The sequence below is a fragment of the Methylomonas albis genome (assembly GCF_014850955.1).
In the GTDB taxonomy this organism is placed as follows: Bacteria; Pseudomonadota; Gammaproteobacteria; order Methylococcales; family Methylomonadaceae; genus Methylomonas; species Methylomonas albis.
In genome coordinates this window covers 4,605,726-4,719,513 of record NZ_JACXSS010000001.1, presented here as the reverse complement: position 1 = coordinate 4,719,513, position 113,788 = coordinate 4,605,726, and the positions used below count along the sequence as shown (strand labels likewise).

The 113,788-nt window shown below is 51.1% G+C and carries 118 protein-coding genes, 2 tRNA genes and 1 riboswitch; of the genes, 78 read left to right on the top strand and 42 right to left on the bottom strand.

Translation table 11 applies throughout. The annotated features are described in order from the left end of the window. Positions 1–411: 411 nt before the first annotated feature. The 4 genes from tadA to EBA_RS21260 form a co-directional block, all read right to left on the bottom strand. Positions 412–876: a tRNA adenosine(34) deaminase TadA gene (tadA, locus tag EBA_RS21275; protein ID WP_192376578.1), complete on the bottom strand. Its 465-nt coding sequence runs from the start codon at positions 874–876 to the stop codon at positions 412–414. A gap of 1 nt (position 877) precedes the next feature. After that, positions 878–1,846, bottom strand: a complete 969-nt coding sequence (locus EBA_RS21270; protein WP_192376577.1) for an L-threonylcarbamoyladenylate synthase — start codon at positions 1,844–1,846, stop codon at positions 878–880. 151 nt (positions 1,847–1,997) lie between these two features. Beyond that, positions 1,998–3,821 carry a sodium-extruding oxaloacetate decarboxylase subunit alpha gene (gene oadA / locus EBA_RS21265; protein WP_192376576.1) on the bottom strand — a complete coding sequence of 608 codons (1,824 nt, stop codon included), beginning with the start codon at positions 3,819–3,821 and terminating at the stop codon, positions 1,998–2,000. A gap of 16 nt (positions 3,822–3,837) precedes the next feature. Continuing rightward, positions 3,838–5,256 carry an acetyl-CoA carboxylase biotin carboxylase subunit gene (locus tag EBA_RS21260; protein ID WP_192376575.1) on the bottom strand — a complete coding sequence of 473 codons (1,419 nt, stop codon included), beginning with the start codon at positions 5,254–5,256 and terminating at the stop codon, positions 3,838–3,840. A 408-nt stretch (positions 5,257–5,664) separates the two neighbouring features. Between EBA_RS21260 and EBA_RS21255 the strand changes: the two genes are divergently transcribed. The 3 genes from EBA_RS21255 (at position 5,665) to EBA_RS21245 (ending at position 8,610) form a co-directional block, all read left to right on the top strand. Beyond that, positions 5,665–6,135: a hypothetical protein gene (locus tag EBA_RS21255; protein ID WP_192376574.1), complete on the top strand. Its 471-nt coding sequence runs from the start codon at positions 5,665–5,667 to the stop codon at positions 6,133–6,135. 244 nt (positions 6,136–6,379) lie between these two features. Further along, entirely contained in the window at positions 6,380–7,462 is a 1,083-nt protein-coding gene (locus EBA_RS21250; protein WP_192376573.1) for a GNAT family N-acetyltransferase, read from the top strand. Between the two features lie 197 nt (positions 7,463–7,659). Further along, the gene (locus EBA_RS21245; protein WP_192376572.1) at positions 7,660–8,610 is read left to right on the top strand and encodes a glycosyltransferase family 2 protein; all 951 of its coding nucleotides are present in this window, start codon (positions 7,660–7,662) and stop codon (positions 8,608–8,610) included. A 7-nt stretch (positions 8,611–8,617) separates the two neighbouring features. Here EBA_RS21245 and EBA_RS21240 read toward each other — a convergent pair whose 3' ends face one another. After that, positions 8,618–9,217 carry an arylesterase gene (locus tag EBA_RS21240; protein ID WP_192376571.1) on the bottom strand — a complete coding sequence of 200 codons (600 nt, stop codon included), beginning with the start codon at positions 9,215–9,217 and terminating at the stop codon, positions 8,618–8,620. Between EBA_RS21240 and EBA_RS21235 the strand changes: the two genes are divergently transcribed. From EBA_RS21235 to EBA_RS21215, 5 genes are all read left to right on the top strand, one after another. Then, positions 9,216–9,908, top strand: coding sequence for an ABC transporter ATP-binding protein (locus EBA_RS21235; RefSeq protein WP_192376570.1), 693 nt, complete (start codon positions 9,216–9,218; stop codon positions 9,906–9,908). The genes EBA_RS21240 and EBA_RS21235 overlap by 2 nt on opposite strands. Then, positions 9,905–12,385 carry an ABC transporter permease gene (locus EBA_RS21230; RefSeq protein ID WP_192376569.1) on the top strand — a complete coding sequence of 827 codons (2,481 nt, stop codon included), beginning with the start codon at positions 9,905–9,907 and terminating at the stop codon, positions 12,383–12,385. The genes EBA_RS21235 and EBA_RS21230 overlap by 4 nt, the downstream gene beginning before the upstream one ends. Before the next feature lie 120 nt (positions 12,386–12,505). Beyond that, complete coding sequence (gene ubiD / locus EBA_RS21225) at positions 12,506–13,969, top strand: 4-hydroxy-3-polyprenylbenzoate decarboxylase (RefSeq protein WP_192376568.1); 1,464 nt, start codon at positions 12,506–12,508, stop codon at positions 13,967–13,969. A 40-nt stretch (positions 13,970–14,009) separates the two neighbouring features. Further along, positions 14,010–15,146, top strand: coding sequence for a PP2C family protein-serine/threonine phosphatase (locus EBA_RS21220; RefSeq protein ID WP_192376567.1), 1,137 nt, complete (start codon positions 14,010–14,012; stop codon positions 15,144–15,146). Positions 15,147–15,352: 206 nt separating this feature from the next. Beyond that, positions 15,353–16,438: an HD domain-containing phosphohydrolase gene (locus EBA_RS21215; protein ID WP_192376566.1), complete on the top strand. Its 1,086-nt coding sequence runs from the start codon at positions 15,353–15,355 to the stop codon at positions 16,436–16,438. Positions 16,439–16,446: 8 nt separating this feature from the next. Here the strand turns inward: EBA_RS21215 and EBA_RS21210 are convergent, their stop codons facing one another. From EBA_RS21210 to hemC, 4 genes are read right to left on the bottom strand one after another with little or no spacing between them, the layout of a single operon-like run. Then, on the bottom strand, positions 16,447–17,682 hold the full coding sequence (locus EBA_RS21210; protein WP_192376565.1) for a heme biosynthesis HemY N-terminal domain-containing protein: 1,236 nt from the start codon (positions 17,680–17,682) through the stop codon (positions 16,447–16,449). 12 nt (positions 17,683–17,694) lie between these two features. Next, complete coding sequence (locus EBA_RS21205) at positions 17,695–18,861, bottom strand: uroporphyrinogen-III C-methyltransferase (protein WP_192376564.1); 1,167 nt, start codon at positions 18,859–18,861, stop codon at positions 17,695–17,697. After that, positions 18,845–19,627, bottom strand: coding sequence for a uroporphyrinogen-III synthase (locus EBA_RS21200; protein WP_192376563.1), 783 nt, complete (start codon positions 19,625–19,627; stop codon positions 18,845–18,847). The genes EBA_RS21205 and EBA_RS21200 overlap by 17 nt, the downstream gene beginning before the upstream one ends. Continuing rightward, positions 19,624–20,550, bottom strand: a complete 927-nt coding sequence (gene hemC / locus EBA_RS21195) for a hydroxymethylbilane synthase (protein WP_192376562.1) — start codon at positions 20,548–20,550, stop codon at positions 19,624–19,626. The genes EBA_RS21200 and hemC overlap by 4 nt, the downstream gene beginning before the upstream one ends. 280 nt (positions 20,551–20,830) lie before the next feature. Between hemC and EBA_RS21190 the strand changes: the two genes are divergently transcribed. Continuing rightward, a complete protein-coding gene (locus EBA_RS21190; protein WP_192376561.1) occupies positions 20,831–21,076 on the top strand; it encodes a hypothetical protein in 246 nt (81 codons plus the stop codon). A 29-nt stretch (positions 21,077–21,105) separates the two neighbouring features. On the opposite strand, the gene yccX is transcribed toward EBA_RS21190, so the two are convergent. Both yccX and rlmKL read right to left on the bottom strand, forming a co-directional pair. Continuing rightward, positions 21,106–21,378 (bottom strand): acylphosphatase, encoded by a 273-nt coding sequence (gene yccX, locus EBA_RS21185; protein ID WP_192376560.1) that lies wholly within the window; start codon positions 21,376–21,378, stop codon positions 21,106–21,108. Then, entirely contained in the window at positions 21,375–23,570 is a 2,196-nt protein-coding gene (gene rlmKL, locus EBA_RS21180; protein ID WP_192376559.1) for a bifunctional 23S rRNA (guanine(2069)-N(7))-methyltransferase RlmK/23S rRNA (guanine(2445)-N(2))-methyltransferase RlmL, read from the bottom strand. The genes yccX and rlmKL overlap by 4 nt, the downstream gene beginning before the upstream one ends. 460 nt (positions 23,571–24,030) lie before the next feature. Here rlmKL and EBA_RS21175 point away from each other — a divergent pair, with 460 nt between their 5' ends. Then, positions 24,031–24,606 carry a chemoreceptor glutamine deamidase CheD gene (locus EBA_RS21175; protein WP_192376558.1) on the top strand — a complete coding sequence of 192 codons (576 nt, stop codon included), beginning with the start codon at positions 24,031–24,033 and terminating at the stop codon, positions 24,604–24,606. Positions 24,607–25,052: 446 nt separating this feature from the next. On the opposite strand, the gene EBA_RS21170 is transcribed toward EBA_RS21175, so the two are convergent. From EBA_RS21170 to EBA_RS21160, 3 genes are all read right to left on the bottom strand, one after another. Then, entirely contained in the window at positions 25,053–25,307 is a 255-nt protein-coding gene (locus tag EBA_RS21170; protein ID WP_192376557.1) for a hypothetical protein, read from the bottom strand. Between the two features lie 694 nt (positions 25,308–26,001). Beyond that, entirely contained in the window at positions 26,002–26,427 is a 426-nt protein-coding gene (locus EBA_RS21165; protein ID WP_407663590.1) for an FKBP-type peptidyl-prolyl cis-trans isomerase, read from the bottom strand. Between the two features lie 96 nt (positions 26,428–26,523). Further along, a complete protein-coding gene (locus EBA_RS21160) occupies positions 26,524–27,114 on the bottom strand; it encodes a transglycosylase SLT domain-containing protein (RefSeq protein WP_192376555.1) in 591 nt (196 codons plus the stop codon). Between the two features lie 66 nt (positions 27,115–27,180). Between EBA_RS21160 and EBA_RS21155 the strand changes: the two genes are divergently transcribed. Further along, the gene (locus EBA_RS21155; protein ID WP_192376554.1) at positions 27,181–27,813 is read left to right on the top strand and encodes a PilZ domain-containing protein; all 633 of its coding nucleotides are present in this window, start codon (positions 27,181–27,183) and stop codon (positions 27,811–27,813) included. Between the two features lie 21 nt (positions 27,814–27,834). Here the strand turns inward: EBA_RS21155 and EBA_RS21150 are convergent, their stop codons facing one another. Together EBA_RS21150 and cyoE are read right to left on the bottom strand one after the other, a co-directional pair. Beyond that, positions 27,835–28,833 (bottom strand): glycosyl transferase family protein, encoded by a 999-nt coding sequence (locus tag EBA_RS21150; protein WP_192376553.1) that lies wholly within the window; start codon positions 28,831–28,833, stop codon positions 27,835–27,837. Continuing rightward, complete coding sequence (cyoE, locus tag EBA_RS21145; protein ID WP_192376552.1) at positions 28,830–29,720, bottom strand: heme o synthase; 891 nt, start codon at positions 29,718–29,720, stop codon at positions 28,830–28,832. Before cyoE ends, EBA_RS21150 begins: the two co-directional genes overlap by 4 nt. A 107-nt stretch (positions 29,721–29,827) precedes the next feature. Here cyoE and EBA_RS21140 point away from each other — a divergent pair, with 107 nt between their 5' ends. The 32 genes from EBA_RS21140 (at position 29,828) to EBA_RS20985 (ending at position 60,426) form a co-directional block, all read left to right on the top strand. Further along, positions 29,828–31,198 carry a M16 family metallopeptidase gene (locus EBA_RS21140; RefSeq protein ID WP_192376551.1) on the top strand — a complete coding sequence of 457 codons (1,371 nt, stop codon included), beginning with the start codon at positions 29,828–29,830 and terminating at the stop codon, positions 31,196–31,198. Beyond that, the gene (locus tag EBA_RS21135; RefSeq protein ID WP_192376550.1) at positions 31,188–32,486 is read left to right on the top strand and encodes a M16 family metallopeptidase; all 1,299 of its coding nucleotides are present in this window, start codon (positions 31,188–31,190) and stop codon (positions 32,484–32,486) included. The genes EBA_RS21140 and EBA_RS21135 overlap by 11 nt, the downstream gene beginning before the upstream one ends. 3 nt (positions 32,487–32,489) lie before the next feature. Further along, entirely contained in the window at positions 32,490–33,074 is a 585-nt protein-coding gene (rsmD, locus tag EBA_RS21130; RefSeq protein ID WP_192376549.1) for a 16S rRNA (guanine(966)-N(2))-methyltransferase RsmD, read from the top strand. A gap of 26 nt (positions 33,075–33,100) precedes the next feature. Beyond that, a complete protein-coding gene (gene coaD, locus EBA_RS21125) occupies positions 33,101–33,586 on the top strand; it encodes a pantetheine-phosphate adenylyltransferase (protein WP_192376548.1) in 486 nt (161 codons plus the stop codon). Between the two features lie 2 nt (positions 33,587–33,588). After that, positions 33,589–33,834, top strand: coding sequence for a YfhL family 4Fe-4S dicluster ferredoxin (locus tag EBA_RS21120; RefSeq protein ID WP_192376547.1), 246 nt, complete (start codon positions 33,589–33,591; stop codon positions 33,832–33,834). A 97-nt stretch (positions 33,835–33,931) separates the two neighbouring features. After that, positions 33,932–34,981, top strand: a complete 1,050-nt coding sequence (locus tag EBA_RS21115) for an NAD(P)-dependent alcohol dehydrogenase (RefSeq protein ID WP_192376546.1) — start codon at positions 33,932–33,934, stop codon at positions 34,979–34,981. Between the two features lie 185 nt (positions 34,982–35,166). Further along, positions 35,167–39,129: a CHASE domain-containing protein gene (locus EBA_RS21110; RefSeq protein WP_192376545.1), complete on the top strand. Its 3,963-nt coding sequence runs from the start codon at positions 35,167–35,169 to the stop codon at positions 39,127–39,129. Between the two features lie 91 nt (positions 39,130–39,220). Further along, positions 39,221–40,264 carry a methyltransferase domain-containing protein gene (locus EBA_RS21105; protein WP_192376544.1) on the top strand — a complete coding sequence of 348 codons (1,044 nt, stop codon included), beginning with the start codon at positions 39,221–39,223 and terminating at the stop codon, positions 40,262–40,264. 102 nt (positions 40,265–40,366) lie between these two features. Further along, complete coding sequence (locus EBA_RS21100; protein ID WP_192376543.1) at positions 40,367–40,993, top strand: glutathione S-transferase family protein; 627 nt, start codon at positions 40,367–40,369, stop codon at positions 40,991–40,993. A 28-nt stretch (positions 40,994–41,021) separates the two neighbouring features. Next, positions 41,022–41,864, top strand: coding sequence for a glutamate racemase (murI, locus tag EBA_RS21095; protein WP_192376542.1), 843 nt, complete (start codon positions 41,022–41,024; stop codon positions 41,862–41,864). A gap of 58 nt (positions 41,865–41,922) precedes the next feature. Beyond that, positions 41,923–42,399 (top strand): cupin domain-containing protein, encoded by a 477-nt coding sequence (locus tag EBA_RS21090; protein WP_192376541.1) that lies wholly within the window; start codon positions 41,923–41,925, stop codon positions 42,397–42,399. A gap of 13 nt (positions 42,400–42,412) precedes the next feature. Continuing rightward, entirely contained in the window at positions 42,413–42,694 is a 282-nt protein-coding gene (locus tag EBA_RS21085) for an antibiotic biosynthesis monooxygenase (protein WP_192376540.1), read from the top strand. Between the two features lie 110 nt (positions 42,695–42,804). Next, positions 42,805–44,235, top strand: coding sequence for a dihydrolipoyl dehydrogenase family protein (locus tag EBA_RS21080; protein WP_192376539.1), 1,431 nt, complete (start codon positions 42,805–42,807; stop codon positions 44,233–44,235). Positions 44,236–44,285: 50 nt separating this feature from the next. Next, the gene (locus EBA_RS21075) at positions 44,286–44,969 is read left to right on the top strand and encodes a TVP38/TMEM64 family protein (protein ID WP_192376538.1); all 684 of its coding nucleotides are present in this window, start codon (positions 44,286–44,288) and stop codon (positions 44,967–44,969) included. Positions 44,970–44,990: 21 nt separating this feature from the next. Beyond that, positions 44,991–45,641 (top strand): DUF3047 domain-containing protein, encoded by a 651-nt coding sequence (locus EBA_RS21070; RefSeq protein ID WP_192376537.1) that lies wholly within the window; start codon positions 44,991–44,993, stop codon positions 45,639–45,641. A 194-nt stretch (positions 45,642–45,835) separates the two neighbouring features. Beyond that, a complete protein-coding gene (locus tag EBA_RS21065; RefSeq protein WP_192376536.1) occupies positions 45,836–46,906 on the top strand; it encodes a DNA cytosine methyltransferase in 1,071 nt (356 codons plus the stop codon). Next, positions 46,899–49,853: an ATP-binding protein gene (locus EBA_RS21060; protein WP_192376535.1), complete on the top strand. Its 2,955-nt coding sequence runs from the start codon at positions 46,899–46,901 to the stop codon at positions 49,851–49,853. The genes EBA_RS21065 and EBA_RS21060 overlap by 8 nt, the downstream gene beginning before the upstream one ends. A gap of 3 nt (positions 49,854–49,856) precedes the next feature. Further along, the gene (locus tag EBA_RS21055) at positions 49,857–51,527 is read left to right on the top strand and encodes a response regulator receiver domain (RefSeq protein WP_192376534.1); all 1,671 of its coding nucleotides are present in this window, start codon (positions 49,857–49,859) and stop codon (positions 51,525–51,527) included. A gap of 6 nt (positions 51,528–51,533) precedes the next feature. Continuing rightward, complete coding sequence (locus EBA_RS21050) at positions 51,534–51,941, top strand: very short patch repair endonuclease (protein ID WP_192376533.1); 408 nt, start codon at positions 51,534–51,536, stop codon at positions 51,939–51,941. A gap of 141 nt (positions 51,942–52,082) precedes the next feature. Continuing rightward, the gene (locus EBA_RS21045) at positions 52,083–52,313 is read left to right on the top strand and encodes a DUF2281 domain-containing protein (RefSeq protein ID WP_192376532.1); all 231 of its coding nucleotides are present in this window, start codon (positions 52,083–52,085) and stop codon (positions 52,311–52,313) included. After that, on the top strand, positions 52,310–52,714 hold the full coding sequence (locus EBA_RS21040) for a type II toxin-antitoxin system VapC family toxin (protein WP_223146721.1): 405 nt from the start codon (positions 52,310–52,312) through the stop codon (positions 52,712–52,714). The genes EBA_RS21045 and EBA_RS21040 overlap by 4 nt, the downstream gene beginning before the upstream one ends. 629 nt (positions 52,715–53,343) lie before the next feature. Continuing rightward, positions 53,344–54,318, top strand: coding sequence for an arsenosugar biosynthesis radical SAM (seleno)protein ArsS (gene arsS / locus EBA_RS21035; RefSeq protein WP_192376530.1), 975 nt, complete (start codon positions 53,344–53,346; stop codon positions 54,316–54,318). After that, complete coding sequence (locus EBA_RS21030; RefSeq protein ID WP_192376529.1) at positions 54,315–54,998, top strand: TIGR04283 family arsenosugar biosynthesis glycosyltransferase; 684 nt, start codon at positions 54,315–54,317, stop codon at positions 54,996–54,998. Before arsS ends, EBA_RS21030 begins: the two co-directional genes overlap by 4 nt. Beyond that, positions 54,998–55,789: a sterol desaturase family protein gene (locus tag EBA_RS21025; RefSeq protein ID WP_192376528.1), complete on the top strand. Its 792-nt coding sequence runs from the start codon at positions 54,998–55,000 to the stop codon at positions 55,787–55,789. Before EBA_RS21030 ends, EBA_RS21025 begins: the two co-directional genes overlap by 1 nt. Then, a complete protein-coding gene (locus tag EBA_RS21020; RefSeq protein ID WP_192376527.1) occupies positions 55,786–56,403 on the top strand; it encodes a TIGR04282 family arsenosugar biosynthesis glycosyltransferase in 618 nt (205 codons plus the stop codon). The genes EBA_RS21025 and EBA_RS21020 overlap by 4 nt, the downstream gene beginning before the upstream one ends. A gap of 201 nt (positions 56,404–56,604) precedes the next feature. Next, on the top strand, positions 56,605–57,147 hold the full coding sequence (locus tag EBA_RS21015) for a cytochrome b (protein ID WP_192376526.1): 543 nt from the start codon (positions 56,605–56,607) through the stop codon (positions 57,145–57,147). Between the two features lie 36 nt (positions 57,148–57,183). Then, entirely contained in the window at positions 57,184–57,732 is a 549-nt protein-coding gene (locus EBA_RS21010) for a YceI family protein (RefSeq protein ID WP_223146720.1), read from the top strand. A 38-nt stretch (positions 57,733–57,770) separates the two neighbouring features. Then, the gene (locus tag EBA_RS21005) at positions 57,771–58,337 is read left to right on the top strand and encodes a YceI family protein (protein WP_192376524.1); all 567 of its coding nucleotides are present in this window, start codon (positions 57,771–57,773) and stop codon (positions 58,335–58,337) included. A 358-nt stretch (positions 58,338–58,695) separates the two neighbouring features. Continuing rightward, positions 58,696–58,845 carry a hypothetical protein gene (locus EBA_RS21000; protein WP_192376523.1) on the top strand — a complete coding sequence of 50 codons (150 nt, stop codon included), beginning with the start codon at positions 58,696–58,698 and terminating at the stop codon, positions 58,843–58,845. 161 nt (positions 58,846–59,006) lie between these two features. After that, positions 59,007–59,282, top strand: a complete 276-nt coding sequence (locus EBA_RS20995; RefSeq protein ID WP_192376522.1) for a DUF5710 domain-containing protein — start codon at positions 59,007–59,009, stop codon at positions 59,280–59,282. Between the two features lie 40 nt (positions 59,283–59,322). Further along, a complete protein-coding gene (locus EBA_RS20990; RefSeq protein WP_192376521.1) occupies positions 59,323–59,826 on the top strand; it encodes a M48 metallopeptidase family protein in 504 nt (167 codons plus the stop codon). Between the two features lie 132 nt (positions 59,827–59,958). After that, complete coding sequence (locus EBA_RS20985) at positions 59,959–60,426, top strand: CBS domain-containing protein (RefSeq protein ID WP_192376520.1); 468 nt, start codon at positions 59,959–59,961, stop codon at positions 60,424–60,426. Positions 60,427–60,618: 192 nt separating this feature from the next. Here EBA_RS20985 and EBA_RS20980 read toward each other — a convergent pair whose 3' ends face one another. Both EBA_RS20980 and EBA_RS20975 read right to left on the bottom strand, forming a co-directional pair. After that, positions 60,619–60,984 carry a Rieske (2Fe-2S) protein gene (locus tag EBA_RS20980; protein WP_192376519.1) on the bottom strand — a complete coding sequence of 122 codons (366 nt, stop codon included), beginning with the start codon at positions 60,982–60,984 and terminating at the stop codon, positions 60,619–60,621. 134 nt (positions 60,985–61,118) lie between these two features. Beyond that, positions 61,119–62,204: an AI-2E family transporter gene (locus EBA_RS20975; RefSeq protein ID WP_192376518.1), complete on the bottom strand. Its 1,086-nt coding sequence runs from the start codon at positions 62,202–62,204 to the stop codon at positions 61,119–61,121. Positions 62,205–62,359: 155 nt separating this feature from the next. Between EBA_RS20975 and moaB the strand changes: the two genes are divergently transcribed. The 12 genes from moaB (at position 62,360) to EBA_RS20915 (ending at position 71,624) form a co-directional block, all read left to right on the top strand. Further along, positions 62,360–62,881, top strand: coding sequence for a molybdenum cofactor biosynthesis protein B (gene moaB / locus EBA_RS20970; RefSeq protein ID WP_192376517.1), 522 nt, complete (start codon positions 62,360–62,362; stop codon positions 62,879–62,881). Continuing rightward, positions 62,881–63,252: a DUF423 domain-containing protein gene (locus EBA_RS20965; RefSeq protein WP_192376516.1), complete on the top strand. Its 372-nt coding sequence runs from the start codon at positions 62,881–62,883 to the stop codon at positions 63,250–63,252. Before moaB ends, EBA_RS20965 begins: the two co-directional genes overlap by 1 nt. Beyond that, positions 63,253–63,801: a phosphate-starvation-inducible PsiE family protein gene (locus tag EBA_RS20960; protein ID WP_192376515.1), complete on the top strand. Its 549-nt coding sequence runs from the start codon at positions 63,253–63,255 to the stop codon at positions 63,799–63,801. It begins immediately after the preceding gene. A gap of 3 nt (positions 63,802–63,804) precedes the next feature. After that, the gene (gene pepN / locus EBA_RS20955) at positions 63,805–66,447 is read left to right on the top strand and encodes an aminopeptidase N (protein WP_192376514.1); all 2,643 of its coding nucleotides are present in this window, start codon (positions 63,805–63,807) and stop codon (positions 66,445–66,447) included. Between the two features lie 49 nt (positions 66,448–66,496). Continuing rightward, complete coding sequence (gene hisB / locus EBA_RS20950; RefSeq protein ID WP_192376513.1) at positions 66,497–67,090, top strand: imidazoleglycerol-phosphate dehydratase HisB; 594 nt, start codon at positions 66,497–66,499, stop codon at positions 67,088–67,090. A 46-nt stretch (positions 67,091–67,136) separates the two neighbouring features. Next, positions 67,137–67,778, top strand: a complete 642-nt coding sequence (gene hisH, locus EBA_RS20945) for an imidazole glycerol phosphate synthase subunit HisH (RefSeq protein ID WP_192376512.1) — start codon at positions 67,137–67,139, stop codon at positions 67,776–67,778. Positions 67,779–67,847: 69 nt separating this feature from the next. Continuing rightward, positions 67,848–68,594, top strand: a complete 747-nt coding sequence (gene hisA / locus EBA_RS20940) for a 1-(5-phosphoribosyl)-5-[(5-phosphoribosylamino)methylideneamino]imidazole-4-carboxamide isomerase (RefSeq protein ID WP_192376511.1) — start codon at positions 67,848–67,850, stop codon at positions 68,592–68,594. A gap of 26 nt (positions 68,595–68,620) precedes the next feature. Beyond that, positions 68,621–69,394 (top strand): imidazole glycerol phosphate synthase subunit HisF, encoded by a 774-nt coding sequence (gene hisF / locus EBA_RS20935; protein ID WP_192376510.1) that lies wholly within the window; start codon positions 68,621–68,623, stop codon positions 69,392–69,394. Next, complete coding sequence (gene hisI, locus EBA_RS20930; protein WP_192376509.1) at positions 69,391–69,777, top strand: phosphoribosyl-AMP cyclohydrolase; 387 nt, start codon at positions 69,391–69,393, stop codon at positions 69,775–69,777. Before hisF ends, hisI begins: the two co-directional genes overlap by 4 nt. A gap of 9 nt (positions 69,778–69,786) precedes the next feature. Beyond that, a tRNA-Thr gene (locus EBA_RS20925) sits at positions 69,787–69,862 on the top strand. Between the two features lie 266 nt (positions 69,863–70,128). After that, positions 70,129–71,253: a fatty acid desaturase family protein gene (locus EBA_RS20920; protein WP_192376508.1), complete on the top strand. Its 1,125-nt coding sequence runs from the start codon at positions 70,129–70,131 to the stop codon at positions 71,251–71,253. 185 nt (positions 71,254–71,438) lie between these two features. Next, a complete protein-coding gene (locus EBA_RS20915; RefSeq protein WP_192376507.1) occupies positions 71,439–71,624 on the top strand; it encodes a hypothetical protein in 186 nt (61 codons plus the stop codon). Positions 71,625–71,748: 124 nt separating this feature from the next. On the opposite strand, the gene EBA_RS20910 is transcribed toward EBA_RS20915, so the two are convergent. Continuing rightward, the gene (locus tag EBA_RS20910; RefSeq protein WP_192376506.1) at positions 71,749–71,922 is read right to left on the bottom strand and encodes a hypothetical protein; all 174 of its coding nucleotides are present in this window, start codon (positions 71,920–71,922) and stop codon (positions 71,749–71,751) included. Between the two features lie 453 nt (positions 71,923–72,375). Here EBA_RS20910 and EBA_RS20905 point away from each other — a divergent pair, with 453 nt between their 5' ends. The 9 genes from EBA_RS20905 to EBA_RS20865 all read left to right on the top strand — a co-directional run bounded on the left by EBA_RS20905 (position 72,376) and on the right by EBA_RS20865 (position 77,096). After that, complete coding sequence (locus EBA_RS20905; protein WP_192376505.1) at positions 72,376–72,840, top strand: DUF805 domain-containing protein; 465 nt, start codon at positions 72,376–72,378, stop codon at positions 72,838–72,840. Between the two features lie 79 nt (positions 72,841–72,919). Further along, entirely contained in the window at positions 72,920–73,396 is a 477-nt protein-coding gene (locus tag EBA_RS20900) for a DnaJ domain-containing protein (protein ID WP_225616387.1), read from the top strand. A 236-nt stretch (positions 73,397–73,632) separates the two neighbouring features. Beyond that, entirely contained in the window at positions 73,633–73,788 is a 156-nt protein-coding gene (gene cas6e / locus EBA_RS20895; protein WP_225616386.1) for a type I-E CRISPR-associated protein Cas6/Cse3/CasE, read from the top strand. Between the two features lie 59 nt (positions 73,789–73,847). Then, positions 73,848–74,117 carry a type II toxin-antitoxin system Phd/YefM family antitoxin gene (locus tag EBA_RS20890; RefSeq protein WP_192376503.1) on the top strand — a complete coding sequence of 90 codons (270 nt, stop codon included), beginning with the start codon at positions 73,848–73,850 and terminating at the stop codon, positions 74,115–74,117. Next, positions 74,118–74,414, top strand: coding sequence for a type II toxin-antitoxin system RelE/ParE family toxin (locus tag EBA_RS20885; RefSeq protein ID WP_192376502.1), 297 nt, complete (start codon positions 74,118–74,120; stop codon positions 74,412–74,414). It begins immediately after the preceding gene. 37 nt (positions 74,415–74,451) lie between these two features. Then, positions 74,452–75,033, top strand: coding sequence for a type I-E CRISPR-associated endonuclease Cas1e (cas1e, locus tag EBA_RS20880; protein WP_229427411.1), 582 nt, complete (start codon positions 74,452–74,454; stop codon positions 75,031–75,033). Then, positions 75,003–75,335 carry a CRISPR-associated endonuclease Cas1 gene (locus EBA_RS20875; RefSeq protein ID WP_225616384.1) on the top strand — a complete coding sequence of 111 codons (333 nt, stop codon included), beginning with the start codon at positions 75,003–75,005 and terminating at the stop codon, positions 75,333–75,335. The genes cas1e and EBA_RS20875 overlap by 31 nt, the downstream gene beginning before the upstream one ends. Continuing rightward, a complete protein-coding gene (gene cas2e, locus EBA_RS20870) occupies positions 75,316–75,609 on the top strand; it encodes a type I-E CRISPR-associated endoribonuclease Cas2e (RefSeq protein WP_192376501.1) in 294 nt (97 codons plus the stop codon). Before EBA_RS20875 ends, cas2e begins: the two co-directional genes overlap by 20 nt. Before the next feature lie 1,193 nt (positions 75,610–76,802). Next, positions 76,803–77,096: a hypothetical protein gene (locus EBA_RS20865; RefSeq protein WP_192376500.1), complete on the top strand. Its 294-nt coding sequence runs from the start codon at positions 76,803–76,805 to the stop codon at positions 77,094–77,096. Positions 77,097–77,227: 131 nt separating this feature from the next. Here the strand turns inward: EBA_RS20865 and EBA_RS20860 are convergent. The 3 genes from EBA_RS20860 to metG all read right to left on the bottom strand — a co-directional run bounded on the left by EBA_RS20860 (position 77,228) and on the right by metG (position 80,149). Then, positions 77,228–77,304, bottom strand: a tRNA-Arg gene (locus EBA_RS20860). A 172-nt stretch (positions 77,305–77,476) separates the two neighbouring features. After that, complete coding sequence (locus tag EBA_RS20855) at positions 77,477–78,049, bottom strand: RnfABCDGE type electron transport complex subunit B (protein ID WP_192376499.1); 573 nt, start codon at positions 78,047–78,049, stop codon at positions 77,477–77,479. 30 nt (positions 78,050–78,079) lie between these two features. After that, complete coding sequence (metG, locus tag EBA_RS20850; RefSeq protein ID WP_192376498.1) at positions 78,080–80,149, bottom strand: methionine--tRNA ligase; 2,070 nt, start codon at positions 80,147–80,149, stop codon at positions 78,080–78,082. Between the two features lie 266 nt (positions 80,150–80,415). On the opposite strand from metG, the gene EBA_RS20845 reads away from it, so the two are divergent. The 4 genes from EBA_RS20845 to EBA_RS20830 all read left to right on the top strand — a co-directional run bounded on the left by EBA_RS20845 (position 80,416) and on the right by EBA_RS20830 (position 84,424). Next, positions 80,416–80,817 carry a hypothetical protein gene (locus tag EBA_RS20845; protein WP_192376497.1) on the top strand — a complete coding sequence of 134 codons (402 nt, stop codon included), beginning with the start codon at positions 80,416–80,418 and terminating at the stop codon, positions 80,815–80,817. Positions 80,818–81,098: 281 nt separating this feature from the next. Then, entirely contained in the window at positions 81,099–81,347 is a 249-nt protein-coding gene (locus EBA_RS20840) for a hypothetical protein (protein WP_192376496.1), read from the top strand. Between the two features lie 471 nt (positions 81,348–81,818). Continuing rightward, entirely contained in the window at positions 81,819–82,157 is a 339-nt protein-coding gene (locus EBA_RS20835) for a hypothetical protein (RefSeq protein WP_192376495.1), read from the top strand. Next, a complete protein-coding gene (locus tag EBA_RS20830) occupies positions 82,154–84,424 on the top strand; it encodes an EAL domain-containing protein (RefSeq protein ID WP_192376494.1) in 2,271 nt (756 codons plus the stop codon). The genes EBA_RS20835 and EBA_RS20830 overlap by 4 nt, the downstream gene beginning before the upstream one ends. Before the next feature lie 24 nt (positions 84,425–84,448). Here EBA_RS20830 and EBA_RS20825 read toward each other — a convergent pair whose 3' ends face one another. Next, positions 84,449–85,786, bottom strand: a complete 1,338-nt coding sequence (locus EBA_RS20825) for a L,D-transpeptidase family protein (protein ID WP_192376493.1) — start codon at positions 85,784–85,786, stop codon at positions 84,449–84,451. Between the two features lie 259 nt (positions 85,787–86,045). On the opposite strand from EBA_RS20825, the gene apbC reads away from it, so the two are divergent. After that, on the top strand, positions 86,046–87,137 hold the full coding sequence (gene apbC / locus EBA_RS20820) for an iron-sulfur cluster carrier protein ApbC (RefSeq protein ID WP_192376492.1): 1,092 nt from the start codon (positions 86,046–86,048) through the stop codon (positions 87,135–87,137). A 43-nt stretch (positions 87,138–87,180) separates the two neighbouring features. On the opposite strand, the gene proB is transcribed toward apbC, so the two are convergent. The 4 genes from proB to rplU form a co-directional block, all read right to left on the bottom strand. Then, entirely contained in the window at positions 87,181–88,302 is a 1,122-nt protein-coding gene (proB, locus tag EBA_RS20815; RefSeq protein WP_192376491.1) for a glutamate 5-kinase, read from the bottom strand. Next, positions 88,289–89,347, bottom strand: coding sequence for an Obg family GTPase CgtA (cgtA, locus tag EBA_RS20810; protein ID WP_192376490.1), 1,059 nt, complete (start codon positions 89,345–89,347; stop codon positions 88,289–88,291). The genes proB and cgtA overlap by 14 nt, the downstream gene beginning before the upstream one ends. Before the next feature lie 81 nt (positions 89,348–89,428). After that, a complete protein-coding gene (gene rpmA / locus EBA_RS20805) occupies positions 89,429–89,686 on the bottom strand; it encodes a 50S ribosomal protein L27 (protein WP_064037148.1) in 258 nt (85 codons plus the stop codon). A gap of 17 nt (positions 89,687–89,703) precedes the next feature. Continuing rightward, a complete protein-coding gene (gene rplU, locus EBA_RS20800) occupies positions 89,704–90,015 on the bottom strand; it encodes a 50S ribosomal protein L21 (protein ID WP_036272927.1) in 312 nt (103 codons plus the stop codon). 206 nt (positions 90,016–90,221) lie between these two features. Here rplU and ispB point away from each other — a divergent pair, with 206 nt between their 5' ends. Then, positions 90,222–91,226 (top strand): octaprenyl diphosphate synthase, encoded by a 1,005-nt coding sequence (gene ispB, locus EBA_RS20795; protein ID WP_192376489.1) that lies wholly within the window; start codon positions 90,222–90,224, stop codon positions 91,224–91,226. Positions 91,227–91,230: 4 nt separating this feature from the next. On the opposite strand, the gene EBA_RS20790 is transcribed toward ispB, so the two are convergent. Further along, complete coding sequence (locus tag EBA_RS20790; protein ID WP_192376488.1) at positions 91,231–91,824, bottom strand: hypothetical protein; 594 nt, start codon at positions 91,822–91,824, stop codon at positions 91,231–91,233. Between the two features lie 33 nt (positions 91,825–91,857). Continuing rightward, positions 91,858–91,965, top strand: a riboswitch (TPP riboswitch). A gap of 32 nt (positions 91,966–91,997) precedes the next feature. Here EBA_RS20790 and thiC point away from each other — a divergent pair. From thiC to yacG, 7 genes are all read left to right on the top strand, one after another. Further along, positions 91,998–93,866, top strand: a complete 1,869-nt coding sequence (gene thiC, locus EBA_RS20785; protein WP_192376487.1) for a phosphomethylpyrimidine synthase ThiC — start codon at positions 91,998–92,000, stop codon at positions 93,864–93,866. Between the two features lie 202 nt (positions 93,867–94,068). Then, complete coding sequence (gene pilB / locus EBA_RS20780; RefSeq protein WP_225616383.1) at positions 94,069–95,784, top strand: type IV-A pilus assembly ATPase PilB; 1,716 nt, start codon at positions 94,069–94,071, stop codon at positions 95,782–95,784. Positions 95,785–95,786: 2 nt separating this feature from the next. After that, complete coding sequence (locus tag EBA_RS20775; RefSeq protein WP_192376486.1) at positions 95,787–97,004, top strand: type II secretion system F family protein; 1,218 nt, start codon at positions 95,787–95,789, stop codon at positions 97,002–97,004. A gap of 76 nt (positions 97,005–97,080) precedes the next feature. Beyond that, positions 97,081–97,947, top strand: coding sequence for a prepilin peptidase (locus EBA_RS20770; RefSeq protein ID WP_192376485.1), 867 nt, complete (start codon positions 97,081–97,083; stop codon positions 97,945–97,947). 3 nt (positions 97,948–97,950) lie between these two features. Next, positions 97,951–98,562 (top strand): dephospho-CoA kinase, encoded by a 612-nt coding sequence (coaE, locus tag EBA_RS20765; protein WP_192376484.1) that lies wholly within the window; start codon positions 97,951–97,953, stop codon positions 98,560–98,562. After that, positions 98,559–99,332: a cell division protein ZapD gene (zapD, locus tag EBA_RS20760; RefSeq protein ID WP_192376483.1), complete on the top strand. Its 774-nt coding sequence runs from the start codon at positions 98,559–98,561 to the stop codon at positions 99,330–99,332. Before coaE ends, zapD begins: the two co-directional genes overlap by 4 nt. Positions 99,333–99,352: 20 nt before the next feature. Continuing rightward, positions 99,353–99,535 carry a DNA gyrase inhibitor YacG gene (gene yacG / locus EBA_RS20755; protein ID WP_229427410.1) on the top strand — a complete coding sequence of 61 codons (183 nt, stop codon included), beginning with the start codon at positions 99,353–99,355 and terminating at the stop codon, positions 99,533–99,535. A 134-nt stretch (positions 99,536–99,669) separates the two neighbouring features. Here yacG and EBA_RS20750 read toward each other — a convergent pair whose 3' ends face one another. From EBA_RS20750 to EBA_RS20715, 8 genes are all read right to left on the bottom strand, one after another. Beyond that, positions 99,670–100,614, bottom strand: a complete 945-nt coding sequence (locus EBA_RS20750; protein ID WP_192376481.1) for a Nudix family hydrolase — start codon at positions 100,612–100,614, stop codon at positions 99,670–99,672. 13 nt (positions 100,615–100,627) lie between these two features. Next, on the bottom strand, positions 100,628–101,842 hold the full coding sequence (gene argJ / locus EBA_RS20745; protein WP_192376480.1) for a bifunctional glutamate N-acetyltransferase/amino-acid acetyltransferase ArgJ: 1,215 nt from the start codon (positions 101,840–101,842) through the stop codon (positions 100,628–100,630). Between the two features lie 435 nt (positions 101,843–102,277). Beyond that, a complete protein-coding gene (locus EBA_RS20740) occupies positions 102,278–102,736 on the bottom strand; it encodes a hypothetical protein (RefSeq protein ID WP_192376479.1) in 459 nt (152 codons plus the stop codon). 267 nt (positions 102,737–103,003) lie between these two features. Beyond that, the gene (locus EBA_RS20735; RefSeq protein ID WP_192376478.1) at positions 103,004–103,405 is read right to left on the bottom strand and encodes a hypothetical protein; all 402 of its coding nucleotides are present in this window, start codon (positions 103,403–103,405) and stop codon (positions 103,004–103,006) included. Between the two features lie 431 nt (positions 103,406–103,836). Beyond that, entirely contained in the window at positions 103,837–104,061 is a 225-nt protein-coding gene (locus EBA_RS20730; RefSeq protein WP_192376477.1) for a sulfurtransferase TusA family protein, read from the bottom strand. Next, positions 104,058–105,101: a tRNA (5-methylaminomethyl-2-thiouridylate)-methyltransferase gene (locus EBA_RS20725; protein WP_192376476.1), complete on the bottom strand. Its 1,044-nt coding sequence runs from the start codon at positions 105,099–105,101 to the stop codon at positions 104,058–104,060. The genes EBA_RS20730 and EBA_RS20725 overlap by 4 nt, the downstream gene beginning before the upstream one ends. Positions 105,102–105,351: 250 nt before the next feature. Next, the gene (locus EBA_RS20720; RefSeq protein WP_192376475.1) at positions 105,352–105,984 is read right to left on the bottom strand and encodes a response regulator; all 633 of its coding nucleotides are present in this window, start codon (positions 105,982–105,984) and stop codon (positions 105,352–105,354) included. Beyond that, positions 105,981–108,716: a sensor histidine kinase gene (locus tag EBA_RS20715; RefSeq protein WP_192376474.1), complete on the bottom strand. Its 2,736-nt coding sequence runs from the start codon at positions 108,714–108,716 to the stop codon at positions 105,981–105,983. Before EBA_RS20715 ends, EBA_RS20720 begins: the two co-directional genes overlap by 4 nt. Positions 108,717–108,845: 129 nt before the next feature. On the opposite strand from EBA_RS20715, the gene EBA_RS20710 reads away from it, so the two are divergent. Next, positions 108,846–110,003 (top strand): PilT/PilU family type 4a pilus ATPase, encoded by a 1,158-nt coding sequence (locus tag EBA_RS20710; RefSeq protein ID WP_192376473.1) that lies wholly within the window; start codon positions 108,846–108,848, stop codon positions 110,001–110,003. 335 nt (positions 110,004–110,338) lie between these two features. Here the strand turns inward: EBA_RS20710 and EBA_RS20705 are convergent, their stop codons facing one another. The 6 genes from EBA_RS20705 to EBA_RS20680 form a co-directional block, all read right to left on the bottom strand. Beyond that, positions 110,339–110,662: an NGG1p interacting factor NIF3 gene (locus EBA_RS20705; RefSeq protein WP_192376472.1), complete on the bottom strand. Its 324-nt coding sequence runs from the start codon at positions 110,660–110,662 to the stop codon at positions 110,339–110,341. Positions 110,663–110,710: 48 nt separating this feature from the next. After that, a complete protein-coding gene (locus tag EBA_RS20700; RefSeq protein ID WP_157200643.1) occupies positions 110,711–110,860 on the bottom strand; it encodes a hypothetical protein in 150 nt (49 codons plus the stop codon). 9 nt (positions 110,861–110,869) lie between these two features. After that, a complete protein-coding gene (lexA, locus tag EBA_RS20695; RefSeq protein ID WP_192376471.1) occupies positions 110,870–111,499 on the bottom strand; it encodes a transcriptional repressor LexA in 630 nt (209 codons plus the stop codon). A gap of 240 nt (positions 111,500–111,739) precedes the next feature. Further along, positions 111,740–112,402: a class I SAM-dependent methyltransferase gene (locus EBA_RS20690; RefSeq protein WP_192376470.1), complete on the bottom strand. Its 663-nt coding sequence runs from the start codon at positions 112,400–112,402 to the stop codon at positions 111,740–111,742. 140 nt (positions 112,403–112,542) lie between these two features. Then, positions 112,543–112,896, bottom strand: coding sequence for a hypothetical protein (locus EBA_RS20685; RefSeq protein WP_192376469.1), 354 nt, complete (start codon positions 112,894–112,896; stop codon positions 112,543–112,545). A 195-nt stretch (positions 112,897–113,091) separates the two neighbouring features. Beyond that, the gene (locus EBA_RS20680) at positions 113,092–113,646 is read right to left on the bottom strand and encodes a winged helix-turn-helix domain-containing protein (protein ID WP_192376468.1); all 555 of its coding nucleotides are present in this window, start codon (positions 113,644–113,646) and stop codon (positions 113,092–113,094) included. Positions 113,647–113,788 lie beyond the last annotated feature (142 nt).

Sequence of the window (113,788 nt, the reverse complement as noted above, 5' to 3'; positions counted from 1 at the left end):
TTTAAATAGTCGGTGTTTAATATTTTACATTAGTTTTGAAGTGACTCCGGAACAAACAATAACTTGTCCGCTATTTATCAATATTAAATAAATTAACTATAATGATATTTCGCTCAAAATAATACTTGTGCCGAGACAAGCCTATGTTGAAGTAATGTCTTTAATTATTGGATTTGATGGTTTTATGCAACACATTTACTCACTGCTCCAATGGAGTAAACTGTAACTAAATGGCTTGTGAGAGGCTATGCATGAATACCCGATTAGACGTTAATTAATACCCATCTCGACTGCATTCCTGAGTCCGCATCTCGATTCTACCGGTTTTGCTTTTCATTTTCGCCGGAGCAAGTCGGCTATTCAGGGGTTGAAACAATATGAGATAAACGGACTGCAAGTGTCGCGTAGTGGTTATTGACTTTTTGACTGATGCCGTCTGGCTTTGAAAAAATCGCTGAGTAACTCCGCGCAATCCGTTTCCAGAATTCCCCCCGTCCATTCCACAGAATGATTTAAAAACGCTGCGTCGCTGAGTTGCAATGCATGGCAAACCGCGCCGCGTTTGGCATCGTAGGCGCCGAATACCAGACGTTTGACGCGGGCGTGAGCGATGGCGCCCATGCACATTACGCAGGGCTCCAGGGTCACGTAGAGGGTGGTATCGATCAGTCTGTAGTTGTGTAAAACCTGGCCGGCTTTGCGTAGCGCAACGATTTCGGCGTGCGCGGTGGGGTCGTTATTTTGGATGGGTTGATTCCAGCCTTCGGCGATGCAGCGCTCGTTATGCACCAGCAGCGCGCCGACCGGCACTTCGCCTTGGCTTTCGGCGCGTTGCGCCAGACGGATGGCATGGCGCAGCCATTCCTCGTCGGTCATATCAAACCGTGGCTTTATCCAGGCGGTCGTTGACGGCTGCCCAGGCTTCGCTATCAGGCGGCTGTTCGATCAGGATGGTATCGAGTTGCAGGTTGTCCAATGCGCGTAGCGAGCTGTATAAAGCCGGTTCGTAAAGCTCGGCATCGGCCGGCAATCTAAGTAGATGCAGGCAGGGGATTTCGGCGATTTCGGCGCTAAATGCCAGGATGCCAATGTGTTTACCTTTTGCGCACAAATCGTCGGTCATCGCGATTAAGGTATCGGCCGGGCACAGCAAGGCCATGGTGTTGGGCGCGTAATGCACTGCCATCATGCCCGGCGCACGGATTTTGCTTTGCGCGGAAAGACGGACTTCAGTTTGTAGTACGGCTTTCAGTTGGCTGCGGGTAATACGACCCGGTCTGAGGATGGCGGGGATGCCGTCGCTGAGATCGATGATGGTGGATTCCACACCCACCGAGGAGGGGCCGCCGTCCAGGATGCAGGCCACGCTATCGCCCAGTTCTTCCGCAACATGCTCGGCTTGCGTCGGGCTAATGTGGCCGAAGCGATTTGCCGACGGTGCGGCGATGCCGCCACCGAAGGCTTGTAATAATTGCAGGGCTACCGGATTGGCCGGCACCCGCAAGCCCACGGTATCCTGGCCGCCGGTGACGGCGGACGGCACTGTCGATTTTTTGTTCAGTATCATCGTCAACGGGCCGGGCCAGAAGTGTTCGGCCAGCCGTAACGCCGCTTCCGGCACGGCTTCCGCCCAGTCGTTGATTTGCGCGGCGCTGGCGATATGCACGATCAAAGGATGGTCGGCCGGCCGGCCTTTCGCGGCAAAGATTTTGGCAACCGCATCGGGGTTGGCGGCATCCGCGCCCAAGCCGTAAACGGTCTCGGTTGGAAAGGCCACCAATTGGCCTTGCCGTAACAATTCGACGGCGTGGCGGATGGATTCTTCGGTTACGGATTTAGGAGTCAAAGTAATCAGGCGAAAGATTAAAGGCTAAAAAGATGATCAGCGAACATAATTGTAGCGGTGAAATCATTTACCAAAGTAAACAGCTACAAATTTGTAAAAGCCACCCTTATGGCAGACGCGCCATTTTACCTTTCATCTTGGCTCTTTTCTTCTAATTAATTTCGACCAACACCTCATTTGGATTAACGGCATCACCTTTTGCGACATAGATTGCCTTGACGATACCGGCTATCGGCGCCGTGATCTCGGTTTCCATTTTCATGGCTTCTGTTACCAGCAAGGATTGGCCGGCGTTGACTTTTTGGCCTTCCTTGACCAGCACGTCGATGATGTTGCAAGGCATGCTGGTCACCACATCGCCGGGCTGGTTGGGACGGCGACGTTTGCTGGCGATAGCACTTTGCACCGCGCCTTGCGCACCGCCGTCCAGCACGATTTCATCCAGGGTTTCGATCACAATTTCTTCCGGCATGCCGTCCACGGTAAAGTAAAAATGCCGCAAGCTTTGGTTTTTCGGCCCGGCGCCGGTGACTTTGACGTGATAGGACTCGCCGTGCAGGGCCACGTTGAATTCGGTCGGGGCTTTTTTGACTTCGCCGGGCGTCGGTACGTCTGCCAATTCCAAAGGTTCGGCGACCAGGTTGTCGGTGGAACGCAGTTCCAGAAATTGTTTGCCGATCTCGGGGAACATGGCAAAGCTCAACACGTCTTCGTCGTTCACGGCCAGATGGGCGATTTCGTTACGCAGATGTTCAAACTCGGGTTTGAGTAAATCGGCCGGCCGGCATTCGATGACTTCTTCCGTGCCGACTGCCTTGGCTTGCAGTTGCGGATTAACCGTGGCCGGGGCCTTGCCGTAACCGCCGTGCAGGTAGCGTTTCACCTCATTGCTGATGGTTTCGTAGCGTTTGCCGGTCAACACGTTCAAAACCGCCTGGGTGCCGACGATTTGCGAAGTCGGTGTGACCAACGGCGGGTAGCCCAAATCCCTGCGTACTTCCGGGATTTCCCGGTAAACCTCGGTCATCCGGTCCAGCGCGTCACGCTCTTTTAACTGGTTGGCCAGATTCGAGATCATGCCGCCCGGCACCTGAAAGATATGCACGCGGGTGTCGATACCGGTAAATTCGCTTTCGAAGCGGCGGTATTTTTTCCGCACCTCAACAAAATACTGATTCACCTCTTGCAGCTTGTCCAAATCCAGGCCGGTGTCGTAAGCTGTGCCACGCAACGCCGTGACCAGCGATTCAGTAGGCGGATGGCTGGTGCCGCCGGCCCAGGAAGATAGGGCTGTGTCGACATGTTCGCAGCCGGCCTCGATGGCTTTGAGCTGACACATTTCCGCCAAGCCGGCGGTTGCATGGCAGTGGAGGTGCAATGGCAGGTCGACGGCGTCTTTCAGGGCCTTGACCAGTTCTCCGGCGATATAGGGTGTCAATAGGCCGGCCATGTCCTTGATGGCAATCGAATCACAGCCCAAGTCGGCTAGGCCTCTTCCCAATTTGATGAAACTGGCGATGTCGTGCACCGGGCTGGTGGTGTAACAGATGGTGCCTTGGGCGTGTTTTCCGGCTGCTTTGGTGGCTTCGATGGCGGTTTCCAGATTGCGGATGTCGTTCAGCGCGTCGAAAATCCGAAACACGTCCATGCCGTTACCGGCGGCAGTCTCGACGAATTTGCGCACCACGTCGTCGGAATAATGCCGGTAGCCGAGCAGGTTTTGGCCGCGCAACAGCATTTGCAGACGGGTATTGGGCAGCGCGGCTTTTAGTTTGCTCAAGCGTTCCCAGGGGTCTTCCTTTAAAAAGCGCAAACAGGCGTCGAAGGTGGCGCCGCCCCAGCATTCCAGTGACCAATAGCCGATGTCGTCCAGCATGGCGCAGGCCGGTAGCATGTCTTCAGTGCGCATGCGGGTGGCGATGAGTGATTGGTGGGCGTCGCGCAGGATAACGTCGGTTACGTAAACTTTACTCATTGCAATGTCCTTTGGCTTACAGGCCGGTATGAGAGGCCACAACGGCCGCCAGCACGCTGGCCAGAATTTCCGGTCGCGGCTTGTTGGAATAATTGATTAGATCGGGGTTAGCTTCGACAAAACCGGTATTGAAGCGACCGCGACGAAAATCCGGATGGCCGAGAATTTTTAAGTAATAGGGGATCGTAGTTTTGATGCCGAACAAGCCCATGTCCTTCAAGGCGCGCTCGCCGCGGTTGATGGCATCTTCCCAAGTCATCGCACTGACAATAACCTTGGCCAGCATCGAGTCGTAAAACGGCGGTACTTCGTATCCGGTATAAATCGCCGTGTCGGTGCGCACGCCGGGGCCGCCGGGAGCGTAGTAACGGGAAATGTGACCGAAGCTGGGCAGGAAATTATTTTTCGGGTCTTCGGCGTTGACCCTAAATTGAATCGCATAGCCGCGTCTGACGATTTCTTCCTGCTTGAAACGCAAAGGCAAACCGGCCGCGACCCGAATTTGCTCTTCGACAATATCGACGCCGGTGATGGTCTCGGTGATGGTATGCTCGACCTGCACCCGGGTGTTCATTTCCATGAAATAGAACCGGCCGTTGGTGTCCAGCAGAAACTCCACGGTACCGGCGTTGGTATAGCCGACTGCTTTAGCCGCCATTACCGCTAACCCGCCCAGATATTGACGTTGGGCTTCATCCAGTTGCGGGGATGGCGCGATTTCTATCAATTTCTGATTGCGTCTTTGCACCGAACAATCGCGCTCGTAAAGATGGATGGTGTTGCCGAAGTGGTCGGCCAGTACCTGCACTTCGATATGGATGGGATTGACCACGCATTTTTCTAAAAACACGTCGGCGCTACCGAAGGCCTTGGTGGCTTCGGAAATCACTCGTTGAAAGTTTTGTCGCAGTTCGTTGGGGTTGTCGCAGCGTCTGATGCCTCGCCCGCCGCCGCCGGAAGTGGCTTTCAGCATGATCGGATAACCGATCTGTTCGGCCACCTGCAAGGCGTGTTCGACGCTGTCCAGATTGCCGTCAGAACCTGGCGTCACCGGCAGTCCGGCCGCTATCATCGCGCTGCGGGCTTCGGTTTTGTCACCCATGCGCTGAATAACTTCCGCGGACGGGCCGATAAACACCAGGCCGCGTTCCTGGCAGGCGCGGGCAAATTGAGCGTTTTCCGATAGAAAGCCATAACCCGGATGAATCGCATCGCAGCCGGTGCGTAAGGCCAGATCCACCAGACCATAAATATTCAAATAGCCGGCCAGCGGCTCGCTGCCGATGTAATGTGACTCGTCAGCCTTTTTGACGTGCAGGGCAAAACGGTCGGCTTCCGAATAAATAGCTGCGGAACGAATGCCCATTTCCGCGCAGGCCCGAATGATACGGACAGCAATTTCGCCGCGATTGGCGATCAATATTTTGCGTAACATGATGCTCCCGTGTCGGTAAGTTCAGTAACTCGGCTACTACTGTAACAAGTTATGGCTATCTTTCAACTGCAAAACCGTCGCCTGCGGACTTGGGGTTGATCTTCGGCTTGGATGGGAAAAACCGAGCTAATTTTGAGGTATTCGGCTTGGAGGCTTTAGGAAATTGCAAGCCGCTAAGTTGTTGTGTTAGCAGCATTTAATCGACAATTATTGTTGTTGGTCGAACAGCTTGTCAGTGTGAGTATAAAAATATTTATATAAATCAGTTTCTTGTCATTGGCATATAAAGTGCTATCCTCTTCAGCACGGATGCCTTTGTCGTGAGCCGCTACCAATGTTTGTAATTGGTTGAGCTTTCGGGGATAGGGTTTCACCTCTAAACTAATTGATTAATTCTGGGGTTTTAAAATGGACACAAACAAGCCGCTACTTTCTGCATTATTTTTTATTGGCCTGTCGTTTTGCGGTATTCAGTTTGCGCAAGCGGCTACTGCCGAAAACACTCTAAACTCGCTGGAAACGTTTAAAACGATTTTGCCTAGCGTTTATCAAGAACAACCCTTACCCCGTTTAACGGACGAGCCCTTGCAGGATTATGCGTTAACCTTGTTTACCCGCGTAAAAACCGGTGCGGTAAGCACATTTAAGCAGGCATTGTCCAATCTGGCGGGGCTAGACGACATTGTTTTGCAAACAGATTTTTTCGGGCTGCTCGGTGTGGTTTTCCAGCCTGTGATCGATGAGAGCAAAACGGCTGAATTGAAAGCGGCCTTGCCTACTGCGGCCTGGTTATTCCTTAGCGGCATGCTGGGCTTTCTTGGTTTGAAAAAACGCAGTAGCTTGCTTGATACCAAATCGGTCTTGAGTCTGGCCCCTTAAATCCTGTTCCAAGTGTTGTATGGGTCGGGCAACCACCACTCCTTCCAGGGTTTGCGGGTTTTGCCTCGGCCCGCTACTTCTCCCCAAATGCCTGTCGCTGCCCAGGCGTCTCATTTAAAACTGCGCTGTCGTTTGGTATTACAGCGAGTTTGCGCCGATAATAGTTTTTGATTTTCGGTGACGCCCTAACCAAAGGTATTTCGGCCTCGCCAATAATTTTCAGCATTTTTGTCGAGAAAAGCCTATGTCCGCTGTTGCAGAGCATTTTGTTTATGGCCCTATCCAACAGGCGGATATTCCGGATTGCATTCGCATCGCTGTTGCCAATTTCGACGAGTTTCAACAACACCCCGAATATATCCAGCAGTGGTTCGAGCGCCGTATCGTGCATAATCCTTGGCAAGATGCCTTGCCATGCGTCGGTGTCGGGGTTTGGCACAATGAGCGCTTAGTCGGTTTCCGCGCCATGTTTGTGCAACCTTGGTGCTTGAACGGCGAATCCGTAGCTATTGCATTCGGTTCTAATACCAGCGTCGACCAGCAGTTTCGCGGCCAGGGTTTGGCCACTCGGTTGATCGAACACAGTCTCGAGTTTGCGCCATTTAACGGTACCGTGACTGCCGGCGTGATTACTCAGAAAGCATTCAAAAAATGCGGCTTTGTCGGGATTGGCGGTAGCGATAACGATTTTTTTCGCTTGCGAATCGGTTTTCGCGGCTCTTGGGAGAAACGGGCCGGTAAAGCCTGGGGGTATTTGTTCGGCAGCCTGTTCGACCTCAACTTGCGGCTACGCAACTTCAAATTGCGTAGCGGCGGTTTTAAATTGGTAGAGGTTTTACATTGCGATGCAGAGTTCGATGAATTGTGGGATAGCGCTAAAGCCGGCTATGCCTCTTGTCTGGAACGCAGCAGCCGCTATTTAAATTGGCGCTTATTCGATTTCCCAACCTGCCCTTTAAGATTGTTCGCGCTGCGGGATGCTTCCGGCAAGTTACGCGCCTACGCCATCTGGCACCAGCAAAGCTTTGGGGATGCTATCAGCATGGCGGTATTGCGCGATGTGTTTTATCCCTTGGACGACGAGCCGGCTGTGCAGGCCATGCTGTATTATTTATTCGCCTATTGGCGAGAGAACGGTATCAGCTGGGGTAGTTTGGAAGTGGCTTCGCCGCAACTGACCAGTCTGTTTCGCTACCTCGGATATGAAGCGGTGCCGTCGCGCGGCAATCGCTATCTGATCTACCGCGAACCGCCGTTGGCCGATAATGTTTTGCAAGGCTGGTACAGAAGCGGGATCGATGGTGATTATTTTGATCATCCGCTTTAATTCTACTTTGTCAGATTACTCGAATTACATCTCTGAGTCCGTGGTTTCGGCAGGGATTGCCGAAATCCGGACGCCATGGACGAATTGAAGCTTACCTCCATGGCACTGGCTACCCGCTTCCCAGCGAGTATGACTAACCTTTTTTGTAATCTGACAAAGTAGAATTAACCCAATATTTTAAATTCGGTGTGTAACCTATGCTAAACGCCTCTGTGATTATCAGCACCCGCAACCGGGCTTCGATATTGCCGCGCTTGTTCGATGCGCTGGCTGCTATGCGGCTGAATGGAGATACCAGTTGGGAGCTGTTGGTGGTCGATAACGGCAGCAGCGACGACACTGCCACGGTAATTGCAGCGGAAGCCGAGCAGGGCCGATTGCCGGTGTCTTGCGTATCTGAACCCATTCCCGGCAAGTCCCGCGCCTTGAATCGGGCGATAAAGCAAGCGCAAGGGGATTTGTTGGTGTTTACCGACGACGATGTCGAGCCGCAAGCCGGCTGGTTGCAGGCATACATCAATGCCGCGGCCGCGCATCCGGAAATGGATGGTTTTGCCGGCAAAGTGTTACCCAAATGGCTTGGCGACATACCGGCTTGGTTGCATACCGAAGGCGAATTCGCGTTGCCGCGCGGCATCACCAATACCCGCGATTTTGGCATGTCTCAGCAATTGTTGGATGAACAGGTTATTCCGGGCGGCGTCAATACCGCGTTAAGAGCGTCGGCTGTTGCGAAAAACGGTTGGTTTCGCGAAGAACTTGGACCGGGAACCTCGGTGCCGTTCACCGAGGATACCGAATATATGGGCCGTTTTCGGCGCAGTGGCGGCGAGTTTTGGTATGTGCCGGAAGCGCTGCTACATCACTGCAACATCCCGGAGCGTATGAATAAAGCCTATGTTTGCCACTGGATGTTTGACGTGGGACGCTGCCAGGTATTGGCTTATGCGGATGTGCCGTCCGGAAAAAACATTGCCGGCATCCCGGTGTATTTGCTGCGGAATTATCTGAGACGAGGCTTGAGTTTCTGCCTGGAGCCACGCGAGCAGCAACGCTTGCAAAAGAAAATGAAATGGATGTTTACGGCCGGCGAAATACAAGGTTACCGGCAACTGCCGGCGTTCAAAAAGTTGTGGGTAGCAAAATAATTTTCTTCTAAATCAAGGGCTGCAAATACCGCCAGATTTTCTCGGCAACCTTCGGCTGAGCCAGCTCATTTGGATGTAGGCCGTCGGCCTGCATCAGTTCCGGTTTTAAAGCCACTTCTTCCAAGATAAACGGTACATACGGAATCTTCAATTCAGTGGATAGCTGCGGATAAATCTCGTAGAACATCTCCACATAACGCTTGCCGTAATTGGGTGGAATCTTCATTCCCAGCAGCAACACTTTGGCGCCGGCCTTTTGCGAACGTCGAACGATTTCGGTCAGATTGTTTTTCATTTCTTGCGGCGATAAACCGCGCAAGCCATCGTTGGCGCCTAATTCCAATAACAAAATTTCCGGCTTATGCCTAGTTAATATTTGCTCGAGCCGGGCTAAACCGCCGGCCGAAGTATCGCCGCTGATGCTTTCGTTGCTAATAACATAGTTACGATGTTGGTCGGCCAGCTTGTTTTGCAACAATGCCACCCAGCCCCGCTGAACTTCGATGCCGTAACCGGCACTAATGCTATCTCCCAACACGACTATCGATTTCGCCATCGCGCTTAACGGTAATAAACTCAGGATTACGGCAAGGACCACGCTATACATGTTGCATACTCAATTTGATAAGACCATTTCCCCGATCATCGTTACCGAACAACTCGGTAAATCGGTGCCAACTTCCGAGGGCATTTTACACATCTTGTCGTCGGTAGATTTAATCATCAAGTCGGGCGAGAGCCTGGCTATCGTCGGCGAGTCCGGTTCCGGCAAATCGACCTTACTCAGCCTACTGGCCGGCCTGGATACGCCTAGCACCGGCACCGTGCTAGTCAACGGCCGCGATTTGACCAAGCTGGACGAGGATGGCCGCGCTTTATTGCGCAACGAATTGGTCGGCTTTGTGTTCCAGTCGTTTCAACTGTTACCGGGTTTGACCGCCTTGGAAAACGTGATGCTGCCTTTGGAGCTGAGCGGTCATGATAATGCCGAAACCGCTGCTCGAACCTTACTTGACCGAGTGGGTTTATCGCATCGTTTGACCCATACGCCCAAGCAATTGTCGGGCGGCGAGCAACAGCGGGTAGCCCTGGCCCGTGCCTTTGTCACGAAACCGGCGATTCTGTTCGCCGACGAACCCACCGGAAATCTGGACAGCAAGACCGGCGCGCATATCATCGATCTGTTGTTCGAACTCAATCAAGAACAACACACCACCTTGATTTTAGTGACCCACGACATGTCGCTGGCCGGGCGCTGCCAGCGCACCATCCGTCTGGAAGCGGGGAGCATGGTATGAAGCGCTTCAATCTGGCGCTCAAACTGCTGTGGCGCGATAGCCGCTCCGGGGAATTGACTTTGCTGCTGATGGCGCTGCTGATTGCGGTGAGCAGTTCCACCGCCATATCGTTATTTGCCGACCGGCTGCAACGGACAATGAATTTACAGGCCGCCGAGTTTTTGGCCGGCGATCTGGTCGTGGCGACCCCAGCAACTATCGACGACCTCTGGCTGGAAAAGGCCGCAGAATTGCGGCTGGCTCAATCGCAAACCAGCGAGTTTGCCAGCGTACTTTTGGAAAACGGCGAAATGTTGCTGGCTGCGGTAAAGTCTGTCAGCAGCGGTTACCCGCTCCGCGGCCAATTGAAAACCAACGATGCCGACTCCGAGCATGACACTCTCGTCAAGCAAGGTCCGGAATCAGGCACGGTCTGGGTGGACAAACGCGTCCTGCCGGCGCTGAAACTAAAAATCGGCGATGCCCTGACCATAGGCGAAAAAGCCCTGACCATCAGCCGGGTATTGAGCTATGAACCGGACAAACGCGGCGATATTTACAGCTTCTCGCCGCGAGTCATGATCAACCAAACCGACTTGGTTGCCACCGGCGTGATTCAGCCCGGTAGTCGGGTGCGTTACGCCTATCAGTTTAGCGGTGACGAGCAGGCCTTGGCGACCTTCAAGGATTGGTTGAAACCGCAATTAAATCCCTCGCAAAAAATTTTGGACATTCATGAGGACCGGCCGGAATTGGGCTCGGCTCTGGAGCGTGCCGAGCGCTATTTGGGCTTGTCCAGCATCGTGGTGATCCTGATCGCCGGTGTGGCGATTGCAATGGCGACCCGCCGTTACACCGAGCGACATTTCAACGCCACCGCTTTGTTGCGATGCCTGGGTTGTAAGCAAGCGGAAATTCTCTGGCTGTATGGTTGCCAATTTCTGGTGTTGGGTTTGTTAGCCAGTGGCGTCGGCTGCGGTGTGGGCTGGCTGGCGCAGTTCGGCTTGTTTGAATTGTTAAAATCGCTTTTGCCGCAACAATTGGCCAACCCCAGCTGGCTGGCAGTGTTTTTCGGTTTAATCACCGGTCTGGCGATATTATTGGGCTTTGCCCTGCCGCCTCTACTGCGCTTACAAAATGTCTCGCCCTTGCGGGTATTGCGCCGCGAGCTGGAGCCACTACCCACTAGCGGCTGGTTAATTTACGGTTTGGCGCTGGCGATTATCGGCACCTTGATCTGGCGATATACCGAAGATCCGAAAATGACCGGCACGATACTGGGCGTCGGCATGCTGGCCTTATTGGGGCTGGGTGCGGCTATTTATGGTTTGTTATTGCTGGCACGTAAGCTGTTGCCACGCATGGGGCTGAATTGGCGCTTTGGTTTGCAAGGCTTGTTGAGAAATAGCCAGGCCAGCATCAGCCAGATACTGGCTTTTAGCATTACGCTGACCGCGATGGCCTTGAGTTTTACCGTGCGTAGCGACTTGATCGACAACTGGCAACAGCAATTGCCGGAGCAGGCACCGAATCATTTTGCCTTGAATATCCTGCCGGAACGCCAACAAGCCTTTCAAGACCAATTACAGCAAGCGCAAATCCCCAGTAGTCCGTTTTATCCGGTGGTGCGGGGGCGGCTGGTGACTATTAATGACGAAGCGGTGCAAGGCCGCGTCAGCAAAGATACCCAGGGCGAAGGTGCTACGCAGCGCGAGTTAAGTCTAACCTGGGCTGCGCAATTACCGGACGACAACAAAACCACCGCCGGAGGTTTCTGGCAAGCCGAGCAGCCGGGGTTAGTGTCGGTGGAACAGAAACTGGCGGAAAGCCTAAATATCAAAATGGGCGATCAATTGACCTTTACCGTGGGTAGCGCGCAATTCAGCGCCAAAGTTGCTCATATTCGTAGCGTGCAATGGGACACGATGCGTCCCAACTTTTACATGATCTTCTCGCCCGGCACCTTGGACAATTTTCCAACCACTTACATGACCAGTTTCTATCTGGTCGACACGCAAAAAAATCTGCTGAACACGCTGCTGAAAAAATATCCGGCCATCACAATATTGGAAGTCGATCAAATCTTGAAGCAATTCAAGATGATCCTGACCCAACTGACCAAGGCCATCAATCTCTTGCTGTATTTTGCCTTGGCGGCCGGCTTTACCGTGCTGTTCGCTGCGGTCTATGCCACGCTGGATCAACGCATCTACGAAGGCGCGCTGATGCGTACGCTGGGGGCCAGGCGCGGCTTTTTACGGGCCACGCATGTGATCGAGTTTGGTTTGCTTGGCACCTTGTCCGGGGTATTGGCGGCCCTGGCTAGCGAGGCAATTTTGTACGCGCTTTATACCCGTGTGATGCATATCGACTACCGGCCCAACTTTCAATTGTGGGCGGCATTGCCGGCTATCGGCGCAATTTGCGTGGGTTTGGCCGGCTATTGGGGGGTACGGCAGGTAGTCAGACAGCCGCCATTGCAGGTGTTGCGGCGTTGATGCCGGATAGCCGGGAGTTTTGTTTGGCGCTCCGTTTCCGCGTTTAGCTGATCTCGGCGTATGATTGCCGCTTTATTTTTGCGCCACCGGCACGACATTCGACCCTTCTAAGGACAATGCATGAAATACAGAGATTTAAGAGACTTTATCGCGCAACTGGAAAAACAGGGCGAATTGAAGCGCATCAAACAAGAAGTCGATCCGGTGTTGGAAATGACGGTAATTTGCGACCGGGTATTGAAACAGGGCGGCCCGGCTTTGCTGTTTGAAAACCCGAAAGGGTCCAATATCGCTGTGCTTGGCAATCTGTTCGGCACACCAAAGCGGGTGGCGATGGGCATGGGCGCCAAAGACGTTTCAGAGTTGCGCGGTATCGGCGAATTGTTGGCGTATCTGAAAGAGCCTGAGCCGCCGAAAGGCATGAAAGACGCGCTGGAAAAGTTGCCGGTATTCAAGCAAGTGCTGAATATGGCTCCGAAAATAGTCAGTTCCGCGCCTTGCCAGGAAGTGATACGCGTCGGCGATGAAGTCGATTTAAGCGTATATCCTATTCAGACTTGTTGGCCGGAGGACGCCGCGCCGTTAATCACTTGGCCGCTGGTGATTACCAAGGGGCCGAATAAAGACCGGCAGAATCTGGGTATTTATCGGCAACAAGTCATAGGCAAAAACAAAGTCATTATGCGCTGGCTGGCGCATCGCGGCGGCGCATTGGACTTTAAAGAATGGCAACAAGCGCATCCGGGCAAACCGTTTCCGGTCGCCGTGGCGTTGGGCGCGGATCCGGCAACGATACTGGCGTCGGTGACGCCGGTGCCTGATTCACTCTCCGAGTACGCTTTTGCCGGCTTGCTGCGTGGCAGCAAGACCGAAGTAGTGAAATGTCTGACTAACGATTTGCAAGTGCCCGCCAGTGCAGAAATCGTGCTGGAAGGCTTTATCTATCCGGGCGAAACCGCGCCCGAAGGGCCGTATGGCGATCATACCGGTTATTACAACGAGGTCGATGAGTTTCCGGTGTTTACCATCGAACGCATCACTCAACGGCAGGTGCCGATTTACCACAGCACCTATACCGGTCGGCCGCCGGATGAGCCGGCGATTTTGGGCGTGGCGTTAAATGAAGTGTTTGTGCCTATTCTGCAAAAGCAGTTTCCGGAAATTGTCGATTTTTATCTGCCACCGGAAGGTTGTTCGTATCGGATGGCGGTGATCAGTATGAAAAAGCAATACGCCGGCCACGCCAAGCGGGTGATGCTGGGCACCTGGTCGTATCTACGTCAGTTCATGTACACCAAGTTTGTCATCGTGGTGGACGACGATGTAGATGCGCGCAATTGGCAGGATGTGATTTGGGCGATTACCACCCGCATGGATCCGGCTCGCGATTTGACGATATTGGAAAATACGCCTATAGACTATCTGGATTTTGCTTCGCCGGTTTCCGGCTTGGGGTCCAAGGTCGGTTTCGACGCTACCAACAAATGGCCTGGCGAAACCAACCGGGAATGGGGGCGTCCTATCGTGATGAATAAGGATGTGATTAAAAAAGTCGATTCGATGTGGGATACCTTATTTAACTAGGGTAGACTGCCGGCCAGAGTTAATAACGGTATAAATCCTAATGAAAATATTGGTTGTCGACGATATGTCTGAAAACAGGCTGTTGCTCGATAAATTACTAAGCAGGATGCAGCATGAAGTAGTCTCAGTCGAAAATGGCGCACAGGCGGTTGCGTTGCTGGATAGCGTCAATCCTGATCTGATTCTGATGGATATTATGATGCCGGTAATGGATGGTCTGGAGGCTATCAAGGCGATTAGAGCCTTGTCCAGGGACAAGTGGCTCCCTATTTTTGTGCTCAGCGCGCTCGCCGATGACCAAAATGTCCTGGATGGTCTACAAGCCGGTGCCGATGACTATCTGCAAAAACCGTTTAATCGGGCCATCCTCGCCGCCAAATTAAGCTCGGTGCAACGCGCTATCGATATGCAAAACGTGATCATTGCCGATGCACAGCAGCTTAAAGCTTATCGCGATGACAATGAGGAAGAGCAGCGGTTTTTACAGAGTATTTTTGAGAGGTTAATCAAGCAGAGCGACCTTAAAGACGATCATCTGCAATTCTGGTTGTTGCCCGCCAAGCGCTTTAGCGGCGATTTGATTTGCGCCAGACGCATCAGCCGCCAGCAAATTTATTTCATGCTTGCCGATTCCACCGGCCATGGTTTGGCTGCCGCGCTGCCGACTGTCATCGTCAATCAAGCGTTTCAGGCGATGACCAAAAAAGGCCTGGCCGTCCCTATTATCGTCCGCGAGATCAATCGCCTGTTGCACAGTCAAATGCCGCCGGGCCGTTTCGTGGCGCTGGTATTGGGCATGGTAGACGGCGAAAAAAAATCGGTAGAATTGTGGAACGGTGGATTGCCGGATGTTTTTGCGCTGGATAGCCAGGGCAATCCGGCTCACGCTTTTCGTTCCACGCATCCCTCTGCGGGCATTCTCGACAGCCGGGAGTTTGACGACAGCTGCGAAATCTGGCATTGGCGGGATACCTGCGAGTTGTTTATGTACTCTGATGGCTTGACTGATGCTGTCGATCCGGATGGCCAATTTTTCGGCCAGGAACGTGTCATGCAAACCCTTAGACAGGCACCGCCCGGTGCTAAGGTCGCAACAATACAACAAGCCCTGGAAGCGCATATGGCTAATCACGAGGCGCAAGATGACATTTCCTGCATGGCGATTCACTGTTGGTAAATACACGTCGACCAAAATTGGATTAATTATTCCCGGAATCTTTGTGGCTGTTAGGGTCAATTCCTGGACGAAGGTAAAAAAGTCGCAGACTTGGCTATACTCAGACCTTCCCTGATGACAGACTAAGCATGGACGGATAGGCGCGACGTTATGCCGGACCCCGCTAGTTTTCGTCCCAAACTTGACGACCTATTGAAAACAGTAACGTGGATTTAAAACAGCATATTCTGCAAGCCGCCATTCTTATCGTCGACGACGAGCCCGCCAACGTCAAACTGCTGGAAAAAATTTTGCAGCGCCAGGGCTATCGGAATATTCAATCGACCTGTGATTCTCGCGAAGTAACCGCTCTGTGCGATACCACCCGCTTCGATGCCTTTTTACTGGATATCCGCATGCCTCATCTGAGTGGCTTCGATGTAATGGAGCAGCTGCAGCAGCGCTTCAAGGATGACTATTTACCGGTACTGGTGCTCAGTGCGCAACCGGACATGGAAACCCGGCTGAAAGCGCTGAGTTTGGGAGCGAAGGATTTTTTGACCAAGCCTTTCGATCAGCTTGAAGCCGTCACGCGCATTCACAATCTGCTGGAAGTCCGGTTGATGCACAATCGGGTCCGCGATCAGAACCGTCTTTTAGAGCAGCAGGTAAAAACCAGAACCGACGAACTGTATCGTACCCGGCAGGAAGTGATACGTAGACTGGGGCTGGCCGCCGAGTACCGGGATAACGAAACCGGCAACCATATCATTCGCATGAGTAAATATGCGCATTTGTTGGCTTTGGCCTACGGTTTGAATGAGGAGGACGCGGAAATTATTCTTAATGCCGCGCCGATGCACGATATAGGTAAGATCGGTATTCCGGACCGGATTCTGTTAAAAACCGGCAAGCTGGATCCCGAAGAATGGCGGATCATGCAGACCCATGTGCAAATGGGCGCAAGTATATTGTCAGGCTCGCCGACCGAGCTAATGAGAACCGCGCGCACCATTGCCCAGCATCATCATGAAAAATGGGATGGTACCGGCTATCCGAATGGCTTGAGAGAAGAGGGCATTTCGATTGCGGGCAGGATTTGCGCGTTAGCCGATGTGTTCGACGCATTGACTTCGCAGCGTCCCTATAAACCGGCCTGGACGGTCGAAGATACCTTAGCTTATATTGCTGCCGAATCCGGCAAACATTTCGACCCTAAATTAGCGCCGCTGATGAAAAAGAATTTGCCGGAAATTTTGGTAATCAAAAGCGAATATGCCGATGCCGAGGTGGTCCAGGATTTAAAAAGCTAGCAACGCTATTACGCAGTGCGAATGTCCTCTATGCCGCTAATTAACTCTGCAGAGGCCAATTCCATACCGCGTTTAAAATAATCGCAGGCTTGATCCTTGTCACCCTTGGTAAGCAATAATTCGCCCAGTAATTGATAAGTTGCCACCGCTGCTTCGGTATTCAGACTTTTCAACAAGTATTGTTCGGCTTTTTCCATTTGCTCGGCTTTCAAAGCCAGTTTGCCAAGCACTCTTAATAGCACCGCGTTGCTGGGGTACACCGCCAACCATTGTTCGACCGACTGCAATTGCTTGGCTTTATCTTCCGCTTCAATATTCGAGACCAATACCAGCAAGGTGTCATCCCAATGCCGACCCAATTGCTTGAGCATCGCCGATTCAACGCTAGCACCGGCGCCCGCCGCAATCATCGCCGCAAAATAGATATTGGCAACACCCGGCAGGGCTTTGATATGCTCCGGGATACCTTCCCAGCAGGTTTGGATCTCTTGCTGGTCGCTCTGCGCGATGGTTTGTTTCAACAAGCGGCTGAATGTTTCGGTTTCCAGCAGCTTTACTTCGGTTTCCATCAATACTTTGTGCTGTTGCAGCGAGGGTAATAGTTTGCTCAAACCTTCCCAGTCGCCAAGATGTTGATAAGTCTGATGCATCATTTTCAAGACGCGGGCATGGCCGGGGTTGATAGACTGCAATTTGCCCAGCGTTTCCAAGGCTTGCTCGAATTGTTTTTCGGACAAATGCAGTTCGGCCTGGGTCAGGCCCACGGTCATATTGGTATCCGAGGATTGCTCGCTGGCTTTCTGCAAATATTCGTCGCGCTTGTCCAGCGCGCCGCGGGACTGCGCGGCTCTGGCGGCAGTCAAGTAATGTAGCAAAGGGGCTCCGCTATGCGCAGCATGTTTGATCAGAACTTTCTCCGCGCGCTCCCAATTCCCGTCTGCCGCGTCGAATAAGCCGGCCACCAAGGCTTCCTGCGAGCGATTGAATCTGATATTGCGGCGACGCTTGGCAAACTGGTTGGGTATGCGAATCAAGACGCCCATTAAACGGAAAAAATTATATAGAAAGAAAAAGCCGATCACTTGCGCGACGGTAAATACGGTCAAAGAGGTTTCCAGCGACCAGTGGCCGAAACCGATTAACACATAACCGGGGTCGTTCTGTTTGACTAGCCAGCTATGCAGCAAAAACGCCACCAAGACCGCGCAGAGCAAGGAGCCGAGAAAATACATGAGATTTTTCATAATGCCACTCGCTTATTGCTGGCCGGCAGTGGGTGTTGCCGGCGAGGCCGCTTCCGCTGGCGGATTATTCAGCACGGCTTTGTCGGATTCGATGCGCAATTTGCTGATGTCTTTCAGTAACTTCAATGAGCCGCTGACATCAGGATATTGGCTGCGGATCTGCACATTGGCCAGTTTGTCGAGTTCGGCCACGAATTTATCGGTTTGCTGATTTTCCGCGAAATTTTTCTTCAGCCATTGTTTGGCGTCGGCGATGCTGCTGGAAAACAAGGTGTCGTTTTGTTGCACCAAGGCAATTTCGATCATTTCCAGCCGGACTTTCAGCTGCTGCTTGATAAAGTGCGCTTCTTCCGGGGTCAGGATGGCGTTGACCTGCTGTTCGGTGTGACGCAACACCACGTAGCCTTCCAGTTGCTTGGCCACAGTGCTCAAAATTTCATGGCCGTGCTCGGACAGGTCGCTATTGGGTTCGGGCCTTTCAGGTTGCTTGCCGGCATGCGGCAGAAACACCGATAAGCTTTCCACGGCATCTTGTAAATGTTGAATGCCGCTGTAGATGCCGACGATATCCGGCACGGTGGCGCCGTTTAACAAGGCAATTTCCTTGGCAATCTGCTCGCGAACTTTAAATACCGCCGCGTCGCCGCTCTCTCTTAGCCTTTGGTCGGCCGCTTCCAGCGCTTCGCGGGTGGTGGTCACGTCGCCGACCAGATGCAAACGCTGATTGGCAACGGTCAAAAGGTATTCGGCATCGGCCAGCAGCCAGTCACCGCGGGTTTTGCCCAGCTGCCGTTGTAAGGCCGTAATCGAGGCTTCCAGTTCTTTGCGCGCGGTGTTTAGCCGTTCTTCATGTAGCTTGGAGAAACCGGCCAAGGTTTCGTTGAAATGGTTATCTTTGCCGGTCATTTCGGCGTTGACGTTGGCGATTTGTGACTGCACGCCGTTCAACTGATCGCGTAGGCCGTTCAGTTCCTTGTTGAGCTCAAGCAGTTTTAGATTGTCTTGGTTGTTTTCAGTATCTTGACTAAAGCGCAGTTGCTGGAAAAAGAAAAATCCGGCGCCTGCGAGGGCAATCACCAATACGATGGAGGTAATGCCTATCCACAATCCGGCATGAGATTTTTTAACCACCACTACCGGAGCTGGATTTTCTTGTTGTTCTTCAATTACTTCGGCCACTGTTTTCCCCGTTCAATAACGTCGTCAAGTTCTCTAAAATCGCTGCATCCGTGGGCTGTGCGCTCACTGCAATCTGTTTAAATCCGGAATCTTCGGCCGCTTGGCCGATCCGCTCGCTCATTACGACTAAAAGTATCGATTTCAACAATACTATCGACTCACCATCCAGCATCGCTAATAAGTTTTGTAAGGCTTCTACGCTGGTAATAGTCACTGCGTCCAGTCGTCCTTGTGCAATGTCTGCCCGTAAATCCGAGCTGTCCATCACCGGTTGCCGGCGGCTATACACTTCCAGATAAATCACTTCGGCGCCGCGGTTACGCAAGCTTTCCGCCAGTTTCTCGCGGCCGCCGATTCCACGCACAATCACACAGCGCATACCAGCTAATGCTTGTAATTCAGGCTCGGCTAGCAAGCCTTCGCTGTTAAATTCGCTGGCCGGCACGCAATCCACCGGCCATCCCGATTGCCGTAATGCGTCAGCGGTTGCTGCGCCGACCGCCGCAATTTTGAATTTACGCAAGACCGGCATTTTGCCACCGAACGCCTTGATAGCAAAATCCACAGCATTGGTGCTGGTAAAAATCAGCCAGTCGCTGGCGGTGGCTTGACTCAATAAACCCGGATCGGGCCGCTCCTCGACGATTTCCAGCGTGGGAAAGCGTATCGGCATGCCGCCATGTTGTGCTATCAAATTTGATAAATTCTCGGCTTGCGCGGCGGGCCGCGTCACCAGAATGCGTGCGCGGTTTAGGCCCGAGTTCACTGATATAGCTCGCGCAATATCCTGTCTGCGCCTTGCGCTAATAAATCCTCGGCCACGGATTTACCTAAGGCTTCGAAGTCCGCTAGGCTGCTTTCCGCCTCGGCCCTATATAATAAAGAACCGTCAGGGCTGCCGACCAGTCCGCGCATAAATAGACGCTCGCCTTTGATTTCCGCAAAACCGGCAATCGGCACTTGGCAGCCGCCGTTGAGCCTGGCGTTCATCGCTCGTTCGGCGCCGACTCGAATGCTGGTTTCCTCGTCGTGCAATACCTTTAAATACTCGTGAATCTCGGCGTCGTCGACCCGGCATTCGATGCCGATAGCGCCTTGGCCCATCGCCGGCAAGCTTTCTGTCGGTTGCAATTGGGCGGTAATGCGCTCGCCCATCCCAAGTCGTTTTAAGCCAGCCGATGCCAGAATGATCGCATCGTATTCGCCGGCATCCAGTTTAGCCAGCCGGGTGTTGACGTTGCCGCGCAAACTCAGGATTTCCGCATTCGGGAATTTTTCCTTGATTTGGCATTGGCGGCGTAGGCTGGAAGTGCCAATTCGGGCATCGGCCGGCAATTCGGCCAGGCTGCGGTATTTATTGGAGACAAACGCGTCGGTCGGATCTTCTCTATCCAGAATCACCGCCAGATGCAAGCCTTCCGGAAACTCGACAGGCACGTCTTTCATCGAATGAACTGCGATGTCGGCTGTGCCTTCCAGCATGCCTTGTTCCAGTTCCTTGACAAACAAACCCTTGCCGCCGACTTTGGCCAATGGTGCGTCGAGAATTTTGTCGCCGCGGGTGACCATTTTTACCAGTTCGGTTTGTAAGCCGGGAAATGCGTGTTGCAGCCGTGCCGCGACATGCTCGGCCTGCCACAAGGCCAGCGGGCTTTGCCGGGTAGCGATGCGAATAATTCTGTCTGCCAAAACTGCTCCTGCCGATTGCTGGCGGGCGTCTAAGCTGCGCCCTTTGTTGAGAATAAATGTTGTCTATTGTAATCCGATTTGGGGGGGAGGGTGGGTAGAAGTTGTATGCGCTGGTAAGTGGCTGGAAAGTGATCGCCGGAGAATCTCGATACTAAAAATCGAGAAAACGTTATTTTAGTCGCCGGGAGGGGCGAGAGAATTGGCTTCAAACGTTGTTCTTGGTTAAAGTTCTCTAATTTCAACAATCAGACGAATTTTATAAATTCGCGTCCATTAGAATATGTACGAACTTTTACTACTCCTGGCGGGAGCAGCCATTGCGATTTATATCGCTGCTCAGTGGTTGATATATTTTGTGCAGATCAATTCTTGGCTAGCCTTATCTCTGGCCTTGTTGGTGCTGGTTTTGTTTTCAGTCGGATTATGGCTAAAAGTCCGCGTCTGCGGTTACATTTTGGCCGCCGTTGCCAGCGTCGTCTGTGTGTTTGCGCTTTCAGGGAATATTAGCGTTCTGTTTCCCTATTGACGAACCAATGCATATTAACCAGGCAGTGCCTATCTAATCTCAAACACCTCAAAATGCTCGCTCGCAGCATGTGGATTTACGAGTACCTCTGAAACTTTGGCCAAAATAGGTCCTTTATGACACCAAGCCACCAGCTTTTTCAGGTCTTCTGGATGGCCGCTGGCGACAATTTCCACACTGCCGTCGGCCAGATTCCTGACAAAGCCTTTTATATTCAGTTTCACTGCCTGCTTCTGGGTGTAGGCGCGAAAATACACGCCCTGTACCCGGCCTTTGACGATGATGTGCAAACATTCGCTCATCGGCTAATCCTCCAGCAATAATGAATTTTTTGGTCGCGGGCGAAATCCTCCGGAATCGTTTTTGCGCTGATGTCTTCTATCTGTAAATCCGCCAAGGCTTGTCGGTCCAGCTTGAAGCGGCGGAAGTTGGTGGAAAAATACAACACGCCTTCCGGTGCTAACAAAGCCACGGCACTGCGCAGCAAATGCAGATGATCGTTTTGAATATCAAAGGCTTCATCCATTTTCTTGGAATTGGAAAAAGTCGGCGGATCGAGAAAGATTAGATCGAATTGCGGTTTGTCCTTTCCACCGGCTTGCTCCGCCAGCCATTCCACACAATTGGCGCGCAGCAGTTTGTGATCGCCTTGGATGCCGTTCAGATCAAAATTGCGCTTGGCCCAATCCAGATAAGTATTGGACATGTCCACCGTGACGCTGGACGCCGCGCCACCGACTGCGGCATGTACGCTGGCGCTGCCGGTGTAGGCAAACAGGTTCAGGAAGCGCTTGCCCTTGGCTTGCTGTTGTATCATCAACCGAATCGGCCGATGATCCAGAAACAGACCGGTGTCCAGATAATCCTCAAAATTCACCCAAAACTTGCAGCCGCCTTCTTCAACGACATGAAAACGGCCCGACTCGCCCTGCTTTTCGTATTGATCGGTACTTTTCTGCTTGCGGCGAATCTTTAGAAACACCTGTTCCTTGGGAATCTCCAATACTTTGGGGATTTCCACCATCGCCCCTGCCAAGCGTTGATTGGCTTTGGCCGGATCGATGGTTTTCGGCGACTCGTATTCCTGGACGTTGACCCAGGTTTTCTCGCCGAGGTAGACATCCACCGCTACCGCGTATTCCGGCAAATCCGCGTCGTACAGCCGATAGCAACTGACCTGATTTTGCTTGGCCCATTTGCCGATTTTCTTCAGATTCTTGCGTAAGCGATTGGCGAACATGTCCGCTTGATTGTCGGGCTGTTCGGTTTCGGTGCGCCGGCTGATTTGCTCGATGCGTTCTTGCTGAGATTTGGCTTTGGGTTCGAAAAACGTCTGCTCTTCGATATTAAAGCGCAGCAATTTACACTCGAGCGCGCCGTTGAACAAGGTAATCGGCTTTTGCGAACGCACGCCCAACCTAAAACCCAGTTCCGGATTGCTGATGATCATCGCCACTTGCCAGCCAACGAAGCGCTGTTTCAGCACCTCGCCAAAGCGGCGATACAGCTCGGAAGTTTCCGCCTCATCACCCAGGCGTTCACCGTAGGGCGGGTTACAGGCGATCAAGCCCTTGGGCCAACTGTCCGCCGCTGTCGCGTCGGCGATGTCGCGCCTTTCGATATGAATCTTGCCGGTTAAGCCGGCATTGTCAACGTGCTGCAATGCGGCCACCACGGTGCGCCGATCCTGATCGAAACCGACAATCACCGGCATTTTGTTCAAGCCAATATCGCGGCGTTGTTTAGCTTCGTCCAGCAAACTTTGCCAAAGTGCGGCATCGTGTTTTTTCCAACCTAAAAATCCGAAATAGTCGCGCTGCAAACCCGGTGCGTAGTCGGCTGCAATCATCGCGCCTTCCAGCAGCATAGTACCGGAGCCGCACATAGGATCGAGCAACGAGCCGCCTTGTTCGGCGATTTTCGGCCAGCCGGCGCGCAGCAAAATTGCCGCCGCCAGGTTTTCCTTGATCGGCGCGGCTATGTTGACGTCACGGTAGCCGCGTCTGTGCAAACTCTCGCCGGATAAGTCCAGGCTCAGTTGTGCGGTCTCGTTGTGCAGATAGACATTGACGCGGATGCTGGGCCGTTCGGTGTCGATATTCGGCCGCTTGTTGAATTTGGCGCGCATCTGATCGACGATGGCGTCCTTGACTTTCAAGGCGCCGAAATGGGTGTTATTGATGGCCGGATTGTTTTTGGAGCTGAACGATACCGCCAAGCTGTCGTCCGGCTTGATATGTTCGAACCAATTGATCTTTTTCACGCCATCGTACAGGTCTTGCTGAGATTTGACTTCGAAACTGCTCAGCGGCAGAAACACCCGATTGGCGGTGCGAGACCACAGGCAGACCCGGTAAGCCAGCGCCAGATCACCCTCAAAAGCCACGCCGGCCATTTTTTCGCGGACGTTTTGGCCGCCCAGGGCTTTGATTTCGGTGGCAAGAATGCCTTCCATCGCCTTAGGCGTGGTGGCAAAAAGTTGGTATTGGCTCATGGTTGACAGCTGGGTACGGAATGGCTGGCTAGGATACTAAAATGTGTTGCCACTGCGGCGGTTATTTTTGTAGCCAAAGCAAATATCAGCGTCATTAGGCGCCGTTCTTCCGGTCTGTGGGAGGATATGCCAAGTCTCGGTGACTACAAACCAATCTGAACGGTATTCTGGTGATGACTCGGCTGCGGTAAATAACAAAAGTAGTTGTGCGCCAATCGCGAGCATTGCGCACCAATCCGGCCCGCGGGTACTTCTGAGTGTCGACAACCTTGGCGCCAGTGTTGTGTGCTGCCTAGGCAAATAGCCAATCAATCTGTAATTGTCGAAGTGGTTTACAATCACTTCGGCAGAGGCGGTGTGCCGAAATGCTAAAGATTTGAGACGGAAAGTAAATTGCATAGTGGCCGATTTATTGCTTACTAAGCATTAATGTTCTACAACTCTCAAGATGGTCCTGGCTATGCATCCGCAAAAATATTCCGAAACCTACTACGATCCGTACCAACGCATCCGCGCTTGCAAAATCACTCCCGGTGAATATTGTGTTACCGATTCCGGCGAGGTTATTGTTACCGTGCTGGGGTCCTGCGTGATTGCTTGTATTCGCGATAGGCGGCGGGGCATAGGTGGCATGTATCAATTCATGGTGGTGAACGTCAACGAAGACCAACCGCTCAACCAGCGCATGGAGAACATGGCTAGTAACGGTATGGACAATTTTATCAACCATCTGGCCGGCATGGGTGCGGACGAGGGCGAGTTGGAAGCCAAGGTGTTTGGCGGCGGCAATATTCTTAACGGCATGCAACGCAACAATGTCGGCGCTCGTAGTGCTCAGTTTTTACGCGGTTATCTGGCCGGCCGGAACATTCCGGTTGTGGCTGATGACATGCTCGGTATCTATCCCCGTAAGGTGTATTTCTTTCCAGAAACCGGGGAAGTGTTGGTGAAAAAGCTCAAGGATATAAAAAACGAAACTATTTTGCAGCGGGAGCAGGAATATTCTCATAGGTTGTTTGCTAGGGTGTTGGCGTAGAGAGATTGTGTCGCTAACGCGACGGTTATTTTAATGTCGGTTCGCGGACCGACAACCGCGATACTTTCTTTTGCTCCGCCAAAAGAAAGTATCCAAAGAAAAGGCGGCCCGGATGCCGCTTGTTTCCTGCGCTCCGAAGCTTTCGACGGTGGTTGACGAAAGGGGCTTCCTGCCCCTTCGTCAACGCGCCGCATCCCTGCGGCGCCCCTACGGGCTGATCCCGTCAAAAGCTCCGGTGCTCGGTGCGGCATACGGGAGACAACCACTGCCAGGCTCGAAAGCTTTCACAATACTTTTGGATTTGGTGGAGTAGCTCCGAATAGCGAAGCGTATTCGGAGGAAGGAAGAATATTCCAAGCATTTTTTGGCAAGGCATATGCCAGAAGGCTTAATCCAGCATGCGTCCGATTACGCTACGCTTATCGGACCTAAAGCTCTGTGCGGCCTCATCGTGTAGAGTCAGTGTTGATGGATGGGTTGGGTCTTTCCTCGGCAAGTGCTACGGCTACCCAAGCTGATTTGCCACTCGAAAATGGTTTGTGAATGCAGCGAACAACTTGCCCCGGAAGAAACTGCCATTCTTCATCGTCAGGAATTAGCTGATCGGGAGATATCAGATAGGTCTCGCCGTCAAACGGCACGGCACGAACGGGACGCCATACCTCGGTGCCTTCGTTGACTAGAGCGACACTTACTTCCATTTCACTCTCTAGAATTGTTGAGACGCTCGGATGCAGGTGGCGCCGTAAGCAAAAGGCATGAGTATAGAGACCTTGTGTCTCGCCATCAGGGTATGCCAGATGAAGAGTGAGTAGCTCGGACTTGGTGGCCTCGATACGATTACCGCAGATGCAGCATTGATACGATTTCACTTGCTCGTGCCAAGTGCTCATGTAAAGGCCAAGCAAGGGATTAGATGGTTTCTGGACATCTTTATGAGTTGGGTGATATCTATGTTATGAGAATTCAGGGAAAAGTCTAGCTGGAAAAAGGATTCAGATTTTGTTCGAGCCAAAAACAATATTCCATCATGCTTAAGGACGAAGCCCGACTTACGTTGGTTTGATCTTGGACTATGGAATGGGTTTACCCCGTATGCCGCGCCGAGCACCGGAGCTTTTGGCGGGAATAGCCCGTAGGGGTGCCGCAGGGATGCGGCGCGTTGACGAAGGGGCAGGAAGCCCCTTTCGGCAACCCCCGGCAAAAGCGAGGAGCGCAGGGAATAAGCGGCGTTCGGGCCGCCTTTTCTTTGGACACTTTCTTTTGGCGGAGCAAAAGAAAGTGTCTCGGCTGTCGGGCCGAGACCCGACATTAAATCAAACCGTCGCGTCAGCGACACCTCAAATAAAGTCTCAAACTAGCTAACACAGCATCAGCTAAAAAGACAAAACAAACTCAGTTGACCTTAATCAACTCAACATCAAAAATCAGCGCCGCATTAGGCCCAATATCCGCACCCGCACCACGCTCACCATAAGCTAGGTTAGAAGGAATAAAGAAACGGTATTTCGCGCCTTCTTTCATCAGTTGCACGCCTTCGGTCCAGCCGGGGATAACGCGGTTCAATGGAAAAGTGGCTGGCGCGCCGCGGCCGTAAGAGCTGTCGAATTCCTTGCCGTCGATGGTGGTGCCTTTGTAATGGACAGTGACGTTATCGGTGGCTTTGGGTTGGGCGCCTGTGCCTTCGGTGAATACCAAATATTGCAGACCGCTGGCGGTGCTTACCACGCCGGCGGTTTTGGCGTTTTCGGCCAGAAATTTTTCCCCGGCGGCTTTATTTTCGGCTGGGGTTGGGGCGTTGGCGTCGGCCAGTGAGAACATAGCAAATCCTGTAATAAATGCGATTAAAATGGCGATAACACGTTGTTTCGTGGATTTCATGAAAACTCCCGTTAGATGATTGGGGCGGCTAGTTTATCAGTTTTTTTGTTCTAGCTCCTGTCGGCAGCTTGCCAGTTGCGCGTCGTAACGCAAGGCGCGCTGATGGACTTTTTGCGCGGTATTCAGCAGCCATTGCTTGGATAGATAGCTGTTGCGCTGATAGCCGCCTAAGCCTTCGTGGTAGGTTAAATACAGATTGTTGGCGTCGGATGTGGGGATGCCCAACTTGCGGTTGCTGGTCGCGCAATACCAGGCCACAAAGTCGCAGCTGTCGGCAAAGTCCTCTCTATCGGCCCAGCCGTTGCCGGCATTTTGCTGATAGTCTGCCCAGGTTTCGTCCTTGGCTTGCGGATAGCCGTAAGCGCTGCTGGAACGAAACCAGGGGATGAAGCCTAGAATCAAGGGCCGGGGCGGTTGGGCGTCGGCAACGAAGCTGGATTCTTGATGGATGATGGCCATTTGCACGGCGATGGGCACGCCCCAGCGCCGCGCGGAGCTTAAGGTCGCTTGATACCAATCGTCTTTTTCCCGGAAGATTTGACAGATATTTTCCGGGTTTTTCGGCGGCATGGTTGTACACGCCGATAAAACGGCTAGACTAGCGAGAGAAATTATTCTGCTTTTCATATCCCAAAGAACCAGATTGCTAAAAGGACTTACCTTTAGGAAGCCCTGCCAAACAGAAGGATTATCATGCCAACGACCGAAAACCGCGCCTATCGCAAAAATCTGGCCAGCCAAGGATTGCTGTATCTGGGCTTTGAAGAGCACGAAATTTGGGTCGTGAATCTGTCGCTGTCCGGTTTGCTGGCGGTGTTAAAGGTCGAGCCGCAGGTCAATGGCATCAAAGACATTTTTAATGCTTTGCAAGTTTCGCCGATAGTCGATTTTTATCTGCCTAGCATGCGCTTGGCCGGCGAGGCCGAAATGGTACGCGCCGAAGCTGCCGAGGACGGATTTGAAATTGCCATCGAGTTTCGCAACCTGTCTTACGATACCGATAATTTGTTATACAGCCGCCGCGCGTACCGCAAAAATATGACTGCGCCAGGGCATATCATATTTAACGACACCGATTATGCGTTCAATACCGAAAATGTCTCGGTGGATGGTTTGATGATACGCATGTTGGGTAGGATTGAGGTGGCGGACGGCACGGTGGCCAAATTCGATTATAAACATTTGAATCTGGAAGGCGAGGTGAAAGTCGTTTGGATCGATCACGACGAGATTTCCACGCTCATGGGCTTGCAATATCTGCATATGCAGCGCGACTATATCAAGGGTATTCCCAATTTTAGCTACCCACCGCTGGAAGCTAGTTAAACTTCTGCAAATGCCGGCGAGTTAAAAACGTTGCCGGTTACGTCCCGTCCAAAATTCTTTGGCTAATTGCTGCGCGTGTTCTTGATCATTGGCTTTGCCTAATAGTTTTAGTGCCACCGCCGCCGTTGCTATCACGGTCGCTTCGCCAAATTCGTCATTAAAATCGCCGCGCCAGAATTGTGCCAATAACTGCGGATCCATGTCTTCGGCTTTCATGTGTCGGCGTTCGAACAGGGCCGGCCAGGTTTCATCGTTAAGCTCGCAGTTGTTGACGCTTTGTACCAAGCATTCCACATCCGGATTACGCTCGGTTTCGCCGCCTTCGCCTTTTAGCACGGCCATGTTTTTTTGATCCAGTAACAGCGCGGCTTTTTGATGAACTTGCCGATAGCTGGGATGGAAGATGCCTTGAATGCTGGCTGTGGCGTCGAACGGATTCAACAATCTAACCAAAGTATGTACTGGCGAACGCAAGCCCATTATCGGTCGCAGATTGATCATGTCGTACAGTTTTGGGCAAATATATTCCAGTGACAGATAGCTGAAATTGTCTTGCTGCAACTGCGTGCCGGCTTCGGCTATAGAAGTTGCGGCCTTGATTCCTAAAGCTTGCAGAGCATTTTCGGTATACAAGCGGCCTTCGGTATGTCCGCCGGCGCCGTGCATAAACACCCTGATACCGTTTTCGGCCAGCAGCAACGTGGATAATAAAAACCAGGGCAGGTGGCGGCGTTTGCCTGCGTAGGACGACCAGTCCAAGTCGACAGCCACTTTGGATTCGAAAGCAAAACTTTCCCGCGCAGCTTGCACGAAGCCGGCCAGTTCCTCGCAGGTTTCTTCCTTAACGCGCATCAACATCAAAAATGCCCCGAGCTGTATCGGCTCGATCTGGCCGTCGGCCAAGATCATTTGCATCGCCCGGTAGGCTTCGTCTTGGGTCAGCGGGCGGGAGCCTTTTTTGCCCTTGCCGAGTATCTTGATAAATTCCGCGAAGGGATGTTCCTGGGTCAACAAACTCATGAGAATGACAGTGGGAAGTAATGATCGATCAGCAATGCCGCGAAAATCAGCATCAAATAAACAATGGAATAACCGAAGGTGCGCATCGCGGTTTTATTGTCTTTTTTACGCATCATTTGCACGGCGTAATAGATGAAACCCAATCCCAATACTACGGCGGCCAGTAAATAAATCACGCCGCTCATGCCGGTTAGATAGGGCAGCAAGGTAGTGATGAGCAGCAGGATGGTGTATAGCAAAATCTGCAAACGGGTGAATTCCACGCCATGGGTGACAGGCAGCATCGGGATGGATACTTTGGCATATTCTTCCCGTCTAGCAATGGCTAGCGCCCAGAAATGCGGCGGGGTCCAGACGAAGATAATTAAAAACAAAAGCAAAGCGTGCGGATGCACTTCCCCGGTAATTGCCGCCCAACCCAGTACGGGTGGGGCCGCGCCAGCTGCGCCACCGATGACGATATTCTGCGGCGTCATTTTTTTAAGGTATACCGTGTAGATTAACGCGTAACCGATCAAGGATAAAAAGGTGAGAAAGGCGGTGAGCACGTTGATTTTGATGGTTAACAGTGCCATCGCGATAAGGCCGATAACGCCCGCGAACACCAAGACCTGATGAGAGTTTAAATGCCCGGTAGGCAGTGGTCTATTCTTGGTACGGCTCATTTCCGCATCGGCTTTTTGGTCGATGAAGTGATTGATCGCCGCTGCCGAGGATGCCGCTAGGGCGATGCCTATGCTACCGTAGAAAAAGTTACCCAGAGGCGGTAGGCCCGGCACTGCTAACAGCATGCCGACAATGGCGGTAAACACGATCAATGCCACGACTCTGGGCTTACAGAGTTCTAAGTAGTCTTTCCAGGATAGCGCGGAGGTTGTGTCGGTCATCAAGTACCAAATGGATTAGCAGCTCTTTAAACATATAGAATAACAGTGAACCATTGATTATTAAAATAATCACAAGCGCTCACCATCTTTTAGTCAACGAGGGATTTATGAACTATAGGCTCGCGGCGTTAGCGCTGCTTTGCCCTGCTGTCGCGGCACATGCCGAGGTCGGCAAGGTACACGAACATGTTTTCAGCAACGGCTTGAAACTATTGGTAAAGGAGGATCATCGTTCGCCGGTGGTAGTATCGCAAGTTTGGTACAAAGTTGGGTCAAGTTACGAGCCCGGTGGCATCACCGGTATCTCGCACATGCTGGAACACATGATGTTCAAAGGCACCGCAAAATACCCAGCCGGCGAGTTTTCCCGGATCATCGCCGAAAATGGCGGCAACGAGAACGCTTTTACCGGACAGGATTACACCGCTTATTTCCAAACCCTGGAAAAATCGCGTCTGGAGATCAGCTTTAAATTGGAAAGCGACCGGATGCGCAACCTGGATTTAAAAGCCGAAGAGCTGAAAAAAGAACTGGAAGTGGTTACCGAAGAACGGCGCATGCGCACCGACGATCAACCGCGCGCCAAAGTGCATGAGCAATTCATGGCCACTGCTTTCACCAACAGCCCCTACCAAAATCCGGTCATCGGTTGGCCGTCCGATATTGCCAACTATAAAGTCGAAGACCTGCAATCTTGGTATCAACAATGGTATGCGCCGAATAACGCCACGCTGGTGGTGGTGGGCGACGTCGATGGGCTGCAAGTAGAAAAACTCGCCGAGCAATATTTCGCGCCGCTGCAACCTAGCGTGTTGAAGCCGGTAAAACCGCAAGATGAAAGTGAGCAACGCGGCGTACGCCGGATTACCGTAAAAGCGCCCGCCAAACTACCCTACCTTATGATGGGCTATAAAGTGCCGGTATTAAAAACCGCCAAGCCGGAATGGGAGGCCTACGCGCTGGAAGTGCTGGTGGGCGTGTTGGACGGTGGCGATAGCGCCCGCTTGTCATCGCGGCTGGTCAGGGGCAAGCAAATTGCGGTATCGGCTGGTGCGGGCTACGATCTGGCCTCGCGCCTGCCCGAGATGTTCCTGCTGGAAGGCACGCCGGCGGAAGGCAAAACCGTATTCGATCTGGAATACGCCTTGCTGGATGAAGTCTATCAATTGAAGAACGAACTGATAGCCAAGGACGAACTGCAACGCATCAAGGCCCAGGTGTTGGCCAGCGCGGTGTATCAAAAAGACTCCAACTTCTATCAAGCGATGCAACTGGGCACGCTGGAAACCGTGGGTATCGGTTGGCAAAAAGCCGACGAGTATGTGGATAAGGTTAATCAAGTCACGGCCGAGCAGGTCAGGGACGTGGCGCGCAAATATTTGATCGAAGATACGCTGACCGTCGCTTATCTCGACCCGCAACCCATTACTCAAGCCGCCAAACCTGCAAAAGCCATAGGAGGCCACCATGCGTTTTAATTTAATCGGTTTGGCACTATTGTTGTTGAGCCAGACCGCCTGGTGCGCCGCCAAAATCGAAAATTGGCAAACTCCGCAAGGCAGCCGGATTTACTACGTGCGCACCGCCGGCTTGCCGATGGTGGATGTGCGGGTGGTATTCGATGCCGGTAGCGCCCGCGACGAAGCGCAATTTGGCGTTGCGGCATTGACCTCCGCTTTGCTGGATAGTGGGGCTGGTGAGTTGAGCGCCGACGACATTGCACAGAGCTTCGAATCGGTGGGCGCCAACTATTCTGCTGGCGTTAGCGAGGACATGGCTTGGCTGGCGGTGCGGACCTTGACCGAAAAGGCCTTGTTCGACAAAGCCTTGGCTACCTTCGAAACCGTGTTGAGCAAACCGGCCTTTAACCAAGCCGATTTTGAACGGGAAAAAGCCCGCACTCTGGCCGGTTTGAAACACCGCGAAGAATCGCCGGGCGAACTGGCCGGCATTGCTTTCAATAAAGCGCTGTACGGCGATCATCCTTACGCGCACCCCGAGGCCGGTGTAGTGGAAACCGTGGCCGGATTTAGCGCTGATGATCTGAAAAGTTTTTATCAAAAATACTATGTGGCTGCCAACGCGATGGTGGTCATCGTCGGTGACGTCAGTCGGGAGCAAGCTGAGCAGACCGCTAACCAGTTGCTGAGTAAACTGCCGGTCGGCAGCAAACCCGCCGAAATTCCAGCGGTGACGATGCCAAGCAAAGCCAGCAAGCAGCACATCGAGTTTCCTTCCACGCAAACTCATGTAATGGTCGGTTTACCCGGCACCTATCGCAAGGACCCGGACTATTTTGCCTTGTACGTGGGTAACCATATTTTGGGCGGCGGCAGTATGGTGTCCAGGCTATTCGAAGAGGTGCGGGAGAAACGCGGTCTGGCTTACGGTGCTTACAGCGTGTTTGCGCCGATGTACCGGCAGGGGCCCTTTATGATGAGTCTGCAAACCCGCAACGATCAGACCGAGCAGGCCTTGGAGGTGTTGCTGAAAACCTTCAACGAGTTTCTGGATAAAGGCCCCAGCGATAAGGAGCTGACCGCCGCCAAGCAAAACATCACCGGCGGCTTTGCGATGCGCTTCGATACCAACAGCAAGCTGACCGATTATGTGGCGATGATTGGATTTTATCAGCAGCCGCTGGATTACCTGGACACGTTTCAGAGCAATGTCGAGGCCATCAGCATCGAGCAAATCAAGGATGCCTTCAAACGCCGGGTAAAACCGGAGTTGTTGCAAACTGTAACCGTGGGCGCGGGTAAATAAAGAATGTCGAATCAAATCCGTATCATCGGTGGCGAATGGCGTAGCCGGCAAATCGTGTTTGAGGACGCGCCGGGTTTGCGACCGACGCCGTCGCGGGTGCGGGAAGCCTTGTTCAACTGGCTGCAAGCCGACATCCTGAATAGCCGCTGTCTGGATCTGTACGCCGGCAGCGGCGCTTTGGGTGTGGAAGCGGCTTCCCGAGGTGCCAAGCAAGTGGTGCAAGTGGAAAACAACCCGGCCAGTTGCCAAAGGTTACGGGAAAATATCACCAAACTCGCGGCGGCACAGATTCAGGTAGTCCACCAAGACGTTGGACAATTTCTAAACAAGCCGGCACAGCCGTTCGATTTGGTGTTTCTGGATCCGCCTTTTGGCCAAAATCTGATTGCCCAAACTTGCCAGCTATTGGATGCCAAGGGTTGGCTGGCCGACTACGCCAAAATCTATCTGGAATGCGAACGCAATCGGCCGCTGGACGATCTGCCGGCCGATTGGCGATTGTTGAAAGCCAAGACGGCCGGCGAAGTCAGCTATAGCTTGCTGCAAAAGCAATCGGATACTTTTGCCGCGGCGAATGGTTTAAAATAAGCCGCTTTTGCCTGTTTCTAAAGCCGATGAACATTACCGCGATTTATCCCGGCACCTTTGATCCCATCACCAACGGTCACCTGGACTTGATCCACCGCGCCTCCAGGCTTTACCAGCATGTGATTGTTGCCGTCGCGGTCAGCCGCGGCAAAAAGCCGCTGTTTTCCTTGGAAGAACGCGTCGCTTTGATTCAGGAGGTGGTCACCGAATTCAGCAACGTCAGCGTGATTGGTTTCGACACCTTGCTGGTCGAATGCGCCAAGCAACATCAAGCCAGCGTGATTATCCGCGGCTTGCGCGCGGTGTCGGATTTTGAATACGAATTTCAATTGGCCGGGATGAACCGTCGCCTGTCGCCCAATATCGAAACGGTGTTTCTCACACCAGCCGAGCAATACGAATTCATTTCGTCGAGCATGATCCGCGAAATCGCCCAACTGAACGGCGACGTGTCCAGCTTCGTGCCGGATGTTGTCAAACAACGCTTAACCGAAAAATTTTCCGAGGAGTAATTATGGCGCTCATTATCAGCGACGACTGTATCAACTGCGATGTCTGCGAACCGGAGTGTCCGAACGGCGCCATTTCGCAAGGCGAAGATATTTACGTGATTAACCCGTCCCTATGCACTGAATGCATAGGCCATCACGACAAGCCGCAGTGCATGGAAGTTTGTCCGGTGGACTGCATCGACAAAGATCCGGACGTGGTCGAGGACAAGGACAGTCTGTACAAGAAATATTTGAAACTGACGAGCTAAAACTTGCTGAATAGTTAGGACGCGAGGTCCCGCCTGGTTATTGGGCGGACTGAGTGACTTGCCCAAGCATTTCACGATTTAAACGCAGGAGATCGATATGCTTAAAACGGTTGGCTATGCTGCCTACAACTCGCAAACACCTCTACGTTCGTTTCATTTCGAGCGCCGGCAACCGGGCCCATCGGATGTCCGAATCGAAATTCTGTATTGCGGGGTTTGTCATAGCGATTTGCATCAAGTGCGCAACGAATGGCGCGGTACTACTTTTCCGATTGTGCCGGGCCACGAAATTGTCGGCAAGGTAGTAGAAGTCGGCTCCCAAGTGACGAGTTTCAAGCTGGGTGATTTGGCTGGCGTGGGTTGCATGGTAGATTCCTGCGGCGTCTGTGCCGATTGCCTGGATCATCAGGAACAGTTTTGTGACCACACGGTATTTACTTACAACAGCCCGGATAAATATACCGGCAAAATGACCTACGGCGGCTATTCCAATCAGATCGTGGTCGATCAGGATTTTGTGTTGCGTGTTTCCGATAAATTGGAATTGGCGGCGGTCGCGCCCTTGTTGTGTGCCGGCATTACGACCTATTCGCCGTTGCGGCATTGGCAGATCGGTAAAGGCCACAAGGTCGGCATCGTCGGTCTGGGTGGGCTAGGGCATATGGGCCTTAAGTTTGCCCATGCTTTTGGCGCGGAGGTTGTGCTGTTCACTACCTCGCCAGGCAAGGAAGCCGATGCCAAACGTTTGGGGGCGAGCGAAGTGGTAATTTCCAAACATGCCGACGAAATGGAAAAGCACCTAAACAGCTTCGATTTCATTTTAAATACCGTCGCTGCGCAGCACGACCTGGATCAATATCTGAGTCTGTTGAAACGCGACGGCACTATGTGTCTGGTCGGTGTGCCGTCCGAGCCGCATCCGTCACCGAACGTCGGTAACCTGATATTTCGCCGCCGCGCGCTGGCCGGATCGCTGATCGGCGGCATTCGCGAAACCCAGGAAATGCTGGATTTCTGCGCCGAGCATGGCATCGTTTCCGACATTGAGCTGATTCCGATGGCCGGTATCAATGATGCCTATCAACGCATGTTAAAAAGCGACGTGAAATACCGTTTTGTGATTGATATGGCGACTCTACAGGGCTAAGCGCCCGTCAAAAAATGGCTAATCCGATCCGGTAAGATTGGTGATTGGCCCTGCAAGCTCTAATTGCTCACGCTTCGGTCCGCTTCGTTCCTTATGCTATCCGAGCCGGCTGGCCGACATCCCTAGCAAAGTATTTAACCTATAATCGTTATCTTACTCTTGATGGTTTGTTGGATAGAAAACCAATGCGTTTGCACTTTTACCGAACTATTTTTCTGGCCGCCAGTATTGTTGTGACGGGTTGGGCCGCGTTGCGCCTGGCCTTGCCGCCGGGCTATGCCAGTCCGATTTGGCCGCCGGCCGGGATTGCGCTGGCTGCAGTGCTGCTCTGGGGTAACAAGATCTGGCCGGGGATATGGTTAGGATCGTTCCTGACAAACCTGTTCTATGGATACGAGATAAGTGGCTCTTTGACGCCGCAAACGGGTTACGTGGCGATGGGCATTGCGAGCGGCAGTACGCTACAAGCCTTGGCGGGTGCTTGGCTGTCGCGACGCTTTATGGCACCCGGTGTGCCGCGCCTTGATAACGGCAAAAACATTTTCAAGTATGTGTTACTGGTTGGGCCTTTAGGCTGCCTGATTGCCGCCTCTGTTGGCGTGTGGACTTTAGCGGGATTCGATGTTTTAACCCCTTCCACTCTATGGATTGCTTGGTGGAATTGGTGGATAGGTGACTGTCTGGGGACCATCATCATATCGCCTTTGGTTTTTTGCCTGTTTGCGGAGCCGAGAACGCTCTGGCACCCCAGGTTGTTGGGCGTGGCCGCGCCGCTACTTGCGATGTTGGCGGGCTTGGTCGTGACTTTCGTGCTGGTTTTACGAGCGGAAGACAGCCGGCTACAACTGCAATTCGACAACAATGCCAGCGCGCTCAATAAGGCCTTGGCAGAAAACTTTTCCGCAGTCCTGAACGCGTCATTTTCGCTCAATAGTTTTTTTCAAGCGGTCGGCGTGGTCGATCGGGACCAATTCGGTGTTTTTGCGCATGGTGTGCTGACGCAAAATAAGCATATTCAAGCGCTGAGCTGGGTATCGCCAGTCCCGAATGAGCAGAGAGCGTCTTATGAGCAGTCTTTCCGCGACCAAGGCTATAAGGATTTTACGATCAAGGAGCTGGGTGCGGACCGGCAGTTTATTAAGGCCCAGGATCGTTCCGAGTATTTTCCGGTTACTTACATCGAGCCTTTAGCGACCAATCAGCAAGTGTTGGGGTTTGATTTGAGTTCCGAGCCCCTCCGCAGCGAAGCCTTAACGGAAGCCAGGATCAGTCGTGCGGTTAGCGTCACCCGACCCATTCAACTGGTGCAAGACGGCCAACCCAGTCAAGGGGTGTTGCTGATCATGCCGGTATACCTTGCCAATGCTACAGGCATGGAGTCGACTTTTAGCGGATTCCTATCGACAGTGGTGCGCATCGAATCCTTAGTGAACGCTGCCATGCAAGGCTTAAATCTTGACGAGATGAGGGTGGCGATTCTCTATTACGATGCGGAAAACCACGCCACGCTGCTACACGGGGCACTTAAAGCCTTGAAGGCCAGCATAAGCGAGTCCAGACAATCCATTAATTTCGGCAATCGCAGGCTGGAAATTATTGTCCAGCCGGAAGACGTGTTTGTTTCGACGCATGCCTCGTGGTTGCCGTGGATGGTGTTGTTAGGCGGATTGCTGTTTACCATGCTATTAAGCGTGTACTTGCTATCGGCCACCGGCAGGGCGGCGATGGTGGCGGCACTGGTCGATCAGCGTACTGCTCAACTCGATACGGCAAACTTAAGCTTAAAGAATGCGTATAGCCGTCTGGCGGAGAAAGGCCAAAAGCTGCGAGACTTGTACGAACTATCGCCGCTAGGGATCGCCTTGCTGGATGTACACGGCAAATTCGTTGAATTTAATCATGCTTTTCAACGGATGACGGGGTATACGGCGGAAGAAATTAAACAGCTCGATTATTTGAGCCTATCCGCCGATAAACAGCAGGATTTAGATGAGCAATTGAATTGGTTAGCGAAAACCGGGCAATACGGCGCCGACGAAGCCACGTTTATACACAAAAGAGGGCGGCCGGTGTCGCTGCAACTGAGCGGCACCAAAGTCGCCGGTGCCGAGGGCCAGGAGTATATTTGGTTCATTGCCGAAGACGTTACGCAAGCCAAAGCCAATAAGGAAGTTCTGCGGCAAAGTGAGTTGAAGTATCGCAAGCTGTTCAATAGTTCGCATGATGCGGTGATGATGGCCGACAATAGCGGATTTCTGGATTGTAATCAGGCCACCTTGGATTTATTCGGCTATGACGCGGTCTCTGAATTTTGTCGCTTGCATCCCGGCAAGGTCTCTCCACCAAACCAAGCAGACGGTCGTGACTCGCTTACCTTGGCGAACGAATATATTGTCACTGCGATCAAAAACGGTCATTTGGAATTCGAGTGGTTGCATAGGCGCGCCGACGGTACTATTTTTCCCGCTCAGGTGACGCTGGCGCGGGTTAGCCTGGACGGACATTTGGTATTACAGTGTGTGGTGCGCGATCTTAGCGAGCGCAAGCGCGTGGAACAGGCCTTAATCGACGCCAAAGAAGCCGCCGAGAGTATGGCGGCATTCAAATCAGAGTTCCTGGCGAACATGTCTCATGAAATTCGCACGCCGATGAACGTGGTGATTGGTTTGTCGCAACTGGCTTTGAATAAGCCGGTATCTAACGAGGTAAGGGATTTTCTGCAAAAAATCCACGGCAGTTCGGTCAGCTTGCTTGGCATACTCAACGATATTCTGGACTTTTCCAAAATAGAGGCCGGCAAATTGGGTCTCGAACATGCGGAATTCAACCTGAATAGCGTGCTGGATAACCTGCATAATCTGTTTGCCTTATCCGCCGCAGAAAAACGCTTGGATTTCAAGATGGAGGTCGCGCCCGATGTGCCCTTCGGCTTGGTGGGTGATGGTCTGCGTTTGCAACAGATTCTCTCCAATTTGCTGGGAAATGCGCTCAAGTTCACCGAACAAGGGGGCGTCACGTTGCGGGTGGTGTTGCTTGATTTGCACGACGACCAAGCCAAATTAGGTTTTAGCGTTACGGATACCGGCATCGGCATACCGGCAGCAGATCTGCCCAAGTTGTTTCAGTCGTTTAGTCAGCTGGATGCTTCGATTACCCGCCGTTTCGGTGGTACCGGGCTGGGCTTGAGCATCAGCGAAAAGCTGCTGCAATCGATGGGCAGCGATTTTAATGTCGAAAGTAGTTTGGGGCAGGGGTCGAATTTTAGTTTTGAGTTATTGCTGGGCGTTGCCGCGCCGCAAGTCGGCTTGCCGGCGGCGCGACCAAATTCTGAAACCCAGGCGGGCGGCTTGGCGACGATGCTTGGTGAGCGCGGCGCCGCGTTGCGGGGTGCGCACATCTTGGTTGCCGAAGATCATGTTATCAACCAGAAAGTCTTGAAGGAGTTTCTGGAACTATGCGGGATTAGCGTCGATCTGGCCGGTAACGGCCAAGAAGCTTTGTCGTTGCTGCAAGACCATACTTACGACGCAGTGCTGATGGATGTGCATATGCCGGTGATGAGCGGCCTAGCTACCACCGAATATATACGCCGGAACCCCGCTTACAAAGACCTGCCGATTATTGCGCTCAGCGCCGGCGTGACACAGGAAGAGCGGGAAAAATGTTTGGCTAGCGGCATGAACGATTTTGTCGTCAAGCCGATTCAAGTCTTGCAGCTAATTGGTGTGTTGTGCCAGCAACTAGGACTAGGTAGCGCTAGTGCTTCGACCAGCGAAGCTTTTCAAAACCAGCGCGGCGTTTCCTTGTCTAGCCTAAAGGATTTGCCCGGTTTTGATTTCAGCAATACCCTGGATCTATTGGATGGTGATGAAAGTTTTCTGCTTGATTTACTCAATGGTTTTCGAACCAGCTCTGCCAACACGTTAACAGAGCTTGATGATTTACTGGGTAAGCGGGCGTTTCAGGCCGCGCGGGACATGCTGCACGGTTTGAAGGGAGTTGCCGCTAACTTGGGTGCAAGTAGCGTGGAATTGGCCGCAGCGAAATTTTTTCTTTCACTAAAGCAGGATAGCCTAAATCAAGCCGACTACGCCGAGTTTAGGCAGGTAATGACGGAAACGCTGACAGTGCTGGAATCTCTGGCATAACGCCTCGTCATATTTTGTCGGATGTTTGGCGCGTAGCAGTGGCTCTGTTGTCTCCAGCCATTTATCAATTTGTCAGCCTGCGGAGGGCGTCATGAATACCAGTATCGAGATCAGCGAATCGGTTCGGCACTATTACGGCGAAGTACTACAAGCCAGCAGCGATCTGAAAACCAGTGCCTGTTGCAGCATCGATGCGATGCCCGCTTATCTAAAAACCTTGCTGGCCGGACTGCATCCGGAAGTCTTGGAACGCTTTTATGGTTGCGGTTCGCCGCTACCGCCGGCCTTGCAAGGTAAAACCGTGCTGGATTTGGGCTGCGGTTCCGGGCGCGATTGTTACTTACTGTCGACTCTGGTCGGGCCGAGCGGGCGGGTAATCGGCGTGGATATGACGCCGGAACAGCTAGACGTGGCGCAGCGTCATCGCGACTGGCACGCCGAGCGTTTCGGGTATGCTAACGTCGAGTTTCTGTACGGGCATATCGAGAATCTGGCGGCAGTCGGTATTGCCGATAACAGCATCGACGCGGTTGTCTCCAATTGCGTGATCAATCTGTCGCCGGAAAAACCCAAGGTCTTGGCGGAAATCTTCCGGGTATTGAAGCCGGGCGGCGAATTGTATTTTTCCGATGTATTCGCCGACCGCCGTATTCCGGTTGAGTTGCGCCAAGACCCGGTGCTGCTGGGCGAATGTCTGGGTGGTGCGTTGTATTGGGAAGACTTTAGAAGGATTTTGCAGGATTTGGGCTGTCCGGATGTGCGGGTTGTCAAACAAAATCCCATCAGCCTGGACGATCCGGAGGTGGCCGCCAAGATCGGTATGGTCAATTTCAAATCGGTGACGGTGCGGACCTTTAAGCTGGAATTGGAAGATCGCTGCGAGGATTACGGACAGGTCGCATGCTATCTGGGTACTATCACCGAACATCCGCATGCGTTTGCCTTGGATGATCATCATTTTTTCGAAACCGGCCGGCCGCTCAGAGTGTGCGGCAATACGGCCGACATGCTGGCGGCGACTCGTTATGCCGCGCACTTTCAGGTGTTGGGCGATCAATCCCGGCATTTTGGATTGTTCGATTGCGCGCCCGGTCCGCAAGGCGAATCGGCAAAGGCCGACGGCGCTTGTTGTTGACGATGTGCCGAGCAAGTTGTTCGGCGTCGGGTTAAGTTTATCGGTGTAAAATTCCGCGCCATATTGCAGTTAGTTAATCCATTCAGCTAAGGAGAACGCACAATGAACAATCTGGTGTTTTATACCAATCCACAGTCGCGTGGACGCATCGTCCACTGGATGCTGGAAGAAATTGGCGAGCCTTACGAAACGGTCTGGCTGGAATTCGGCGCGACGATGAAAAACGCCGACTATCTGGCTGTCAATCCAATGGGCAAGGTGCCGGCGCTGAAGCACGGTACTGCGTTCGTCACCGAAACTGCCGCTATTTGTGCGTATTTGGCTGATCGCTTTCCGGAGAAAAATCTGCTGCCGGCCGCAAACCACCCGGCGCGCGCGGATTATTTCCGTTGGCTGTTTTTCGCAGCGGGTCCGCTGGAGCAGGCCGTTACTGCCAAGGCCCTGGGTTGGCAGATACCTGAGGGTAAAAATGGCTTTGTCGGCTTTGGCAGTTTTGAGGTGGCCATTGCTGCCGTCGAAAACGCGCTGTTGCCCGGACCGTATATTTGCGGCGAGCAATTTACTGCGGCGGATGTGTATGTCGGCTCGCAGTTGGGTTGGGGAATGATGTTTGGCACCATCGACAAACGGCCGTTATTTGAAGACTATGTGGCGCGCATCTACGCGCGTCCGGCAGCCCTGCAAGCTATGCGTCTTAACGAAGAGTATTTGCAACATCGCCAAGCCTGATCAATTCAATGATAGATAGTATCAATCCATGACAGCGTTGCGCACTGATGCCCCCATTGGCGTATTCGATTCCGGTGTCGGCGGTCTATCCGTGTTGCGGGCAATCCGTACGGAGCTGCCCAGGGAAGACTTGCTTTACGTGGCCGACTCCGGTTATGCGCCCTACGGCGACCGGGATGCGGATTTTATTGCGGATAGAGCGACCACAATTACCGAGCTACTGCTCGACGCTGGTGTGAAATCCATCGTGGTGGCGTGCAACACCGCCACCGTGGTCGCGATCGAAAAACTGCGTTCCTGGTGTCCGGTGCCGGTGGTGGCGATGGAGCCGGCCATCAAACCGGCCGCGCAAAGCACTAAATCCGGGGTAGTTGGGGTGCTGGCCACTAGCCGCACCTTGGCTAGCCCAAGCGTAGCCAGACTGTGCGCGGCCTACGGTAAAGATATTCAAATATTGTTACAAGCTTGTCCGGGTCTGGTCGAACAAGTTGAAAAAGCGCAATTGCAAGGCGCTGCGACGCGCGAACTTCTGGTCCGTTACCTGTTGCCGCTGCTGCAGGCCGGCGCCGATACTATCGTGTTGGGTTGCACACATTACCCGTTTCTGGCGCCGCTGATTCGCGAAATCGTTGGGTCGGACCTTACGATAATCGACCCGGCCAACGCCGTGGCAAAAGAGCTGGCGCGGCGTCTGCAAGGCAATCTTAGGCCTGATTCCAGCGAGCGAACCGCAGAGGTCAGCTTTTTTTCCAGTACCGCAATCCAAGAAGCCAGCCCTATCATGTCCGCACTCTGGGGTAGTCATGTGCTTGTTCACGAACTTACTCGGAGCGGCAAGGGCAAGCAGATCAATTCGGCTGCTTTGGGCTAGTGTCCACCGGATTTTTAATAAGCCGTTCGAGCCGGTTATCTTCCATTTGTAGGCCACCATGAACGATAAACACACCCCAATAGCCGTATCGGCGGCAGACGTCGAAGCACGGACCACATCACTCTATCCTGAACCGTTTGCCTCATTCATCACAGGGCGCGAGAAACGTCGTCTCGGCGATGTATTCGACCTGACAAATTTCGGCGTCAACCTAACCAAACTTGCCCCCGGTGCCCGTTCGGCGTTGCGGCACAGCCACGCGCGGCAAGATGAGTTTATTTACATATTGCAAGGCCACCCGACACTGGTGACAGATGCAGGCGAAACCCAGCTTGCGCCGGGGATGTGCGCGGGATTTAAAGCCGGCACCGGCAATGCGCACCAGTTGCTGAATCGCTCGAACGCAGATGTGCAGTACCTGGAAGTTGGCGACAGGACAGCCGGAGACGCGGTCATTTACCCGGATGACGATTTACAAGCGATGTCTGTTGACGGGAGCTGGCGTTTTGCCCACAAAGACGGCGAGCCCTACTAACGCGGGAATCTATATGCAACACGTATTAATCATTCATGAAGTTGCCGATTATCCGGCCTGGAAGTTGGTTTTCGATCAGGCGGCCGAAATCAGAAAGCGCGCCGGAGAAATCAGCTACCAGTTGCTGCGCTACGACGATGATGCCAATAACATCGTTCACTTTTCCGCTTGGTCTTCGCTGGACAATGCTCGGCGCTTTTTCGAGTCCCCGGAGTTGGTGGCAATCAGGGCACAGGCCGGCGTAAAAGCACCGGAATTTATCTATTTGCAAGAGCTGGAACGCGGCGTGCTTTAGACCCTGTGTTGCCTAACGCTGAACTTGGCAGGGAACGATACCGAATCCAAATTGCCTGAGCTGTTGCCGGATATGGTAATCACCGGCCATGACCAATCACGGGAGACAGGATGCGCAACGCAACAGAATATGATTTATGCGTCATTGGCGGCGGTGCGGCCGGCTTGGTGGCGGCTGCCGGAGCGGCCAGCTTGGGCGCCAAAGTGCTGTTAGTGGAAAAACGCGCCTTGGGCGGCGATTGCCTGCATGTCGGTTGCGTACCCAGTAAAACATTGATTCACAGTGCCAAAGTCGCGCAAATTATTCGGGATGCTGAGCGCTTCGGTATCGCCGCCTCAACGCCCGTCATCGATTTGTCCAAGGTGATGCAAAGGGTGCGACGCGTGATTGCGCAGATCGAACCCAACGACAGTCCGGAACGTTTTGCTGGTCTGGGAGTTGACGTCGTTTTTGGCGTCGGTCAATTTACCGGGCCAAACCTTTTTACTGTTAATGGCCGACAAGTCTGCGCCAAAAATTTTGTTATCGCTACCGGCACCGGCCCGGCAATTCCGCCGCTACCCGGCGTGGAAAACATCCCCTACCTAACCAACGAAACCTTGTTTGCAGTGAAAGAACCGATACCGCATTTATTGGTATTGGGCGGCGGACCTATCGGCTGCGAAATGGCGCAAAGCCTGGCCCGGCTCGGCAGTCGGGTGACGCTGTTCGATCTGGCGCCCCGCCTGTTGCCGCGCGAGGACGATGACATGAGTGCGGTGCTTTATCAGCAATTCAAGCAGGAAGGCGTTGATGTGCATCTGGGCATTAAAGTGCTGAAATTCGAGTACGCCAATGGCGAGGTGCGCGTGTTGCTGGAACATCCCCAACAAGGTCAATATCGGTTGAGCGGCAGCCACCTATTAATTGCGGCCGGGCGCAAACCCAATTTGGAAAATCTGGGGCTACGCTTGACCGGTGTCGAACTGGATAATGGCCGCTTGATATTGGACGCCCGGCTGCGCACCAGCAATAAAAACATCTATGCCTGCGGAGATGTTGCCGGCCCGTATTTGTTTACCCACATGGCCGAACATCAAGCCGGCGTGGTATTGAAAAATGCCCTGTTTCATTGGCCGAGCAAAGCCCGGACGCGCAATATTCCTTGGTGTACCTATACCGATCCCGAGCTTGCGCGGGTGGGATTGTCGGAAACCGAAGCCGTGGCGCAAGGTATTACCCATCGCGTCTATCGTTTCCCGTTCGCCGACATCGATAGGGCGGTAACAGCAGACGAAACTGTTGGCATGTCCAAAATTATCACCACGCCGCGCGGTAAACTGTTGGGTGCCTGCATTGTCGGACCACAAGCCGGCGAGCTGATCGCCGAATATGTGTTGGCGCTGGCTAAGGGCATGAGTGCTGCGGATTTGAGTAACACCATTCATATTTACCCGACACTGGCGCAAATCAATCGCCGAGTCGCCGATCAGAGTCTTAAAGAAGCGTTGACACCCCAGCGCAAGCGCTGGCTGAAATGGCTGTTCGGTTTAAGAGGCTGAGTAAACGTTGATTTAGGCGACCTTGCCGTTTCCATAGCAGGAGATTTGTCATGCAAAAACACACTTTAATTTGGTTGCTGGCCCTAACCATAGCTGCCTTTTTTCTGTTCGACGGCCCGCAAGTATTTAGCCTGGACAATATTCGCGAGCATCGGCAAGCGCTCACTGCTTTTACCGAACGGCATTACCTGGCGATGCTGCTGGCGTGCGGCATGGCTTATAGCCTTTCAACGGCCTTGAGCCTGCCCGGCGGTACGGTGTTGTCCTTATTGCTGGGCTTCTTATTCGGACGTTGGGTTGGCACGGGCTTGATTCTGATTGCCGCGACGCTAGGCGCCACGGCAGTGTTTTGGCTGGCCCGTTATTTATTGGCGGACTGGGCCAGACAGCGTTTGCAAGGTCACGCGCTGTCGCAAAAGCTGTTGGCCGGTTTTCAGGAAGATGCCGTCAATTACTTGCTATTCCTGCGTCTGGTGCCCCTGTTTCCGTTCTGGCTGGTGAATCTGGCGCCGGCTTTTACCCAAGTATCGTTGCGCACCTATGTGATAACCACCTTCATCGGCATCCTGCCGGGCAGTTTTATTTTTGCCAATCTGGGGCAGTCGCTGAGTAGTATCGACCGGCTGGATGATTTGTTTTCCTGGCAAACACTGTTGGCCTTGAGTTTGTTGGGCGGACTGTCTTTAATCCCGGTGTTGTCGAAACGCTTGCAGCCCAAGCGTTTTGGCGATTGAAACAATCTCTTGAGTCGGACCATGCTGTTTAAAACTTTATTGATACTTCTCTTGGCGATGTTGAACTGGGTGGCGTTGGCTGCGGAACCGGGTATGCTGCTTGGCGCATTCAGCCAAAGCCGCCTGGCTGGCTGGGAGCAAAAAAGCTTTAAGGGGCAAACGCTCTATAGTCTGCAAACCATTGATGGCGTCGGCGCATTGCAAGCCGACAGCCGTGCCGCGGGTTCCGGTTTGTTCAAGGAGCAGCGCATCGATCTGCAACAAACCCAGTTTCTGAACTGGTCGTGGCGAGTTGGGCAACCCTTGCGCGGCCTGAACGAACAAAGCAAGGCCGGCGACGATTATGCGGCCCGCGTTTATGTGGTGATAAAAGGCGGGCTGGCATTTTGGAATACCAAAGCCATCAATTATGTCTGGGCCGGCAACACCGCCAAAGACACCGTCTGGCCCAACGCCTTTGCCGGCGATCATGCGATGATGCTGGCCTTGCGCGGCTCGGAAGCGGCAGTAAATGTCTGGTTCCATGAAAAACGCAACGTCAGGGCCGATTTGCAAAAACTATTCGGCGAAGACATCCGCTACATCGATGCGGTGGCGCTGATGACAGATACCGATAACAGCGGTGGCCAGGCTTTGGCGTATTACGGCGATATTTGGTTTTCAAGGGATTGATAAGTTTCAGTAAAGCTATGAAATAGGCTCGCTCTGTAAAGAGCTTTATGTGCAACGCGAACTTTAATCGGTGGCTATCATTCGTCGAAAGCCTTTGTTGGCTGGAAGCAATGACGAAATGAAGTGAAGCCTTTCGACCTGTATCATCCATATTGCTCAAATTATGGTTCTCGGCTAAGGTATATAAAATTTGAATGAACGAATCAGTGATGGCAAGTTTAAAAGCAGTTGACTTTTTTTGTGGCGCTGGAGGCATGAGTTATGGCCTGCAAACGGCTGGAATTAAAATTCTAGCTGGAATTGATAACGACTATTCGTGCAAAGAAACCTATGAAACCAATATTACCGAAGCAAAGTTTATTAATAAGGATATTAGCGAACTAGAGGCCAATGAGTTAGGCAATCTATTAAAAATCAACAAAAATGATAATAATCTGATTTTTGCCGGTTGTAGCCCATGTCAATATTGGAGCAAAGTTAGAACTAACAAAACAAAAAGCTTGAAAAGCGCGTTTTTATTAAAAAACTTCGAACGCTTTATCGTTCATTTCCGGCCCGGTTTTGTTATAGTTGAAAATGTTCCCGGTTTAGCCACAAACAAAAAACAAAGTATTCTGCCTGACTTTATCGACTTTTTGCAGCGAGAAGGATACTCCTACAACGATGGCGTCATTAATGCTGTTGAATACGGTGTACCTCAAAAAAGAAAACGCTATTTACTTATTGCCTCGCGTTTAACCGACAATATAAGTTTACCCACCCCGGAACTTAATCCGAAACTTATCGTAAAAAATTATCTCGGTGTCGCGAATGGCTTTAATAAAATCATAGCCGGCCATAAAGATGAATCTGATTTTCAGCACACAGCCGCTAAGCTTTCGGAAGAGAATTTAAAAAGAATTGGCATAACACCAAAGTCAGGTGGAGATCGTTCAAGTTGGAAAGATAATAAAGTACTTCAAATTCCTGCTTATGAAGGAAAAGACGATATTTTTCGTGACGTATATGCTCGCATGTATTGGGATCGCCCGGCACCGACTATTACCACTCGATTTAATAGTTTTTCAAATGGTCGATTCGGGCACCCTGAAGAAGACAGGGCCATTTCCATACGCGAAGGTGCTACATTACAAACCTTTCCTAAGAGTTTTGTCTTTAAAGGTAGCAACATGGCTTGCCTAGCAAGGCAAATCGGTAATGCCGTTCCTCCAGAAATTGCCAGACGCATAGGCGCTCATATTATCAACATCGCTCAAAATGGCTAAATTCAAAACACGGGCACGCGCCGTCGATATGCTTGGCCGCCAGCAGATTGCCAACGTATCCACGGCAATTAGCGAACTATTCAAAAATGCCCACGATGCCTATGCCGATCATGCCGAAGTCGATTATTTCCGCTCGGATAATTTGTTAGTCATTCGCGATGACGGCATCGGCATGACGAAAGCTGACTTTGAAAATCGCTGGTTGGTTTTGGGAACCGAAAGCAAATATACCGCACAAAATCGTTCCATCGATACTTATCGCCCGTCAGGCAAAGCGGAACGGGCTGTCATGGGTGAAAAAGGCATCGGTCGATTAGCCATTGGATTGCTTGGCGAACAAGTTTTGGTGTTAACTCGCGCTCAGCGTGCGGATGGCTTACATGACTTAGTTATGTGTTTTATCCATTGGGGGCTATTTGAAATTCCAGTCATAAATTTGGATGAAATCGAGATACCGATTCGTGTTATTAGGGAGGACAAATTGCCCAGCAATATTGAGGTTGGTAGTTTAGTTCAGGAATTCAAGAAAAATATAGAGCTTTTAGAAAGAAGAAACATTGATTACGATTTCGGGCATATTGTAAAAGATTTAGATGACTTTCAAGTTGACCCGGAAAACTTACAAAGCTTTCTGTCCGGCATTTCGTTGGCAGAATCATCCGGGACTCATTTTTATATTGCACCAGCAAATCATACGATTTTGGCCGAGATTGAGCTGGATAAAAGCAATAATAAAAAAGACTTCTCGAAATATTTACTTGGTTTTTGCAACTCTGTTTTTTTGGAAAACACATCACCTCCAATAAAAGCTTCTTTTCGTTATTGGCCCTCAGATTCTGATAATGACGACTTGCTTTCTGATGGTGAATTTTTCACTGTAAATGAGTTGAATAACGCTGATCACAGAGTTTTTGGAGAAATTGATCATTACGGACAATTTCGGGGCTCTATAAGAATTTACGAAAATGTAACAGAAGACTACATAATCCCTTGGAAAGAAAGCGGAGGCAAGTTAACAGATTGTGGGCCATTTGATATTGAGTTAGGATTTGTACACGGCAATCAAAGGGAAAGCCGATTGGATCCTGCCGATTGGAAAAGATTAAGTGATAAATTGAATCTTATTGGCGGAATTTACGTATACCGAGATCGTATTCGAATTTTACCGTATGGAAATCCTGACGTGGATTGGCTTGAAATAGAGTTGAGACGAACAAAAAGCGCCAGCTATTACGTTTTTTCACATCGGCTAATATTTGGTGCCGTAAAATTATCCCGTCAAAATAATAGTTCTTTAAAAGAAAAGGCTGGTAGAGAAGGGTTTCAACAAGACAAGGCGTATCGGCAATTAAAAAATATTCTTATGAATATTTTTAATCAACTTGCCGCAGATTTTTTCCGCGAAGGCGGTGAGCGTGCAGAATATTTTGATGCGCGAAAAAAGGAATTAGAAAAACTCGAACTTGCTCGAAGAAAACGCGAAAAACAAGTTTCAACAAAACGTAAAAACTTAAGCGCTTCTTTGGATGGTTTTTTTCAACGTACTCAACAAGGCATACCGAATTTAGAAATCGAAAGCATTCGAAGCCACGTTAAGCACCGCATGGATAGCGCTGCAAAAATAACTGATCCCGATGAGGCTGCGGTTGCCTTACTCGATGCCGAGAAAGAAGCCAATCGAAGATTGTCGGAGTTACAGGAAAGTTACCGAATAGCCCGGCCTCGCGGAGTGGGGCTTTCCCGTCAATTGCAACGCGATTGGGAGGCTTATTCGACCGAAACACAGCGTCTGGAAAGTGAAATATTCAGGCCGTTTTCTGAAGAAATTACCCGGCAATTAGGCAATGTAGCAACTCAAGCCAGAATCTATATCGATCAACGCAAGCGTCTACAATCGTTAATCAAAGAATTAGCCGATAGTGAAAAAAAATCGGTTAGAAACGAAGCCGGTAAATTGAATAATACCGCTGAAGATACCCGTAAAGCGGCCACCAAAGTTGCCAGGGACGCGATTCACGAGCTCCAAAACACCATATCTAAAGTTGAAGCGGAATTTGCCAGTAAAGACTTTAACGGGTTATCGCCGGAGCAAACCGAGCAGGTGCGTAAGGACTTTGAGACGCGCATAGAAACTGTCAGTAAAAAGAATACTGAATCGCTTAGCAGGATTCGAGATGTATTGACCTCGGTTGCGGAAAACATGACCACCGATCCCGATATTACCCAGATCGATATGATGGAAGCCATGGATGAAGAACTGGAAACGCTAAGAGAGCAAGTCGATACCGACGCAGATTTGGTTCAATTAGGGTTAGCGGTGGCCGTAATCAACCATGAATTTGAGGCTGCAATAAAAGGTGTTCGCCGATCTTTACGGGAATTGCGTCCTTGGGCTGATTTGAATAGTAATTTGGCGCCACTTTATCAAGAAATTCGCAATAATTTCGATCATTTGGATGGGCACCTGAATTTATTTACCCCTTTGCAACGTCGTTTATATAGGAAACCAATCGAAATAAAAGGTAGCGACATTCTGCATTATGTGAAAACCCTATTTGATGTTCGATTAAAACGGCATGACGTTAAATTGTCTGCCACGGAGAACTTTACAGATATGGTTGCCCACGGTTTCCCTTCAACTCTTTATCCTGTATTCGTCAATATTATCGACAATGCCATTTTTTGGTTAAAGGATATGCAAGGTGAAAAACAAATTAAGTTAGATAGCGATGGAAAATCGTTTTTTATCAGCAATACCGGCCCAGGTATTCATGCTCGCGATTATGAATCTGTTTTTGAGCAAGGTTTTTCCCGCAAACCTGGCGGCAGAGGGTTAGGGTTGTTTATTTCACGTAAAGCGCTGAGAAAAGAAGGCATGGACATTAATATCGTTCCTTCTGATTCACCAGCAGGTGTTACCTTTAAATTAACATGGAAGGATGAGTAAGTTATGCAGCATATTCAAACGGTCAAAGAATTTTCAACTTATGCTGCAGCACAATTTATCAGAACTGCCGTTTTTATTGACGACAAGATTTATAACCGAAAAACAAAGGCTGTTGAACCGGAAAAACCTCAAAAAACAATCCGAAAAAGCGCTACAAAAAGTACAAATTCTGGAGACAATTTGCAGCTATTAGTTACACCTGAAGAATCTAATGAAAATCAAGATTTCCCATCGCAACTACTAGTAAACAGTTTTGCCAAGAAACAGATTGTTTGTTCTTTATATCAACCCGGAAAAGGAGAATCTTTTTCGAATGATTCTGATGTGTACGAACTCAGTTTAGCATCTGATATTGTAATAGTTGATTGGGATCTAGGTGGTACACCTGGAGAAAATGCGTTAGAGCTAATTTATTCGCTTGTTCATCAAAGCGTTGAAACAAAGCCGGAACAACTAAGGTTAATTTTGGTTTACACGGGTGAAAATAACCTCGAAGATATTGCAAGCAACGTTTTTGATAAATTAACATCCGCAAGTAAGGAAAATATTGAACCCCAAAAGGAGGACGAGGGGCTATCCATGCATTCTTCAAATTCGAGAGTGGTTATTCTTGGTAAGCCGGAATGTCATCGCATTGAAAAATATAAGACTCACGAAGTACATCAAAATGACCTAGCGCAAAGATCAATAGAAGAGTTTGCACGACTTGCATCCGGGCTTCTACAAGGCGCTGTTTTATTAGGTCTTGCAAAAATTAGAGAAAATAATCGTAAAATTTTACGGAAGTTTGATGAATCTATAGATACAGCTTTTTTGTTGCACAGGGCGATGTCGTTACCCGATGAGGAAGCGTTTGAACACATACATCCTCTTCTTGTCGGCGAGCTTCAATCAATTCTTCAAGACTGTTTACCGGGTCAAATAATTACGGACGCTTTAGTTTCGGACTGGTCCTTTAATAAATGGAGGCCAAATAATACAGGACTTGACCTACTCCCCCCGGAGACAAATGCCAACGAATTTATCGAAAAATTTCTTTTGTTTGGGCCTGATTTAGGGTTGCATATGAGTCAAGTACCATTTTCAATCGCAAGAAAGAAAGGCGAAAATTGGGTATGGAATTTCGATAAAAAGAAGATAGACAAACTCGCAAGTCTTATGTTTCAAGAGGACGAGAGGCTTTCAAATCATAGATTGGCGATGCTAATGAGCAATCGGACCGCATATGGAAATCAAAAATATTTAACATTCGGCACGATTATTCGAGAAAAAGACATAGATACCAATCAATATTTACTTTGTATACTTCCAGTGTGCGACACTGTTAGACTTGAAAAAATGCGCCGATTTATCTTCTGCACTCTAGAGATTAAAAATACAGATAATGGAATTAATAATGAAAACTTCATTGTTGAAGACAATAATGAAATTAAGGGACTATTTTGTTCGTCGAAACCATATGACTGTATTACTCTTGAGTTTGAGCCACATTTAGAAGAAAAAAGAGTCTTGGCTGAAAATGACGAATTTACCTGTAATAGTAATGGCAAGAATTATAAATGGATCACTCAGCTTAAACCAGATCACGCCCAACGAGCTGCAGAAGATTTTTCTAGCAAACTGTCGCGAGTAGGCTTAACCGAATCGGAATGGCTTCGATTAATGTCGAAATAAGCGGCTATGGACGTATTGACACCTGAGCAGCGCCGAAGGTGTATGGGTTCAATCTCCGGCAAAAATACCAAACCCGAGTTGATCATTAGAAAATTGCTATTTAGTTTAGGCTATCGCTACCGCCTGCATTATTCAAACCTTCCCGGCAAACCCGATCTGGTATTTCCCGGCAAAAGAAAAGTTATTTTTATACACGGTTGCTTTTGGCATCGACACGACTGCAGCAAAGGAAACTCTATGCCTACTAATAACTCCGAATTTTGGCAGAAGAAGCTCTCAGATAATGTAATCAGGGATTCAAAAAATAGTAATGATTTAAAGAAATTGGGCTGGGAAGTCTTTGTTGTCTGGACATGCGAATTAAAGAACGTGGAGCTACTGGCAATAAAATTAAATTTATATCTTCAAACGTAAGACGTTTTTTTACTGGCAGCAATGTTCTAATATTTCTCTAAATCCGAACAGTTTCTATGAAATTATCTTTCATCTACAAAGCAGTTGAGAGAAATAACACAATGATTTTCAGTGTAAGCAGAGGCTTAGGAGCTTAGCTAAATGACCATCGCCGACACCATCTACCAACACGTCAAGGCCCTGCCGCCTAGCAAAGCTCTGGAGGTTTTACATTTCGTTGAGTTTCTGGAATCCAAATCCGACGCTACACCGGAACCCTCAGCCAACGAAGCCTTGGCCGCTTTTCTAAAAAGCCTGCCGGTCGGCCGGCGTAGCGATGCGGACATCAATGCCGAATTTCAAACCATGCGCGACGAATGGGATCAACCGTGAAACTGTTCCTGGACGCTTGCGCTGTCATTTATTTGATCGAGTCGCAACAGGAACAAGGCCGACAAACCCGCTTGCTGGTGGATGATGCTCGGAAATCGAACGCGCAATTGGCCATATCCCGGCTGTCGCTTCTGGAATGCCGGGTATTGCCGTTGAAATCCAAAAACTCGGCATTGTTGGATTTTTATGACCGTTTTTTTCGGCTGCCCGGTTTGGAAATTATCGAACTAGATACCACCGTCATCGATATAGCTACTGAGTTGCGCGCCAACCACCCCGGTTCCTTACGCACACCCGATGCCATCCAACTGGCTTGTGCTATAACGTCCGGCGCGGATCAGTTTTTGACGGGTGATAAAAAGTTGGCCGCTATCGAATCCGTGAATGTCATTGTTGTTTAACCGAGGCGCTTTGTAATGAAAACACAATTTGCCCGGACAATGCCGTACTCGAGCAACTGCTGGCTTATATCCAAGCCAAAACCACTACGTAAGGAATTGCCAAAGCGATTGAGGAATACATTCGGTTTAAGTCACGTCAAGAGTTGCTAAATTGCCTTGGGATGGTCGATATTGAGGACAACTGGCAAGCATTGAGGGATTTGGAACGTCCGTCATGAAGCCGGTGTTGATCGACAATTGTGCTGGATCGCTTTTTTCCAAGCAAGAAAGGGTTATTTGGGTGATCAGGTTGCGGTGTTAATTGAAACCAACCAAGCTGCAATAACCAAGGTGATCATCGCGGAATTGCTGCATGGCGTTAAGCAAGAAAAGGGGATTCAGCGCTTATGATTACAGTTCCTTTATTACCTGCCAAGCGAGGATGTCGATTGGATCGCGGCCGGAATGTTTGCCCAACTATTGCGTGCAAAAGGTTTAACTTCCCGTTGAGAGACGTTTTGATTGCCGTCGTTGCCCAAGGTCAGGGAATAAACTTTTTTCCCTGGATAAACATTTTCAGCAACTTCCGGCGGGGCACTTTTGCGATCAAGAAATTGGTCTGGTGTAGATAAGATTAATCAAGGAACAACATGCACGACATTCGCCCCTTATTGAGCAACAACGATTTTCCGGCCATTTTCCGCAAGCCGCTGGAAATCCTGCAAATCAATCTAGGCTATCTGTGCAATTTGAGTTGTGTACATTGCCATGTCAATGCAGGGCCGAAACGCACCGAGATGATGGGCGACGACACCTTGGCACAAGTGTTGGCGTTTGCCGAGGCGGCGAATATTCATACCTTGGATTTAACCGGTGGTGCGCCGGAAATGCATCCGCAATTTCAGTATTTGGTGCGCGAGGCGCGCGCTAAGGGCATTAAGGTTATCGACCGCTGTAATCTGACGATTTTGGAAGAGCCCGATTTCGCCGGGTTTGCTGAGTTTCTGGCCGAGCAGCAGGTGGAGATCGTCGCTTCGCTGCCTTGCTATTTGCAGGAAAATGTCGATAAGCAGCGCGGTAAAGGCGTGTTCCAAAATAGTCTGGCGGCCTTGCAGCGCTTAAACCGACTGGGTTACGGTCAGCCGGATAGTCGGTTACAGTTAAACCTGGTGTTTAACCCGCAGGAGGCGGTATTGCCGCCGGATCAAATTAACTTGGAACACGCCTACAAACAGCACCTGTACCAGCATTACGGCATTGTGTTCAATCGCTTGTTTGCCATCGCCAATATGCCGATCCAGCGCTTCGGGAGCATGTTGGTCAGCCAGGGGCGGTTTGAGGACTATCTGAGCCTGCTTCGAAACAGTTTTCGTGCCGAAAATTTGGCCGGTTTGATGTGTCTTAATACCATCAGCATCGACTGGCAGGGTTATGTATACGATTGCGATTTTAATCAAATGTTGGCCATGCCTCTGGCGGCGACAGCCGAACCGCGTCCGCATATTAGTGAGTTGAACACATTGGCATTACACGGGGCAGTGATCGCTACGGCCGCGCATTGTTACGGCTGTACCGCCGGTCAAGGCAGTAGTTGCGGCGGGGCTTTGGATGCGCATAAACAATGACGCCGCAAATCAGTATTATCATCCCAGTCATCAACGAGGCCGAGCAGCTTGCCGAAAAATTGCAAGCTTTGCAGGTGCTCAGAGAGCATGCTGAATTGCTGTTGGTCGATGGCGGCAGCAATGATGCTAGCCCAACTGTCGCCGAGCCCTTGGTCGATCAAGTTTTGTACAGTGCGCGCGGCCGAGCCCGGCAAATGAACTTGGGCGCACAGCAGGCGCAAGCTGAGGTGTTGTTATTTCTGCATGCCGATACTCAGCTACCGGACCGGGCGGTGGAGTTGATACTGTCGGCGGTCGAACAAGGCGCGGCTTGGGGACGTTTCGATGTGCAATTCGATAGCCCTCTAGCCATGTTTAAGTTGATCGCCTGCCTGATGAACGTGCGTTCCCGGCTGACCGGCATTTCCACTGGCGATCAAGCTATCTTTATCACCCGCTCGGCATTTCAGGCTGTGGGCGGTTTTCCGCACATCGCTTTGATGGAGGATATTGCCATCAGCGCGTCGCTGAAAAAACTCGCTGAGCCGCACTGCCTGAAGGCTAAGGCCGTCACGTCCGCGCGGCGTTGGCAACAACACGGTATCCTCACTACCATCTTATTGATGTGGCGCTTGCGGTTACGGTATTTTTTCGGGGCCAATCCGGACGATTTGGCGGCGCGGTATTATCGGAGGCAGTGATGGAAGCAATGGTGCGCTTGGGCGTGTTTCTCGGGATTTTCTTATTCATGGTGGCTTGGGAGTGGTTTCGGCCTAGGCGGCAATTAAGTTTGACGCGGCGCAGGCGTTGGTCGGTTAACCTGGGCTTGGCGATTTTAAACGTCGGTGTGATGCGGCTAAGCATCGGTGCGGCGGCCTGGCTGGCGGCGATTTGGGCTGCCGAGCAACAAATCGGTTTGTTCCATCTGGTGCCAGTGCCGCATTGGCTGTCGATAGTGCTGAGCCTGTTGCTGCTGGATCTGGCGATTTATGCCCAACACGTCGCCGCGCACCGCTGGCGCTGGTTATGGCGTTTGCATCAGGTGCATCATACCGACATGGATTTCGATACCACCACCGCGGTGCGCTTTCATCCCTTGGAAATCATGCTGTCGATGTTTTACAAGGTCGTCTTGGTGGTGTTGCTGGGTGCCGATTCTTTCGCGGTGATTGCTTTCGAAGTGATCTTAAACGGTTGCGCGTTGTTTAATCACGGTAATGTCGGCTTGCCGCTTGTGGTCGAGCGCTGGTTGCGCTATGCAATGGTGACACCCGATATGCATCGTATTCATCATTCTGCTTTTCAGCCGGAGACCGATAGCAATTATGGTTTCTCGCTGTCGTGCTGGGATAGGTTATTCAATACCTATTGCGGGCAGGCGCGCACGACGCAGACCGCAATGACGATAGGCTTGGACGAGTTTCGCGATAGTGCCGAGCTGGGCTTTGTCGGCCTGTTGGCCTTGCCGTTTCGGCGGCTACGCGGTAGATGAGCTATCTGTTTCCGGGTTGCGCCTTGTTGATTTTCTGCAAAGCGCCGGTGGCTGGTCAGGTCAAAACCCGGCTGCAACCGGCCTTGAGCGCTGAGCAAGCGGTTGCGGCGCATATCGAATTGACGCGTTTTACCTTGGAGCGCGCCTTTCGGCAGCCTTTGTGCGAAGTGCGATTGTATTGCGCGCCCGATTCTGAGCATGGGTTTTTTCAACAATGTGCCGCAATTTATCCGTTAAGCTTGCATCACCAACAGGGTGCGGGCTTGGGCGAACGCATGCAGTCCGCATTTACCGAAGCGTTGCAGGCTTATCAGCATGTGGTATTGATTGGCTGTGATTGCCCCAGTTTGACGATCGAAAATCTGCAGCAGGCATTTGCCGCGTTGATCGACGGCGCGGATCTGGTACTGGGGCCGGCGGACGACGGCGGTTATGTGCTGATTGGCATGAGCCAGTCGCAAGCCGAGTTGTTTGTGAATATGCCCTGGGGCAGCAATGCGGTGATGGCGCAAACCCGACAGCGGGTGATCGAGGCAGGTCTGAAATTGCACGAGTTAGCCGAGCAGTGGGATGTGGATACCGTCGACGATTGGCGTCGATTTCAAAGACTTTAAGCGCTTAACCGTGAACCAAGTGTGTAAGACTATCTGCTGACTGTCTCAGCCCTGGCCCGGCAGATTCTTCAGCCAATTAAGCCCGCTTAGCGAATGGATTTGTGGCCAGTATCAGCCGCGGTATAACGTTCGGCAATAAAGCTTGCCAAACAAAGACAGGCACTACTGTCGTTTTAATTTGTTAATAATGCGGAGGCATGTATGCGTAGTAACAGCCGTTACACCACTGTCGCGATCGGTTTGCATTGGCTGATGGCTCTATTGGTGCTTGGGCTGCTCACCCTTGGCATTTATATGGCCGATCTGCCTTTATCGCCGTGGAAACTACAACTCTATTCTTGGCATAAATGGGTTGGTGTCACCGTGTTTTTATTAGCGATAGTGCGGCTTAGTTGGCGATACACGCACCGTCCGCCCGTCTTGCCCGACAATACCTCAAAGCGGCTGCGTCTCGCGGCTCATGCCGTTCATTACTGCTTGTACGCTTTGATGCTTGCCGTTCCAGTTTCAGGCTGGTTGATGAGTTCGGCCAAGGGCTTTCAGACCGTTTATTTCGGGGTTTTGCCGATACCCGATTTGCTAAGTAAAGATAAGGCTCTAGGAACTGTTTTAGAAACTGTCCATCAGACTCTTAACTTTACGTTCATAGGCCTGCTGATTGCTCATTTGGCTGCAGCCCTTAAGCACCATTTTATTGACAAGGATGCACTGCTATCACGGATGTCTTTTCGCCGGCCTTCTTAATTCACTCAACCAGCAGGGATCATGAAATCTAGTCTTTTGGCATTGATACTGGGCAGTAGCCTGCTAGCCCCATTCGCAGAGGCCACTGAATATAATCACATCCAAACCGACGCTAGTACGGTGGGTTTTAGTTACAAGCAAATGGGTGTGGCGATAGAGGGGCAGCTAAAAAAATTTGACGCTCAGTTCAGTTTTGACTCTAGCCAGCTTGCCGCGGCTAAGGCGATATTCGAAATGGATTTGGTCAGCTTGGATGCGGGGAGTGAGGAGGCCAATGACGAGTTGGCAAAAAAGGATTGGTTCCACACGCTGGCCTTTCCCAAGGGTAAATTTGTTTCCACCGCTTTCAGAGCCTTGGGTAACAACCGCTATGAAGTCAGTGGTGCAATGACCATCAAGGGCAAAACAAAAGACATCTCTGCCGTTTTTACCATGACACCGCAGCACAATACGGCTGTTTTTGACGGTACTTTCACCCTTAATCGAGCCGACTTTGCCATAGGCGAAGGGGGTTGGGCAGATGTTGGCGTCATCGCCAACGACGTCCGGATTCAATTTCACCTGCTGGCCGACGCCGGAAAATAAGCTTTTTAACCGATCAAACCCAACCCAGGAGCCTTACTATGAAACACCCAGTTTTATTGTCACTAGCCGCGTTATTTTCGACTGCCGCCGTGGCTGCCCCCGAAACTTATGTCATTGAAGGTACGCACACACTGCCGCGCTTCTCTTATAGTCATTTTGGGTATTCAACTCAGTTAAGTCGTTTCGATAAAACCACCGGCAAAATCGTGCTGGACCGTCAGGCTAAAACAGGCTCGGTTGATGTCACAGTCGATAGCACCTCGGTCGATACCGGTTATCCGCTGTTTAATGAGCATATTCAGGGTGAAGATTTTCTGGATACCGGCAAATATCCGACGATGACGTTCACCTCAAACACGCTTAAATTTGAAGGCGAAAACCTGGTGTCTGTCGATGGCATTTTGACGCTAAAAGGTGTCAGTAAACCGGTCACACTGACCGTGACATCCTTCCAGTGCATGCCGCACCCGATGTTGAAAAAAGACGCTTGCGGTGCCAACGCGACCGCTGTCGTCAAGCGTACCGAATTCAATATGGGCAAATATGCCCCTAATGTGGGTGATGAAGTCACCGTTACCATTCCGGTTGAAGCGGTTAAAGAATAAGTCTTTGAGTTAAGGTGATTTTTGAGAAAATTTGTACCCATTGGCAAGGCCAGATTTGCCGTTGACTGAGCGGAGTCGGAGTCAACGGCAAATTGTTTGGTTTGGGTACATTTATTGCCGTAAAGCGCCTAATAGGTTAAAGATTCTCCGCAATACGCTGCAACGTATTATTCATTTCGTCGCCAGGTCCGATGGTGGTAGCAGTCAAGCTGCAGTGTAGTCTTGGGCGAAGCCAAGCCATTCACAGCTAAATGCATTTGTTTCTTTTTGGCGATCAATCAATGCGTTTTTTGTGTCATTGTCAATGAAGTTAATCGGGCATATAGTCTAAGTGCGTGTATTACTTCGGGAAACGAGCATGAACCGCTTACACAAAGATATTTTGACCGGGTTGGTATTCGTTACCGGCGTTATCGAATTTATTTCGGGCGACTTTATTATTTCGTCGGCATTATTCGCGGCAACTACCTTTGCCAGCAACATGGGTTCGAAGCGGAATAAACCGTAGGAATTGATTTTCTTGTTGCTTGGTTGACCCGGCAGGGGTTTAGACAAACACACTTCGCGCTAGGTTTTTATCAAGTAAGATCGGATTATCCGCTTCACTTGCATAAGCAATGATTTACAATATTGCGATGCATGAAATCAATCTTGAACCGGCTGCGTTAAATGGCTGACGCGAAAACTTATCTGAACGTACCCTATGCCGAAAAGGACGCGGCGAAAGCGCTTGGCGCCAGATGGGATGCCGCTGGGAAGAAATGGTATGTCCCTGCCAATAAGGACATGGCGCTGTTTGCCAAATGGCAAACGGAGTCCGGCCTTACGCAATCATCTAGCGACGAGCCGAGAAAACCAAAAGCCGATAGCGGTGTCGGCGGAACTACCCGGTCTAGCGATAAAAACTTCGTAGCTTATGACGGTGACGCGCCGCCATGGGATTGAATAGTCCTGCGCAAGTGTTGGCCGGTTTCGGTACTCGCTAATGCACCCTCTGAAATACCTAGCCGGCTATGCGCCTGCCATCACTGAGCAAGTGCATCGGCTGATCGACAGCGATAAACTGCCGGCGCTTCTGCTAAAAAAATACCCACAGCCACATGACATAAAGACCGACAAAGCGCTTTATGCCTATACGATGGCTCTTAAAAATCAATTTCTACGTCAATCCAATCCGCTCAGCAAAGTCGTTTACGACGACAAAATTGATGTGTTGCATCAGGCCTTGGGTTTGCATTCCGTGGTTTCGCGGGTGCAGGGCGGCAATTTAAAATCAAAAAACGAAATTCGTATCGGCTCGATTTTTAAAATTGCGCCGCCTGAATGTTTAAAAATGATCGTGGTGCATGAGCTGGCGCATTTGCGTGAAAAGCAGCATGACAAGGCTTTTTACAAATTATGTGAGTACATGGCGCCGGACTATCACCAATTGGAGTTTGATATGCGGCTTTATCTGACTTGTCTGGATTTGGGCGGGACGCTGTATTAAGTCTTTCAGCGCGACTTAATGGGGATGTGTATCCGTAAGACTGCGATATTTCTTAATTTTGCCTGGCTATAGTTCCGCTATTGCGTCAGAATTTACTTACTTTTTTACAGACATTTTTATTGGAGAAACATCATGCGTGTAGCAGAGTTAATGACCGCCAAGGTATTTACCGTCGAACCGCACGATCTGATTGATCGCGTGTTCTTTTTGATACATTACGAGAAAATCCGCCACTTGCCGGTGGTTGAAAAAGGCAAATTGGTCGGTATTGTTTCCGACCGGGATTTATACAAAGCCCTGGGACCAAAAAGTAATTCCAATGCGGTGGAGACGAATAAAGACAACTCGCAGTTACATGTGGTCTCGCAAAAAGTCGTGCATATCATGCATCGCGGCGTTTACACGGTTACGCCGGAAACGCCTGCGTCTGAAGCGGCGGCTATGATGGCGGAACACCGAGTCGGCGCGCTGCCGGTGGTGGACAAGGAAAAATTGGTAGGCATATTGTCCGCTACCGATATTTTAAGAGTGTTTGCCAAGTTGGAACGCGCGCACGAAAAGCTGGAACAACAGATCAAAGAAAGCGCCTCACACGGCTAAAGACGGCTGGGTTTGCTGCGCAAACCGACTGGAACTTCTAAAAATTGCACTTCGACCCGCTCAGTGCGAACGGCGGTCGCGGTAAATCAACCACCTATCCGTTCGTGCTGAGCCCGTCGAAGTATGAACGGATAGTATTTAGAGGTTCCCCGAAATCAATGGGGTGATGCAAGCTGTTTCGCCCAGGGCCAATCAATCGGTAATGGCGGCTCTTTTATCCACTAAATAGATCCAATCGTCTTGTTCTTTAACTTTCAACGCAGTTAGTTTTTTGCCCAAGCAGATTTCGCTTAAAGACTCTCCACTGATTGGGTCGTAGCAAATACTGTGCATGGAACACTGCAAATAGCGTCCGGATTCGTCGAAAATGTTGCTGTTCTCACAATCCAACGCCTTAGGCATGTGTACGCATTGGTTTAGATACCCGTAAACCTCTCCCTGGAAGCGCACCAGAATCGCGTCACGCGGCGTACCGCGATAGAGTAGCTTGAAAGAGTATTTGCCGAGTTCCGGAAGTTGTTGCGTGGGGCAGATGCTAAAAGGTTGTTTTACCGACATGGCTGTGGTCCTCCGTGATCTTTGCAAGCAATCCCTGGGCCACTTAGCTTGCGGTTTCTTAAGTCGTTTATTCGCGGCTAAACGGGTCGTACTCCTCATGCCTAGGAGCGGTTTGCGAGCGGACAGTCGGCAGACTAGCCGTCTGTGCATCCTGGGCTTGTCTCCTTGTCAGTTTCGCCCTGTTCGTTGCGAATTAGCCAGTCCAGGATCAAGGCATAGCTGGTGGCTAACAAGGTCGGGCCGATAAATACGCCTATAAACCCAAACGCCAACAAGCCGCCGAAGATGCCGAATACAATCAACACAAACGGCAACTCCACTTCCCGGCTGATCAGGATGGGCCGTAGCCAGTTGTCGATGGTGCCGACGAACAGCAAAAACCACAGCGCGATGAAGATCGCCCAGCCTGTTTCGCCTTCAGCTAGTAACCATAAGGCGATCGGCAGCCAGATGACTGTGCCTGCCGCTGGTATGATCATTAAAAAGAACGCGATCACGCCCAGCACAAAGGCGTAAGGTACGCCGGCAATCACAAATCCCAGGATAGAGGCCAGTGCTTGTACCAGCGCGGTGCCGAGTATGCCGTACACCACGGCGCGCAGGCTGGAGCGGACGATGTGCAGGATGCGTTGGGTGCGCTCGCCGGCCAGGCGTTCGACGGCAATGACCACGTGTTGAGCTACGTGTTCGCCGTCGCGATAGAAAAAAAACAGCACCAAAATAGCTAACCCCATGTGCATTAACTCGCCGGCCAGACTAATCCCTTGCTGCAATACCCAGCTGCTGGCGCCCAAGGCATATTGCCGGGCCAGATTGACGAGGCGGCTGGAATCTTCGCCGACGCTTTGCCAGGCCCTGACCGCGTTATCACCAAATACCGGCAGTTTTTGCAACCAGGCTGGAGCGGCCGGCCAGGCATGCGAGCTCTGGTTTAGCCATTGCAGCAGCCGATTGATGTCTTCGGTAAAGGTCAATGTGGCTGCGACGAAGGGTGTCAGCAGCAAGATGCCGATAGGCAAGACCATCGCTGTGGCAGCCCAGTTGGCGGTGAGTTTCCAGGCGCGCAGACGGGCGTATAATGGCCAGGTGACAAAACACAGAATCGCCGCCCACAACAAATCGAAAATAAACGGTCTTAATACCTGATAACAGGCAAACAGCAACAAGCACAACGCCGCCAGGCTGGCGATTTTTTCGTAACGGGAAATCTGGATAGGCATGATCGAGTGGGCGGCCGCTAACTGAATGGGAATGAATAATCCGGAGTTTACGGCATTATCGGTTAAGCCGGTATGACAGCCGGCGAATTAAACAACGCTTGCTTGTCGGGCGGCGCTTTACATAGAATGCGGTAGCCTTAATCTGGAGCGGTACCGTGAGCGAAGTCCGAGAGTTTATTCCGATCAATATTGCTGTGTTGACTGTTTCCGATACGCGTACCGAATTAGACGACGTATCCGGGCAAACTTTGGTCACCGGCTTGACCGATGCCGGGCATATCTTGATCGACAAAAAAATCGTTCCCGACGATATTTATCAAATTCGCGCCGCTGTGAGTCATTGGATCGCCGATCCGCAGGTTAATGCAGTTATCACGACCGGCGGCACTGGCGTAACCGGTCGCGACGGCACGCCGGAAGCCATTCAGCCGCTGTTGGATAAAGTGTTGGATGGCTTCGGTGAAGTGTTTCGGATGATTTCTTACCAAGACATCAAAAGTTCGACGATGCAGTCACGGGCTATTGCCGGCGTGGCCAACGCTACTTATATTTTCTGCGTGCCCGGTTCTTCCGGTGCCTGCCGTACCGCCTGGGAATCCTTGATTAAGGAACAATTGGATTACCGCACCCGGCCGTGTAATCTGGTGCAGCTGATGCCGCGCCTGTTGGAGAAATAATGCGCCCACCTTTTTTGTTTCTGGCTGCAATCGGCGGCTTTATCGGCGTAGCGATGGGTGCATTCGGCGCGCATGGCTTGAAGCATTTATTATCCGAACATCTACTGGATGTTTATAAAACCGCGGTAAGCTACCAGATGTGGCATGTATTGGTCTTGGCCTTGATCGCGGTGTTACCGGAACATAAATTATTGCGCTGGGCCGGCTGGTGTTTGGTGGCTGGCATCGTGCTGTTTTCCGGCAGTCTATACTTACTGGCGATATTCAATATCGGTTGGCTGGGCATGATTACGCCGTTTGGCGGCCTGGCTTTTTTAGCGGCATGGGCTTTACTGGCTTATGTGGCTTGGCAGAAAAACCAGGAGCTATAAATGGACACTAAACCGCCCGTTCGACCTTCCATGCCGCCGCCGGCATCTTCCCGGCCCAGTACCAACCGCAATTTGCGTGACGATAGCCATGAAGTAAAAGTGCCGCAGGTACCGGAAGACGCCATGCTCAAATTCCTGCACGCGGTCATTCATTTCGCGGTCAGAATTCTGGCGGTGTTGATGGTGCTGGTCATTTTGTGGGGCGTAGCCGACGTGGGCTATGTGATGTACCAGCGTTTGGTTGCTGAACCGTTTATGATGCTGACAGTTTCCGACATATTGGTGATTTTTGGTTCGTTTATGGCAGTGTTGATCGCGATAGAGATATTTATCAACATCACGCTGTACATCAAACACGACACGCTACCGATTAAAATGGTCATAGCCACTGCCTTGATGGCCGTGGCCCGAAAAGTGATTATGCTGGATTTCAAGGATCTGGACCCGGCCTATGTGATGGCCATTGCCGTAGTCATTTTGGCGCTGGGCCTGACTTACTGGCTGATTTCCTATAAACCGCAACAACCTGTCAAACAAGACGAGCGATAAATAATGCGTGATGCAACCCCGCAAACTGTTTTCCTGAAAGACTACACTCCGCCCGAATATCTGATCGATCAGGTCGAATTGAATTTCGATCTGGACGAGCAGCGCACTCAGGTTCGCTCGACATTGAGTCTGCGCCGCAATCCTCAGAGCCCCGACAGCAGTGCTGCATTGAAGTTGCTCGGCGAGGAATTGCAATTAGTCAGTATCGCGATAGATGGTCAGCTGCTGGAGGCTAGCCAATATCTACTCGGCGAAGAAGCGCTGACCATTTACGAAGTGTCGCAGGATCGGCCGTTTCAGATAGTCATCGAAAATATCATCAATCCGCAAGCCAATACCGCGCTGGAAGGTTTGTATCTATCCAGCAGCATGCTATGTACGCAGTGCGAGGCCCAGGGCTTTCGGAAAATCACCTGGTTTTTGGACCGGCCGGATGTGATGAGCCGTTTCAAAACCACGTTGATTGGCGACAAGAGCAAATATCCGGTCTTGCTGTCAAACGGTAACAAGGTCGGCCAAGGCGAGCTGGAAAACAATCGGCATTGGGTGAGCTGGGAAGACCCGTTTGCCAAGCCCTGTTATTTATTTGCCTTGGTGGCCGGCCTGCTGGAATGCGTTGCCGACGACTTCACCACGATGAGTGGCCGCCGTATTGCGTTGGAGATATTTGTCGAGAAGCACAATGTCGACAAATGCGATCACGCGATGCAATCCTTGAAAAATGCCATGCGTTGGGACGAGGAAACCTACGGTCGGGAATATGATTTGGACTTGTACATGATCGTCGCGGTCGACCATTTCAATATGGGGGCGATGGAAAACAAGGGCCTGAACGTGTTTAACACCAAGTTCGTGTTGGCTCGGCCGGACACCGCCACCGATAGCGATTACGAACATATCGAAGGCGTGATAGGCCATGAGTATTTCCACAACTGGTCGGGTAATCGCATCACCTGTCGCGACTGGTTCCAGTTGAGTTTAAAAGAAGGCTTTACCGTATTTCGCGACCAACAATTTAGCGGCGACCGCAGCTCGCCGGCCGTAAAACGCATTGAAGACGTCAATGCCTTGCGCACCCGCCAGTTTGCCGAAGATGCCGGCCCGTTGTCGCATCCGATTCGTCCGGAAGCCTATATCGAAATCAACAATTTCTACACGCTGACCGTCTATGAAAAAGGCGCGGAAGTGGTGCGGATGCTGCACACCTTGCTGGGCGCCGCTGGTTTTAGAAAAGGCTGCGATTTATATTTCCAGCGCCACGACGGCCAAGCGGTCACTTGCGAGGATTTCGTTAAGGCCTTGGAAGATGCTAACGGTGTGGAATTAAATCAATTTCGCCGCTGGTATTCGCAAGCCGGCACCCCGGTGTTGACTGTTAGTCAACGATACGACGCGGAATCTCAACAACTGCATTTGACCATTCAACAAAGTTGTCCGCCCACGCCTAATCAGCCGGTAAAAGCGCCGCTGCATATTCCGGTAAAACTGGGCTTGCTCGCCGCCGACGGGTCAGTCGCGCCGATTATCTGTAACGGTTCCAGTCAGTCGGAAATGATCTTGAACGTCACAGAAGCCGAGCAGACCTTTAGCTTTGATCAGCTGGTGCAGCCGCCAGTAGTGTCGTTGCTAAGAGGTTTTTCCGCACCGGTAACCTTAAAAATAGAACGTAGTCCGGACGAGTTGGCGTTTTTGCTGCGGCACGACAGCGATACCTTTAACCGCTGGGAAGCCGGCCAGCAACTGGCGGTGCAGGTGATTTTCAAGCTGATCGACGCTATCGAGCTGGGTCGACCCTTGCAGCTGCAGCCGGTTATCGTCGAAGCCTATCGTAGCGTGTTGACCGATAGCAGCGGCGATTTGTCTTATCAAGCACTGTTGCTGGCCTTGCCGGAAGAAAGTTATTTGTCCGGGCAGATGGCGATCATCGATGTGGAAGCGATTCATCAAGCCCGGGAGTTTGTGAAAAAGACGCTAGCCGAACAATTGCACGCCGAGTTTAAACAGCTGTATATCCAACATCATCGTGACGAATCCGGTAGTTTCGATGCCGGCGCGGTAGGACGGCGCCGTTTGAAAAATGCCTGTTTGAGCTATTTGAGTAAATTGGAAAATGACGATATTTATCATATTGCCGAGCAGCAATTTTACAGCGCCCGCAATATGACCGATCAACTGGCGGCGTTGTCGGCCATCGTCAATAGCAATCATCCGGCCAAGGCCAGAAGTCTGGATAGTTTTTATGTGCAATGGCGGCAGGAATCGCTGGTTATCGACAAATGGTTTACCTTACAAGCCACCAGTAGCATGCCCAATACCTTTGCAACCGTGCAGGCTCTAATGAAGCATTCGGCTTTCGATATGAAAACGCCTAATCGGGTGCGATCATTGATTGGCGCCTTCAGTCAGGCCAATCCGCTGCATTTTCATGCCCAAAACGGCGAGGGCTACCGCTTCCTGGCCGACCAGGTATTGGCGCTGAATACCCTTAATCCGCAAATCGCCTCGCGGATGGTCACCGGGTTGGCCCAATGGCGGCGATATGACGCGGCCCGGCAGGGCTTGATGAAACAGCAATTACAGCGTATCGTCGCTACCGAGCATCTGTCCAAGGATGTCTACGAGATCGCCAGCAAGAGTTTGGCGTAGCCGTCACAATCACGTAAACTAGCGCCGAAATAAGCCATACGCATCAAGCATGAACCCACGCACCGCCCAGGTTGAGCGCAATACGCTCGAAACCCAGATCAAAGTTTCAATTAATCTCGACGGCAACGGCTCGGCGGCGTTTACCACCGGCTTGCCGTTTTTGGATCATATGCTGGATCAGATAGCCAGACATGGCTTGATAGACATGGAGGTTGTGTCGCACGGCGACTTACATATCGATGCTCATCATAGTGTGGAAGACATTGGTATTACCCTCGGTCAGGCCTTTGCCAAAGCGTTGGGCGACAAAAAAGGCATCTATCGTTATGGCCACGCCTATTGCCCTCTCGACGAATCCTTATCGCGGGTGGTGGTGGATTTCTCCGGCCGTCCCGGCTTGTTCTATGAAGTAGAGTTCAAGCGTGCGTTTATCGGCAGTTTCGATGTGGATTTATTTAAGGAGTTTTTCCAAGGCTTCGTCAATCATGCCGGTGTGACCTTGCATATCGATAATCTGAAGGGCGGTAATGCCCACCATATTGCTGAAACTGTTTTCAAGGCATTCGGTCGAGCTGTGCGAATGGCGATCAGCCATGACGAGCGGATGGCCGGTATCATGCCTTCTACTAAAGGCAGTCTATAATTCCCACACTTTTTGCCTAAAAACCCGACCTTGTATCACTAGATTTATGTCATCAGTAGCCGTTATCGATTACGGAATGGGAAATCTGCATTCCATTGCCAAAGCGCTTCAACATGCCGATAGCCGGGTAAATGTACAAATAACTGCCGACGCCGCGGTGATTAGCGCGGCGGACCGCGTGGTATTTCCCGGCGTCGGGGCGATACGCGACTGTATGCAGGCTTTGAACGATAGTGGTTTGGCCGATGTGATCCATGAAGTAGCGCAAAACAAACCTTTTCTGGGCATCTGCCTGGGCATGCAAGCTTTGTTGACCGATAGCGAGGAAAACGACGGCATTGCTTGCTTAAATATATTCCCAGGACACGCTAGGCGATTTGCCGACCATATGCTGAGCGCCGACGGCAATGTTCTAAAAATTCCACATATGGGCTGGAATCAGGTCAAGCAAATTCCGCATCCGCTCTGGCACAACATTCCGGATCATAGTCGTTTTTATTTTGTACATAGCTACTATGCGGCGGCGGACGATCCGCGTCATATCGCCGCAACAGCCGATTATCCACAAGCATTTACCTGTGCACTGGCAAAAGACAATATGTTTGCCGTGCAATTTCATCCCGAAAAAAGCCAGACCGTGGGATTGCAGCTATTGCAAAACTTCCTGGTGTGGGATGGGACTGCGTAACCTCCCCAACCCTTAGATGTTGGCTTTACTAACCTTTAGATTTAGTGTTTTAACTGTCGAGATTTAGATATGTTGCTGATACCCGCAATTGACTTGAAGGAAGGAAAATGTGTCCGCTTGCGCCAGGGTCGTATGGAAGACGACACCGTATTCTCGGACGATCCGGTGGCTGTGGCCGGGCGCTGGGTAGAAGCAGGGGCGAAGAGATTGCATCTGGTGGATCTCGACGGCGCATTCGCGGGCAAACCGAAAAATGCCGAGATAATCAACGCAATCGTCCAAGCCTATCCGGACGTGCCGGTACAAATCGGCGGCGGTATTCGCGATGAAGACACCATCCAGGCTTATCTGGAAGCCGGCGTACAGTACGTAATTATCGGTACCAAGGCAGTCAGCGAACCGCATTTTGTTCGCGACGTATCGATTGAGTTCCCCGGCCACATCATCATCGGCCTGGATGCCCGAGATGGTAAAGTCGCCATCGACGGTTGGTCGAAATTATCCCGCCATGATGTGATCGACCTGGCGCAAAAGTTTGAAGCCAATGGCGTTGCCGCCATCATCTACACCGATATTTCCCGCGACGGCATGATGCAAGGCGTCAATGTCGACGCCACTGCCAAATTAGCGCGTTCGGTCCACATTCCCATCATCGCCTCGGGCGGCATCACCAATTTGGATGATATTCGCGCACTTGGCGCTGTGGCACACGAGGGTATCATGGGTGCCATTACTGGCCGCGCCATTTACGAAGGCACACTGGATTTTGCCGAAGGGGAAAAGCTGGCGGAGTCTTTCGGCGGAGCCGATGCCTGATTCATTATGCCGATAAGCTGTAAGCAATGAGCCTAGCCAAACGTATTATTCCCTGCCTGGATGTCGATAACGGCCGCGTCGTTAAAGGCGTGAAGTTTGTCGATATCCGCGATGCCGGCGACCCGGTGGAGATTGCCCGTCGCTATGATAGCGAAGGCGCGGACGAAATCACCTTTTTGGACATCACGGCCACGCACGACAACCGCGACACGATTGTTCACGTTGTCGAACAAGTCGCCAGCGAAGTGTTTATTCCACTGACTGTGGGCGGCGGCATCCGGGTGTTGGAAGACATTCGTCGCATGCTGAACGCCGGCGCGGATAAGGTAGGCATCAACAGCGCGGCAGTATTTCGGCCGGAGTTCGTCAAGGAAGCGGCCGAGAAATTTGGCTCGCAATGCATCGTGGTCGCTATCGACGCCAAAAAAGTCAGTCTAGAAGGCGAGGAAAATCGCTGGGAAATTTTTACTCACGGTGGTCGCAAGCCGACCGGTATAAACGCTATCGAATGGGCCGTGAGAATGAAAGACTATGGCGCGGGTGAAATTCTGTTGACCAGTATGGACCGCGACGGTACCAAATCCGGCTTTGACTTGGCCTTGACCCGCGCTATCAGCGAAGCGGTCAGCATTCCGGTTATCGCCTCCGGCGGCGTCGGCAACCTGGATCACTTGGCCGACGGCATCATAGAAGGCAAAGCCGACGCCGTATTGGCTGCCAGTATTTTTCACTTTGCCGAATACACCATAGAGCAAGCCAAAAGGCATATGCAGTCGCGCGGCATAGAGGTACGCTTGTGAGCACAAGCTGGTTGGACGACATTCAATGGACCGAAGACGGCCTGGTGCCGGTCATCGCCCAGCTTCAGGATAGCGGTCGGGTGGTGATGTTTGCCTGGATGAATCGCGAGTCGCTGGCTTTAACTATTGCCGAAGGTTATGCGGTATATTGGTCCCGCTCCCGCCAGCGTTTGTGGCGCAAGGGCGAAGAATCCGGACATCGCCAAAAGGTATTGGATATTCAACTCGATTGCGACGCCGACGTGATCTTGATTAAAATAGAACAGGAAGGCGGTATCGCCTGCCACACCGGCCGGGAAAGTTGTTTTTTTCGTAGTCTAACCGACGGTGAGTGGCAAGCCACAGAGCCGGTGTTGAAAGACCCCAAAGCCATCTATAAATAACAATCATACGCCGGCATAGCTCAGCAGGTAGAGCAGCGCACTCGTAACGCGAAGGTCGTAGGTTCGATTCCTATTGCCGGCACCATTAAAAGATCAACACATTACCCTTTTTAAACAATTTGCAAAAGTTGCTTCGTTATACCCACGTGCAAAGTGCCGGTAAGGTTGAGAAAACATGCAAAATGCCGATGGTGTATAGACTTATGCCGTCTTATCCGGACAGTCGATTTGTCCGGATCGGGCTGGTGATTAGACCGCTAATTGCCAGTACAGTCCGGAGGCTTACAATCCCGACTTTTTATCCGAAGGTATTCAACTGCCTTCCCTTGCACTTTACAGAGACAACACATTTTGAGTTTAAATAGTTACCAGTCGGTTGATCGTGAGCAATTAGCCAAAGACATCAGTCAAATTCACAAACAAGCGTTAGTCGATATTGGTCCTGCCGATTTCGAGCATTTAAAAAAGATGGAACGTTGGGGGCGGGTTTGTTCGCTCATCGGCTATGCTACTGCCTGGATCTTCCCCAATCCCATTTCCGCACTGTTGATCAGTCAGGGTAGTTTTTCCCGCTGGACCGGGGTGGGGCATCCCATCGTGCATAAAGCTTTCGATAAAATGCCGGATGTGGACAAAAATTACACCAGCAAAAAATTTGCGAAGGGTTGGCGGCGGTTTTTGGATTGGCCGGACTGGATGACCCCGGCCGGCTGGCATCACGAACACGATTTATTGCATCATTACAACTTGGGAGAGGAAACCGATCCCAACAATGCCCAACACAATATGGAATGGTTGCGGCAATCCACGCTACCCATGTGGCAGCGTTATGCCATCGTGGCGTTTTTTTCCGGTATCTGGAAAATTATTTATTACACCCCGCGCACCCATAAAGAATTGGTTTTGAATGCCGCCCGCCTACAAGGCAAGCCCAAACCTGAAACCACACGTATCGGTGCCTGGAGCCTGTTTACCCCGCAAGGAAAGGCGTTGTGGCTGGAAAGCGTGTTGCCTTACACTGCTTATCGTTTTGTATTGTTGCCGCTGCTATTCTTACCGCTGGGCTCGTTTGCCGTTGTCAGCGTGTTGATTAATTCCATTTTTGCGGAGATTTTGACCAATATGCATAGCTTTTTGGTCATGATCCCCAATCATGCCGGCGACGACGTAATGATGTTCGATGAAAAATCGCATAGCAAGGGCGAGTTTTACTTGCGGCAGATCTTGGGTTCGGTGAATTATCCGACCGGGTCTAATGTCAACGATTTTTTCTACGGCTGGTTGAATTATCAAATCGAACACCATTTGTGGCCGGATTTGCCGCTAAGCCAATACCAAAAATTACAGCCGCAAGTGAAAGCGCTGTGTAAAAAGCATAATATTCCCTATTGTCAGGAATCGGTATTTAAACGCATGCTGAAAGCGGCGGATGTTATGGTAGGTAAAACCTCAATGCTGAAGCCAGCGATGGTTTAAAACTTCCAGCACGAGTTGCTCAAGTAACGACTTAATCAAACTTAAGGTGTTAGGCCAATGCTGTTATTCAAACAGGATTTAGCCAGACTTTTAGATATTTGATTTCTAGCCATTGGCAATACGTGCTATTTCATTTCAATACAGTTAATCTCCCAGCCAGACGAGCACAATCCACGAAAAATAATATGAGCGATAACAGAGACACCAAACCCGAACCCATTGCAGCAAAACCAAACTGGAATTACGACTCGTATTTTCTAGCCCAGCTTGAACGTATAAGTCAGCAGGCCGCTGGTAAGCAGCCCAAAAAACGTACTGCCGAGCCGGCCCCGAACGACGGTGCCGAAGCAGACGACGAACAGAGCAAATAGTTTTCTCTGCGTAAACCGCGCAATGCGGTTCGGCGTCGCTGTGCCTTAACCTTATCGAATTGATTGCAATTCTTGCAAATTAGGCCCGACAAGGATTTATAGGCAAATTATTCCGAACCCATCGCTAGGTGTATGGCGGTGATAACCGCCGGGGTTTTTCCTGAGGAATGCCGTCCGCTTCCACCCGGATTAAGTTGACGCCTGGATAGCGCTTGGCTATGTCTTGACGCTTGTTGTTGGCATCGACAGTCATTGCCGATGGGGCTTTCAACGCTTCCGGCGAGCGTAACACCAGCACCTATTGGCCGCTGAATGCAAACCCAGTAGCACACGCCCAGGGCGTGTCTATAGCGTTAAACGCCTGCTTCTCTACCGCCAATGTGGCGATCTTTAAGAATACACTCAGCCGGATGGGCCAATTTTATTAGTCCTTGCCCATGAATTGCTCGGGGTGCTTAGTTCTACTTTGTCAGATTACAAAAAAGGTGCGTCATACCCGCTGGGAAGCGGGTACCCAGTGCGATGGAGGGTAAGCTTCGATCTGTCCATGGCGTCCGGATTTCGGCAATCCCTGCCGAAACGACGGACTTAGAGATGCAGTTCGAGTAATCTGACAAAGTAAAATCAGAGTACGACGCGTACCGGAACTCTAATTCGCTGCTAAACGAAATTGAATAAAAATGTTTAAACAGGCGACACATTTTTCAGTATCGCAGTAATATCGCTATTTCAAGAATCTTAGGAGAACAATATGTACTGCCCAAATTGTGGAAAGCAAAATCCGAATCACGCGAATTTCTGTCTTGAGTGTGGGGCAACTATTCAGGCGAATACCGGGTATCGCGGACTCATGGGCAATAGTGGGGATATGACGTTTACCGAATCAGTGTCCAGCTGTTTTGCCAGGGCATTTGTTTTCAAAGGCAGAGCATCACGAGCCGAATATTGGTGGTTTGCACTGTTTAACCTATTGGCATCTATAGTGGCTGGGATGATAGATCAATCAGCCTACGGTGAGCCGGCAACCGTCACCGCAATCACCAACTTGGTCATTCTATTTCCTTCGCTGGCCGTTAATATCCGTCGCTTACATGACACCGGACATAGCGGCTGGTGGTATCTGATTATTCTGACTATTATCGGCATCATCCCGTACTTCATCTGGATGGTGTCAAAAGGCGATGACCGTCAAAACGAATACGGTGTTCCTGTTTAACATAAAAGCATTTTAAATTTTGCTGATCAGGCATTGAACTAGAATGACGACCGCCGTTGGCCTGATCGCCTCAGTTGTATTGAATATTATTTTGCTTGGATTCATCGTACTCAACCTTAGAAAAAATCGACTTAAAGATAGAAATCAAAAAAAGCCGCCACTTAAGACCGCTGCAAACCTAAGAACAATTTCCTGTCCATCCTGCTCGCAACACATTAAATTTACATTGCCGATTGACGGTAACAAAGCGCGATGCCGGAAGTGCAATGCACAGTTCAAACTGGATATTGACGATCACCGCAATGTCTATATAACCGAAATAAAACTACCTGAAGATGACCAAAGCGTTAAATCTTTGGAGGATTGCTACCTGATTCTTGGCTTGGCTGCAGATGCCATTCCGCTGGATATAAAAGCTGCCTACAAAAAGAAAATTTCCGAATATCACCCGGATAGAGTGGGCACCTTGGGCATAAAAATCAAGCAAATCGCCGAAGAAGAAACCAGGCAAATAAATGCCGCCTATGCCATGCTGCAAGAGAATGGCATGGTGTAAGGCCTGAGCTTCGGGCTCAATCGCTTTGATAGCCGCTGGTTATTCTTGAGCGGGTTTAATGTTAAATGGATTGGCGTTTTAACACGGAAGTGCGGCGCCGCGTACTGAATGAAGAGTGAGTCTAGCTGTTAAAGACTGGTTCTCGGTAAGTCGCTAGCGGCGCGAGTCGATGACTTCTTGATGAATGCCAGAAGACGACTAGACTGCTTGGCGGCGGATCATATGCTTGGCACAGTTTGGATAGCAAGGGTAGAAAGGCGGGTTTCAGCTCGATCGACTTTACCGGTCAACTGCAAATTACCGATGTCGAAAAATTTGAGCAGGCGCTGTTTCATGGTATTGGCCGATCAAAAGCCTTTGGCTGCGGATTGCTTATGATTCGCCGAGTCTAAAAGCAGCACCATTTAACAAGTGCTAAAATCAGCACTCCAAAGCGCACAGGTAAAATGCCATGCAGATTAAATTTTCCGAAGACGTTATTCCGCTTACCGACCTGAAAATCAACCCAGGGAAGGTGATCAATCAGGTAAAGGAAACACACAGACCGGTGCTACTGACCAGTCGTGGCCGAGGTGTCGCCGTGGTGCAGGACTTGGATGAGTACGAAAAAAATCAGGAAGAACGGGCTTTTATGAAAGCTGTCGCTCAAGGCCTGATGGATGTGAAAAATGGTCGGACCATGGAATTGGCCGAGGTGAAAGCCAAGCTGGGTATCGGCTAAATGAAGCTGCTGATTGCCGATTCCGCATTCAACGATCTCTTAGACATTAAAGCGTATTATCTGGAACAAGGCGTGCCGCATATTGGCGATAAGTTTGTTGCAGACATCGTTGCTCATCTCGAAACCTTGGTTGAGCATCCGGAAATCGGTAGAGTGGTTCCCGAATTTCAAGAAGAAAAAATACGCGAGCTGATTCATTCGCCTTTTCGCATGGTGTATTGGTTGGAAGATCGGACAATTCATGTCATCAGGGTATGGCGTAGCGAGCGATTGTTACAACTGCCCAACTTTAATTAGCACCAACCCCATGCTGCCACCCCTAAAGCCCATCGCCATGAAAGAACGTGTCTCCATGGTCTTTATAGAAAAAGGCCAGATCGACGTCAAGGACGGCGCCTTTGTCGTCGTCGACGAAACCGGCATTCGCACCCATATTCCGGTCGGCTCCATCGCCTGCATCATGCTGGAACCCGGCACCCGCGTCTCGCATCACGCCGCCGCGTTGGCGGCCAGGGCAGGGACCTTGTTGGTCTGGGTCGGCGAAGCCGGAGTCAGGTTGTATGCCGCGGGCCAGCCGGGCGGTGCCCGTTCGGATCGTTTGCTGTACCAGGCCAAACTGGCCTTGAGCGACGACGCACGCTTGAAGGTGGTGCGCAAGATGTACGAAATCCGTTTCGGCGAAAAACCGCCGGAACGCCGCAGCGTCGAACAACTGCGCGGTATCGAGGGTGCCAGAGTCCGCAAACTGTACCAGTTGCTGGCTAAACAGGCCGGTGTGGACTGGAAAGGTCGCAATTACGACTACACGCAATGGGACAACAGCGACACCGCCAACCGCTGCCTCAGCTCCGCCACTGCCTGCTTGACGGCATCTGCGAAGCGGCGGTGCTGGCCGCCGGTTACGCGCCGGCCATAGGGTTTATTCACACCGGCAAGCCCTTGTCTTTTGTGTACGACATTGCCGACTTGTTCAAATTCGACGACATCGTTCCGCACGCTTTCAAGATCGCCGCCAAAAACTATCCCAATCCGGAACGCGAAGTGCGGCTGATGTGTCGCGACGTGTTTCGGCAAAGCAAAATTCTGCGCAAAATCATTCCCACCATAGAGGAAGTGCTGGCCGCGGGCGAACTGGAAATCCCCAAGCCGGCGGAGGAAAACATCGCCCCGGCCATCCCCAATTCTGAGAATATCGGCGATGTTGGTCATCGTAGTTGAAAACGTGCCACCCCGGCTACGCGGACGCCTGGCGGTGTGGCTGATCGAAATCCGCGCCGGAGTCTACGTTGGCGACTTGTCGGCCAAGGTGCGGGAGATGATCTGGTCGCAAATCGAGGATGGCTTGGAAGAGGGCAACGCCGTGATAGCTTGGTCTACCAACACCGAATCCGGCTTTGATTTTATGACTTTAGGAAAGAATCGAAGGCTGCCGGTCGAGCTGGACGGCTTGAAGCTGGTGTCGTTTTTTCCGATCGAAGGCGAGGAAAGCTAGCATACCGGTTTTTCTCCCTCCCTCACTGGTCGCGTATCTAAAGCGCGGTCGTCCTGCGGAGGAGGGGGCGAGGACAAAAACAGCGCTAAATCGACTTGCAAACCGAATCTCAGGCTACGAGTTTTGCTGGCTCTTTAACAACCTGGAAAAGGCAAAAAATTCGGTAGAAATTTCGCCGGGTTGTTTTTATATGCGTAACAATGAGTTACGATTAGTGCGTTCCCCGCACCCGCGGGGATGAACCGCAGATCGTTTCCGTGGCGGCGTCAATTATTCCGCGTTCCCCGCACCCGCGGGGATGAACCGGCTGCCGCCGCGCCCGGCATGCTCAGTATTTTGCGTTCCCCGCACCCGCGGGGATGAACCGCAAATCCTGAAGGATGCGCATAAACGTCCTTAGCGTTCCCCGCACCCGCGGGGATGAACCATGCGCCGGTAAATAGACGTTTAAACCCAAACCGCGTTCCCCGCACCCGCGGGATGAACCGGCTTGACCGGAGTCGCTCAATCATTAAACCAAGCGTTCCCCGCACCCGCGGGGATGAACCGGGTTCGATACATCTATACCGGCGCGGTTGCTGGCGTTCCCCGCACCCGCGGGATGAACCGGGTTCGATACATCTATACCGGCGCGGTTGCTGGCGTTCCCCGCACCCGCGGGGATGAACCGCATGGCGCGTCGATACGGTATGATTCAATCGGGCGTTCCCCGCACCCGCGGGGATGAACCGTCACAGTCAACGCACTCAATCTGCAGCAGGGTGCGTTCCCCGCACCCGCGGGGATGAACCGTACCACGACTAAGAAACAACAAGTGACTGATAGACTCCAGGTGTTATCGTGCTGCACGATCCGTGCAATACGGGGTATTCTGTCGTGGCTGGCATTTCTGATCGGCTTGCCTGCGGGAAATTGCTAAAATAGCCGGCTGGCAGCAAAATTTGGGTGAACACCCGTTACCGTTTCGCTTATGCGCGCCTGGAATCGATTACGCAACAGCGTATCGATTGTTGATAACGCGTGGTCTGCGTGTAACAGTGCGTTGATCGTGTACATGCGCCTCGGGTGAGGTATTTATTCGTTGGCCCGGCTTGATTTGACCTGTTTGCCTGGGATTTGAAGAGGAATTTATATGATGGTGCAGCAAGGCTACGCCGAAGTGACCAGGGCCGATGCGCCGGAGATGATGGCATATGACGGGTGTAAATACCGAGAATTCGCTGCTGTCGACTACTATCGTCATTACGCCTGATATGAATAATATCCCACCCAAACGCGCCCTGGGCCGTGGACTTGAAGCCTTATTAACCGATATGCCGGCTAAACCGGTAACGGATAAACAAAGCATTGACGCGAATCCCGCTCTGGTTCGCGCCATCCGCCAAGAAAATAGCCATTTGCTTCAAGAAGCCGAAGCATTAAAGATGCTGTTGGAGGAGCTCGAAAATGTGTTGGGCGACTTTAATTCGGATTCGCCTATTTATTAAACGCCCGCAAGATCAGTGTGACAGAAGCGGGTTTGCCGGGGATGACAACAGAGTTTTTTGCATTCCTTGGTATCAGGGTTTTCTCGGCACCATGGTACGCAGAGTCAAGATACGGTAGGAAAGATGTCAAATGGCGCGCCCGAGAGGATTCGAACCTCTGGCCTCAGCCTCCGGAGGGCTGCGCTCTATCCAGCTGAGCTACGGGCGCAAGTGATTTGCGGTCAAACAATACAGTCATTTCGGTCAAGCGGTGTTGACCGTTACCCTAATCCTGAAAACTGACGGACTGTGTCTTCAGGGCTATCTAGCAGCCGACGGCCACTTTAGGTAAGCGCGCCATTATAAGATTAAATGCAGTTAAAGTCATTGCCAATCCAGGTTTAAACACTGGTTTTTCCTTTATTTAGTTTCGCCAGTAGCTGCTTTTGCCGATTCAGCCGCTCGGATTTTTCCGCTTCGACTTTGGCTTGCCGTTGGTTTTTGGCTTGATGACGCTGTCTGGATTGGTCTGCGTTGGCTTTGGTCCATTCGGTGTTTGCAGGGATCATGCTGATGCAGTTGACGGGGCAAGGCGCGATGCATAATTCGCAGCCGGTACACAATGCGGCGATTACGGTATGCATGTGCTTGGATGCACCAAGGATGGCATCGGTGGGGCAAGGCGGTAGGCATTTGGTGCAGCCTATGCAAGTCGCCTCGTCGATCACTGCTACTTGTAGTGGGCGCTGGGCACCAAATGCCGGATTCAAAGGCTTGGCGGGTAATTTTAGTAAATCGGCCAGTAATTGGATACCTTGGTCGCCGCCCGGTGGACACTGGTCTATGTCGGCTTGGCCGCAACTGATGGCTTCCGCATAAGGCCGGCAACCCTGATGCCCGCATTGGCGGCATTGGGTTTGCGGTAGTAGCGCGTCGATTAGGTCGACTAAAGATGCCTCGCTTTGCTTGCTCATTGCCAATTAGTTGTTCGTCAGCACTTTACGTTATTTAACCCGCATGCCCGGCTGCGCGCCTTGGTCTGGTGACAGCACCCAAATGTCTTTGCCGCCGGGGCCGGCCGCCAGCACCATGCCTTCCGAGGTGCCAAAGCGCATTTTGCGTGGCTTTAAATTGGCGACTACCACGGTCAGCTTGCCTTCCAATTCTTCCGGGGCGTAAGCCGATTTAATGCCGGCGAAGATGTTGCGGGTTTCGCCGCCCAGATCGACGGTCAGTTGCAGCAGTTTTTCCGCGCCTTCCACCGATTCCGCCTTGACGATGCGAGCGATGCGTAAGTCGATCTTGGCGAAGTCTTCGATTTCGATGGCTTCGGCGATGGGTTCGGCTATGGCTTTTGACACTTGCTCCGGGTTTGTGGTCACGGCGGCAACTGGTTTGGCTGGCTTAGCTGTTACCGGCGGGGTTTTTTCCAGGTTTTCCTTGGAGGCTTCCACAATCGCGGCGATTTTGTCCGGTTCTACTCGGGTCATCAACGGTATGAAGCTATTGATTTTATGGCCGAGCAGCGGCTGGGCATCGCTGGGCCAGCTTTGCGCGGTAATGTTCAAAAAGCTTTCGGCATTGTTTGCTAGCGTTGGAATCACCGGGCGCAGATAAGCTACCAGCATCCGAAACAGGTTGACGCCCATGCTGCATACCGCATGTAACTCGGCGTCACGGCCTTCCTCTTTAGCGATCAGCCAGGGTTTCTTCTCGTCGATGTATTGGTTGGCTTTGTCGGCCAACGCCATGATTTCCCGCATCGCTTTGCCGAACTCGCGGCTTTCGTACAGATCGGCGATGGTGCTGTTGGCGTCCACAAACTGTTGGAATAAAGCCGGCTCGGCGCATTCAGCCGAAAGCATGCCATCGAATCGCTTGGCGATGAAGCCGGAACAGCGACTGGCGATGTTGACCACTTTACCTACCAAGTCGGAGTTGACGCGTTGGCTGAAATCGTCGAAGTTCAGGTCTATGTCGTCGACGCCGGCGCTAAGTTTGGCGGCGAAGTAATAGCGCAGATATTCCGGATTCAGATGATCCAAGTAAGTGCGAGCTTTGATAAAAGTGCCGCGCGATTTGGACATTTTCTCGCCGTTTACGGTTAAGAAACCGTGGGCGAAAATCGCGCTGGGGGTGCGGAAGTCCGAGCCGTGCAGCATGGCCGGCCAGAACAGGGCGTGGAAATAAATAATGTCCTTGCCGATGAAGTGATAGAGCTCGGTGGTGCTGTCTTTGCGCCAATAGGTGTCGAAATCCAGGCCTTGGCGGTCGCAGAAGTGTTTGAAACTGGCCATGTAACCAATGGGAGCATCCAGCCAGACATAAAAATATTTGCCCGGCGCATCGGGAATTTCGAAGCCGAAATATGGTGCATCGCGGGAAATATCCCATTGTTGCAAGCCGCTTTCCAGCCATTCCGCCATTTTGTTGCTGACTTCCGGTTGTAAGTGGCCGGCAGTAGTCCAATTGCTTAGCATCTCGGAAAAATGGCCCAGTTCGAAGAAGTAATGCTCGGAGTCTTTTTCGATGGGCCGTTCGCCGGAGATGGCGGAGACGGCATTTTTCAATTCGGTCGGCGAATAGGTGGCGCCGCAGGCTTCGCAGCTATCGCCGTATTGGTCGGCCGCGCCGCATTTAGGGCATTCGCCCTTGATGAAGCGGTCCGGCAGAAACATGTTTTTGACTGGATCGTAAGCCTGGGTGATGCTGCGTTGGCTGATATGGCCGCCGTCGAGCAGGCGTTTGTAGATCAGCGCCGAGTATTCTTTATTTTCCGGAGAATGGGTGCTGTGATACTGATCGAAGGCTACGCCAAATTCCTGGAAATCGGCGCGATGTTGTTGTTCGACAGCAGCAATCAGCTGTTCCGGAGTAATGCCTTCCTTGTCGGCGCGCAGCATGATCGGGGTGCCGTGGGTGTCGTCGGCGCAGACGTAATAGCAATTGTGCCCGCGCTGTTTCTGGAAGCGTACCCAGATGTCGGTTTGAATATATTCGACGAGGTGGCCTAAATGGATCGGGCCATTGGCATACGGCAGGGCGCTGGTAACAAGGATTTTTCGGTTAGACATGGGGGTTAAAACAGCCTGGGAAAATGAGGGCGGATTATGGCATAAATCGCCTGGGCTTTCATGGTTTGGGCGGCAGCTTGCCGTTTGCTTGCCTGCTTGGGAAGTGTGGGGCGCGGGGTGTTTCGTATCTTTGGTAATAGGGATCAGTAAGGTACAATTCCGACGAAGCCTACAGCTTCAGCGCTATGCTTTCAGGCATGGCACGCTAAGTCAGCTTGGCCTTACCCATTTTTGAACCACTTAAACCTATAAGAAGAGGTAACATCATGAGAAAAATTTTGTTTCTGGCCATCGCAATGCTGGCTTCCGGTACTGCCGCAGCTGCTACCGACCATTATTTGTTACGCGACGGCAATCATGTGCAGCATTTAAAGGTTACGACCTTAGGTAAAGAAATAAACGCGACGGTGGATGTGGATTTTGAGCCAAACCCCGATGAAGCCGGCAAGCACGCCTGTTCCGCAATGGTATCCGATGAAGCCAAAAGCGTAGGCGAAAACGAATTGGTGTTGAAAAAACACATTGAGGGCCAAGCTCGCTCTTGTTCGGTGAAGATCAAATTGACGCCTAACGGTGCCAAACTGGAGCAATCGGAAGAATGTACTTACTTCGCGGCCGGTATCTGCAGTTTCTCCAGCAATGATAAGGAACTGGTTAAAGTCAAATAAATCCCTGGCGCAATGGCTTTGGCTCATTGCGCCGTCTTCTGCTTTTCTCTATCAGCTTGCTTGGGCTGGCAAATTGTGTTTTGTTGTTAACGCTTTTTATCAGTTGTTTTTGTGATTTATTTTCTAAAATTGTGTGATATGCCGCACTGTAGAGACATTTTGTCGCGCGGCAATAAGCCACATTTTAAACGTTAGGATTCTTTGTTAGATTATCGCCAGCTCATGCGGACATGTATGAGCTTTAATCGCCCCCCGATAACCGAGAAGCCAAGGAGTTTATTATGAAAAAAGCACACATGATGATAGTAGCCGCTGCCGTTGCTGCGCTGGGTTTAACCACCGCACTGAATGTTACCAATGCTAATGAAGCGGCTAATGAAGAGGTAAAAACCGTCGCCTGGTATGTTGCCAATATCCACGATGCCAGAGCCCAAAATCAAGCTTGTCACGATAACCCAGGTATTCAGGGTAGTGCCAATTGCGCCAATTCTTTGCATGCGTTGGAAATCGCCTTTAAAGGAGGTAATTGATCCCTTGTATGGTCGGACTTTTACCTATTAAACCTGTCTGCTTCGTTAGCTTGCCGACTAAGGCTTTGCGAAATGAGTAGGTGGTTTTGATAAATATGGTCTGATCGAGATGATCGTTTGGGTGGATAAAGCCGCCTGTTTTGTGACCGGACACTCTCCCTCCCTTTGATCGTCCGGATAGCGTTTGCCGGTTTGTCTAGTTGATGACCATCGTCTGGCTAACCAAGCCGGCAACGCGATACAAGCTTCTTATTTTCCGAGTGCTTCCCTTCATCCCTGCTTAACCATTGTCGCTAAAGTGTGTGGCTTTAGCGCTAGTTTTTAAAATTCCCTTTCGTCATTTCCATGACATGTGGCCGAGCCGCATGCCAAGTCTATAAGCCGGCGTGCGGCTGGTACTAAAATAATTCCGGAAATTGAAAATCTGCTAAATTAACCATTTAATTTGTCAGACAATTCGATCATTTGACCATGTACAAAGCCAGCCAAAATCAAATTCACATTTCTGCCAACTTAGGCGAATACGCTATTCCACCGTTAAAAGACATGTTGGTGCTAGGTAAGGAGTCTCCGATTGGCTGCATTGCCATGCGTCGGGCCATTGAGTTACTGGTGAAGGCGCCGTTTGAGCATGTTGAGTTAGATGACGATGTGATCAGCGATATTTTGGTACGACAAAGCCTGTTGAAGCGTATTAGCAAAGACGCGTTGATGGACTTTGTATTGAATCAGATAAAGCCGTTGATGAGTGCTGATGAGATATTGCATGCGGAGATGGATATTTCCGTCCAACTAAATACCAAGCTATGAAGCAACTGGTGGTTGGCGATTGTTTATGGCCGCACGTTTGTCGGGTTAAGGAAGAGGATCGCCCTTATAGCGTTGCAGGCAATATCGTTTTTGCTGTTTTTCGGGACGCGTCGGCGGAGGATTTTTGCGGCTTGGCCACCGATCACGATATATCGAAACATCCCAATTGGATTTTTGCCGATTTGGTGGAGCATCGGCCTCTGCTTAGCATCTCTCCTAGGTTTGGCGTTCGCAAAGCTTTAGGTCTGCTGGATGAAAATCAGCTGGGCGCCTTGGCGGTAGTCAACAAAGGTCAATTCGTCGGTGTGGTTACCCGGCAAAGTATTTTGGAAGCGCTACTAAATCGCGAACGGCAATTACTGAAAGAGACTATGCGCCTTAAGATTGCCGCGGAAATCAACCACGAGCAAGCCGTCGTGTGGGTTGAACGCTTGGCAGCATTGAACGATGCCGCGCGCAGTTTATTGGGCGTGTTGGCGCATACGTCGATCGAAATCGAGTTATTGCAGGCCGGCATCGATGCACTTTGCAATTTGTTGGATGCCCGTTATGGTGCTATTGGGATAGTCGATAATGTTGGTGCGTTGAAGGAATTTATTTATGCCGGAATTAGCGACGAACAGGCTGTGCAAATAGGGCCGCTACCCGAGGGGCGAGGCTTGTTGGGGGCAGTGATTGAGGAAAATGTCTCGTTAAGGCTTGCGGATATGAGTAAGGACCCACGTAGCGCTGGTTTTCCGCTGCATCATCCGCAAATGAAATCCTTATTGGCAGTGCCTATTTCCCATCAAGGCCGGGTGTATGGGCGTATCTATCTCAGCGATAAGCATAGCGGCGAGCTGTTTACCAAGAATGACGAAGAACTGGCATTGAGCTTTGCGCATTCGTTATCTCTGGTAATCGACAACGCCCGCGAGATCGAGGAGGTGAAACGTGCAAGACAACGCCTGGATTATATTGCCCATTTCGATGCGCTCACCGAGTTGCCGAATCGCACCTTGCTGACCGACAGAGCCTTGCAGTTCATTACACAAGCGCAGCGCAAGAGCGAGATTATTGCGTTCCTATTTCTCGATCTGGATAATTTTAAGGCGATCAACGATACCTTTGGGCATGCTGTTGGCGACGAATTGCTTAGAGGGGTTGCCAAGCGAATTTCCGCATGCTTGCGGGAAGGCGATACGCCATCCAGGATGGGCGGGGATGAGTTTATTATCATGCTGCCCAATGTCGGCGATAGTCTCGATGCCGCCAAAGTGGCCATCAAAATACTACATGCCTTGAACGAGCCTTTGCAGATTGAAGAGCATCAAATCTATTCTCGGGCCAGTATCGGCATCAGTATTTATCCGGATAATTCGCTTTCGTTTGACGAATTACTGGCGCAGGCCGATTCTGCTTTGTATCACGCCAAAAAACTGGGCAAAAATAATTATCAGTTTTTTACCCCGGAAATGAATAGCGCCGCTCAGCATTATCTGAAATTGGAGCATCATTTGCGCCAGGCGTTGGAGTTGGGTGAGCTGATGTTGCATTATCAGCCGCAGGTGAAAATTGACAGTGGTTGCATCATTGGCATGGAGGCCCTGGTGCGTTGGCACAATCATGACTTAGGCATGGTCATGCCTGATCAATTCATCGGTTTGGCGGAAGAAACCGGGCTCATCGTACCTATCGGCACTTGGGTATTGCGGACTGCATGCGAACAGGCGCGCGCTTGGCAATTAGCCGGGATGCCGATTCGAATTGCGGTCAATTTGTCCGGAAGGCAGTTTCACCGTTTCCAGGATCAGCGCCAGTTGTTGGATGTGGTGTTGGATGTTTTGCAAGAAACCGGGCTTTCGCCGGAGTTGCTGGAGTTGGAAATCACTGAAAGTATCTTGATGCATAAGCTTGATACTACGCTGGATACGTTGAATCAGATCAAGAAGCTGGGGGTGCGGATTTCGGTGGATGATTTCGGTACCGGTTATTCTTCGCTGAGTTATTTGAAGCGTTTTCCGTTAGATACCTTAAAAATCGATAAATCGTTCGTGAAGGATATTTGTACCGATGCTAACGATAGAGCGATTGTTTCGGCTATTTCGGCAATGGCGGGGCAGCTGAAATTGGAGTTGGTGGCGGAAGGTGTTGAAAACCAGAGTCAGTTGGACTTTTTAGTAGGCGGCCAGCAGTGTAATTACGGGCAAGGTTATTATTTCAGCAAGCCCGTGCCAGCCGAGCAGGCGTTAGCCTTGTTGACGCAATCCGCGTTGCAACACCAATAAGTCGCGCTTACCTATTAGCGGTGCTCAGTTTCTTGTCGCCTGCTTCGGATCGATAGCTTTGACCTCCATATCGAAATTCAGCTTGATGCGTTGTGCAACGGTTTTGGCTTCTTTCTTATTCTTAAACGGTCCGGCGACTACTTGGAAGCCACCATCCTTGGCAATTTTACGCGCAGGAATCGGCGGTCCTTGGTGATTGAGCATGGCTGCAAGTTTTTGTGCGTCGGTTTCGTTTTCGAAATTGGCGGCCAGAATCGACCAGTCCTTATCGCTCAAATCGTTTATGACCGGTTGTCCGTAGAATTGTTCGGGATGTGCCAGTTGCACCGCATCGGCAGTTAGTTCGGGCAGGTCCGCACTGTCCGGCAATACTGGGGTCGGGACGCCGTCGGCACGTTGCAGGATACGCTCGACTTTACCCCAATCAACGGTTGCTTGTTTTTCAGTCGCTAGTTGTTGCAGTTTTTTGCGAATATCTTTTTGCAATTGTTTTTGCTGTTTTTCCCATTTGTCCAATGGATGGTGGGCTTCCAGATAAAGCATATCATCTTGCCAGGTTGCCATATAGGGCTGGTGGACGATCCTTACCGGCGTGCCTACTTCTACTTTGTTGAATAGGGCTTCTATATCTTCGGGGTATAGCTGTACGCAGCCATGACTGACTTGTAAGCCGATCCCGTAAGGTTTGTTGGTGCCGTGGATCAGGTAGCCGCTGAAGCCCAGGGGCATGGCATAGCTGCCTAGTGGGTTGTCAGGGCCGGCGTGTATTACTTTCGGTAACGGGTCGCCCAGTGCCTGGTGTTCGCGGTGAATCGACTCCGGAACCGTCCAGTCCGGATTGGCCTTTTTCGCGACAATTTGGGTTTGTCCCAGTGGCGTGTTCCAGCCCTGGCGGCCAATGCCAACCGGATAAGTCAATACGCTATCGGTTCGGTTTTTGGGATAATAGAACATACGCATATTGGCCAGATTCAGTACGATACCTTTGCGCGGGGCATCCGGGAGTACGAAACGCAAGGGCAGCAGCACAGTTTGTTCGGCTGGCAAGGTCCAAGGGTCTAGATTGGCATTGGCGATAGTAATATCGTTGTAACCCAAGCCGTAATGGCGGCCAATGTCGGAAAGTGTATCGTTTTCGTGGCTGCTGATACTGGCTAAGGCGCCGACCATGCCTTGGTCACTGCTCAGGTTAAACTCATGACTGGCTATATTGTTGGGTTTGGAGTTCCAGACTATGTGTTCCGGCTGGTCGTCGGAAAATAACGGTATGCTTTGGCAACCGCTAAGCAAGGCGCTGATGATCGTCGCAACGAATACTAGCGGTATCGGTGAAACAGCACGGTTTTGAATGACTGCTGACATGTTTATGATAGGCGCGGATAGTGACGGAGCTGGATGATTGAAGGTAAGCGATCCAAATTAAAATCAGATTAAAGCGGCATTAAGTCCTAATTAAGAATCAACTATTAAGGCTAAGTGTTAATTCATTACGATAAAGCATTATTATGCAAGAGAAAACTATTTTTTAACAATGGCGCGAATTTAATGACGTCCTTTTAAGGTGTTATCATATCCGCACTGTTTTACTTGGTTGTTATTTCCCATTACTTCGGAGTTCCGCATGGCGAACATTGACAAAACGGCTGTCGAAAATTTACTTAAACATTTTATCGACCCGAATGTGGAAACCGACTTGGTTTCGGCAAAATCCGTTAAGAAAATCAGTGTGGATGGCAGTGATGTTAGCGTTGTTATCGAGTTAGGTTATCCGGCTAAAAGTTATCTTGATGAGTTGAAGTCGACGCTGATACAGCGCCTGCAAACCTTGCCCGGTGTTGGCAAGCTGGATGTGGCAGTAAGCTTCAATATCGTTTCGCATTCGGTGCAAAAAGCACTAAAGCCCTTGCCGAATGTGAAAAATATTATTGCGGTGGCCTCCGGTAAGGGCGGGGTTGGCAAGTCGACCACTTCTGTGAATCTGGCTTTGGCTTTGGCGGCGGAAGGCGCCAATGTGGGCATTCTGGATGCCGATATTTATGGCCCCAGTATTCCGACTATGCTGGGGCTGTCCGGTAAGCCCGATAGTCCCGACGGCAAAAGCATGTTGCCGAAAATCTCGTTTGGCGTGCAGACCATTTCGATTGGTTATTTGATCGATCCGGACCAGCCGATGATCTGGCGCGGACCTATGGTCACCGGTGCTTTGCAACAGTTGCTGAATCAAACTCAATGGCAGGATGTCGATTATCTGATTATCGATTTGCCACCGGGTACCGGCGATATTCAGCTGACGCTGGCTCAGCAAATACCGGTGAGTGGCGCTGTGATCGTTACCACGCCGCAGGATATTGCCTTGATTGATGCGCAACGTGGTTTGGGAATGTTTGAAAAGGTCAATGTGCCGATATTGGGGCTAGTAGAAAATATGAGCATGCATATTTGCTGCAATTGCGGTCATGAAGAAGCGATATTTGGTCAAGGCGGCGGTGTAGCGATGGCAACCAAGAATAAGCTGGATTTGTTGGGATCTTTACCGCTGGATATTCATATCCGCGAGTATGCGGATAGCGGCAGGCCTACGTTGGTCGCCGATCCGGATGGTCGCCCGGCGCAGATCTACAAAGCGATTGCGCGGAAGATGGCGGCCAAGTTGGCGATGCGTGCCAGGGACTATAGTGGTCGGTTTCCAAATATTGTTATCCAGAATACTTGATAGTCCCGCCTGCCGACTTGGCTGATTGCCGAGTCGGACGGGCTTAGACTAACACTAAGTTGTCGCGATGAATAAGTTCGTCTTCGTCAGAATAGCCCAGCAAAGTTTCGAATTCGCTGCTGGGTTTTCCGGCAATTTTAACTGCGTCTTCCGAGCCGTAATTGATTAAACCGCGGGCGATTTCGTTGCCTTGCAAATCCAGGCAAGACACCAGGTCGCCACGTTTAAACGAACCTTGCACGGCCTTTACGCCGACTGACAACAGGCTTTTGCCGGCATCTTTCAGAATTTTTACCGCGCCATCGTCCAATATCACACTGCCTTTTAGCTGTAATTGCCCGGCCAGCCATTGTTTGCGAGCGGCCAATGGTGCGATGTTCGGAATTAAATAAGTGCCTAATTCGTTACCGTTGAATACGGCAGGGATGACGTTGTCGATTTTGCCGGACACGATCACTGTGGCAGCGCCGGAGCGCGCGGCCAAGCGGGCGGCGCGGACTTTGGTGTACATGCCGCCGCGTCCCAGGCCGCTGATGCTGCCGCCCGCCACTTCATCAAGTAACGGTTCGTTCACGCTGATCTCGGATATCAGCTTGGCGTTTGGATTTAAGCTGGGGTTGGCGTCGAACAAGCCGGTCTGGTCGGTCAGAATGATCAGTAAATCGGCTTCTACCAGATTGGCGACCAATGCGCCTAGAGTGTCGTTGTCGCCGAAGCGAATTTCTTCGGTGGCGACCGCATCGTTCTCATTGATGACCGGCACGACACCGAAATCGAGCAAGGTGAGTAAAGTGCTGCGGGCATTCAAGTAGCGCTGGCGATCGGAAAGATCGTCATGGGTGAGAAGTACTTGTGCGGCTAGCACGTCGTGTAGCTGAAATTCATCTTCAAAGCGTCTGACCAAGCCCATTTGCCCTACTGAGGCGGCAGCTTGCAATTCATGCAAGGTTTTCGGGCGAGTTTTTAGCTTTAAACGGGACATGCCTTCCGCGACCGATCCGGAAGATACCAACACCACATCGACGCCTTGGCGTTTGAGTGCGGCCATTTGCGCGACCCAGCCGGCAATGGCTTGCTTGTTAAGGCCTCGTCCGCCGTCGGTTAGCAACGAGCTGCCGATTTTGACGACAACGCGCTGGGCTTGCGAAAACTCAGAACGGCTCATGGCGCGGCTCCGGTGCTTGCATATCTCGCTCGGCTTTTTGCTGGTCGAGGAAATCCATGATGGCGTACATCAGCGCTTGGGTGCCTTGGTTTTTTAATGCGGAAATCAGGAATACCGGGCCGTTCCAGCCGAGTTCGTCGACGATGGCTTGGCAGTGTTGCTCGACTTCGTCGTCGGGTACGTTGTCGATCTTATTCAATACCAGCCAGCGTGGCTTGCTGGACAGGTCGTCGCTCCATTTTTCCACTTCGTGGATGATTTTACGTGCTGCGCTAACGGGAGTTTCGTCGCTTTCATATGGGGCAATGTCGACGATATGCAGTAACAAGCCGGTTCTTGATAGATGTTTTAAGAATTGCAAACCAAGGCCGGCACCTTCTGCGGCGCCTTCGATCACGCCGGGGATGTCTGCGATCACGAAGCTGCGTAGATCATCCACTCTAACCACGCCCAGGTTGGGGTGTAAGGTTGTGAATGGGTAGTCGGCAACTTTGGGGCGTGCTGAAGAGACGGTGCGAATCAAGCTTGATTTGCCGGCATTCGGCATGCCCAGCAAGCCAACATCGGCGATGACCATTAATTCCAGTTTTAACATCCGGTGTTCGCCGGAGGAGCCTTTGCTGGTTTGTTGCGGCGCGCGATTGATGCTGCTCTTGAAGCGTGTGTTGCCCAGGCCGTGAAAGCCGCCTTTGGCAACCAATAATTGTTGGCCGGGTTTGGTCAGGTCGCCGATTTTTTCGCCGGTATTGGCCTCGTAAACGGTAGTGCCGGGGGGCACGGAGACGTAGCAGTCGTCGCCTTTCTTGCCTGTGCAGTCACAGCTTCCGCCGTTTTCGCCGCGCTGGGCGCGATGAGTCGAGTGATAGCGAAAGTCCACCAGGGTGTTGATGTTTTCGGTGGCAACCAAGTAGACGCTGCCGCCGTCGCCACCGTCGCCACCGTTGGGGCCGCCCAGGGGAATATATTTTTCGCGGCGGAATGAGGCTTTGCCATTGCCGCCGTCGCCTGCTTCTACGCGGATTTCCGCTTCGTCAACAAATCTCATAATTTACCGGTATAAACAAAAAAGCCCCGCTGAAAACGAGGCTTTTCCTTTCAGTTGTGCCAATTGGCACAGCCAAGAAATTTACGCTGCTGCAATGCTGACGTATTTACGGTTTTTCGGACCTTTTTCTTCAAAAACCACTTTACCGTCCATTGTTGCAAACAATGTGTGGTCTTTACCGATGCCAACATTGGTGCCGGGGTGGAATTGAGTGCCGCGTTGGCGAACCAGAATGTTGCCTGCTTTAACAACTTGGCCGCCAAAGCGTTTAACGCCAAGTCGTTGCGCTTGGGAGTCACGTCCGTTGCGAGTACTGCCGCCTGCCTTCTTATGAGCCATTTTCTATCCTCGTTATATTATGCAGAAATGCCAGTAATCTGGATTTCTGTGTAGTATTGACGATGCCCCATTTGTTTCATGTGGTGCTTACGTCTTCTGAATTTAATGATTCTGATTTTTTTGTGTCTGCCCTGGGAAACCACAGTTGCAGTCACTTTGCCGCCTTCGACAAATGGCTGACCTACTTTTATGGAGTCGCCTGATTGGACCATCAGCACTTTGTCAAACTCTACGCTGTCGCCTGCGCCCAACTCAAGTTTTTCTATTTTTAAGGTAGTACCCTCTGCGACCCGATACTGTTTACCACCTGTTTGAATTACCGCATACATCAGCGTAAGCTCCATCAAGCATGATCTGTTAATAGTGAACAGAGGATTATATTTTTAAATCGATCCGCAGTCAAACTTAAATTCCAGAGGAAACTACCTGTCCAACACCTGTTTGCTGGGAGTGCTATTGACACTACTCGGTATTATTCATAGCATGACCGGTTATTCACGTTATACGCTACCGAGCGACAAGTTCATAACATTACATGATAGCTAAAGTTTCAACGCCAGCGTCAGTCACTATAGACTTCGATTCAATCAAAAATTTAACCAGCGCGGAAACTCAAGCCGTCGACCGGTTGATTTTAGAGGAACTGAGCTCCGATGTTGTGCTGATTAATCAAATTGGGCATTACATAATTGGTAATGGTGGGAAAAGATTGCGGCCGATGTTGCTGTTATTGGCAGCAAAAGCTCTGGGCAGGGTTGATGATCATCATCTGATCTTGGCGGCAGTGATCGAATTCATTCATACCGCAACTTTATTGCACGACGATGTGGTGGACGAATCGGCTCTGCGTCGCGGCAAGGAGTCTGCGAATGCGGTGTGGGGCAACGCGGCTAGTGTGTTGGTAGGGGATTATTTGTACTCCAGCGCTTTCGAAATGATGGTGCGCACCGATAATATGCGGGTGATGGCAATTATGTCTAAAACCACTACCGCGATTGCCGAGGGTGAAGTGTTGCAATTATTGAATTGCAACAATCCGGAGACTAGTGAAGCCAGATATTTGGAAGTCATCGCCCGCAAAACCGCCATTTTGTTCAGCACAGCCACCCGCTTGGCGGCAGTCGTTTCAGCGACGGATCCCGCCATCGAAGAGGCGTTGGCAGTTTATGGACAGCAATTGGGTGTAGCGTTTCAGCTAATAGACGATGCGCTGGATTACAAAGCCAATAGCGAAGAACTGGGGAAAAATTTAGGCGACGATTTGGCTGAGGGTAAACCCACCTTGCCGTTGATCTATGCCATCCAGCATGGTAACGAGCAACAGGCTAAAATTGTGGTCGATGCGATTCGGCAAGGTTCGAGGGACGCGTTTAACGACGTTTACGAAGTCGTCAAAGCCACTAACGCCATAGAATATACCGAGCAATGTGCGGATAGGGCTGCCGAAAAGGCGATTGCGGCATTACAATGCTTGCCTGATTCCGAGTACAGGCATGCCCTGGAAGCGTTGGCGCGTTTCTCTGTACAGCGTAGTCACTGATTGTTTACAGTTTATCCGGCATGGCTGTTAATTGCTGGATGGACGACAGCAGCGGAGTATACAGTTTTTCGATTTTATCCAGTAGCTGTTGAAAAAATTCACCTACTTCGCCTGACTCTTGATCAGTATGAGCAGCAAACAGGTGTTGTTCCAATGTGCTAATTGGATCATTATCGATTAGGTCATCCAATATCTCCAGTATCTCGGAGTCTGCCAAAGTAGCGTTGAATTCTGCCTTTTTTAAGCCTGCTAATTGCCGGTTTAATGTCCCGACGTTTGTTTTTAGGCTTACTGCCAATTCATGTGTGTCTTCAAGCAAGGTTAAATCGCTAGTCAATAGCGCTAGCTGATTTGCCGATTCCTGTATTTCGCTCAGCAGGCGTTTGCTTTGTTTTTTTAGGGAAGTCATCTTTTCTCCTGGTTTTTTGACATAACCATTGATGTAGAAATAAAACCCAAGACTTAGCGCAGGTATATCGGCGGGTTCTTCGGCGATGGTTGCTATGATAGCAATAGAGCCGGCAGTACATCGAGAGTGTGTAAAACCCATTGTTTTATAAGCTTTTTGTGCTTGTTGGGCCTGGCTTCGTGCTTGCAATTGGCTCGATTATCATTTAACTTAGCAAGTCACCTGAAAGGCTAGGGGTGCTTTCCGCTGTATGCAAGCCCGGAAAGCTGAGAAAAACCCTTCGAACCTGAACCGGTTAACACCGGCGTAGGAAAGCCCTATCTTCCCTGCGCTTGCGATTTATTGAGATTTTGGAGATAAGCATGAGCGCTGTCCGCAATGAAATTACGACCGATACCGGTAGTAGCGTAAGAATCGATTCCTATCCCGCCTCGGAAAAAATTTATATCCAGGGCAGTCGCGCCGATATTCAAGTGCCGATGCGTAAAATCAGCATGTCGGATACCCCGGCCCACTTCGGCACGGAAAAAAATCCACCGATTTTTGTTTACGATACTTCCGGTGTTTACACCGATCCGAATGTGGATGTGAACTTGCACAAAGGTCTGGGTTCGATACGCGGTAACTGGATAACGGAACGCGGCGACACCGAATTACTGAGCGGTCCGACGTCCAAATACGGACACGAGCGCTTGCACGACCCGAAGACCGCGCATTTGCGGTTTGAATTGACTCGCAGTCCACGTCGCGCCAAAGCCGGGCACAATGTCTCGCAAATGCATTATGCCCGTAAAGGCATCATCACGCCGGAGATGGAATATATCGCCATCCGCGAAAACCAGAATCTTGAAGCGATGCGCGACCGTTACCAGGGCCAGCACCCAGGCTTTTCCTACGGTGCCAATATTCAATCCTTTATTACACCGGAGTTTGTCCGCTCGGAAGTCGCCAGAGGTCGGGCGATTATTCCAGCCAACATCAACCACCCTGAATTGGAGCCGATGATTATTGGTCGCAATTTCCTGGTCAAGATCAACGGCAACCTGGGTAATTCCGCGGTGACTTCTTCCATCGAAGAGGAAGTCGAAAAAATGTTGTGGGGTATCCGTTGGGGCGCTGACACCATCATGGATTTGTCCACCGGCAAAAACATCCACGAAACCCGCGAATGGATCTTGCGCAACTCGCCGGTGCCTATCGGCACGGTGCCGATTTACCAAGCGCTGGAAAAAGTGGATGGCAAAGCCGAAGAGCTGACTTGGGAGATCTTCCGCGATACGCTGATCGAACAAGCCGAGCAAGGGGTGGATTACTTCACCATCCACGCCGGCGTACGTTTGCATCACGTACCGCTGACTGCTAAACGCCTGACCGGCATCGTCTCGCGCGGCGGTTCGATCATGGCCAAATGGTGTTTGGCTCATCACACCGAAAGCTTCCTCTATACCCACTTTGAGGAAATCTGCGAAATCATGAAGGCCTACGACGTGTCCTTCTCGCTAGGTGATGGCTTGCGTCCGGGGTCGATCTACGACGCCAACGACGCCGCCCAGTTTGGCGAACTGGAAACTTTGGGCGAACTGACCCAAGTCGCCTGGAAACATGATGTGCAAACCATGATCGAAGGACCCGGCCATGTGCCGCTGCAAATGATCAAGGTCAATATGGATAAACAGCTTGAAGACTGTTTCGAAGCGCCGTTCTACACCCTGGGGCCTTTGACCACCGACATTGCGCCCGGCTATGACCACATCACCTCTGCAATCGGTGCCGCCAACATCGGCTGGTACGGTTGTGCGATGCTGTGCTACGTGACCCAGAAAGAACATTTAGGCCTGCCGAACAAGCAAGATGTGCGTGAAGGCATCGTCACTTACAAAATCGCCGCCCATGCTGCTGATTTGGCTAAAGGCCATCCCGGCGCGCAGATTCGTGACAATGCGATGTCCAAGGCCAGGTTCGAATTCCGGTGGGAAGATCAATTCAACATCGCCCTGGATCCAGAAAAAGCCCGCTCATTCCACGACGAAACCTTACCGAAAGATTCGGCCAAGGTCGCGCATTTTTGCTCGATGTGCGGTCCGCATTTCTGCTCGATGAAAATCACCCAGGACGTACGTAATTATGCTGAGCAAAAAGGCCTGGAAGAAGCGGAAGCCTTGAAAATGGGTATGGAAGAAAAATCCAAACAGTTCCTGGAAGAGGGCGCAGCGATTTACCACGAAGTCTAATTCTTGTCCCATTCGTCAGTAGTGCGGTCCTCTGCACTGCTGACGGTTCCAAGTGTTTGCCTGTTTGTAACGATAGTCTGGCGGCATGCCGATACAAGCGTGTGGTTGTCTCAAGCACGGCTTGATGAGTTTGGACAAAATCCTTACTTCATCTATAGTTGCAGCACATAGTTGCAGTAAAAACCAATCCAGACTTTTTTTCATGGCGACAGCACCTTCTAACATCCATTTCAGCGGCTTGGTCAAATGCCTGATTCAGAAAGGTTTGTTGACCGAAGAATCGGCGGCAACCTGCTTGCAGGAGGCGCAGAAGCGCAAACAAGCCTTCATCAGCTATTTGGTAGAGCACAAGTATACTGACAGTAAAACCGTGGCGGCACTGGCTTCAGCGGAGTTTGGCGTACCGTTTTTCGATCTGGATGCCATAGATCCTTCATTCTTGCCGATCAAGTTGGTCAGCGAGAAATTGATTCGCCAGCATCACGCCTTGCCCTTATTCAAACGCGGCAACCGCTTGTTTGTTGCAACCGCCGATCCGACCAATTTTCAGGCGCTGGACGAGATCAAGTTCCATACGCGGCACAATACCGAAAATATTCTGGTCGAAGAAGACAAGTTGATCAGAATGATAGACACAGCGCTGGAAGCGGCTGATACGTCGATGAAGGATCTGTTGGACGACGATCTGGACAATATCGATATATCCTCAGGTGACGATAGCAAACCAGCTGACGAAGCGATGGGCTCGGACATTGACGACGCGCCCATCGTGCGCTTTGTGAATAAGATTTTGCTGGATTCGATCAAACGCGGGGTGTCGGATATACACCTGGAGCCCTTCGAGAAAAAATTCCGTATCCGTTTTCGGGCTGACGGTATTTTGTCGGAAGTGGCCAGTCCGCCGGTAGGTATCTCTAACCGGATTATTTCCCGGCTGAAAGTCATGTCGCGCATGGACATCGCCGAACGGCGGGTACCGCAGGACGGCCGGATCAAGATGCAGATTTCCAAGAATCGGGCTATTGATTTTCGGGTTAACACCTGTCCGACGCTGTTCGGCGAAAAAGTGGTAATGCGGATTCTTGATCCAACCAGTGCGCAGATCGGTATCGAGAAGCTCGGTTTCGAACCCGAGCAGCAGAAAAACTTTTTGGAAGCGATCCATAAACCTTACGGCATGGTGTTGGTGACCGGGCCGACCGGTAGCGGTAAAACCGTATCGCTATATACCGGGCTAAATATTCTAAACAGCATCGAAACCAATATTTCCACCGCCGAAGATCCTGTAGAGATCACCGTGGAAGGTATCAATCAGGTCAACGTCAACCCTAAAGCTGGCCTGACCTTTGCCGAGGCGCTGCGGGCGTTTTTGCGGCAAGACCCTGACATCATTATGGTCGGCGAGATTCGCGACTTGGAAACCGCCAGTATTGCGGTTAAGGCTGCGCAGACTGGTCACATGGTGCTATCGACACTGCACACAAATGATGCGCCGCAAACCATCAACCGTCTGGTGCAAATGGGCATCGAGCCGTTCAATATCGTTTCCGCGGTGGTTTTGATCATGGCGCAGCGGCTAGCGCGGCGTTTATGCGAACATTGCAAGCAGGAAGTCGATTATCCGGAGAGTGCACTGTTATCGGCCGGCTTTAAGCAGGAAGAAATCGGTACGTTTAAAGTTTACGGCCCGGTGGGTTGCGAACATTGCAATAACGGCTACAAAGGCCGGGTGGGGATCTATCAGGTGATGCCCATTACCGAAAAAATGCGGGCGCTGATTTTGAATGGCGGCAACTCGATGCAAATGGCGGAATTGTCAAAATCTGAAGGTATCAACGATTTAAGAATGTCGGGGCTGTTAAAAATTAAGCAAGGCATTACCTCGCTGCAAGAAATTGACCGGGTCACCAAGGAATAATCATGGCAAAGCAAGAAGAGCAAATCGAGTTCAATTGGGACGGCTTTGATAGGCAAAACAAAAAAACCAAAGGCACGATCAGCGCCAAAAGCGAGGTGATCGCGCGCGCCGAATTGCGGCGGATGGGGATTCGGGTCATCGGTATCAAAGCCAAGTCCAAACCCTTGTTCAGTCCCAGAGTGCAGAAAATCACGCCCGGCGATATCGCGATATTTGCCAGGCAATTGGCTACCATGCTGGCGGCCGGCGTACCCCTGGTGCAATCGTTCGATATTATCGGCAAGGGGCACGACAACGCCAGCATGTCGGAGTTACTGCTAGCGATCAAAACCGACGTCGAAGGTGGCGATACCTTGGCGCAAGCCTTGAATCGCAAGCCGCTATATTTCGACGCCTTGTTCTGCAATCTGGTCGAAGCGGGCGAGCATGCCGGGGTCTTGGAGACCTTGCTGGATAAAATTGCGACCTATAAGGAAAAAACCGAATCCATCAAGAAGAAGGTTAAAAAAGCGCTAACCTACCCGATTGCTGTGTTGGTAGTTGCTTTTATCGTCACCGCGATTTTGCTGATTTTCGTAGTGCCGGTGTTCGAGGATTTGTTTAAAGGTTTTGGTGCGGACCTACCCGCTTTTACCCAATTCGTTATTGAGCTATCGGCCTGGGTGCAGGAATGGTGGTGGGCAGTGGTGGGCGTTATTGTTATTACCGCTTACGTATTTAATTATTTTAAAAAACGATCCAAAGCGTTTAACCATTTTCTGGATAAGACCTTACTAAAAATCCCGGTAGTGGGGATGATTTTGGAGAAGTCGGCCATCGCTCGTTTTGCCAGGACTCTTTCGACCATGTCGGCGGCCGGCGTGCCCTTGGTTGAAGCCTTGGTGTCGGTTGCGGGAGCCTGCGGCAATATCTTGTTTTACGAGGCGGTGATGGCTGTGCGCGACGACGTCTCCACCGGTCAGCAATTGAAATTTGCGCTGGAATCCACTGGCATGTTTCCCAACATGGTGGTGCAGATGGTGGCAATCGGTGAGGAGTCCGGTTCCATTGATGCCATGTTGGATAAGGTCGCGGATTTTTACGAAGAAGAGGTGGATAACCTGGTCGATAACTTGAGCAGTTTGATGGAGCCTATCATCATGGTGATCTTGGGTATCCTGGTCGGCGGTTTGATCGTCGCGATGTATCTGCCTATCTTCAAACTGGGCGCGGCAATTTAGCTTGTTTGCCATTCCCCGCTGCCGGCTAATGTAGCGCTCGGCAGCGGGGCCGAATTACACACAGTTTATCCCCACCATGGTTCTTGCCACTCTACAACAATATCCCCTATTTCTGATTAGCGTCGTTTGCGTGTTGGGCCTATTGGTCGGCAGTTTTCTGAACGTGGTGATCTATCGTTTGCCGGTCATGATGCAAGCCGGTTGGCGGCGCGAGTGTCAAGAATATCTGCAGTTGCCGCAGGACGAGGAAGCGGCAGTATTTAACCTGATGTTGCCAGCTTCGCACTGCCCATCGTGTAAAACCGAGATTAAAGCCTATCAAAATATTCCGGTCATCAGTTATCTGTTGTTGGGCGGCAAGTGTGCGAAATGCGGAGTAAAAATCGCCTGGCGTTACCCTTTGATCGAAGCGTTTACCGGTTTGTGTTCGGCTATAGTGGCCTGGCATTTCGGCTACGGCTGGGCGTTGGCGTTTGCACTGCCATTGACTTGGAGCTTGATCGCGCTGAGTTTTATCGATATTGATCAGCAACTGTTACCCGATTCGATCACCTTGCCGATGCTGTGGCTGGGTTTATTGCTAAGCCTGTTTGATATATACAGCAATAGCCAGGATGCGATTATCGGTGCGATTGCCGGCTATTTGAGTCTGTGGAGTGTTTATCAGCTTTTCAAGTTACTGACCGGTAAAGAAGGCATGGGTTACGGCGATTTCAAACTGCTGGCGCTGTTCGGTGCCTGGCTGGGTTGGCAATATCTGCCGCTGATTATTCTATTGTCATCGCTGGTGGGCGCGGTTGTCGGCATTACGATGATTGTGTTCGGTAAGCGCGATGCCGGCAAACCGATACCTTTTGGGCCGTATCTGGCCATGGCCGGTTGGTTGGCCATGCTGTTCGGAGCAGAGATGAATGCCTTATATTTGCATACTGCCGGTTTGTAGGCGATGCTGAAGATAGGTCTGACGGGTGGCATAGGCAGCGGTAAATCCACGGTCTGCCGTTTGTTTGCCGAGTTTGGTGTGCCCATTGTCGATGCAGATTTGATTGCCAGGCAGTTGGTAGAGCCTGGGAAGCCGGCCTTGTCGATGATCGCTGCGTCGTTCGGGCTACAGATGCTTAACCGGGACGGTAGCTTGAATCGCGCCAAGCTGCGCGATGCGGTATTTGCCGATGTGGATAGCAAGCGCGAACTCGACGGCATCATGCATCCTTTGGTGTATGCGCAAATCGCGGCCGATGTTAGCGCTTTAACCGCCGAATATTGCGTGATTGCCGTGCCGTTGTTACTGGAGTCGAAAAATGCTTATGCTATGGATCGGGTGTTGCTGGTCGATTGCCCGGTGGATGCACAAATAGCGCGGGTTATTGCGCGCGATAAGCTCACGCGCCAGCAAGTGCAAGCCATCATCGATAGCCAAATGTCGCGCCAAGAGCGTTTAAGCAAGGCGGACGATGTCGTCGAGAATATCGCCAGCCCCGAGCAACTTGCAGAACAGGTTAAAAGACTGCACAATTCCTACATTTTATTAGCCACCGTCAGGACACAATCGGCTTGAATACACAAACTATCTACGAATTCCCTCTTAATGAACGAATTCGGGTGTTTATGCGCTTGGAGCAACTCTTTCAACAGCTCAGTCACTTCATGTTGGGCGCTTCGGTTTTCGATAAACGCGCCGCTATTTCGGTTTTACTCGACATCCTGATGATATTCAGCCGCAGCGACTTGAAGTCGGAATTAATCAAGGAACTGGATAGACACACCAAAGTACTGAATCAACTGGCGCATAGTCATGGTGTTGACGACGAAAAACTGCAGGAAATTCTGCTTGAGCTGAATCAAGCCAGCCGCAATCTGTATAGCGCGAACGGCAAAATCGGCATCAGCGTGATGGAGAGCGATTTATTTCAAAGTATCTCACAGCGCAATTCCATACCCGGAGGCAGCTGTTCCTTTGATTTGCCGGCTTTTCATTATTGGCTGGAGCAACACGAAGCCGAGCAGCAAAAAGACCTGGAGCGCTGGACTCAGCCGTTCGTCGATATTCGGGTAGCCATCGATTTGATATTGGGCTTTATTCGGCAAAGCAGTATGCCGACTCAGGAACTGGCCAAGGCCGGATTTTTTCAATTGGCACTGGATAATAAAAATCATCCGGTGCAATTGCTACGGGTCGGGCTGGCTGCCGATACGCCTTGTTTTGCCGAAATTAGCGGCGGCAAGCATCGCTTCAGCATTCGCTTTATGAATCCGTCTGTCGATGAAAACCGGCCTGGACAGGTGCTCGACGATATTGAGTTCTCCTTGACCCGCTGTATGTTTTGATGGGCACGAATACTCAGCCGATGGTGGCATGCCCCACTTGCCGCAAACCGGTAGTCTGGACGGCTGCCGAAAAATTCAAGCCGTTCTGTTCCGAGCGTTGCAAAATGATCGATTTAGGCGATTGGGCTACCGAAGCCCATAAAATCCCTGGTCCACCCTTGCTTAGCGAAGACGACGACGGCGCGGATTTCGAATCCTACTAAGCCTATTTATGGCAAAAAATGTACCCAAACCAAGCATTTTTCCGTTCGCTTCGGCTCCGCTCAGCGAACGACATATTTCGCATTGCAAATGGGTACAAACTTTCTCAAAAATCACCTAAGCCGATTTTATCGGCCTAATCTGCCGCTAAAAATGCGCTGATGCCGGCCACACCTTGTGCGCCGGCTGCAAGTGCTCGATCCAGGTCACGCGGCCCCAATCCACCCAAAGCAAACACCGGTAAATTGATTTGATCGAGCAGTTCGGTCAAGGCTTGCCAGCCTAAGGGCGCGGCGTCCGGATGGGATGCGGTCGCTTGCACTGGCGCTAAAACCGCAAAATCCAGGCCTAGCGTTTCCGCGTGTCGCAGTTCATCGAGGTTATGACAAGACGCCGCTACCCAGCGATAGCCGTTTGGCCGTTCATGACTGGCTAGCAAGGCTCGGCTGCTTAAGTGTAGGCCTTGCGCATTGGCGGTATGGACCGGCAAGTCGGCGTTGACCAGCAAGCTGACTTGCTGCTGCAGGCAAAGCTGAGAAACTTGGTCCAATACACTTTGCAAATCGGCATGCGGCAAAGACTTGACCCGAAACTGCAGCAGTTTGATGCCAGTTGCCAAAATTCGTCGGCAATTGTCCCATGCTTCGGTAGCGCTGCGGCCTTCCAGAATGGCGTAATAGTGTGGGAGTTGCGCAGCGGCGATAATAGGCAGGTTGGCGGCGGGAAAGCTGAAGTCCTGCAGTTGTTCTACTTTAATCCAGCGCATCGCCTGGCCTTCGCAGCCTCTGGCCTGGCCGGCAAACCCCGTGACATTCCAAACATCCAGCAGCACATGCCTGTCACCGTAATCGTGCTTGATTTTGATCAGCGGTGCAGCGGTCTGTACCTCGATACCGAGTTCTTCCGCCAGTTCTCGGGCCAGTGCCTGTCTCACCGGTTCGCCGGGTTCCAGCTTGCCGCCCGGAAACTCCCACAAACCGCCTTGATGCGCGTGCTTGGCCCGTTGGGTAATCAAAATCCTGCCGTCGCCGTCGCGGATCACGCCGACCGCGACATGCAGGCGCTGGTTATGGGAGGACATGGTTTTTCCGCGCTTAGGTACGGTATTCCGCGTTGATTTTTACGTAATCGTAAGAAAAGTCGCAAGTCAGCACTTCCTCGCTAATCACGCCGCGACCTAGTCTGACGGTGACAACTATTTCCTCCTGATTCATCACGCGTTGGCCGTCTTGCTCGGTGTACGAGCGAGCTCTGCCGCCGTTTTCGACGATGCACACGGTGCCTAGATAAATTTCAATTTTATCCAGATCCATGTTTTCGACTCCCGCACGTCCGACAGCGGCCAGAATCCGGCCCCAGTTGGGGTCGCTGGCGAAGAAGGCGGTTTTAACCAGGGGCGAATGGGCGATGGTTTTAGCAACCTGAACCGCTTCGGCGCTGTCGCGCGCTTGTTCGACCACTATGCGCATCAGTTTGGTAGCGCCTTCGCCGTCGCGAATAATCAGTTCTGCCAGGCGTTTGCAAACCGACATCACGGCCTCGGCGAAGGTCGCATACTCTGTGGAGTCGGCCAAAATTTCCGGGGCTGCGCTGTTCCCGCTGGCCAATACCACGCAGGCGTCGTTAGTGGAGGTATCACCGTCCACGGTAATGCGATTAAAAGATTTTTCCGCTGCCGCAGACAAACATTGTTGTAACAAAGATTGTTCGATACTGGCATCGGTAGCCACAAAACCCAGCATGGTGGCCATATTGGGTTGGATCATGCCGGCGCCCTTGGAAATCCCGGTAATCGTCACCGGATGGCCGGCTATATGGATCACTGCCGATGCGCCCTTGGGGAAGGTGTCTGTCGTCATGATGGCGCGTGCGGCTTTATCCCAATGCGCTTCGGCCAAATTCGCGACGGCGCTCGGCAACGCTGTCGTGAGTTTTTCCACGGGAAGCGGTTCACCGATGACGCCGGTCGAGAACGGCAACACTTGTTGTGCCAAGGCCTCGACTTCGCCGGCCAGATTGGCGCAGCAGGCGAAGGCATCTTGCAGGCCTTGCTTGCCGGTGCCGGCATTGGCGTTGCCGGAATTGACCAGCAACCAGCGCGGGTTTTGCGACAAATGCGCTTTGGCGATATGCACCGGTGCCGCACAAAAGGCATTTTGGGTAAATACTGCTGCGCAGCTGCCACCGTCCGCCATTTCGATGACTAAAATATCGTCGCGGACGGTTTGCTTGATGCCGGCATTGCAGGTGCCGAGTTTGATGCCGGGAACGGCATGCATTTCAGGGAATGAGGTGTCTCCAACTGCCATTGTTTACCTTGTAAGACTGATTAACCGTTTTTGTTGTGTCGCTGTCGCGACGGTAATTTTAAAGTCGGGTCTCGGCCCGACAGCCGGGGTACTTTTCTTTGCTTGTCCAAAGAAAAGTACCCAAAAGAAAAGACACCCGGATGCCGCTTATTCCCTGCGCTCCGGAGCTTTTGAACGGGGTTGCCGAAAGGGGCTTCCTGCCCCTTCGGCAACGCGATGCATCCCTGCATCGCCCCTACGGGCTATTCCGCTCAAAAGCTCCGGTGCTCGGCGCGGCATACGGGACAAAACCGTCCCAGGATCAAAAGCCAAAGTGCTTTCTTCATCCGCCGTAGGGTGCATTAGCGATAGCGTAATGCACCGAATAATCGAAGACCAACATGCGGCGCAATACGGCTACGCCTATTGATGCCCTACAGATTGCGCCTTACCGCGTTACTTGCTAAAACTAGATTTAATAGAATTAACTAACCGATTACGTACCTCGGAACAATAATTAGCCGTTTCAATACGCGGATCATCCCTTTGGCATGATTTAAAAAAATCAAAATCACCGGCTTTCAATTCTTCTTCCGCCTTGCGTATATCACCATTGGCTTGGTAATAAAAAGAGTTTATCCAGCGATCATCACCATCCCAATATTTCCAAACACAGGGCGAGAATGTTTTACATTGCACAGGTGTTGTTTTTGACAATAGATGTGCCTTTAATGCGTCGCTATACAACCCAAGATCATAAAAAGCTGAAGCTTCTACTTCAAGAGAAGGCCCGTCAAGGAGCCCTTTGCGCTTTAGTTTTTCCGCAATTTTAATTACCTTAATGGGTTGATTCTTTAAATGTAGTTTTACATGCTCTTTGACGCACCCATCTTGCCTTAATTCATGTTGATTCATATGAATCAATGCTTCGAAATCTGGGCGTTTGCATGGATAAGCTGTTGGGCTAACCGTAAATAACACTGAAAGCGATACAACTAATTTCCGACTAAACATATATTGCTCTAACTTTTGTTAATCATAAGGTACGTGATACGTACCCTATAGGACTTTGATTGTTACATAAGCGCTATCGCGGCAACGTGATCTACCGGGCTTCGGGTGGCCATGCGCAAGCGATGCGGAGTCTATTGCATCTGATCTCATGGCCTTGTTAGGCACTTTCTAATTGGAAAAGCCAAGATCGGCTTCACTCTGCGTGATGTAACCGCAAAACCTACCTGTTCCAAGATTCTCTGCTTTGTTCAACGGAAAATCATAAAGGTCGAGCAAGAGCTGTTCTACGTACTTGGCCTTTCTGTTGGCGATGTCAATAAATGTAAAATAGACGATATTATCTTCGGTGAATCCCTTGTTTTTGGCGTGATCGAAGATTCGCTTTTTCACGAAACCTTTACCTACATAAAGCGCCCTTGCATGAAATCGATCATGCTTGGGACAATAATCGTTTTTCTCCCAAAGCAAATAGACGCCATCATTTTCTGAAATCGGCCACGCCCCATTTTTTAGATCATCGAAACCACAGAACCAGCCTAAATTCGAATGCGCTAAATCTTTCGCTGACACTTCGATTAGAGTTTCCTCGGAGATTATCTCATCGAATTCGTGCCCTTCCGCGCTACAGCAACAATCGCATTCTGTGTAACAAGTCATATTGCGCCTAACGAGTATTTAATGGTTTCTGCATATCGTCCAGTGTTCGCAAATAAATCGTTCATTTCTGTCACGACGGTTTTTCCTCCCGTATGCCGCGCCGAGCACCGGAGCTTTCGGCGGGAATAGCCCGTAGGGGTGCGGCAGGGATGCCGCACATCGACAGAGGGGCAGGAAGCCCCTTCTGTCGATCCCCGTCGAAAGCTTCGGCGCGCAGGATCAAAGCGGCATCCGGGTCGCCTTTTCTTTGGATACTTTCTTTTGGCGATGCAAAAGAAAGTATCTCGGCTGTCGGGCCGAGACCCGACATCAAATTAATCCGTCGCGATAGCGACACAACCAACTTAGCCCACTTCCAACACAATCACATACTCACCATCGACAACTCGTGTATCCAAAACCCGATGCCCATTAATCCGACACCAAGCCGGAATATCCTGCATCACACCGGGATCGGTACATTCCACCGTCAACACGTCGCCGGCTTGCAGGGTTTTGACCTTGTCCTGAGTGCGGATCACCGGCAGCGGGCAGAGCAGGCGGCGGGCGTTCAAAACATGTTCACTCATACGAACCAAGCCTCCGGAATTTCGTCGGCGAGCAAGGGCTTAACGAACACATTGCGCTCATTGCCTTCGCGATCACGAATGGTCACTTCCACCTGCTCGGCTTCGCGGCCTTGGCCGTAGCGCGCGGTAATCTGCGCCGCCTGCAGCAGATCGTCTTCGCTAGGCGTGCCGTCGATCAAGGCCAGCGGGCCGCGATGGCTGGCGCAGTTCATGCTGACAAACACTTTTTTATAGCCACTCATGAAGCGGGCTTCGCCGTCCTCGCGAGCCACGATGACTTTGAAATGCGGTTTGGGGCGAATATGTCTGCCCACTTTCAACAGCATCACGTCGTCCAGATCGTAATCGCGTTCGCCGCGCGCTTTCCACAAATCCACCAGTTTTAACGAATAAGCTTCGTCGGTTAAAAAGCAGCAGCCGCCGGCTGGTTGCGCGTAGTCGGTAAAGCCGTATTCCCTTGCCAGTTCCATTTGCGGTTTGCGGGAGCGGCCGCTGAAGCCGAACAGCTTGTCGCGGCTGATCCAGCCTTCGCGTTCCGGTAAGGTGGCGGGTAAGTTTTGAGCGGATAAGGGTCTGACCAGTAAATCGTCGGCTCCGGATTCGGCGGCGACGATGGGCATGGTTTGCTTGCGCTGCGACATGGGCCGTTGGCCGACCACTTCGCCGGTGATGATGAAATCGAAGCCGTTTTCCTGCATCCACTGTTTGGCCTTATTCACCATGAAAATCTTGCAGTCCAGGCAGGGGTTCAGGTTGGCGCCGTAGCCGTGCTTGGGGTTGAGCAGTACTTGCTTGTATTCTTCGATAATATCGATGATGTGCAGTTTGATGCCCAGCTGCTCGGCAACCCATAACGAGTTGTTACGCTTGACCTTATCGGTGTCTTGTTTGCGAATGGCGTGGGTGTGGCCTTCCACGCAAAAGCCGGTGAAAAAGTTGATGCCCTCGACGTGGATGCCTTGCTCCATAATGGCCTGGCTGGCCAGCATGGAATCCAGGCCGCCGGAAATCAGCGCCACTGCTTTTCTTTGTTGACTCATAAATCAGATGTCTAGCAGGAAAAACGGCGCATTATACTGCGGATTGCAGCAAGATGCGGCTGCTAGGCGCGCTGTCCGGTAATTAATTTGGCAAATACCTGCGGAGAAAACCGCAGAAAAACAGCGGTTTGATGCTTGTTGATGTCCAATTTGTCGGCCGCTATGACCGGCTTCTCGATGGTGTCGCAATAGCTTCAAATTCTAAACTGGCCAACCGTTAAAACAGTTCTATTTGTATCAGGCAATGGGGTTATATATTTAGCCGATGTGCATCGTAGTAGCGGATCAATTCGGCGTTATTGCTGATGTGCAACTTTTCAAACAACCGAGCTTTGTAAGTACTGACGGTCTTATTGCTAATGGACAGGTCGCGGCCGATGTCGTTTAGGCTTTGACCCTTGGCCAGTAACTGTAAGATTTGAAACTCGCGTTCGGATAATTTCTCATGGGGTTTGCTTTGCACCGAACCTTCGAATTCAAACACCATCTTTTCGGCAAGTTTAGGGTCGATATAACGGCCGCCGGCGGCCACCCGGCGAATGGCAATCAGCAATGTTTCCGGATCGTTATCCTTGGTCAAATAGCCGTTCGCGCCTGCTTTTAACGCGCGAGAGACGATTTGCAATTCGTTGTGCATGCTCAAAATTAGGATGGGTAAGTCCGGATATTTGCCGCGAATGAGACTAATCATTTCCACGCCGCCGAGATCGGGCATGGTTAAATCCAGTAACACCAGGTCTACAGCGTTTTCATTGAGAAAACTCAGCAATTGCTGGCTGTTTTCCGCTTCTCCCGCGACGGTTATATCCATGGAGAGCGCGAACAGTTGTTTGAGGCCGCCACGCACAATGGCATGGTCGTCGGCGATAATGAGTTGAATCATAGTTCTTGTCTGGTAGGGTTAACCGGGATCCGCACCTGGATGGAGGTGCCTTGGCCCGGGACGCTGGAAATATTTGTTTCTCCGCCCAACATTAGGGAGCGTTCCCGTATGCCAATCAGGCCAAAAGATTTGGTCTTATTGGGTGCGTTGGCGTCAAAGCCGCGACCATTATCGTAAATTTCCAGGCAATAGTGGCCGGAATCTAAGTTTACCGAAACGCTTACCTTGCTGGCAGCGGCATGCCGCAGCACATTGGTCAGCGATTCCTGGGCGATTCGAAAAATCACGATTGCACATTCCTCGTCCATATTGAAATCATCTTCCGAATAAGACAGATCACACTGAATGCCGGATTGTTCCGAGAATTTTCTTGCCAGCCACTCCAAAGCCGGCACTACACCCATTTCTATCGCCGAGGGGCGTAAAGACGTTGCCACATCGCGGGTAACCTGAATGGTTTGGTCCAGTAACTCCATGATGTTGCGGATTTGGTCAGACAATCCCTGGTTATTGATGGCGAATTTGATGCGCAGCAGCGAAATTTCCATTCGCAATGCGGTCAGCATTTGCCCCAGTTCGTCATGAACTTCGCGAGCCATGCGTTTGCGTTCTTCTTCTCTGGCTTTTTCCCGGCGTGCTGCCAGTTGCCGCAATTGCAAACGGGACGATTCCAGGTTTTTTTCTATCTCCTTCAGTTCGGTGATGTCCTGAGAGGTTCCAATGTAGCGCACCAAGCTACCGTCACCGGCAAATTCAGGTTCGGCGCGCCGCCTTAGCCATTTTACTTTACCGTTCGTCAGGATGCGGTGTTGGATGTCGTAAGGTTCACCCTGCATAGCTGCCTGCCAGGTTTTTTGAACAAACACACGATCATCCGGATGTACACAGGCCAGGAAATCCTCATAAGTTATCGGAGTACCCAACGGTGTGTCGAAAATCCGGTAATTTTCATCCGACCACTTCAGAGAGTTCTCTCCAATATCCAATGACCAGCTGCCCAAATGAGCCTGCGCTTGGGCATTTGCGAGATGGGCTTCACTTTCACGTAAGGCGTTTTCGATCAACTTGAAATTGGTGACGTCAATATTCACCCCGACAATTTTTTGCGCGTCGCTTTTGGGATTGCCGGCTATGATTGCCGAAGCCTGAATGAAACGTAATGCGCCGTCGCTTTTCCGGCGAATTCTAAACTCCCAGTGTTCCTCTTGTTGGTCTCGAATCAAATTGCGGAGTTTGGCTTCGGCATGCGGTAAATCTTCGGCAAGCACTAGGTCCGCCCAGGTTTGGTAATCGATAGGTGTACCCGGCGGAATGCCAAAAATCTGGTACATGCGTTCATCCCAATCCGCAACAGCCAAGCTCAGATTCCATTCGCAAATTCCGATTGCCGCTGCTTTGGTGGCCAGACGCAAACGTTCGCTGTAATTACGCAGTTGTTCTTCCGCACCGCGGCTTGCGGTTATATCTCGGGCCAAGCCGATGGTGCCCAGAACACTATCCTTGTTGTCGATGATGGGCGCTTTAATCGTTTCAGTCCAAGTTTCCCGCCCAGCGTCGAAAGCTCTCTCGGTTAACGATACTTGTTGTCGAGTGCTCATTACCTCGCGATCAACCGCCAAATAATGCTTAGCCAGGTCCTCGGGCCAAATGTCGAAATCGGTAACATCGGCTAAATCTTGCAGATTGTCGATGTTCACGGCTTGCAGCCAATGCTTGTTTGCATGAATATATTTGCCGTCTTTGTCCTTCATCCAGGCTAAAAACGGCAGGCTATCGTACATGGCTTGCAGGCTGGCTTCCGACTCGCCGATACGTTTTTGCACGAATTTCAACTCGGTAATATCGGTGACCAATACGAAAAACCCTTTTACTTGTTCTTCTGGGCCATCGGGCAAATAAGCGGTTTGGGTATAGCGTGTTTCACCCGAAAAATTAACAATGGTACGCTCGAAATATTGGGCTTGTCCGCCGAGCACAGCATCGATAAACGGTTTATTCAGCACATATAACTGGTCGCCAATGACTTCGCGTATATGTTTGCCAAGCAAGTTTTCGGCGCTAAAGCCGAACCATTCTTCATAGGCTCTATTACCAAATTTGTTGATAAGATTTTTGTCCCAGTAGCCGATCATTGCGGGCATATGATTGAGTACGGAGCGCAAAATCTGTTGGCTCTCTAAAATTGCAGCCTCTTTTTCCAGCAGTAAATTTTCGGCATACTCGCTAATGGCAATAGCGTTGGCCAGGGTGTTTGCCGAATTAGGGATACTGTTGATCGCATCCCTAGGGGAGGTGTCGGTAGCGGCAAGCACCGCGAGCCATGCCGATATAACGCCGTTCCGATCCGGCAGGCCTCGACCGCTAACGCTGACGGGAACTTCGGTGCCGTTGGCGCGTTTCACAAGTAATTCGATAGTCTCAGTCATGCTGCTATTCGCCGTCTTAAAACACGGTAGATGCTCGATTGGAAAGGGCGTGACGCCATCGGGTGAAAATAGGTAATGCCGATTGCCCCAAACTGCCGGCAGGTTGAGGTTTGAGCGAATGCCTAGCAACAGCTCGGCCGCTCTGTTGATGCCGATGACCGTGAATGTGGCGTCGAAAACGATAACGGCTTCCTTAATGCTGTCGATGATTCCGTATAGCAAGTCGGTCTCATATTCAAATTGAGTTAAGTTGAGTCGGCTATTGGGCATCTCGACGAATCCGGAATAGTTAAGGGATGCAAGCATAAACGAGAGCTTGTTGTTTTTGGCAAAGAAATTTACGCAAATCCAAGGGTGTGAGCGAATGCTAACTCGGCTTCACTTGTCGGTGTATTGGCCTACACTTTGGGCATTATCAATTCGAGAATCGCCCGTATGGAATTTAAAGACTATCTAAAAATCCTGGTTCAGCACGATGGTTCGGATCTGTATCTGACGGCTGGCGCTCCACCGGCGGCTAAGTTTCAAGGTACTTTAAAACCGCTGGAAAACATTAAACTCAGCCGCGAGCGCATCAAGGAAATTGCCGATGGCATCATGGATGCCGAGCAACGCGCCTCTTTCGAGCATGTGCCGGAAATGAATCTGGCCATTTCCGAAGAAGGCATTGGTCGGTTTCGGGTGAATATTTTCAAACAGCGCAATTGCTATGCGTTGGTGATTCGTAACATCAAGGTGGATATTCCCAGTGCCGACGCCTTGGGTTTGCCGCAAATCCTGAAAGATAAAATCATGGAAAAGCGCGGGCTGATTTTGTTCGTCGGCGGCACCGGTTCCGGTAAATCGACATCCTTGGCAGCCTTGATAGACTATCGCAACAGCAATTCCTCCGGTCATATCATCACCATTGAAGATCCGATTGAGTTTGTACATCCGCATAAAAAATCCTTAGTGAATCAACGCGAAGTGGGTGTTGATACTCTCAGTTATGAAGATGCGTTGAAAAACACCTTGCGGCAGGCGCCGGATGTGATTCTGATCGGCGAAATTCGCAGTCAGGAGACCATGGAACACGCCTTGGCTTTTGCTGAAACCGGCCATCTGTGTTTGTCCACGCTACACGCCAACAACGCCAATCAGGCATTGGACCGTATCATCAACTTTTTCCCGGAAGAGCGCCGGTCCCAGTTGTTGATGGACTTGTCCTTGAATCTGCAAGCGTTTATTTCGCAACGTCTGGTACCCACTGTCGAAGGCAAACGAGTGGCGGCTATCGAAATTTTGCTGGGTACTAAGTTGGTCAGCGATTTAATCCATAAAGGCGATATTCACGCTATTAAGGAAGCCATGGAAAAATCCGAAAATATTGGCATGCAAACCTTCGATAGCCATTTACTGAAACTATACAAAAGCGGCGTGATTACCTTGGACGAGGCCTTGCGCAACTCCGATTCGCCGAACAATTTAAAACTGAAAATCAACCTGAGCGAAGGTTTGGGATCGGCTACCAAACAGCCCGGTTCGATGGCTGGCAGTCTTGCCTTGGAAGAAATCAGCAAGAAAGAGGGCGATGAAGATGGTGGGGGGCATTAAGCAAATCCTGAAGGATACGCATAAAAGTCCTTACTTTGGGGTTCCAGCGAAAGCGGGGCTCAGGAAAGTTAGAAGACTGCATTCCTTCTGTTGTGCCTTGCCTCGCCGTTAGGGCATTCATGGTTCGACAGGCTCAACAGAACGGTTCTTGTACCCTTGGGTATGACTTTACGGTATTGCCTTGGCGCGGGGATGGTGGGGCTACCAAGGCATAAAAAACGAACGATAAGCTGTTCGACAACCGAGAGGCAAGCGATTGGTGTTTTGCGGGGCGAGCTGGTCGAACCATGAATGGAATCCGCGCGTTCAGAGTTTATCAAGCAGCGCCAAATCGCCTAGGGTAGGTCTGTGACGCCGAGAATCTTATAAACCTCATAAGCCGGCTGCTGATAGGGATGGCAAGCCAGCAGGGTTTGCACTACGGTTTTGATCAACTCGTCGGCGCAGACCATTTCTATCTTATACTCGGCGACCTGCTGAATTTCACCAATGTTGCCCAGATAAGGTTCGCTACCGGCGAGCGGTCGAAATTGGCCTTCGCCTAGCACTTGCCAGGAACAATTGTCGTAATCGCCGATACGCCCGGCACCTTGCTCGAACAAAGCTTGTTTTAACTGTTCGGCATGGCTGACCGGCACGTAAAAACTCAGCTTATACATGGTGTCGGGTGCAGGTTGGCGATGCCAAACAGTTTGTAGAGGCGAACATCAGCCGGTAGCTAATAAAAATACTCCCCACAGCACCACAACCAGCGTAATTTCCTCGATCATGTTGATGGCGGCCTGTCGGTCTGCCCGGCTCAGCATGGCTGTTTGATTGGCTTTTTGATCGCGCATATGAACGGATTGATGAAGCATAATCTCCTCCTAATGGTGGTTGGTATAGCTACGCATTTGTCCGACTAATACCCCTTGTATTTCCACTTGCTCGGGCCGGTAACGCATGGCCTGCATTGAGGAATTGGCGGGAATTAGCAGGGTTTCGTGTGGGTACTGCTCGATAAACTTCAATGTCGCTTCGGCTTTTTCGACCAAGGCGACGACGATTTCGCCGTTACGGGCGTGACTGCGTTGTTCGATGATCACCCAATCGCCGTCGAAAATACCTTCTTCCTGCATCGAATCACCCTTTACTTTCAGCACATAACAAGGGTTTTCGGTTTTTAATTCTTCGGGCACTGCCATATAAGAAATGTTTTCGATCGCCTCTATCGGTCTGCCGGCGGCTATGGTGCCGATAAAAGGCAACATACCGGATGCCGACGTTTTATTGACCAGCGATTTAGCGTGTTCGGTCAGGCGAATACCGCGCTGTTTACGTTCAGGTGCTTCGATCAAATTGGCATCGATCAGCGCCTTGATCTGGCTGTGTAATGAACCGCGCGATTTCAACCCCATCGCCGCGCACAATTCTTCCAGTGTGGGCGGATGGCTGAATTGCTCCTGGTTCTGTAGCAGGAAGTCGAAAATTTCTTGTTGTTTACGGGTGAGTGCCATTGTTGTTCTGTGTTTGTTTTGCAAAAGCATACAATGAAAACAAATATAGAACAAATTAATTTTTCAGGTGCTCAGAAAACTTTATTGCTGGCAGGCTTTCGGGTAATTTGCCATTGATTTGAAAAGTGCGGCAGGCGGCAAGTCGGCGGGAATGCCCTGGCGATTAGGCGAACAAAAATAGTCTCGGATATTGCGTCGACCTTTACTTCAAGCGCTGTGCCGGTGCTTGCCCGAAAAACCTTAGCGCTTTAAGGCCAAGGTCAGGCCGTCGGCTATGGGTAACAGGCTGATAGTGACCCTGGGATCGGCGTGAATTTTTTCATTGAGACGGCGAATTGCCACGGTATCGGCATCCTGGATGCTTGGGTCAGCCACCTGACCATTCCAAAGCACATTGTCTATCACCAGTAGTCCGCCAGTACGCAAAAGCAACAGCGATTGCTCGTAGTAGCCATCGTAATTGGCTTTGTCGGCATCGATAAAGGCCATATCGTAGCTACCCGCTTTACCCTCAGCGATCAGGCTATCCAAGGTTTCCAGGGCGGGTCCCAGTCGCAGGTCTATCTTGTCGGCGACCTTAGCCTGCGCCCAATAACGGCGTGCCACATTGGTAAAGTCTTCGCTGATGTCACAGGCTGTGATCCTGCCTTCCGCAGGTAGCGCCAAAGCCAGACAGGTGGAGCTGTATCCGGTGAAAACCCCGATTTCCAGAATTGTTTTCGCCCCTATCAGTTTAACCAGTAGCGACATGAATTGTCCTTGCTCCGGCGCAATCTGCATCATGCTGTGAGTATGCTGCGCAGTTTCCTCGCGGAGTTGTTTCAACGTCTCCGGCTCTCGCAGTGACGTTGAAAGCATATAGTCGTAGAGTGCGTCGGTTACCAAAATACTTTTTATAGTCATAGCAAGGTTTTACGGGTAGTCCGGTTGGGAGGCGGGCTGGTCAACCGCCGTTAAATGAATGTGGAAGCATGAGTTCGAGCTCAATCGGCATGGTATGACTAGTAGCCATGTTTTCTTTCCAGGCTAACGTCCGGATAGCCTTAGCTGCGCAGATCATTCTCGTCAATATGAAATTTATGCAGCATTCTGTGCGTGACCGGCGACAGCAATATGCCCATGATCGCAATGAATACCAGCCCGCTAAAAAGCGCGTATGCCGCTGCAAATAGCTTCGCTTCGGGACTCGGTAGTGGATTGATCGGTCCCATGCCACCCAAGATCATGGAGGCCTCTAAAATGGAATCGATATAACCGAATCCGGCAACGAAGTGATAGCCCAGGATGCCGATCAGTAGCGCTACACAAATCAGACTCGCCGCCACGAAAACAGACGCCGCTATCCTTTTGGCAAAAACTGATGGCGACGCCAGTCTTTCATGTTTTCTTTCAAACATTGCCGTAACACATACGCGTACACCTTATGAGAGAGCTTGCCCTTGATCGATTTGATGCAATCGAGATCAAGCAAGAAACCGCAAAGCTCAGAGCCATGCCGTTGCATCTCTTACTGTCTGCGAGAAGATAACGATTTGGCAACCCAGCAAGAACGTCGTGACGTTAACGGCGTGGAAAAGCGTTTCTAACGAATGCTATCCCTTCAGCACTATCGTTTCGACTTGGTCTCCCCCTCTTGCAGACAGCGTCACTTTGTCTTCTTGAGCTAACCAGCCAATACTTCGTTGGATGATGTCTTCATCCTCCGCAAGCACGTAGACTAATTTGGCTACCGGTGTTGCGCCGTTTTCGGCCAAATGATGCCAGATGACTCCGGCAGTCAAACCTATTCGCTCATGCATAGACATTACGACCGGCGCCGCTTTTGGTTCGGGTTCCACGATAGGTGCTACTTTTGTCGCTTTTGGCTTTGGACTGGCTTTACTCGGTGCTGCCTTAGCAAGGGGCGCTGCCGGCGCGTTTTCGATGCTATCCTTGGAAACCGGTACTTCAACAGCTGTTTTAGGAGCTTCATGAGCAATAGTCGCTTTAGGTTTTACTTTGGCTTTGGTTTTGCCTGTTGAAGTCGACGCTTTTTGCGGTGCTTTAGCTACAACGGCCTTGGTAACGGGTTTTTTAGTCGCTTTTACCGGCGTAGACTTTTCAGCTGTGGCGACGGGTGTTTCAGAAACTGTCGTAGTTTTTTTCATAATGGCGTCCGGACGGTTAAGGGAGAAGTGTTTTCAGCATGCGAGCGGTACTTTGCTGCGGAGATTTTATTCGGGATTTTAATCGTATTTACAAATCGGCAATTAGCTTCGGATTTAAGCCTAGCATTTTAGAATGCCTGAT

What these genes read in the sequence shown, in the direction of transcription:
- tadA (WP_192376578.1), bottom strand. Translation starts at nt 876, where the DNA reads ATGACCGACGAGGAATGGCTGCGCCATGCCATCCGTCTGGCGCAACGC.
- oadA (WP_192376576.1), bottom strand. Translation starts at nt 3,821, where the DNA reads ATGAGTAAAGTTTACGTAACCGACGTTATCCTGCGCGACGCCCACCAA.
- EBA_RS21260 (WP_192376575.1), bottom strand. Translation starts at nt 5,256, where the DNA reads ATGTTACGCAAAATATTGATCGCCAATCGCGGCGAAATTGCTGTCCGT.
- EBA_RS21255 (WP_192376574.1), top strand. Translation starts at nt 5,665, where the DNA reads ATGGACACAAACAAGCCGCTACTTTCTGCATTATTTTTTATTGGCCTG.
- EBA_RS21250 (WP_192376573.1), top strand. Translation starts at nt 6,380, where the DNA reads ATGTCCGCTGTTGCAGAGCATTTTGTTTATGGCCCTATCCAACAGGCG.
- EBA_RS21245 (WP_192376572.1), top strand. Translation starts at nt 7,660, where the DNA reads ATGCTAAACGCCTCTGTGATTATCAGCACCCGCAACCGGGCTTCGATA.
- EBA_RS21235 (WP_192376570.1), top strand. Translation starts at nt 9,216, where the DNA reads ATGTTGCATACTCAATTTGATAAGACCATTTCCCCGATCATCGTTACC.
- EBA_RS21240 (WP_192376571.1), bottom strand. Translation starts at nt 9,217, where the DNA reads ATGTATAGCGTGGTCCTTGCCGTAATCCTGAGTTTATTACCGTTAAGC.
- EBA_RS21230 (WP_192376569.1), top strand. Translation starts at nt 9,905, where the DNA reads ATGAAGCGCTTCAATCTGGCGCTCAAACTGCTGTGGCGCGATAGCCGC.
- ubiD (WP_192376568.1), top strand. Translation starts at nt 12,506, where the DNA reads ATGAAATACAGAGATTTAAGAGACTTTATCGCGCAACTGGAAAAACAG.
- EBA_RS21220 (WP_192376567.1), top strand. Translation starts at nt 14,010, where the DNA reads ATGAAAATATTGGTTGTCGACGATATGTCTGAAAACAGGCTGTTGCTC.
- EBA_RS21210 (WP_192376565.1), bottom strand. Translation starts at nt 17,682, where the DNA reads ATGAAAAATCTCATGTATTTTCTCGGCTCCTTGCTCTGCGCGGTCTTG.
- EBA_RS21190 (WP_192376561.1), top strand. Translation starts at nt 20,831, where the DNA reads ATGTACGAACTTTTACTACTCCTGGCGGGAGCAGCCATTGCGATTTAT.
- yccX (WP_192376560.1), bottom strand. Translation starts at nt 21,378, where the DNA reads ATGAGCGAATGTTTGCACATCATCGTCAAAGGCCGGGTACAGGGCGTG.
- rlmKL (WP_192376559.1), bottom strand. Translation starts at nt 23,570, where the DNA reads ATGAGCCAATACCAACTTTTTGCCACCACGCCTAAGGCGATGGAAGGC.
- EBA_RS21175 (WP_192376558.1), top strand. Translation starts at nt 24,031, where the DNA reads ATGCATCCGCAAAAATATTCCGAAACCTACTACGATCCGTACCAACGC.
- EBA_RS21170 (WP_192376557.1), bottom strand. Translation starts at nt 25,307, where the DNA reads ATGGAAGTAAGTGTCGCTCTAGTCAACGAAGGCACCGAGGTATGGCGT.
- EBA_RS21165 (WP_407663590.1), bottom strand. Translation starts at nt 26,427, where the DNA reads ATGTTCTCACTGGCCGACGCCAACGCCCCAACCCCAGCCGAAAATAAA.
- EBA_RS21160 (WP_192376555.1), bottom strand. Translation starts at nt 27,114, where the DNA reads ATGAAAAGCAGAATAATTTCTCTCGCTAGTCTAGCCGTTTTATCGGCG.
- EBA_RS21155 (WP_192376554.1), top strand. Translation starts at nt 27,181, where the DNA reads ATGCCAACGACCGAAAACCGCGCCTATCGCAAAAATCTGGCCAGCCAA.
- EBA_RS21150 (WP_192376553.1), bottom strand. Translation starts at nt 28,833, where the DNA reads ATGAGTTTGTTGACCCAGGAACATCCCTTCGCGGAATTTATCAAGATA.
- cyoE (WP_192376552.1), bottom strand. Translation starts at nt 29,720, where the DNA reads ATGACCGACACAACCTCCGCGCTATCCTGGAAAGACTACTTAGAACTC.
- EBA_RS21140 (WP_192376551.1), top strand. Translation starts at nt 29,828, where the DNA reads ATGAACTATAGGCTCGCGGCGTTAGCGCTGCTTTGCCCTGCTGTCGCG.
- EBA_RS21135 (WP_192376550.1), top strand. Translation starts at nt 31,188, where the DNA reads ATGCGTTTTAATTTAATCGGTTTGGCACTATTGTTGTTGAGCCAGACC.
- rsmD (WP_192376549.1), top strand. Translation starts at nt 32,490, where the DNA reads ATGTCGAATCAAATCCGTATCATCGGTGGCGAATGGCGTAGCCGGCAA.
- coaD (WP_192376548.1), top strand. Translation starts at nt 33,101, where the DNA reads ATGAACATTACCGCGATTTATCCCGGCACCTTTGATCCCATCACCAAC.
- EBA_RS21120 (WP_192376547.1), top strand. Translation starts at nt 33,589, where the DNA reads ATGGCGCTCATTATCAGCGACGACTGTATCAACTGCGATGTCTGCGAA.
- EBA_RS21115 (WP_192376546.1), top strand. Translation starts at nt 33,932, where the DNA reads ATGCTTAAAACGGTTGGCTATGCTGCCTACAACTCGCAAACACCTCTA.
- EBA_RS21110 (WP_192376545.1), top strand. Translation starts at nt 35,167, where the DNA reads ATGCGTTTGCACTTTTACCGAACTATTTTTCTGGCCGCCAGTATTGTT.
- EBA_RS21105 (WP_192376544.1), top strand. Translation starts at nt 39,221, where the DNA reads ATGAATACCAGTATCGAGATCAGCGAATCGGTTCGGCACTATTACGGC.
- EBA_RS21100 (WP_192376543.1), top strand. Translation starts at nt 40,367, where the DNA reads ATGAACAATCTGGTGTTTTATACCAATCCACAGTCGCGTGGACGCATC.
- murI (WP_192376542.1), top strand. Translation starts at nt 41,022, where the DNA reads ATGACAGCGTTGCGCACTGATGCCCCCATTGGCGTATTCGATTCCGGT.
- EBA_RS21090 (WP_192376541.1), top strand. Translation starts at nt 41,923, where the DNA reads ATGAACGATAAACACACCCCAATAGCCGTATCGGCGGCAGACGTCGAA.
- EBA_RS21085 (WP_192376540.1), top strand. Translation starts at nt 42,413, where the DNA reads ATGCAACACGTATTAATCATTCATGAAGTTGCCGATTATCCGGCCTGG.
- EBA_RS21080 (WP_192376539.1), top strand. Translation starts at nt 42,805, where the DNA reads ATGCGCAACGCAACAGAATATGATTTATGCGTCATTGGCGGCGGTGCG.
- EBA_RS21075 (WP_192376538.1), top strand. Translation starts at nt 44,286, where the DNA reads ATGCAAAAACACACTTTAATTTGGTTGCTGGCCCTAACCATAGCTGCC.
- EBA_RS21070 (WP_192376537.1), top strand. Translation starts at nt 44,991, where the DNA reads ATGCTGTTTAAAACTTTATTGATACTTCTCTTGGCGATGTTGAACTGG.
- EBA_RS21065 (WP_192376536.1), top strand. Translation starts at nt 45,836, where the DNA reads ATGAACGAATCAGTGATGGCAAGTTTAAAAGCAGTTGACTTTTTTTGT.
- EBA_RS21060 (WP_192376535.1), top strand. Translation starts at nt 46,899, where the DNA reads ATGGCTAAATTCAAAACACGGGCACGCGCCGTCGATATGCTTGGCCGC.
- EBA_RS21055 (WP_192376534.1), top strand. Translation starts at nt 49,857, where the DNA reads ATGCAGCATATTCAAACGGTCAAAGAATTTTCAACTTATGCTGCAGCA.
- EBA_RS21050 (WP_192376533.1), top strand. Translation starts at nt 51,534, where the DNA reads ATGGACGTATTGACACCTGAGCAGCGCCGAAGGTGTATGGGTTCAATC.
- EBA_RS21045 (WP_192376532.1), top strand. Translation starts at nt 52,083, where the DNA reads ATGACCATCGCCGACACCATCTACCAACACGTCAAGGCCCTGCCGCCT.
- arsS (WP_192376530.1), top strand. Translation starts at nt 53,344, where the DNA reads ATGCACGACATTCGCCCCTTATTGAGCAACAACGATTTTCCGGCCATT.
- EBA_RS21030 (WP_192376529.1), top strand. Translation starts at nt 54,315, where the DNA reads ATGACGCCGCAAATCAGTATTATCATCCCAGTCATCAACGAGGCCGAG.
- EBA_RS21025 (WP_192376528.1), top strand. Translation starts at nt 54,998, where the DNA reads ATGGAAGCAATGGTGCGCTTGGGCGTGTTTCTCGGGATTTTCTTATTC.
- EBA_RS21020 (WP_192376527.1), top strand. Translation starts at nt 55,786, where the DNA reads ATGAGCTATCTGTTTCCGGGTTGCGCCTTGTTGATTTTCTGCAAAGCG.
- EBA_RS21015 (WP_192376526.1), top strand. Translation starts at nt 56,605, where the DNA reads ATGCGTAGTAACAGCCGTTACACCACTGTCGCGATCGGTTTGCATTGG.
- EBA_RS21005 (WP_192376524.1), top strand. Translation starts at nt 57,771, where the DNA reads ATGAAACACCCAGTTTTATTGTCACTAGCCGCGTTATTTTCGACTGCC.
- EBA_RS21000 (WP_192376523.1), top strand. Translation starts at nt 58,696, where the DNA reads ATGAACCGCTTACACAAAGATATTTTGACCGGGTTGGTATTCGTTACC.
- EBA_RS20995 (WP_192376522.1), top strand. Translation starts at nt 59,007, where the DNA reads ATGGCTGACGCGAAAACTTATCTGAACGTACCCTATGCCGAAAAGGAC.
- EBA_RS20990 (WP_192376521.1), top strand. Translation starts at nt 59,323, where the DNA reads ATGCACCCTCTGAAATACCTAGCCGGCTATGCGCCTGCCATCACTGAG.
- EBA_RS20985 (WP_192376520.1), top strand. Translation starts at nt 59,959, where the DNA reads ATGCGTGTAGCAGAGTTAATGACCGCCAAGGTATTTACCGTCGAACCG.
- EBA_RS20980 (WP_192376519.1), bottom strand. Translation starts at nt 60,984, where the DNA reads ATGTCGGTAAAACAACCTTTTAGCATCTGCCCCACGCAACAACTTCCG.
- EBA_RS20975 (WP_192376518.1), bottom strand. Translation starts at nt 62,204, where the DNA reads ATGCCTATCCAGATTTCCCGTTACGAAAAAATCGCCAGCCTGGCGGCG.
- EBA_RS20965 (WP_192376516.1), top strand. Translation starts at nt 62,881, where the DNA reads ATGCGCCCACCTTTTTTGTTTCTGGCTGCAATCGGCGGCTTTATCGGC.
- EBA_RS20960 (WP_192376515.1), top strand. Translation starts at nt 63,253, where the DNA reads ATGGACACTAAACCGCCCGTTCGACCTTCCATGCCGCCGCCGGCATCT.
- pepN (WP_192376514.1), top strand. Translation starts at nt 63,805, where the DNA reads ATGCGTGATGCAACCCCGCAAACTGTTTTCCTGAAAGACTACACTCCG.
- hisB (WP_192376513.1), top strand. Translation starts at nt 66,497, where the DNA reads ATGAACCCACGCACCGCCCAGGTTGAGCGCAATACGCTCGAAACCCAG.
- hisH (WP_192376512.1), top strand. Translation starts at nt 67,137, where the DNA reads ATGTCATCAGTAGCCGTTATCGATTACGGAATGGGAAATCTGCATTCC.
- hisA (WP_192376511.1), top strand. Translation starts at nt 67,848, where the DNA reads ATGTTGCTGATACCCGCAATTGACTTGAAGGAAGGAAAATGTGTCCGC.
- hisF (WP_192376510.1), top strand. Translation starts at nt 68,621, where the DNA reads ATGAGCCTAGCCAAACGTATTATTCCCTGCCTGGATGTCGATAACGGC.
- EBA_RS20915 (WP_192376507.1), top strand. Translation starts at nt 71,439, where the DNA reads ATGAGCGATAACAGAGACACCAAACCCGAACCCATTGCAGCAAAACCA.
- EBA_RS20905 (WP_192376505.1), top strand. Translation starts at nt 72,376, where the DNA reads ATGTACTGCCCAAATTGTGGAAAGCAAAATCCGAATCACGCGAATTTC.
- EBA_RS20890 (WP_192376503.1), top strand. Translation starts at nt 73,848, where the DNA reads ATGCAGATTAAATTTTCCGAAGACGTTATTCCGCTTACCGACCTGAAA.
- EBA_RS20885 (WP_192376502.1), top strand. Translation starts at nt 74,118, where the DNA reads ATGAAGCTGCTGATTGCCGATTCCGCATTCAACGATCTCTTAGACATT.
- cas1e (WP_229427411.1), top strand. Translation starts at nt 74,452, where the DNA reads ATGAAAGAACGTGTCTCCATGGTCTTTATAGAAAAAGGCCAGATCGAC.
- cas2e (WP_192376501.1), top strand. Translation starts at nt 75,316, where the DNA reads ATGTTGGTCATCGTAGTTGAAAACGTGCCACCCCGGCTACGCGGACGC.
- EBA_RS20865 (WP_192376500.1), top strand. Translation starts at nt 76,803, where the DNA reads ATGACGGGTGTAAATACCGAGAATTCGCTGCTGTCGACTACTATCGTC.
- EBA_RS20855 (WP_192376499.1), bottom strand. Translation starts at nt 78,049, where the DNA reads ATGAGCAAGCAAAGCGAGGCATCTTTAGTCGACCTAATCGACGCGCTA.
- metG (WP_192376498.1), bottom strand. Translation starts at nt 80,149, where the DNA reads ATGTCTAACCGAAAAATCCTTGTTACCAGCGCCCTGCCGTATGCCAAT.
- EBA_RS20845 (WP_192376497.1), top strand. Translation starts at nt 80,416, where the DNA reads ATGAGAAAAATTTTGTTTCTGGCCATCGCAATGCTGGCTTCCGGTACT.
- EBA_RS20840 (WP_192376496.1), top strand. Translation starts at nt 81,099, where the DNA reads ATGAAAAAAGCACACATGATGATAGTAGCCGCTGCCGTTGCTGCGCTG.
- EBA_RS20835 (WP_192376495.1), top strand. Translation starts at nt 81,819, where the DNA reads ATGTACAAAGCCAGCCAAAATCAAATTCACATTTCTGCCAACTTAGGC.
- EBA_RS20830 (WP_192376494.1), top strand. Translation starts at nt 82,154, where the DNA reads ATGAAGCAACTGGTGGTTGGCGATTGTTTATGGCCGCACGTTTGTCGG.
- EBA_RS20825 (WP_192376493.1), bottom strand. Translation starts at nt 85,786, where the DNA reads ATGTCAGCAGTCATTCAAAACCGTGCTGTTTCACCGATACCGCTAGTA.
- apbC (WP_192376492.1), top strand. Translation starts at nt 86,046, where the DNA reads ATGGCGAACATTGACAAAACGGCTGTCGAAAATTTACTTAAACATTTT.
- proB (WP_192376491.1), bottom strand. Translation starts at nt 88,302, where the DNA reads ATGAGCCGTTCTGAGTTTTCGCAAGCCCAGCGCGTTGTCGTCAAAATC.
- cgtA (WP_192376490.1), bottom strand. Translation starts at nt 89,347, where the DNA reads ATGAGATTTGTTGACGAAGCGGAAATCCGCGTAGAAGCAGGCGACGGC.
- rpmA (WP_064037148.1), bottom strand. Translation starts at nt 89,686, where the DNA reads ATGGCTCATAAGAAGGCAGGCGGCAGTACTCGCAACGGACGTGACTCC.
- rplU (WP_036272927.1), bottom strand. Translation starts at nt 90,015, where the DNA reads ATGTATGCGGTAATTCAAACAGGTGGTAAACAGTATCGGGTCGCAGAG.
- ispB (WP_192376489.1), top strand. Translation starts at nt 90,222, where the DNA reads ATGATAGCTAAAGTTTCAACGCCAGCGTCAGTCACTATAGACTTCGAT.
- thiC (WP_192376487.1), top strand. Translation starts at nt 91,998, where the DNA reads ATGAGCGCTGTCCGCAATGAAATTACGACCGATACCGGTAGTAGCGTA.
- pilB (WP_225616383.1), top strand. Translation starts at nt 94,069, where the DNA reads ATGGCGACAGCACCTTCTAACATCCATTTCAGCGGCTTGGTCAAATGC.
- EBA_RS20775 (WP_192376486.1), top strand. Translation starts at nt 95,787, where the DNA reads ATGGCAAAGCAAGAAGAGCAAATCGAGTTCAATTGGGACGGCTTTGAT.
- EBA_RS20770 (WP_192376485.1), top strand. Translation starts at nt 97,081, where the DNA reads ATGGTTCTTGCCACTCTACAACAATATCCCCTATTTCTGATTAGCGTC.
- coaE (WP_192376484.1), top strand. Translation starts at nt 97,951, where the DNA reads ATGCTGAAGATAGGTCTGACGGGTGGCATAGGCAGCGGTAAATCCACG.
- yacG (WP_229427410.1), top strand. Translation starts at nt 99,353, where the DNA reads ATGGTGGCATGCCCCACTTGCCGCAAACCGGTAGTCTGGACGGCTGCC.
- EBA_RS20750 (WP_192376481.1), bottom strand. Translation starts at nt 100,614, where the DNA reads ATGTCCTCCCATAACCAGCGCCTGCATGTCGCGGTCGGCGTGATCCGC.
- argJ (WP_192376480.1), bottom strand. Translation starts at nt 101,842, where the DNA reads ATGGCAGTTGGAGACACCTCATTCCCTGAAATGCATGCCGTTCCCGGC.
- EBA_RS20740 (WP_192376479.1), bottom strand. Translation starts at nt 102,736, where the DNA reads ATGAATCAACATGAATTAAGGCAAGATGGGTGCGTCAAAGAGCATGTA.
- EBA_RS20730 (WP_192376477.1), bottom strand. Translation starts at nt 104,061, where the DNA reads ATGAGTGAACATGTTTTGAACGCCCGCCGCCTGCTCTGCCCGCTGCCG.
- EBA_RS20725 (WP_192376476.1), bottom strand. Translation starts at nt 105,101, where the DNA reads ATGAGTCAACAAAGAAAAGCAGTGGCGCTGATTTCCGGCGGCCTGGAT.
- EBA_RS20720 (WP_192376475.1), bottom strand. Translation starts at nt 105,984, where the DNA reads ATGATTCAACTCATTATCGCCGACGACCATGCCATTGTGCGTGGCGGC.
- EBA_RS20715 (WP_192376474.1), bottom strand. Translation starts at nt 108,716, where the DNA reads ATGCTTGCATCCCTTAACTATTCCGGATTCGTCGAGATGCCCAATAGC.
- EBA_RS20710 (WP_192376473.1), top strand. Translation starts at nt 108,846, where the DNA reads ATGGAATTTAAAGACTATCTAAAAATCCTGGTTCAGCACGATGGTTCG.
- EBA_RS20705 (WP_192376472.1), bottom strand. Translation starts at nt 110,662, where the DNA reads ATGTATAAGCTGAGTTTTTACGTGCCGGTCAGCCATGCCGAACAGTTA.
- EBA_RS20700 (WP_157200643.1), bottom strand. Translation starts at nt 110,860, where the DNA reads ATGCTTCATCAATCCGTTCATATGCGCGATCAAAAAGCCAATCAAACA.
- lexA (WP_192376471.1), bottom strand. Translation starts at nt 111,499, where the DNA reads ATGGCACTCACCCGTAAACAACAAGAAATTTTCGACTTCCTGCTACAG.
- EBA_RS20690 (WP_192376470.1), bottom strand. Translation starts at nt 112,402, where the DNA reads ATGACTATAAAAAGTATTTTGGTAACCGACGCACTCTACGACTATATG.
- EBA_RS20685 (WP_192376469.1), bottom strand. Translation starts at nt 112,896, where the DNA reads ATGTTTGAAAGAAAACATGAAAGACTGGCGTCGCCATCAGTTTTTGCC.
- EBA_RS20680 (WP_192376468.1), bottom strand. Translation starts at nt 113,646, where the DNA reads ATGAAAAAAACTACGACAGTTTCTGAAACACCCGTCGCCACAGCTGAA.